This is a genomic window from Aromatoleum sp. (assembly GCF_036675785.1).
Lineage (GTDB): Bacteria > Pseudomonadota > Gammaproteobacteria > Burkholderiales > Rhodocyclaceae > Aromatoleum.
In genome coordinates this window covers 1-83096 of record NZ_JAKFEF010000067.1, presented here as the reverse complement: position 1 = coordinate 83096, position 83096 = coordinate 1, and the positions used below count along the sequence as shown (strand labels likewise).

Sequence of the window (83096 nt, the reverse complement as noted above, 5' to 3'; positions counted from 1 at the left end):
GCGGAGGCAAACGCCGGAGCGGCGGACAGCAGACCCGCGGCGACCGCGGCAGCAACGAAAACTTTCATGCTCTTTTCCTCTTGTGGTGGTGTGAAAAGCCGGCCGGATATTAAACCAGGCCCCCGGTTTTTACTACCGGCCCCACACCGCATTGCTCAACGAAACTTCGAGTTCCGCGTAGTCATCCGTCGAACTCTGACACTCAACGCCCCGGCACAGCCAGGCGTTGACACGACCCTTCGCCGGTTTGTCGAGGACGGGAGGCAGGCCGCCGGTTCCGTCGGAAACGGCCAGCACCATCAGCTGCGGATCGAACCAGGCCGCGAGCCGCGTCTGCCATTGCTCCAGCTCGGCCGACGGCCCGCGCAGCACGACGAGACCCGGCGGCTGCAACTGCTCGCACAGCGCGGTCGCCATCGTCGCGCATCCGGCCGGGCTCTCCCGCAGCCGCCCGTAGAACGCGCGGAGCGTGCGCTCGGCGGCGTCGAGATAGCGCGTTTCGCCTGTCAGGTGCGCGAGGCGCCCGAGCGCGCGGGCGGCGATGCCGTTGCCCGACGGCGTCGCCGCGTCATGGATCGGCTTCGGCCGCTGGATCAGCGCCTCGTGGTCGTGGCGCGTGAGGAAGAATCCGCCGCCATCCGGATCCTCGAAGCTGTCGAGCAGCGCGTCGGCGAGTTCCTCCGCGAAGGCGAGGTCCTCCGGATCGAAGTCGGTCTGCATCAGTTCGAGCAGCGCATCGATCAGGAACGCGTGATCGTCGAGATAGGCGTTGAGCCGTCCCCGCTGCCCCGCATCCGTCACGTACAGTCGACCGTCGCGCCAGGATCGATCGCGCACGAACGCGATCGCGCGGCGCGCCGACGCGAGCCAGTCCCGGCGGCCGAACACGCGGCCTGCGCGCGCCATGCCGGCGATCATCAGCGCGTTCCAGCCCGTCAGGATCTTGTTGTCGAGGCCGGGGGGGACGCGCCCGGCGCGCGCCGCGAGCAGTTTTCTCCGCGCCTCGGCCAGCCGGGCCGCCGCCTCGTCCGGCGAGAGCCCGAATTCGGCGGCGACCGCGTCGAGCGGCCGGACAACGCCGAGATGCCACGCGCGATCCTCGAAATTCGGCCCGAGGTCGAGGCCGTAATGACGCTCGACGACCGCGTACGCGGGTTCGTCGAGCAGCACCCGGATCTCGCTGCGGTTCCAGACGTAGTACCGCCCCTCCTCGCCTTCCGAATCCGCATCCAGGGCCGCGTAATAGCCGCCTTCCGGTGACTGCATTTCACGCATCGCCCATCCGGCGATGCCTTCGGCCGCGCGGCGGAACTGCGGATCGGGGTCGATCTGCCACGCGAGCGCGTACAGGCCGAGCAATGCGCCGTTGTCGTACAGCATCTTCTCGAAATGCGGAATCGCCCACCGCTCGTCCGTGCTGTAGCGGCAGAATCCGCCCCCCAACTGGTCGTGGATCCCGCCGTCGGCCATTCGCGCCAACGTCGTCAGCACGATGTCGCGGGCGCGCTCGTCTCCGGTCGTCCGGAATCGCCGCAGCAGGAAGTCGAGGTCGACCGCCTGCGGAAACTTCGGCGCATCCCCGAAGCCGCCGTAATGTTCGTCGAAGCTCGCCGACAGCAGGTCGCGCAGCGCGACGAGCGGCTCCGGGCCGAACTCCGAAGGGTGCGCCGGACTGCCGGTCGCGCTGCTGCGCGCGAGCGCCGCCCGGACGGCGGCATTCTGCTCCTCGACGGCCGCGCGCTGGTCCCGGAACACGGCCGCGATGCGCCCGAGAAGCGCCGCGAAGCCCGGCAGGCCGTGGCGGGGCTGCAGCGGGAAATAGGTGCCCGCGAAGAACGGCGTCCCGTCGGGGGTCAGGAACATCGTCAGCGGCCAGCCGCCGCTGCGCCGCGTGAGCATCTGGTGGGCGGACTGGTAAATCTGGTCGAGATCGGGACGCTCCTCGCGGTCGACCTTGATGTTCACGAACAGGCGGTTCATCTCCGCCGCGACCTCCGGGTTTTCGAAGGATTCGTGCGCCATCACGTGGCACCAGTGGCACGCCGAATAGCCGATCGACAGCAGGATCGGCCGGTCGGCACTGCGGGCCAGCGCCAGCGCCTCGTCGCACCACGGCCACCATTCGACCGGGTTTTCGGCGTGCTGCAGCAGGTAGGGGGAAGTCTCGTTCGCCAGACGGTTCGACATCACGGCCTCCGGGGACATGGGGCGATGACAAACGGACCGCCGGCGCCCGCGACAATTCCCGGCGCCCCGCTCGGGCGGAGCGGGCCTGCTTCAGCCGCGCTCGTCCGGGTTGACGCTTGGGTCCCGCGCGTGCCGAAATCGAGCTCCAGCTCGACGTTCTCGACCGACCCGAAGCCCAGCGCGCCATCGAATCCTTAGCCTTGTCGTCGCGGCTCCAGCCGAATTCGAGCTTCGCGCCGTGCGGTCGAGCGCGCCCGCCACGGGAATGTTTTCGCCGGCTGGAACTGTTTCGGGAAAAACGCGCTCCGCTGCATGAGGCAGGAAGCTTTTTTCGACGAGATACGACGCGAAGTACACCGCTCCAGCCCGCACGCAGCGAAGACCCTCGCGGCGCGGGGCGTCATCCGGCCTTTGCTTCGCGGTGAAGGGGGACTCATGAACCCTGGCGACAATCACCCATACACCCCGCGGCCGGGCGAGCCCTTCTGGCATCTCGCCTACCGCTACCTCTGGCCGTTCCAGTACTTCCGCGATGTCACGCGGGGCGACAGGCTCGAACGCCAGCAGAGCTATCGGCACAACCGCGCGATGCGGGCGCACCTGCCCGGCTTCATGATGAAGTGGGTGATCCTGACCGGGCTGTGTTACAGCGCGGGCGGCGCGCTGTCCCACGTCGGCGCCGAAGTGCTCGCCGCCGGCTGCTTCGTCGCCGCATGCTGGACCCTGATCGTCGTCGTCTTGCTCGGCGTGGACTGGCTGTGGCTGGGACGGTTTACTGATCTTTACTAGCCCATTGGCGCGATCGACGCTCCCGCGGCGCCGGCGATCTACCCCGGCGCCGGGCGGCGGCCGCTATTGCCGCACTTCGGCAACGTTGTCCGGCGACGGGTAGTGACCGCTCGAACGGAAGGGGTTGATATCGAGACCGCCGCGGCGGGTATACCGCGCCCACACCGCGAGATGACGCGGCGCGCAGCGCTGCAGGATGTCGCAATAGACGCGCTCGACGCACTGCTCGTGAAACTCGTTGTGGCTGCGGAACGAAACGATGTAGCGCAACAAGCCGGCACGGTCGATCGGCGCACCGATGTAGCGCACGACGATCGTTCCCCAATCCGGCTGCCCGGTGACGAGGCAGTTCGACTTCAGCAGGTGCGAATACAACGTCTCGCTGACCTCGTCCGTTTCCCCGTCGGCGCGAAGCGACGCCGGATCGGTCACGTAGTTGTCGATGTCGATGTCGATTTCGTCGAGGAGCACGCCGTTCGGGTAGCCGAACATGCGGCAGGGACGCCGGGACAGGCTTTCGATCGCCACGGCCACGGGGGCACCCGCCGCCGCCGAGAGATCGTGGCTCAGCGTGTCGCGCACGAGCGCCGGATCGATGAACTTGTGCTGGTTGAAGGAGTTGAGATACAGCTTCAGCGACTTCGACTCGATCAGTCGCGGCGACGACGCCGGCACCCTGAAGGTGCCGATCGCGACGACCGGCTTGCCGCGCGGGCTCAGCCATGACAGCTCGTAGGCGTTCCACAGGTCCTCGCCGACGAAGGGCAAGGCGTCCCCGGCAAGGCCGATTTCGTCGCGTTTGATCTGGCGCGAGATCGGAAACAGCAGCTCCGGCGCGTAGGTGTCCCGGTACGCGACGGCCCGGCCGAGCGGCGAGGCTTCGGCGCCGTGATTGGAGTGGCTCATAGTCATGGCCGCGATTCTAAGGGAATTGCGCGCAGGAACAATTCCCGGAAACGCCGGGCGGGCGCAACGAAAACGGCGGTCCGCGCTCCGCTGCCCGCCGTTCCGTACCGTTCGCCGATCCGCCTGCCTAACGATTCGGCCGGGGCGCCCGGCCCACCGCCCTCTCCGCCTCGTCGAGCAGCGCCGCCTTGTCGATCTCGAGCGGCCGCGGCGCTTCCGGCGGACAGATCGTCTGCGGCTCGATCCCCGTCCGGTCCTGCCCGATCTCGCCGGCGGCAGGCAGATCTTCCCGGGCGACGCCGACCGCGCTCATCAACTGTCCCATGCCCGCCAGCGTGCGCGCCTGCGCGGTGATCTGGTTGTAATGCGCGTTGACATACGCGCGACGCGCTTCGAAGTATTCGTTCTCGGTGTCGAGCAGATCAAGCAGCGTGCGCTGACCGATGTCGAACTGCCCGCGATAGGCTTCGCGCGCCTTTTCGATCGACAGCTGGTGTTGGTCGAGATAGCGCATCTGCTCGTCGAGCCGCTGTACGTCGTTGAACGCGATCGACACGGTCTGGCGCAGGTCGCGGCACGCCTTCTCGCGCAGGTCCTTCGCCTGGTTCAGCAAGTCCGCGGCCTGACGCAGCCGCGCCTGGTCGGCGCCGCCGCGGAACAGGTTGTAGCTCAGCACGAGCTCGACCGCGGCGTCGCGCGAGTGGCCGCTCAGCCCTTCGAGGTTGTCGTGCACCGCCTGCCGCGCACGCAGGTCGACGCGCGGATGGAACGCGGCCTTGCGCGACTCGATCTGTGCCTGCCCCGCACGCACGTTCTCGACCGCGGCGTTCAGCGCCGGGCTCGTCATGAAGGCGGACTGCAGGACTTCCCGGGCGGTCGGCGGAATCGCGCCGATCGTCGACTTGGGCATGAAGGCAGGCAACGCCGACGGAGGCGCTTCGCCGATGATGCGCAGGTAACGTGCGCTGACGTCGTGGAGGTTCGACACTTCGGTCAGCAGGTTCGATTCGGCCAGCGCGAGCCGGCCCGCCGCCTGTTCGAGATCGACGCGACGGCCGACGCCGGCATCGGCCCGCTCGCCGATCTGGCCGTGGATCTGCTTGTGCTGAACGTAGTTTTCCTGCGCGAGCCGGACGAGGTCGCGGTAGCGCAACACGTCGAGATAGGCACGCACCGCTTCGAACGCGGCGGTCTCGGATAGATCGACGAGCTCGTAATAGCGCGCGAGCTTCGCGTAACCTAGACGCGAGATTTCGCTGCGGGTGAGGAAGCCGTCATAGACCATCTGATTGAGAGACAGCGCGGCGCTGTTGTGCGTGAAGCGATCGACGGGAACGTCGGGCCGTTTCATCGTCTCGTCGCCGATCGCGCCAGTGAGGTCGGCCTGGGGAAGGTAGCCGGCGCGCGCGACGTTCTGCTCCTCGGTCGCGCTGCGGAACGCGTGCCAGCCCGCCTGCACTTCGGGATTCGTCACGACCGCCTTGCGCGCAGCGTCCTGCAGCGCCGTCGGCACCTCCGCCGCTGCGAGCTGCGGAAGCGCCGCCAGCACGGCGACAGAGATTAGCGAACGGAACATGATTTTTGTCCTCTTGAATGATGGGGGCTGGGTCGGGCGCCTCGCATTATTACGACATAAGCATACGACCTGGCACTTCCGATGATATCCACGCCGCGGTTGTGGCTGCGCCAACTACTCAACACTTCCGGTCAAATAGTCCGGCGGATGCGACATATTCGGCGCCGCCGGGCATGCCGATGTCCGATAATCGCCGGACGCCGTGACCTTTCCATTCAATGCCATTCCGCCTTCCGACGTGCCGCCTCCGTCTTTCGCGACTGCGTGCGGCTCTCCGACGCTCCGCCGGCGCGCTGGCGGTCGTCATGGTCGGCGCGACGCTCGCCGGCGGCGAGGCTGACCGGATGGAACAGCTCGCCGCGACGCGCTACGGCGAAAGCGGCGCCGAAGCGGTGCGCGAATGGCGCCGGATGATCGCGGACGCGGCGTCGCTCGACGAACTCGACAAGCTGCAGCGCGCAAATGCGTTCTTCAACCGGCGCCTCGCGTTCGACGACGACGGCGTGATCTGGGAGCAGCCCGACTACTGGGCGACGCCGCTGGAGACGCTCGGCCGCGGCGCCGGCGACTGCGAGGATTTCTCGATCGCGAAATACATGAGCCTGCGGGCGCTTGGCATTCCGGCCGCGAAGCTGCGGCTGATCTATGTTCGCGCGCAGATCGGCGGCCCGCAGAGCCGCGTCTCGCAGGCGCACATGGTCGTCGGCTACTACCCGTCGCCCGACGCCCAACCGCTGGTCCTCGACAACCTGATCGGAGAGGTACGCGCGGCCGCGCGGCGGCCCGACCTCTTCCCCGTCTTCAGTTTCAACAGCGAAGGACTGTGGGTCGGCGGCGCGAGCACGTCGTCCGCAGATCCGACAACCCGCCTGTCGCGCTGGCGCAGCGTTCTCGAACGCATGCGGCAGGAGGGCACGCCTTGACCCACCCCGACCCGCCATCTCCCGGAGACTTCCAGTCATGTCCCTGATCACGCAACTGTGGCTCGCCATCGCCGTGGTGATGTCGATGTCCCTCGGCGGCAGCCTCGTCGTCAGCACGCTGTCGGCGCGGCACTACCTCGAACAGCAACTGCAGGTGAAGAACCTCGATAACGCGACGTCGCTCGCGCTGTCGCTGTCGCAGATGCCGAAGGACCCGGTGACGGTCGAATTGCAGGTCGCGGCGCAATTCGACGCCGGCCATTACCGGGTGATCCGGCTGACGAGCCCGACGGGCGAAATCCTCGTCGAGCGCGAATACGCCGGCGTCCCGACCGGCGCCCCCGAGTGGTTTACCCGCCTGATTCCGATCACCGCCCGCCCCGGTATCGCGCAGGTCCAGGACGGCTGGCACCAGTACGGCACGCTGACCCTCGAGAGTCACAAACGCTATGCGTACGAGGCGCTGTGGACCGAAATGCTGCAACTGCTGCTGTGGTTCGGGCTCGGCGCGCTGGCGACCGGGGGGATCGGCACCGTCGTCATCCGGCATATCATCCGCCCGCTCGACCGCGTCGTCGAACAGGCCGAAGCGATCGGCGGGCGCCGCTTCGTGACGACGCCCGAGCCCGGCACACCGGAATTCCGCAGCGTCGTCCGCGCGATGAACACGCTTTCCGGGCGCGTGCGCACGATGCTCGCCGACGAGTCCCGACGGCTCGAGCAGTTGCGCCGCCAAACGCAGCACGACGAGATGACCGGCCTCGTCAACCGCCCGCAGTTCATGAATCTCCTCGACTCCGCGCTGGCACGCGACGACTCCGACGCCACCGGGATACTCGTGATTGCGCGTATCGGCGACCTCGCGACGCTGAACCAGCGGCTCGGCCGACATGCCGTCGACCGGCTGCTGTGCGAACTCGCGCAACAGTTCGCGGTGCGGGTCAGCCAATACCCGAACTGGGAAGCCGGACGAATGAACGGCAGCGACTTCGCGCTGCTCGCACCGGGCTGCGACGACGCGAACGAACTCGCGACAAGCGTTGCACGAACGCTGCACGAGGCGATCGACGCGCTTCCGTCCGGCCGGGACATCTCCCTGCCCGTCGCCGCAAGCGGCTACTCGGCCGGCGAACGGCGCGCGCATCTGCTCAACCGAGTCGACGGCGCGCTCGCTGCGGCGGAACAGTCGGGCGCACGAGCGATCCGGGTTGCCGACGCGTCGGCCGCGGGACCCTACGCCGACCAGCAGACGCGCCGCGACGCGCTCACCCGTTCGCTCGAACGCGACGGCGTACGCCTCGTCCATTTCCCGGTGCTGACGCCCGACGGCACGCTGCTGCATGACGAAGCACCGGTCCGCCTGATGCTCGACGGCGAGTGGCGGCCGGCCGGCTACTTCATGCCGTGGGCGGCGCGCGTTGGCCTGCTCCCCCGCTTCGACGCCGCGGTCGTCCAGGCGGCCCTGCGCGAAATCGATGCGACCGGCGTCCCGCTCGGCATCAACCTGTCGTCCGACTCGCTGTGCGACGCAACATTTCGAGGCGAGCTCTTCAGGCTGTTGAAGTCCCACTCCGACGCCGCGCCCAAGCTCTGGATCGAAGTCCCTGAATACGGCGCGGTAGGCCACCTCGCCGAATTCCGCGCGCTATGCGTCGCGCTGCGACCGCTCGGCTGCAAGCTCGGCATCGAACACGCGGGCTCGCGCTTCAGCCATCTCAGTGCCCTCCACGAACTCGGCCTCGACTACATCAAGATCGACGCCGCGATGATCCGCGACATCGACAAGAATCCGGGCAACCAGGCGTTCTTGCGCGGGCTATGCACCGTTGCGCATTCGATCGGGGTGATGGCGATTGCGGAGGGGGTCGGGAGTGACGCGGAAGTGTCGGTCCTGCCCGGGCTCGGCGTCGACGGCTTCACCGGACCGGCGATCCTCGCGCCGTCGCTATCCGGCGCCGTGACGAATCATTGACTTCCCGCTCCGCCGGAGACGCCGCAGGCGCGGAACCACATCGACATGCGGCTCAACGAAGACTGCGATCGCGAGAGCCACTTCGAAGCGGACGGCGTCGCGTCGATTGTTTTCATCGACTCGCGAATGTCGGCTGACGGTCAGCACAGCAACTTTCTGCGGCCGATCGCCATATCGAATATCCGCAGATAGCTCGCGGCAACGCTCTTGATGTGGAATCGTTCGTGCGCGTCACGCAGCGCATTGCTGCCGAGGCGGGCAAAACGCTCCGGCGCGTCGATGACGTCCGTCGCGTAGCGGACCCAGCTAGGGATGTCGTCGTACTTGCACAGCAAACCGTTGTCGCGATGCCGGATGACTTCCGGCACGAAGCACCGGTCGCTGCCGATGACGACCTTGCCGCGGAACAGCAACTCGAACAAACCCCAGTTTGCGGAGCCGAACTGCAGCGGGTAGAGGAACAGGTCCATCGCTTCGACGTAGCTCGCGAAATCCTCGTAGCTCGCGAAATCGACGTGCTGGAACGCCGCATCCTCGCCGAGTTCGATGCCTTCGCGTGCGAGCACGTACTTCATGAACGATTCGGGGCGGCTCTCCTTGTCGAAACTCTGCTGCAGGAACGCCTCTTCGTAGCTGTAGAGCACCTTGGGCGAGCCGCAGAATACGAAGCGCACGTTCTGTCTGACCCTGAGGATTTCTTTCGCAATCAGGACGAACTGCTCGAAACCCTTGGCCGAGGACAAGTCGCGCGCGGAAAAACCGATATGAAAGCAGCCGTCCTTCTTCACGAACGAACTCGGCTTGCGCACGATGTTGAAGCCCTCCATCTGGTCGACGATCTTGTCGTGGAGGCAGCCCGGAAACATCGACTTCGCGTAGACACTCGGGACGATGACGAGATCGCTCTTGAGCACCTGGTGGAAGCTCGTCATCTCGAACACCTTGTCGCGGTAGGTCGCGTAGTCCGGCTGCGGATACTTCGGGTCGTGGCCGTGGTGCGTGAAGGACGGGAACTCGATGTACGAGATGATCGGCAGATCGAACTCGCCGAACAACTGCAGCGGAAAGCCGCCCGAGCCGTGCGCGACGATGACGTCGATGCCGGTGCGCTCGAGCAGCTCGGCGATCGCCTTGCGGATCAGGAACGAGCGCTGCACGCGCGCCTCGAGATTTCGCGTATAGAAGTAGGTGTCCGAATTCTCCTTCGGGATCTGGAACGGCACGAGGTTCGGCACCTTGTCCTTGTTCGCCTGATAGACCGACGTCGAGCACAGGAACCATGAATGCGCGAGGCTCTCCGCATTCAGGTACTCGTGCAGCGTTTGGAACTGGCCCAGGCCCTCGTGTATGAACAGTACCCGCATCTGACCCTTCTCGAATGATGGACAAAGTGGCAGGCCCTCGGGACCCGCCACTGCGATTCTCGCCGCGACCCTACTCGCTCGTCGGTGAATCTTGTCGCACCATCCGGTTGATCGTCTCCTGATCGAAGCTGTCGAGCAGAGTCGGACCGGTGTCGGCCGAAGCGCCGCTCGTCTGGCCGGGGCCGTCGATCAACGGCGCGCTGTCGTCGGCAATGACGTCATTCGCCGCGAGCGGGTTGATCGGCGCCGCGTCGTCATCCGACGACGTCGTCATCGACTCGGTGACCGTTTCGGTGAAATGGCTCACGGTGACGGTATCGGTGAATTCGCTGACGGTGACCGTCTCGGTGAAGTGGCTCACCGTCACCGTGTCGGTGAACTCGGACACTGTGACCGTCTCGGTCGGCCCGGCGATCGTCTCGGTCGCGGACACGACCGTCTCGGTGACGAAAGTCGCAGTCTCCGTGCCCGACGTGACGGTGTCGGTGTGCGCCGTGCCGCTGACGGTCTCGGTGCCGATCGTCACGGTCTCGGTCAGCGCGGTGCCGCTGACCGTCTCGGTCGCCCACGTCACCGTATCCGAGCCGTTGTCGGCAAGCGCGGTGCCGGTCACCGTTTCCGTCAGCGCGGTGCCGGTGACCGTATCGGTGCCGAAAGTCACGGTCTCGGTCAGCTCGGTGCCGCTCACCGTCTCGGTGCCGGAGGTCACCGTCTCGGTCATTGCGGTCCCGGTGACCGTGTCGGTGCCGGATGTCACCGTCTCGGCCCACGACGTTCCGGTGACCGTTTCGGTGCCCGAAGTCACCGTTTCGGTCAGGACGGTGCCGCTGACCGTCGCGGTGCCGGAGGTCGCCGTCTCGGTCAGCGCCGTTCCGGTCGCCGTCGCGGTGCCCGCCGTTACGGTTTCGGTCAGCATCGTGCCGGTGACCGTCTCGGTCCCCGACGTGACCGTTTCGGTCAGCGTCGTGCCCGTGACGGTTTGCGTGCCGGACGTCACCGTCTCCGTCGTCGTCGCGCCGGTCACGGTCGCCGTGCCCGACGTCACGGTCTCCGTCAGCGAAGTGCCGGTCACCGTGTCGGTGCCCGAGGTCACCGTCTCCGTGAGCGCCGTTCCGCTGACGGTCTGCGTGCCCGACGTCACCGTTTCGGTCAGTGCCGTGCCGGTGACCGTTTCGGTGCCCGTCGTGACCGTTTCGGTCTGCGTCACGCCGGTGACCGTCTCGGTTCCGGAAGTCACCGTCTCGGTCAACGCCGTCCCCGTCACCGTGCCGGTCACCGTGTCGGTGACCGTGATCGTCTCGGTCACGGTGATGTCGGAGACGACCGCCGAGATCGAACCGATCTTGAACTGGCCGTCCGTCGCGACGATCCGCACTTCGTCGAAGCCGCCGGGGGTCACCGGCAAGAGGAGCGTGCCGTTGGTCGGGAAGTTCTGATTGTTGGAAGCAACCTCGAGCCCGTTACGGTACGCATGCCATTCGACGGTCGCCGAGCCACCCGCGAGCTTGATGTCGAGCGACACGCCATTCACGAGCGTCGGCGAGCCGTCCGTCGTGAAGTCGATCAGCAGCGAGTTGCGCGACGTGCCGGCATGGATCGTGTTGCCTTTTATGCCGAGAAAGCCCTGACTCGTATTCACCGGATTGCCGGGTGAGGTGAAGGTGACGTCGAGTCCGCCGGTGACGTTCGTGAGCACATATTCACCGGACGGCCCGCCCGCACCGACGCTCATGTCCTTCACTTCGAAGCCGGGAGTCGTGATTTCGTCGGTCGTGGTTTCCGTGCTCGTCACCGTTTGGGTGTCGGCGGTGACGGTCTCGGTGAGCATCGTGCCGGTCACGGTTGCGGTGCCGGTGGTCACGGTTTCGGTCAACGCGGTGCCCGTCACCGTTTCGGTACCGGAGGTCACCGTCTCGGTCGTCGTCGTACCGCTAACGGTTTCGGTGCCGGACGTGACCGTCTCGGTCTCGATCGTCCCGCTAACGGTCTGCGTGCCCGACGTTACCGTCTCGGTCAGCATCGTGCTGGTCACGGTCTCGGTGGCCGAGGTCACCGTCTCGGTCATCGCGGTGCCCGTCACCGTTTCGGTGCCCGACGTCACCGTCTCGGTCATCGTCGTGCCGCTCACGGTTTCGGTGCCGGCGGTCACGGTCTGCGTTTCGATCGTGCCGGTGACCGTCTGAGTGCCGGAGGTGACCGTCTCGGTCAGTGCCGTGCCGGTCACCGTCTGAGTGCCGGAAGTCACCGTCTCGGTCTCGGTCGTGCCGGTTACCGTCGCAGTGCCGGTCGTCACGGTCTCGGTGAGCGCCGTACCGGTGACCGTCTGCGTGCCGGACGTCACCGTTTCAGTCTCGGACGTGCCGGTGACTGTCGTGGTACCGGTCGTTACGGTCTCCGTGACCGCCGTGCCGGATACCGTCTCGGTGCCGGCGGTCACCGTCTCGGTGAGCGCGGTGCCGGTGACCGTCTGCGTTCCCGCGGTGACGGTTTCGGTGAGCGCGGTGCCCGTGACCGTTTCCGTGCCGGACGTCACGGTCTCGGTCAGCGCCGTTCCCGTGACCGTCTGCGTGCCGGTCGTCACGGTTTCGGTGAGGGTCGTGACGGTGACCGTCTGCGCGTTACTGATCGTGTCGGTGACGACGCCGCTGACCGTATCGGTGACCGCGCCGGTAACGGTATCGGTGACGACACCGTGGATCGTTTCGGTGACGACACCGGTCACCGTGTTCGTCACGGTTACCGTCTCGGTCACTGCGGCGGTCGGCGTTTCCTCGCCGATGAAGGCGACGCTACCGGGGACCGGCGCCAACTCGTCGGCCGAAAAGAGCGCGAAGTCGAAACTGATCGGATTCACATCTTCAGAAATCCGCAGCAGCCGCACAAAGCTGCTTCCCTCGCCGCCGCTGCCGCCGGCCAAGCCCGCGGCGGGCGCCTCGAGGATATCGTCGAGGTTCGCGCCCTGGTTGATGGCCTCGATGACCTGGTCGATCGTTCCGTCGGCTAGGTGTGCGTCCTGGGCGTCGGGGCGTGAGGCTTCGCTGAGGTCCGGGCTGAGTTTGACAAAACTGTTCTCATCCACCGCAAAGGCCTCGCCCTCGGGGATTGCGATTTCGACGCGTCCGCCGGCAGACGTCATGACGAATTCGCCTTCCTTCAGCGTGTCCCCCGGCTGGAGCGGGCGAAGCTTGCCGTCGAGGTCGCGGGCGAAGGCGTTGCCGGTGACGGCGACGATGGTGGCGGTCAGTGCAGCCATGATTGCAGCTCCGAAAGGTGGGGGTGGCCCGATAGCGCCCGGGCGGTGATGTTCTTGTCCTGATTCGACCCTACGCCGCGCGGCGGCCCCGTCCTATTGGACCGGAGGACAGGCAGCGCGAAAAATGTCACACCGATATGCAGAAAGGCCGCGGCCGATCGCCGGGCGTGAAGCGCGGCTGACATGAACGGATGGGCCGCGGCCAGCGCCCGGACTCGCACCCGAACTCGCACGCGAGTCCGGCCAACCCCGGCTGATCCGCCTCAGATGACGCCGTCGTCGTCGAGCAGGCTCGAGCGCTGCATCGCCTCGCGCGACCCGCGGCGCTCGAGCAGCTTCGACTGGGCAGGCAGCGGCAGATCGGTGAACCGGATGACGGCGCGATCGACGAGGAGATCGACGAGGTCTTCGAGCACTCGCACCAGCCCGAGGTCGGACGGGCTCATCGGGTTTGCCGCATCGACGATCGCGCGCGAAAACGCGAGCACTTCCGGCTCCGCGCCGGTGGCGGGACGCCAGTCTTCGACTCCGTCGGCCGCGACGGGGCCCCGGCTGACGGCGGTCACGTCCCCGTTTGCGTTGCGCTTCACAAAGATCATTGCGATTCCGGAAAGGGAAGATCGGCCGGCACGCGCAGCCGCAGGACGAGTTGGAGCCGGTCGCGTACGCCGAGCTTCTCGAAGATCGCTCCGAGGTGCGCCTTGACGGTGCGTTCGGTGATGCCGAGCTTCGCGGCGATTTCCTTGTTGCTCAGTCCGGCCGCGACCTCGTGCGCGACCTCGCGTTCGCGCGCGGACAGGCCGTCGAGGCAGACGTCCGCGCGCGATGGAGGCAGTTTGCGCCGGGCGGCGTCGACGACGCGGGCCATCAGCTCCGATCCGATCCACAAGCCGCCGTGATGCACGACGAGCGCGACTTCGCGCAACAGAGTCGGGACCGACAGCGCGTGACAATAGCCGCGTGCCCCGTGTTCGAGCGCCAGCATCGCTTCGGCGGCGTCCGGGGCGAAGCTGAGCACGACGAGCGGGCATTCCGGCAAGCTGCGGGCGAGCTTCGCGACGAGCTCCTGCCAGCGCAGATGCGCCGTCGCGAGCCAGATGGCGTCGCCAGGTCGTGCGGTGGCGACGAGCGAATCGAGTTCGGCCAGTGCGCCGTCGGGAAACGCTTCGCGCCAACGCGCGGCCGGCTCGACTTTCGCGGAGTACAGGAAAAAATTCTGACTCATCGTTCGGACAGTGCGTTGGCCTTGGCCCGCAGCACGGGCTTCAGCAGGTAGGACAGGATCGTCTTCTTGCCGGTGAGGACATCGACTTCGGCAACCATCCCGGGAATGATCGGCAGGTTCTCGCCGAGGCGCGATTCGAGCGTGCGCACGCGCACCGTGTAGAACGCATTTCCCTTGTCATCGGTGACGGTGTCGGCGCCGATGTGTTCGACGACCGCGTCGAGGCCCCCGTAGATCGCGAAGTCGTACGCGGTGAACTTCACGAGCGCTTCCTGCCCGGGTCGCAGGAACGCGATGTCCTTCGGCTTGACCTGGGCTTCGAGGATCAGCGCGTCGTCGAGCGGGACGATCTCGACGACCTCCTTGCCGGGCTGCACGACGCCGCCGACGGTGTTGACGAGCAGTCGCTTGACCGTGCCGCGCACCGGCGATCGCACCTCGGCGTGCTTCACCCGGTCTTCGAGCGCGCGACTGCCTTCGGTCAGCCCGCCGAGCTTCGCCATCGTGTCGGAAAGCTCGTTGCGCAACTCGTTGCGCACGTTCAGTTCGACTTCCTGGACCTTGCGCGTCGCCTCGGCGATCGCCGACTGGATGCGCGAGATCTGCGCCGCCGACTGGTCGCGCTCGCCGCGCAGCCGGGACACATCGCGCTCGAGGCGGAGGATGTCGACTTCGGACACGGCGCCCGACTGCACGAGCGGCCGCGTGACCGAGAGCTCCTGCAACGCGAGCTGGTGGCCCCGGGTCGCCTGCTCGTGGCGCGCGCGCACTTCGTTGAGTTCCTGTTCCCGCTGCGTGAGTTGCTGGCGCGCGATCGACATCTGGGCGTCGAGCTCGGCGACGCTCGACTCGTACAGCCGGCGCTCGTGCGCGACGATCTCCGGGACTTCCCGCGCGATCTCTTCCGGAACCTGGAACGGTCTGCCGCCGGTCAGCGCCTCGAGCCGCGCCGCCTTCGCCCGCAGCGCGAAATACTGCGAGCGGTTCTCGGCGAGCGACGAGACGAAACGGGTCGGATCGATTCGCAGCAGCAGCGCCCCCGCTTCGACGATTTCGCCTTCGCGCACCGGCATTTCGTCGACGACGCCGCCATCGACGCTCTGGATGATCTGCACCTGCGACGACGGGATCACCTTCGCGTCGCCGCGTGTGACTTCGTCGATCTCGGCGAAACCGGCCCAGACCAGCAACAGCACCAGGACCACCGCGGCGCCGCGCAACAGCAGGCGGGCGCGCAGCGGCTCCTGCTGGATGCGGGCCCAGTCGGCGTCCGCCGACCAGTCGAGGTTCGCTTGCCCGGCGGGTGCGATCAGCCGCGTGAAAAAGCGGTCGAGCAGCGGACGCGCGGGCTTCGCGACCCGCCCGGAGACGGTGCCGATGCGCTCGAAGGTTTTCTGGCCGGGCGCGCCCATCACACGCCCCTCCCGATACGCCCCTGACGCAAGGCGTCGACGACCTGATCCTTCGGACCGTCCGCGACGATCCGCCCGGCGTCGATGACGACGATGCGGTCGACCAGGTCGAGCAGCGACGTGCGGTGCGTCACGACGATCAGTGTCTTGCCCTGCGCGAAGTCGCGCAGGCTGCGCTTGAGCGCTTCCTCGCTCGAGTGGTCCATCGACGCCGTCGGCTCGTCGAGCAGCAGGATCGGCGGATCGTGGATCAGCGCGCGTGCGATCGCGACACCCTGCCGCTGACCGCCGGACAGCTGCGCGCCGCGTTCCCCGACCTGCATGTCGAATCCCTGCGGATGTGTGTTCGCGAAATCGGTGATGCCGGCGACTTCCGCAGCGCGCAGCACGGCCGCGTCGTCGGCGAGCGGCGCGGCGATCGTGATGTTGTCGCGCAACGTGCCGTAGAACAACGTCACGTCCTGGGGCACGTAGCCGATATGGCGGCGGAGTTCGGCGGGATCGAGTTGGCGCTGGTCGATGCCGTCGATGAGGAGTGCGCCGCCGGTCGGACGGTAGAGACCGAGAATCAGCTTCTCGAGCGTCGTCTTGCCCGAACCGACCCGTCCGAGGATCGCAAGGCGTTCGCCGGCGCGGATGCGCAGCGAGATGTTCCGCAGCGCCTCGACCCCCTGCCCCGGGTAATGGAAGCTCACGTCGCGGAATTCGATCTCGCCGCGGAACGATTGGCGGCTGATGAAATTGGTGTCTTCCGGACGCTCGACTTCCTGCTTCATCAGCGCGTCGAGCGACGCCAGCGCGGTCGCGGCATTGTGGTACTGGATGAGCAGGCCGGCGACCTGGCCGACCGGCGCCATCGCGCGCGAGGACAACATATAGCACGCGATCAGGCCGCCCATGCTCAGCGCGTTGTCGCGGATCAGATAGACGCCGGCGACGATGATCGCCACGCTGACCGTCTGCTGCACCCACGCCGCGCCGTTCGTCGTCGTCGCCGACAGCAGTCGCAATTGCGCACCGACGCGGGCGAGCAGCGCGGCGCTCTTTTCCCACTTGCGCTGCAGCGGCGCCTCGGCCCCGAGCGCCTTCACCGTTTCCATCGCGACGAGCCCCTCGACGAGCGTCGCGTTGCGCTGCGCGCCGGCGCGGTAGGTCGTCTCCGCGAGCTCGTGCATCCGTCCCTGCACGGTCATCGCATAGACGAGCAGCAGCACGACACCGACCGCGAACGGCAGCATCAGGGGCCACGCGATCCAGCCGATGACGAGCAGGAACACGAGCGCGAACGGCACGTCGATGAACGCGACGACCGTCGCCGAGCCGATGAAGTCGCGCACCGACTCGAATGCGCGCAGATTCGCCGCGAACGAGCCTACGGACTCGGGGCGCTGCTCCATGCGCAGGCCGAGCACGCGTTCCATGATCGCCGCCGACAGCTTGACGTCGGCGCGGCTGCCGGCGAGATCGACGAAATAGCCGCGCATCGAGCGCAGCACCACGTCGCCGGTGAGCGCGAGCAGCACGCCGACCGCGAGCACCCACAGCGTCTCGACCGCGTGGTTCGGCACGACGCGGTCGTACACGTTCATCACGAACAGCGGCATCGCGACGGCGAACAGGTTGATCATGAACGCCGCGAGCAGGATGTCGCGATAGAGCGCGCCGTTCTCGGCGATCACCCCCCAGAACCAGTGGCTGCGCCTCGCCGGCCGGACTTCGGGCGCACGCGCGTCATAGCGATGCAGCGGGCGGGCGTAAATCGCGTCTCCGGTGTAGCGGCTCGACAAGTCGGCGAGCGGAAGTTCGACGGCCGATTCGCCCAGCTCGGGAAAGATCACGTGAGCGCTTTCGCGATCGCGGCTCCAGCCGGTCAGTATGCAAGCCTTGTCGCCGTCGAGAAGCAGAACGACCGGGAACAGCGCGTCGTTGAGGGCGGCAAGCGGCAGTCTGACGATCTTGCTGTTCAGCCCGGCGCGTTTCGCCGCGCGCACGAACAACGACGGCGACAACCGGCCATCCTCGAGCGGCAGCCCCGCGGTCGCGCCGTCGGTGGTCAGGCTGCCGCCATGCGCCCGCGCAATCAGCATCAGGCATTCGAGCAGCGGATCGGCCGGCTCGGCGCAATCTCTGCCTTCGTCGGCGGACCGCCGCGCGGCCGGCGGACGCGACAGCGCGCGCACGCGCTCATCGGCATGCTCCAGCACTCCCGTGAGTTCGTCTGCCTCTGCCACGCGACACTCCCTCCGACGCGGAATTCCGCCGGGGCCGCGGGTTCGCGCCCCTCCTTCCCATCCGCGGGAAATTCTTGCACGTTGCGCCACCGGCCCGCGTGACAGGCTGCTCACTCGAGCCGCTTGCGGGGCGGCGGCGCTCCTTGCAGAATCGCGGCCGCGCTAATTGTCATAAACGGCGTCGGCGACAAGGGAACGAAGGGGATCCGGCATGCAGGACGAACAATCGCACCCCGCGCAACGGCGCCTCTACTCCCGTATCCCGTTCCGGACGACCGCGACGTTCTTGGTGGACGGCGCGGCCGTCGACTGCGAGCTGCGCGACCTGTCCCTGAAAGGCGCGCTGGTGCAGCCGGACGACCTGTCGCCGCCAGCGCCCGGCCAGCGCTGCGCGCTGGAATTGCGGCTCGACGACGGCGAAAGCGTGATCCGCATGGGGGGCAGCGTTGCCCACGCCGGGCACGGGCGGGTCGGGATCGTCTGCCGCGAGATCGACCTCGACAGCCTCACGCACCTGCGCCGGCTGCTGGAGCTGAACCTCGGCGACAGCGAAATGCTTCACGTCGAACTCTCCGCGTTGCGGTCGGCTTGAACGGGGCGCGGCGGCTGGAGTCTTTGCCGCGGAAAATGCTACACTGTTGCATTAGCAATTTCCGCTGCCGGATCTTCGCGCCATGTCCGCAACGCTTCACCCGCCCCGAAACAGCGCCGAGCTGATCGCCGCCCATGGCGGACGCATCACCCGCACCCGCCTCGCGGTGCTCGAAATCCTGCAGGACGGCGGACACTCCCTGAGCCACGACGATGTCGCCGCCCGGCTCTCCGCGGCCGCCGTGCCGCACGATCGGGTCACGCTCTACCGGACGCTCGACTGGCTCGTCGAGCAGGGGCTCGCTCACCGCATCAAAGGGCCGGATCGCGCCTGGCGCTTCAACTTCGGCGGCGAGAAAGCCGCGCAGCACGCGCATTTCCACTGCGACCGTTGCGGTCACGTGCTGTGCCTCGAATCCGTGCGACCCGACGAACGTTTTGCACTGCCGGAAGGTTACCGCCCCGAACGCGCGGAACTCGTCTTTCACGGCACCTGCCCCGACTGCGGGCGACAGATCGGCCGCAACGAGGCGGCCGGAAGCTGAACGTCCTGCCCTTACGCCATTTCGAATTCCCGACGCAGGCCGATGAATCATCCTTTCCATTCTCCCGCTCCCGTCGATCCCGGCGTCCGGCTGCCTCACGCTCACGAAAGCGAAGGAGCGGGTCACGCCGGCCACCACCGCGTCACGTCGGTGCTCACGCAAGGCGTCGGGGTGCGGCTCGTGGCCGCCGCGTCGGCGGCGGCACTGCTCTGGATCACCGTGAGATGGGCGCTCGCATGACCCCCGCAGGCACCGAGCCTGCCGTCCGCTTCGACAACCTGACGCTCGGCTACGACCGTCACCCGGCGGTGCATCACCTGAGCTGCGAGATCGCGAGCGGCGCGCTGCTTGCGGTCGTCGGACCGAACGGCGCCGGAAAGTCCACGCTGCTGAAGGCGCTCGTCGGTGAACTCTCGCCGTTGCAAGGCGGCTTTCGGCTGAGGAACGGGCGCGACGGTATCGCCTACCTGCCGCAGCAAAGCGAGCTGGACCGCAGCTTTCCGGTCTGCGTGTTCGACATGGTCGCGATGGGGCTGTGGCGCGAGATCGGCCCGTTCGGGCGACTGCGCCGCGAGCAGGCGCAACGGGTCGAAGCGGCCCTCACCGCGGTCGGACTCTCCGGGTTCGAATCGCGGCAGATCGGTGCGCTCTCCGGGGGCCAGCTGCAGCGCGCCCGTTTCGCGCGGATGATGCTGCAGGACGCGCCGCTGCTGCTGCTCGACGAGCCGTTCAACGCGATCGATTCGCGGACGATCGAGGACCTGATCGCGCTCGTCGTCGGCTGGCACGCGGAGGGGCGTACGATCCTCGCCGTGCTGCACGACCTCGAACTCGTCCGCCGGCATTTCCCGGACTGCCTGCTGCTCGCGCGCGAACCGGTCGGTTTCGGCAAGACGTCCGACGTGCTGACTCCGGAGCGGCTCGCCGCCGCGCGCCGGCTCGCCGGCGAGTTCGACGCCGCGGCGGGAATCTGCCACCGCCATGAGGCGCCGGAGGTCGCATGACGCCCGAAGGCCTGGTCGCGCCGTTTGTCGAATTCGAATTCATGCGCCGCGCTTTCGCGGGCTGCCTCGCACTCTCACTCGGCGCCACCCCGGTCGGCGTGTTCCTGCTGTTGCGCCGGATGAGCCTGATGGGCGACGCGATGGCGCACGCGATCCTGCCGGGCGCGGCGCTCGGTTATCTCAGCTTCGGCTTGTCGCTCGGCGCGATGACGATCGGCGGCATCGTCGCGGGACTAGTCGTCGCGCTCGCGGCCGGCCTCGTCGCGCGTTCGTCGCGGCTCAAGGAGGACGCGAGCCTCGCCGCGTTCTACCTGCTGTCGATCGCCGCCGGCGTGATGATCGTGTCGCTGCGCGGGCGCAACCTCGACCTGCTGCACGTGCTGTTCGGTTCGGTGCTCGCGCTCGACGACAATTCGCTACTGCTGATCAGCGCGATTTCGACGCTGACGCTGGTCGCGCTCGCGCTGTTGTACCGGCCGCTCGTGCTCGAATGTTTCGATTCCGCGTTCCTGCGCAGCGTGAGCCGCGCGAGTCCGGTGGCGCACTACGGCTTCCTGATCCTGGTCGTGCTGAACCTCGTCAGCGGCTTCCACGCGCTCGGCACGCTGATGGCGGTCGGCATCATGATCCTGCCGGCCGCGGCGGCGAGCCTGTGGGCGAGAAGCCTGCCCGGCATCCTCGGACTCGCGATCCTGATTGCGCTCGCGAGCGGCGTGGCGGGCCTGCTCGTGTCTTTCCACGTCGACGTCCCGGCCGGACCGTCGATCATTCTCGTCGCCGGCGTCGCATACATGTTGTCGCTTGCCTTCGCCCCCGGCGGGATGCTCGGCGCGCGGATCGTGCGGCGCCCCCATCTCGAATCCTGATTTCCGCGCTTCCGTCCTCCATGTCCGTCAGACGCGCCCTCCTCGCGGCCTTCGCACTCGTTTCCGCCTTCGCCGCCGGCGCGTCGCGCGCCGCCCCGCTCGAAGTCGTCGCGAGCTTCAGCATCCTCGGCGACCTGGTGAGCGAAGTCGGCGGCGAGCGCATCGCGGTCACGACGCTCGTCGGCCCCGACGCCGACGCGCACAATTACCAGCCCCGCCCGTCGGATGCACGACGGCTCGGCGCCGCGAAGCTGGTCGTCGCGAACGGACTGGGTTTCGACAGTTGGGTCGAACGGCTCGCCAAATCGGCGGGGTACAAGGGTCGATTGCTCGTCGCGAGCACCGGGATCGAACCGCTGGCGAACGCCGAGACGTCCGGGCACGCACACGAACATGCCGAGCCCGCGGTCGATCCGCACGCATGGCAGGACGTCCGCAACGTCGTGCGCTACGTCGGCAACATCGCCGACGCTCTCGCCGAAGCCGACCCCGCGGGAGCGAACGCGTACCGGGAGAATGCGGCGCGCTACAGCGCCGAACTCGCCACGCTCGACGAGACCATCCGCCACACGTTCGCCGCGATCCCGCGCGAGCGCCGCAAGGTCGTCAGTTCGCACGACGCCTTCGGCTATTTCGGCCACGCGTACGACATCCGCTTTCTCGCCGCGGTCGGCGTCAGCAATCAGGCCGAGCCGTCCGCGTCGGGGATCGCGCAGCTGATCCGGCAATTGCGCCGCGAGAAGGTGCCGGTGGTATTCGTCGAAAGCATCAGCGATCCGCGACTCGTCGAACGGATCCGCAAGGAAAGCGGCGCCCGCCCCGGCGGCACGCTTTACTCCGACGCACTGTCCGGCCCCAACGGCCCCGCGTCGACCTATATCGCGATGATGCGGCACAACCTGCGGACCTTGATCGCAGGGTTCGAGGGCGGGGACGGCTGAAGACGCGCATCGTCCGCCGGCCCCTTCCGCGAATGATCGGCGCGGTATTCGTGCGCCGATCCCCGCAAAAGGCCGGTCCTGCGCGGGCTCGACTCGCGCCCCCCCGGCATGATTCATTCGTACCTGAGGCGCTCCTGCTTGCCGCACGGTTCCTGCGTCGGGCACCCGCAGGCCCACGACGCCCGGCTTCTTCAATCCGCGTCGGCGGCCAGGCGCAGGCCCTGGAACTGCCAGCGCTCGTGAGGGTAGAAGAAATTGCGGTAGCTCGGCCGGATGTGGTCGGCGGGCGTTACGCACGAGCCGCCGCGCAGCACCATCTGGCCGGACATGAACTTGCCGTTGTATTCGCCGAGCGCGCCGTCGGCGGTGCGAAAGCCCGGGTACGGAAGATAGGCCGAAGCGGTGTGCTCCCACACGTCGCCGTAGAGCTGGCGCAGCCCTTCGCCGGGCCCCGCGGCGGCGGCCGGCTCGAGATAGCCGCGATCGCGCAGATTGCCGTCGATCGGCCGGTCCGCGGCGGCGTGCTCCCATTCAGCCTCCGTCGGCAGCCGCCGCCCCGACCACGTCGCGAACGCATCGGCCTCGTAATGACTGACGTGGCAAACCGGCTCGCCGCGATCCACCCGGCGCATGCCGCCGAGCGTGAAACGCCACCAGTCGCCGTCGAGCCGCTCCCAGTACAGCGGGGCGTACCACGCCGACTGCCGAACCCGCGCCCAGCCATCCGAGAGCCAGAGCGCCGGGTTCGAATATCCGCCGGCGTCGATGAACGCGAGAAACTCGCCGTTCGTGACCGGGCGCGATGCGAGGCGGAACGGTTCGAGCCAGACGCGATGCCGCGGCCGCTCGTTGTCGTACGCGAAGCCGCCGCCGGCCTTGCCGTTTTCGACGAGACCGCCGTCGAAATCGAGCCACTCGAGCGGCGCAACCGAAGCGGCCGGCCGCTCCGGCAGATCGGGGCGGTAAGCCGGACGCAGCGGATTGACGCTGAAGTTGCGCTTGATGTCGGTCAGCAGCAGTTCCTGGTGCTGCTGCTCGTGATTGAGCCCGATCCCGAGCCGCTCGAGGATCTGCGCCCACGGCCGCTCGCCCGCGCCGTCGAGCAAGGCCTCGATGTGCCGGTCGACGTGGGCACGGTAGCGGAACACCTCGTCGACCGTCGGCCGTGACAGGAAACCGCGCGCGTCACGCGGATGAAATGCGCCGACCTGCTCGTAATAGGAGTTGAAGAGGACGCGGAAGGACGTATCGAACTCGCGGTAGCCGGGGAGGAACGCGCGCAGGATGAAGGTCTCGAAGAACCAACTGACATGCGCGAGGTGCCATTTCGCCGGACTCGCCTCGGCCGTCGTCTGGATCACGTAGTCCTCGACCGCGAGCGGGGCGCACAGCGCTTCGCTGTCGGCGCGGACCCTGCGGTACCCGGCGCGCCACGCCCCCAACGTCGCGGGCTCGCCGGCGGTGATCGACTCGTCCGAATGCGCTCGCTGCATGTCCCGTCCTCCTGCGCGTGGCGCCAGCGGCGCGAAAGCGGCAGGGGACGGCGAGTCCGGCTCGACCGGGCGCGCCGGCCGGAGCCGCGCGGATCAGTAAAAGATCGAATGCAGCATCTTCGCACTCAGCAGCATCAGCACGCCGGCGAAGATCTTCTTCAGCGTTGCGACCGGCAAGCGGTGCGCGAGTTTCGCGCCGAGCGGCGCGGTGAACATGCTCACCGCGCTAACAAGCACCAGCGCGGGCAGATAAACGAAGCCGAGGCTGTATTCCGGCGTCCCGGCCGCGCTCCAGCCGTTCACGAGATAGCCGAGCGTGCCCGCGAGCGCGATCGGCAGCCCGATCGCCGCCGAGGTGCCGATCGCGTTATGTACCTTGATGTTGCACCACGTCATGAACGGCACCGACAGCGAGCCGCCGCCGATCGCGACGAGCGCCGACACGCCGCCGATGCCGACGCCGACTGCTCCCATGCCGAGCGGCCCGGGCAGTTCGCGCGACGGCTTCGGCTTCACGTTCACGAGCATTTGCAGCGACACGTAGCCCATGAAGCAGACGAAGAAGATCGCGAGCGGCGCGGACGCCACGCGTGAAGCGATGAAGGTCGCGCCGAAAGTGCCGAGCAGGATGCCGGGAGTGATGAAGCGGACAATCTCCCAGCGCACCGCGCCGTGGTTGTGATGCGCCCGCAGACTCGACATCGAGGTCACCACGATCGCCGCCATCGAGGTGCCGAGCGCCAGATGCACGACCGCGTTCGCCGGAAAGCCCTGCGCGATGAAAAGGCTCGTCAGGACCGGCACCATGATGCCGCCGCCGCCGACGCCGAGCAGTCCGGCGAAAAAGCCGACGACCGCTCCCAGCGCCGGGTAGCTCAGCCACCAGACATCGAAATGCATTTCTCCCGCCTCGCTTCGAACAAGGATTCTTCGGTCGGGAAGCTGCCTGCGCGGCGCAGTGCGCAGTGTTGCAGGCCTCAGGGGGACGGGAGGAAAACAGGGCGTTCGGTTGCCTGCGCTACTACCCTCCATCCGCCTCCGCCCGTTCGGCCTGCGCAGGCGATGCGCCGAGTTGAAACCGCGTTGCAGCTCCCGGCTCGTTGCGGCACTCGACGCTCGCCGCACCGGCTTCCGCTTCACGACCACAAAAACAAATGAGGCGCGGATCGGAATCCGCGCCTCATGATTGGTCCCCCACCTGTGCCGTCTCTGCCGGCATCCTGAACCTGGGGTTCAGGGAGGTCGCTTTCCTTCCGCGTCAGGCTCACCCGGCTAGGGGCGTGCACACCAGCGGCATCCATGGTCCGCGACCAAGTCTCTCGACATTGGTCCAAGGAATCTACGACTTCGACGACCAGGCGGGGGATTGAACTTCACGCACCATCGACTCGCGCCAAGCCCTTGTTAAAAAAGCTTTTCCTGCTGCGCGAGCACCCCATCGAGGCGTGCATTGACGAGACCGATTCTACGCTTCACGGCCTGCATGTCAAACCCGCCGGAGCGCTGGAACTGCAAAAACTCGTGCGCGATATTGAGCGCGGTCATCACCCCGAGCTTCTCGCCGGACGAGCCGGTTTTTACCGCGAGACTGTTCAGTTTCTCGTCGAGATAGGCCACCGCCGCGAGCAGCGCGTCCTTGTCTTCAGGCCGGCAGGCGACGCTATAGGCCTTGCCGAGCAGCGTGATATCGAGCGTGTCGTTCTGCATCTCAGGCTTCCGGCAATTGCCCGAGCAGGGCTTCGAGCTTCTCGGTCGCAAGCCTGACCTTGTCGGCGAGTACGCGATTGTCGGCCTCGAGGCGGGCGACGCGAGTGCGCAATTCGCGCGCCTCGACCTTGCCCGATTCATAAAGACCGATCAGTTGTTCGAGCTGATGTTCGAGCTTGTTGAGTTCTGCGTCCATGCGGCGGATGGTAGAGGGGCGACCCTGGGCGGTCAAGGAACGGCCCGGCGCGCCGGTTCGGGCGCGGACAGACCGGGAAACGGCGGGTCGCCGGCTTCAAGCGCGAGCGCTGAAAGCCGGCGACCCGCGCGAGGTTTGCGTTCAGCGCTGAACTTGCGTCACGTCGCGCACGGCGCCGGTGTCCGCGCTCGTCGTCAGCGCGGCGTAGGCCTGCAACGCCGCCGAAACGACGCGCTGACGATTCGCCGGCTTCCAGGCCTTGCTGCCCTTCGCGTCCATCGCCGCACGCCGTTGCGCGAGGACGTCGTCGGACACCGCGAGGTGGATGCGGCGATTCGGGATGTCGATCTCGATCGCGTCGCCATCTTCGACGAGCGCGATCGCGCCCCCGCAGGCCGCTTCGGGTGACGCATGGCCGATCGACAGCCCCGACGTGCCGCCCGAGAAACGGCCATCGGTGAGCAGCGCGCATTCCTTGCCGAGACCTTTCGATTTGAGGTAACTCGTCGGGTAGAGCATCTCCTGCATGCCGGGACCGCCCTTCGGCCCTTCGTAGCGGATCACGACGACGTCGCCGGCGACGACCCGGTCGCCGAGGATGCCCTCGACCGCGGCTTCCTGGCTCTCGAACACGCGGGCGCGGCCGGTGAACTTCCAGATCGACTCGTCGACACCGGCCGTCTTCACGATGCAGCCCTTCTCGGCGATATTGCCGTAGAGCACCGCGAGGCCGCCGTCCTCGGTGAAGGCGTTCGCGCGGTCGCGGACCACGCCGTGCGAGCGATCCATGTCGAGCTCCTTCCAGCGCCGGTCCTGCGAGAACGCGACCTGCGTCGGCACCCCGCCGGGGGCGGCCTTGTAGAAGTCGAACACCGCGTTGTCGTGCGCCTGCATCACGTCCCAGCGCGACAGCGCTTCGGCCATCGTCTTGCTATGCACGGTCGGCAGTTCGACGTGCAGCAGGCCGGCGCGGTTGAGTTCGCCGAGGATCGCCATGATGCCGCCGGCGCGATGCACGTCCTCGATATGCACGTCCGCGATCGCCGGCGCGACCTTGCACAGGCACGGCACCTTCCGCGAGATGCGGTCGATGTCGGCCATCGTAAAGTTCACTTCCGCTTCACGGGCGGCAGCAAGCAGATGGAGCACGGTGTTCGTCGAACCGCCCATCGCGACATCGAGGCTGATCGCGTTCTCGAAAGCTTTGAAGGTCACGACCGAGCGCGGCAGCACCGAGGCGTCGTCCTTCTCGTAATAGCGGCGCGCCATGTCGACGATGGTGCGCCCAGCGCGACGGAACAGCTGCTCGCGGTCGGCGTGCGTCGCGAGCACCGTGCCGTTGCCCGGCAGCGACAGGCCGAGCGCTTCGGTCAGGCAGTTCATCGAGTTCGCGGTGAACATGCCCGAGCACGAACCGCAGGTCGGACAGGCGGAACGCTCGATCGCGTCGACCTCGGCGTCCGAGCAGCTGCTGTCCGCAGCCTTGACCATCGCATCGACGAGGTCGAGCGAGATCACTTTCCCCTCCCACTTGACCTTGCCGGCCTCCATCGGGCCGCCGGAGACGAAGATCGCCGGGATGTTCAGCCGCAGCGCGGCCATCAGCATGCCCGGCGTGATCTTGTCGCAGTTCGAAATGCAGACCAGCGCATCGGCGGTGTGCGCATTGACCATGTACTCGACGCTGTCGGCGATCAGCTCGCGCGACGGCAGCGAGTACAGCATGCCGCCGTGGCCCATCGCAATGCCGTCGTCGACGGCGATCGTGTTGAACTCCTTGGCGACGCCGCCGGCAGCCTCGATCTCTCGCGCGACGAGCTGGCCGAGGTCCTTCAGGTGGACGTGACCGGGCACGAACTGGGTGAAGCTGTTCGCGATCGCGATGATCGGCTTCTCGAAATCGCCGTCCTTCATGCCGGTGGCGCGCCACAGCGCGCGGGCGCCCGCCATGTTGCGGCCGGCGGTGGAGGTACGGGAACGGTACTGGGGCATGGCTTCCTCGACTCGGATGCGGGCGCGGCGTCCGGCGCGCGCCACTTCGGTTCACACCGGGAATTCTAACCGAAGCCAAACGCTGCTCGGCTATCATTGGCCTCCCGCCGCGGGACACCCGCCTCAAGAGTATTGGTAAAGCGATGACCGAGAACACCCACACCGCCTCCGACGCCGAAGGCTACGATCTCGACCCTGTCGAAATCCGCGTCCTCGGCGTGCTGATCGAAAAGGCCTTCGTCACACCCGACAACTATCCCCTGTCGATCAACGCGATCGTGACCGGCGCGAATCAGCTCACCGGCCGCGACCCGGTCATGAACCTCCCCGAAGCCGACGTGCAGGACGCGATCGACCGCCTGATGGCACGCAAGCTCGTGTCGCGCCGCGACCAGGCGGGCGCGCGGGTATCCAAGTACGAACACCTCGTCCGCCTGCGCCATTCGCTGCCGCCCCCGGAGCAGGCGGTGCTCGCGACGCTGATGCTGCGCGGCGCCCAGACCGCCGGCGAAATCCGCCAGCGCTGCGAGCGGATGCACCGCTTCGACGACGTCGCCGCGATCGACAAGGTGCTGGAACATCTGGGCGAGAAATACCCGCCGATGGCCGCCGCGCTGCCGCGGGCGCCCGGCACGAAGGAAACCCGCTACGCGCATCTCCTCGGCGGCAGCGATGCGTTCGCGCAGATGGGCGAAGCGCTCGCCGCCGGCCAGTCCGGCCGCGGCCGGACGACCGAACTTGAGGACGAAGTCCGGCGCCTGCGCGACGAGGTCGAGTCGCTGCGCAGCGAATTCGAGAAATTCCGCTCGCAGTTCGACTGATTCCGCTTTGCGAACGGGATTTCCCCGAGCCCGGCGTGCTCGCCGCTGAGCCGCCATTCCTCCCCTGTTCCGCCTGCCTCCCATGCTGATCCACCCGCAGTTCGACCCCATCGCGATTTCCATCGGCCCGCTCGCCGTGCGCTGGTACAGCCTGATGTATCTCGTCGCATTCGTGCTGGTCATCGTGCTCGGCCGCCTCCACGCGCGGCGGCGCCCCGAGCTCGGCTGGAACGCGCAACAGATCGACGACCTGCTGTTCTACGGCATGATCGGCGTCGTCGTCGGCGGGCGCCTCGGCGAAGTCCTGTTTTTCCAGCCGGGGTATTACTTCGGCCACCCGCTCGAGATTTTCGCGGTCTGGAAAGGCGGGATGAGCTTTCATGGCGGCTTCCTCGGCGTGCTCGCCGCGATGTGGCTGTACGGGCGCCGCGTCGGGAAGGGGTTCTGGCAAGTCACCGATTTCATCGCGCCGCTGGTGCCGACCGGGCTCGCGGCGGGGCGGCTCGGCAACTTCATCAACGGCGAACTGTGGGGCCGCCCCGCCGACCCCGAACTGCCGTGGGCGATGGTCTACCCGTGGGTCGACGCCCTTCCCCGCCACCCGTCCCAGCTCTATCAGATCGCCGGCGAAGGCCTGTTGCTCTTCGTCATCCTGTGGATCTATTCGGCGCAGCCGCGGCCGCTGAAGGCCGTCTCGGCCGTGTTCCTGATCGGCTACGGGGTCCTGCGTTTCACGGCCGAGTTCTTCCGCACGCCCGACCCCGGGATCTTCGGCACGCTGTCGCTCGGACTCTCCACCGCGCAATGGCTGTGCGTACCGATGGTCCTCGCCGGCGTCGGCCTGCTGATGGCGTCCGGACGACGCGCCGCCTCCGCCTAGGAGCGACGCGCCGGGCGGGCGACCGTACCGGGACCGAGCCTCATTTCTCGCAAAGCGGAAATAACTCACGGGCAGCCCCAATTTGGGTCGAAATAATCCTTCGGCCCCGGTATCCTGCGTTCTCAGCGAGGTCGAGCTAATGACATACTCATAGCCGTCGACCGCAAGAAGGAGACAGCATGGCATCCGGACTGGTATCCCGCAGCCTATCGAAGGTTCGGGCGATGATCGCCGGCGCGGGGGAAGCGAAGAGCGTCGAGCCGACCGAGAAGGTGCTCGCCCGTATCCGCCGTCAGTTGAAGGAATGTGCGGAAGGGCTCGGCGGTGAAGTGTCGACGCGGCTGCGCGCGGCGCGGCTCGCCGAAACCTATCTCTCGCTCGACGACGCCGGGCGCATCGCCTTCCTGCGAATGATCGCGGTCGAGTTCGGACCGGACCCGCGGAAAGTCGCGAAAGCCCACGACGCGTACCAGGCTGCGGTCGGGACGGATCGGCAGTGGGATGCCGAAGCGCAGCTGCGCGCGGCGATGCGCTCGTCGCGCATCCGCATCCTCACGCAGTTCAACGCGATCCCCCAGGGCGTGAAATTCCTCGTCGACCTGCGGGTCGACCTGCTGCGCTACCTCGAGAAGCACAAGGACCTGAAGTCGCTCGACCGCGAACTCGAAGCGCGTCTGACCGCGTGGTTCGACGTCGGCTTCCTCGAACTCGCGCGCGTCACGTGGAATTCGCCGGCGGCGCTGCTCGAGAAGATCGTCGCGTACGAGGCGGTGCACGAGATCCGCTCGTGGCGCGACCTCAAGAACCGGCTCGGCTCCGACCGGCGCTGCTATGCGTTCTTTCACCCGCGGATGCCCGACGAGCCGCTGATCTTCGTCGAAGTCGCGCTGATGGAGGATCTCGCCGACAACGTGCAGAAGCTCCTCGACGAGAACGCTCCGGTCGCCGACGCCACGCGCGCGACGACGGCCATTTTCTACTCGATCAGCGCGACCCAGGAGGGGCTGCGCGGCGTGTCGTTCGGCAATTTCCTGCTCAAGCGCGTCGTCGACGATTTGCAGCGCGATTTTCCGCGCATCAAGACTTTCGCGACGCTGTCGCCGATTCCCGGTCTCGTGCGCTGGGCGGCGAAAAACGCAACGACCGCGCTCGCCGCCTTTTCGGACGCCGACTGGAAGCGACTCGCCGCGGCCGGGATCGACGGTCCGGATTCGGCGCAGCTCAAACTCGTGCTCGGCGGCACGACCGCGTGGCCGGGCGACGCCGCGCTCGCGAACGCGCTGCGCGATCCGCTTCTGAAAGTCGCGGCGGCCTACCTGCTGGAGGCGAAGCGCGGCAACGCGCCGCTCGACCCGGTCGCCCGGTTCCACCTCGGCAACGGCGCGCGCGTCGAGCGGCTCAACTGGCTCGCCGACGTGTCCGACAAGGGCCTCGGCCAGTCCTGGGGGATCATGGTCAACTACCTGTACGATCCCGACCGCATCGTGGAAAACGTCGAAACCTTCGCCGGCAAGGGCGGCATCGACGCAGACGCGGCGGTGCGGCGCCTCGCGCGGCGCTGAGCGGCACGGGCAAGACGTGGGCCTGCCGCTTCAGCACACCTCGATCCGGATCCGGCTGCTGCTCGCGAGCACCGTGGTCCAGGTGCTGCTGTTGACGCTGCTGCTCGCGAACAGCGTCCGGCTGATGAACGATGCGACGTCGGCAAGCCTGAACACGCTCGCCGACCAGAACGCGACGATGCTGCACGCGATGGCGACGGCGTACGGCGAACAGGGCCAGCTCGACGCACTCCAGGACATTCTCGGCGAGCTGCTGGCCGAATCCGATGAAGGGCTCGTCTACGTCCGGATCGGCACCCCCGACGGGCGAACGCTGGTGCAGGCGGGCATGCAGGAGATGACGACGCTGCCCGCGGAGGGAGTCGCCGGCGACGACAACACCGGCCAGCCCAGGCTCCTCCACGTCCGCCGACCGCTGCTCCTCGAGCGCAACGAGATCGGCTACCTGCAGTTCGGCGTGTCGGTTTCGACGCTCGCCGCAGCCCGGCGCGCCATCACCGAACAGGGCGCGTTCATCGCGCTGATCGAAATCCTGCTCACGTTCGCGCTCCTTTCCGGCATCGGCTACCTGCTGACCCGCAACCTCGGCCGCCTTCTGGCCGGCAGCCAGGCGATCGCCGAAGGGCGGCTCGATCACCGGCTGCCCGAGAACGGCAGCGACGAACTCGCCCGGCTCGCGCGCCGTTTCAACATCATGGCCGCGAACCTGCAGGACCGCATCGGCGAACTCCAGGACACGGCCGCGCGGCTGAAGACCAGCGAGCAGCGCTACGAACTCGCGATCCAGGGTTCCAACGACGGCCTGTGGGACTGGGACATCAGCGCAGGCACCGTCTACTGCTCGCCGCGCTGCTGCGAGATCGTCGGCTTCACGTTCGACGACCTGCAACACGCGCCGCAGACGATCCTCGACGCGATCCACCCCGACGACATGCAGGCCTATCGCAACAATATCGTCGAACACCTGAAGGGCTACAGCACGCAGTTCAAGTTCGAATACCGTGCGCTCCAGGCGGACGGCACCTATCGCTGGGTGATGAAGCGCGGGGTCGCGCTGCGGAACGCGGACGGGCGCGCGTTCCGGATGGCGGGATCGATCAGTGACGTGCATCTGCACAAGCTCGCGGAGAACCAGTTGCAGTTCGACGCGCTGCACGACCGGCTGACCGGCCTGCCGAACCGGGCGCTGTTCCTCGAGCACGTGCGCAGCGCACTCGGGCAGCAACGCCGCGCGGACCGCCACGGGTTCGCGGTGCTCGGCATCAATCTCGAACGCTTCCGGCTGGTCAACGACAGCTTCGGTCATGCCGCGGGCGACGAACTGTTGCGCCGCATCGCGGCCGCGCTCCTCGAGACGCTGCGCGAAGGCGACATCGTCGCGCGGGTCGGCGGCGACCAGTTCGCGCTGCTGCTGAACGATATCCAGGATCCTGCCGACTCCCTGCGCGTCGCGGCCCTTCTTCGCGAACGGCTGGCGCAGCCGACCGACGTCGCGGGACAGCGGCTGTATCCGAAATGCCGCGTCGGGATCGCGCTGAGCAACGACTACGACGACGACGCCGAAGCGCTGCTGCGCGACGCCGACAACGCCCTCCAGCGCGCGCGGGCGTGCGGCGACAGCAGCGTCTCGATGTTCCATGCCTCGATGCACGCCCAGGCGCTGCAGAGCCTTCGCCTCGAGAGCGACCTGCGCGCGGCGTTGCGCGACGGCAGCCTCGCGGTCCATTTCCAGCCGATCGTCGCGCTCGCCGACGGGCGGATCAGCAGTTTCGAGGCGCTGGTCCGCTGGCCGCATCCGACCGAAGGCCTGCTCCCGCCGAACCTCTTCATTCCCCTTGCCGAGACTCTCGGTCTGATTCACGACCTCGACATGCTGGTACTCACGCGCGCGTGCGAACGGATCGTGCGCTGGCAACAGCAGGCGAACGGGGCGGAGGTTCCGAGAGTCGGCGTCAATCTGTCGGCGATGCAGTTTTCCCGTCCGGATCTCGCCGGCGAGATCATCGCCGAGATCGCGCGCCACGGCCTGCCCGCCGAAATGCTGCGCTTCGAAGTCACCGAAAGCGTGCTCGCGCAGCCCGAGGGCCCCGCGAAGCACGTTCTCGAGCGTCTTCGCAACGCCGGGATGTCGGTCCTGATCGACGATTTCGGCACCGGTTACTCGGCGCTGAGCTACCTGCACACGATCCCGTGCGACGTCGTCAAGCTCGACGGATCCTTCGTCCGCTCGCTCGACAAGGACCGGCGGCTGCGCACGATCGTCGCCGGCAGCATCGCCCTTGCGCACGATCTGGGCATGCGGGTCGTCGCCGAATGCATCGAGACGCCGCAGCAGGCCGCGCTGCTTCAGGCGATGGGCTGCGACTACGGCCAGGGCTACCTGTATTCGCGGCCGCTCGACGACGCCGGTGTGGAAAGACTGCTCTTTGCCCACCCCCCCGCCGGAGCCCACGCATGAGCATCGACCTCCTGCGCCGGGTCGGACGCTTCGTCCTGCTCGCGATGCTCGCGATCGCGCTGCCGACGTTTGCGGCGCAGGCGAACGCGCCGCTCGTGCAGGTGTCGGGATTCGCGACGCTCGGCGCGGTCACGACCGACCGCGACGACGTCTGGTTCACGCGCTACGGCGTGAATTACCCCGGCGACTCGGACCCGGATTTCAGTCCCGACTCGCTTCTGGGGCTGCAGGCGAGCCTGCGCCTTTCCGCATACAACGACATCACGGTGCAAGCGCTCGTGCGGGAGGACGGCGAGGAATCCTACGATCCGCGCGTCACGCTCGCGTTCTTCCGCCAAACGCTCGCGTCCGGGCTGTCGATGCGGCTCGGGCGCCTGCGCGTGCCCTTCTTCATGCTGTCCGACTCGCTGCACGTCAATTACGCGAACCCGTGGGTGCGGCCGCCGGTCGAGGTCTACGGCCTCAACCCGTTCAACGACCTCGATGGCGTCGATCTCGTTTATCACACCCGGCTCGGCGCGCTCGACGCCGAGTTGCATCCCTATTTCGGCCGCGGCCGCGTTCCGTTCCCGATGGGCAGCGCACGGCTGAAAGCGACCTGGGGGATGAATGTCGCGCTGTCACGCGGGGATTTCTCGCTGCATCTCGGGCACGGGGACGGCCGCTTCGCGATGGAGCGCGGCGATCCGCAGACGAGGGCGGTGATCGCCGCGCTAGTCCGTGCCGGGCTCCCCGGCGTCGCCGCGGACCTGTCGGGCACCGACGGCACGACGAGCTTCGATTCCGTCGGCGTGCAATGGGACGACGGCGCCTGGCAGGTCGTTAGCGAATACGCGCGTCGCCGCGTCAACCGGTACGCGACCAGTTCGAGCGGCTGGTACGTGAGCGTCGGGCGGCGCTTCGGCCCGGTCACGCCCTACGCCGTGGTTGCGCGCCAGCGCCTCGACGAGCAGATCGCCGAAGCCGCGGTGCCGCGCGGACTGCAGCCGGCCTGGGACGCGTTCCTGACCTCGCGCAACAACGCCCAACGCAGCTTCACGCTCGGCACGCGCTGGGACGTCACGAGTTTCGCGGCGATGAAGGCGGAAGTCACCCACGCCCGCCTCGACGACGATTCGTGGGGCTCGTATTTTCCGCGCGCCATGCGGGGCGGGGCCGCAATCGCCGGGAAGCGTATGAACACGTTCAGCCTGTCGCTCGATCTGACGTTCTGAGTCCGCGCCCCGTGCCCCCCCTTTTCCTCGCAATCCTGCTCGCGCTGCCGCTATCCCTGTCGGCGGCGGGGGCCTGCGCGCAAGCGGAAACGCCGATCGTCGTCGTCGCCGGCGAGGGCAGCGCGATCCCCGCGCTATCGAAAGAGCAGGCCGAGCAGCTTTATCTCGGTCGTGCTTCAACGCTTCTCGGCGGCACTCCGGTTTCGCTCGCGGACCTCCCGCCCGGGGCGACGCGCGACCGCTTCTACGCCGGCCTGACCGGCAAGAATCCGAGCCAGATCCGCGCGCACTGGTCGCGGATGGTGTTCACCGGCCGCGCGCTGCCGCCGCGGGAAGTTGCCGACGCCGAGCAACTGCGCTCGCTCCTCGCGGCCGATCCGAACCTCATCGGCTACCTGCCGGCCGCTGCCGCCAACGACCACCTGAAAATCCTGCTGCGGCTGCCCTGATCGCCGCCGCCCGCAGTCGTTGCCGATCTGCGGGACCGGGATGACCGCGGCAAGCGGAGTCCTTCTCGAGCACCAACCGCCGGCGCCCGCAGCGCTCGGGAAACGCGAGGGTTGCGGCACCGCGGGCCGGCCCTTGGGGCAATCGGCACGCCACGGATGTCCTGGTCGGTGTGCCCGGCTGGAAAACCGTGCGCAAACGCTTGACCGAACTTCGTCTCGATGTTGTAATGCGAATCGTTCCTATTCGTTTTATTCGAGCCATGACAAACGAACGGCCGCCTTCGTCGCTTCAGTCGCAGTCCCGCCCCGCCGCCGGGACTGGCAATCACGGAGATCGGCCGGGACACGGGCACGGGGCGATCGCAAGCGAGTCGCTGCTTCTCGGGCGCGCGAGCGTGACGATTGCGCACGAAGGCATGCACTACGTCCTGCGCACGACGCGCGCAGGGAAACTCATTCTGACGAAATGACGCCGCGGCAATCCGGCGGACAAATGGAATAACGGGGCTAGACTATGTACGTCTGCGTTTGCAATGCGGTCACCGAACGCCACATCGGCCTGGCAGTGAGCGAAGGGGCGAGGACCCTGCGCGACCTGCGCACTACGCTCGGGGTGGCGGGAGAGTGTGGCCGCTGCGCGTGCTGCGCGCGCGACTGCCTGCGTTCGGCGCTGGCGGAGCAGACGGAGACCGCGAGACCGACGGGAGTCGGCCTTGCGCCCTCGTTCTCCTTTGCCGCGGAGGCTGTATGAAAGGCGACGTAAAAGTCATTCAGTTCCTCAACAAGCAATTAACCACCGAGCTGACCGCCATCAACCAGTATTTCCTGCATGCGCGGATGTACAAAAACTGGGGCCTCGAGCGACTCGGACATCACGAATACAAGGAATCGATCGAGGAAATGAAGCACGCCGACAAGCTGATCGAGCGCGTGCTGTTCCTGGAGGGCCTGCCGAACCTGCAGAACCTCAACAAGCTGATGATCGGCGAGGACGTTCCCGAATGCCTTCAGGCGGACCTCGGCCTCGAACTCGGCGGCCGCACCGATCTGCTCGAAGCGATCGCGTACTGCGAGATCTGCAAGGACTACGTTTCGCGGGAGATTTTCGAAGACATCCTCGAAGAAACCGAAGAGCACATCGATTACCTCGAAACCCAGATCGAGCTTCTCGACAAGGTGGGGCTGCAGAATTACCTGCAGTCCCAGATGGAAGGCGGAAGCTGACGCGCGCCGGCGGCGAACGCCGGCTTTCCTCCACCCCTGCCAGCCAGTTCTCCCGCGGAACGAGCCAGCGACGAAACCCGACGGAGAACTGGCACATGAACAGAACGCCCCCGGCCCCCCGCTTCCGCCCGCTCGCCGCCCATGTCCCCGCGTTCGCGCCCCATCGCGTCGCGCTGTACCTCCTCGTCGCCGCGGCCTTGATCAACCAGTTGATCGGATGACCGCCCGCGCATGCCTCCCTCGCTTTCTCCGGTGCGAAGCCGCCCCCTTTTCGCAGTAGATTGAAATGGCGCTCTCCCACTCGCTCCCCGCGGCGCGCTTTCCCGCCGATTCCCATACCGGCGAGCGCCCGCCGCTGACCTTCGCCGCTGCCCGCGAGAAGCCCGAAGGCGCGCAGCGGGCGCTCGGGGACGTGTACAGGGCACGTTCCGGCCGAGCGCGTGCGGGCGCGCCCCGCCCGCTCGAGCGGCGCCTGATCCTCGCGCTCGTTGCCGCGGCGCACCTGGCCGCGGCGATCGGCTTCTCGCAATTCCGCGCCGAGCCGGTCACGCCGCCACCGCCGATCTCGGTGGCGCTGATCGAACCGCCGGTCGTCATCCCGACGCCTGCGCCGCCGCCCGCACTGCCGACGCCGCCGAAACCCGAAATCCGCAAACAGCCGCCTCCGCCGAAACCCGTCGTGACGCCCGCGCCGCCGAAACCGGTCAAAGCCCCGGTGCCGCCCGCGCCGGTGACCGAAGCGGCAAGCGCGATCCGCAACGAAGAACCGCCACCGCCCGTCGAACCCGCGGTCGCCGCTCCCGCGCCGGCCGCCGCGCCGGTCGCCGCCGCGCCTCGTCAGGCCGAAGCCCCTCCGAGCGTCGCCGAAACGGTCCCGGCGCGCTTCGACGCGGCCTACCTCAACAACCCCACCCCCGCCTACCCGCCGCTCGCGCGCAGGATGCGCGAGGAAGGCAAGGTGCTGTTGCGCGTGTTCGTGACCGCCGACGGCGCACCGGGCAAAATAAGCGTTTCCACCAGTTCGGGCTCGACCCGGCTCGATACCGCCGCGGAAAATGCGGTCGCCCGCTGGCGCTTCGTGCCGGCGAAACAGGACGGCCGCAGCGTCGATGCCTGGGTCGTCGTGCCCATCGTTTTCAAACTCGAAGGATAAGGAAGATGCCTGTCGACAACTTCGGCCTCGCCCACCTCTGGGGGCAGTCGGACCTCATCATCAAGCTCGTCGCCTTCATGCTGGTCGTGATGTCGGTCGCAAGCTGGTACCTGATCGCGGTACGCGCGCTGCGCCAGTTCCGGGCGCGCCGGTTCGACGCCGGCGTCGAGGCGTTCTGGAACGCACCGAACCTCGACGAAGGCCTCACGCGCCTGTCGCGCGCGGCGCCGGATTCGCCGTTCGAAGCCCTCGCGCGCCAGGGCGCCGCCGCGGCCGAGCATCTGCGCCGCCACACGCATGAAGAGACGCTCGGTGGCAAGCTCGACACCGACGAGTTCGTCACCCGCGCGATGCGGAAATCGATCGCGTTATCGACGGCACAGCTCGAATCCGGGCTGACGGTGCTCGCGTCGATCGGCTCGACCGCGCCGTTCGTCGGCCTCTTCGGCACTGTCTGGGGCATCTACCACGCGCTGATCGGCATCAGCGTGTCCGGCATGGCGACGCTCGACAAGGTCGCCGGCCCGGTCGGCGAAGCGCTGATCATGACGGCGTTCGGCCTGTTCGTCGCGATCCCGGCGGTGCTCGCCTTCAACGCCTTCACGCGGGCCAATCGCCTCGAACTGTCGGAGCTCGACGCGTTCGCGCACGACCTGCACGCGTGGTTTACCACTGGCACCCGTCTCGCGAGCGCCCCGACCGGCGACGCCGCGAACCGTCCGGCGCGCGGCGCCGCCTCGACTCCGACGCTGCGGGTGTCGACGCCGGGAGCCGCGTGATGGCATTCGGCGGCTTCAGCCAGGAGGGACGCGGCGCCCCGATGAGCGAAATCAACATGGTGCCGCTGATCGACGTGATGCTGGTGCTGCTGATCGTGTTCATGATCACCGCGCCGCTGCTGACCCACGCGGTCAAGATCGACCTGCCGACCGCGGCGAGCGCGGCGAACAACGAGAAACCGGAGACCGTCACGCTCGCCGTCGACGAGGCGGGCTTCCTGTATTGGAACGACCGCCGGATCGACGACGCCGAGCTTGCGGCCCGCCTTGCCGAAGCCGCGGCGAAAGCGGTCCAGCCGGAGCTGCATCTGCGCGCCGATCGCGAGACGCGTTACCAGAAGCTCGCCCAGATCATGTCGGCGGCGCGGCAGGCCGGCATCCAGAAGATGGGCTTCATCACCGTCCCCGAGCAGTAAACCCCCGCAGCAGCGAACGCCCCGCCGGCCGCCGTTCGCGCGGCCGCGCCCCGGCCCCTCCACCCGGCCGGCATGCCATAATCCCGGGCCCCGCGGCACCCGCCGCGGAACCTCGGCCTGCAATACGATACAAACCGGCGACCATCCTTCACTTAATCTTTGCGCCGAACCCGACGCCCGCAAGGCGCGCCGCCCCGTCCCAACCCTCGCCCCAACACCGTCATGACCCCAGCCCCGGTCCCGCTGCAAGCGAAGCGACGCTCGCGTTACACGATTCTCGCGCTGATCTGCGTCGTACTGCTCGGTACCGCGGGCTATTTCGTCTGGTCGAAGTATTTCGCGAAGCCCGACGAGCTGTCGGGCTTCCAGCTGACCGCGGTGTCGCGCGGCGACATCGAGGACGTCGTCACCGCGACCGGAACCTTGCAGCCGCGCGAGTATGTCGACGTCGGCGCGCAGGTGTCCGGGCAGCTGAAGAAGTTCCACGTCGAGGTCGGGACCGAGGTCAAGGCCGGCGACCTGCTCGCCGAGATCGATCCGGTCGTGCTGCAGAGCCGCGTGGACGCGACGCGCGCGCAGTGGCGCAACCAGCGCGCGCAACTGATGGCACGCGAATCGGACCTCAAGCTCGCCGACATGCAGCTCCGCCGCCAGCGCAACCTGATGGCCGAGGACGCGACGACAACCGAGGCGCTGCAGACCGCGGAAGCCGCGCAGCTCGCCGCCCAGGCGCAGATCGAAGCGCTGAAGGCGCAGATCGACCAGACCGAGTCGAATCTCCGCGCCGACGAGGCGAACCTGAATTACGCGCGGATCTACGCACCGATGACCGGCACCGTCGTGTCGATCACCGCCCGCCAGGGCCAGACACTGATTTCGAGCCAGCAGGCGCCGGTGATCCTGCGGATCGCCGACCTGTCGACGATGACGGTGCAGACGCAGGTGTCGGAGGCGGACGTGAGCCGGCTGAAGCTCGGGATGCCGGCGTACTTCACGACGCTCGGCGGCAACGGCCGGCGGTGGGAAGGGACGCTGAACAAGATCGAGCCGACGCCGGTCGTGCAGAACAACGTCGTCCTCTACAACGCGCTGTTCGACGTCGCGAACCCGAACCAGGCGCTGATGACGCAGATGACCGCCCAGGTGTTCTTCGTCGTCGCGGCGGCGCGCGATGCGCTGCTCGTTCCGATGGCGGCATTCGCGTCCCATGCACCGCGCGCGACGCCCACGTCGGCGCCCGGCAACCGCTCCCGCGCCGGCGAGCCGGCACGCAAGCGACGCGACCCAAGCGGGCACGCGCCGCGGGAGCGCACGGTGCGCGTCGCCACCGCAGCCGGAACCGTCGAGGAGCGCCGCGTCGAAGTCGGCGTCACGAACCGCGTGGAAGCGCAAGTGCTCGCGGGACTCGAAGAAGGCGAACAGGTCGTGTCCGGCATCGCGCTCGAAGCGGGCGGACCGGCCGGCGCGCGCCGGCCACCGCGCCTATGAAGCACGAACCCTTCATCGGCGAGCTGAAGGTCGACGCGACGCCCGCCGTCCCGCTGATCGAGCTGTCGGGCATCACGAAGACCTTTCGCAGCGGCGAGCTCGCGGTCGAGGTGCTGCACGGCATCGACCTGACGATCCTGCCCGGCGAATTCGTCGCGATCGTCGGCACGTCCGGCTCGGGCAAGTCGACGCTGATGAACATCCTCGGCTGCCTCGACCGCCCGACGACCGGCCGCTACCGCTTCCTCGGCCGCGACGTCGCCGGTTTCGACCGCGATGACCTCGGCAGGCTGCGGCGCGAGACCTTCGGCTTCGTGTTCCAGAGCTACAACCTGATCGGCGGCTCGACCGCGCGCGAGAACGTCGAAGTGCCCGCGGTGTACTCCGGCATGCCGCCCGCCGAGCGGCACGCGCGGGCGACCGAACTCCTGACCGCGCTCGGCCTCGGCGAGCGCACCGGCCACCGCCCGAACCAGCTCTCCGGGGGCCAGCAGCAGCGCGTGTCGATCGCGCGCGCGCTGATGAACGGCGGTCGCGTGATCCTCGCCGACGAGCCGACCGGCGCGCTCGACAGCAAGAGCGGCGCCGAAGTCATGCAGCTGCTGCACAAGCTCTCGGCCGACGGCCACACGATCATCCTGATCACGCACGAGCGCGAAGTCGCAGAGCAGGCGCAGCGCATCATCGAGATCCGCGACGGCAACATCCTCAGCGATCCCGGCCCGCGCCGGCGAGATGGCGGCGAGCCCGACTTCGCGCCGCACATCGACCGCACCTCGCCGCTGTCCGACGTCGTCGAAGCGGGCCGCACGGCGCTGCGCGCGCTGCGCGCGAACGTGTTCCGCGCCGCGCTGACGCTACTCGGCATCGTCATCGGCGTCGCCGCGGTCATCGCGATGCTCGCGATCGGCGACGGCGCGAAGCAGTCGGTGATCGACCAGATCAGCTCGATGGGCACGAACCTGCTGACGGTGCGCCCCGGCGCGCCGAACCAGCGCGGGCGCGACACGACGGCGACCCTGGTGCCCGACGACGTGCGCGCGATCACCGAGCTGCCGAACGTGCTCGCGGCCGTGCCCGAGCAGAGCGCGACCGTGACGATCCGCTACGGCAACGCCGACCACCGGACATCCGCGACCGCGACGGGCGCCGACTTCACGATCGCGCGCGACTGGCCGATCGCGCGCGGCACGTTCTTCAGCGCCGCCGACGAGCGCAGCTACGCGACGGTCGCGGTGCTCGGCCAGACCGTCGCGAGCGCCCTTTTCGGCGACGCCGACCCGGTCGGCGAATTCGTCGTCGTCAACAGCATCATGTTCCAGGTCGTCGGCGTGATGGGCCCGATGGGCGCGACGCCGTGGGGCTCGGACCAGGACGACGTGATCTTCGTGCCCTACTCGACCGGCAGCCTGCGGCTTTTCGGCCAGCGTCACCTGCGCAGCGCGACCGTCGCCGTGGAGGACGTCGCGCAGATCGACGACACGCAGGAGGCGGTGCACACGCTGCTCCACGCGCGCCACGGCGGCGTCGAGGACTTCCAGATCCGCAACATGGCGTCGATCATCGAGAGCGCGTCCGAGACGCAGAACACGCTGACCGTGCTGCTCGGCACCGTCGCCGCAATCTCGCTGCTCGTCGGCGGCATCGGCGTCATGAACATCATGCTGGTGTCGGTCACCGAGCGCACGCGCGAGATCGGCATCCGCATGGCGACCGGGGCGCGGATGAAGAACATCCTGCAGCAGTTCCTGATCGAGGCGCTCGTCGTGTCGGCGCTCGGCGGCGCCATCGGCGTCGTCGTCGGGCTCGGCGCCGCGGCAATCATCGCAGCCTTCGACACCCCGATCGTCTATTCGCTGCCGCCGGTGCTGCTCGCGTTCGGCTGCGCGTTCGCGACCGGCCTGATTTTCGGCTACCTGCCCGCGCGCAAGGCCGCGCGCCTCGATCCCGTCGTCGCGCTCGCGTCGGAATGAACCCGCTCATGCCCTCGATCCGTCATCGTTCCGCCTCCGCCCTGCCGACCCGTTCTTCGCTGCGCTCCGTCCCGTTCGCCGCCGCGCTCGCACTCGTCGCCGGCTGCGCGATCACCGAGCCGACAACGCGCCCCGAACTCGCGATGCCGGCCGGATGGACGGAAGCCACGCCCGCGGCCGCGGCGCTTCCGGCGTCGGGCTGGTGGCGGGATTTCGGTTCGCCGTCGCTGCACGATCTCGTCGACGCCGCGCTCGCGGCGAACCCCGACATCCGCATCGCCGCGGAACGGGTACGCCAGGCCGAGATCCAGCTTCGCGCCGCCGGCGCGTCCTTGCTGCCGTTCGCCACCGCGGGCGGCGACACCGGCTGGCGGCGCTCGGACGCCGGCAGCGGCAGCCGTGCGATCGAAGCGGAATCGACCGGCGCGAGCCTCGCGATCAGCTACGAGGTCGACCTGTGGGGCCGACTCGCCGCTGGCGTCGAGGGCACCGACGCGTTCCTCGCGGCGAGCCGTTACGACTTCGAGACCGTCCGGCTGACGCTGGTCAGCGGCGTCGCGAACACGTATTTCCAGCTGCTCGCGACCCGCGCCCGCCTCGACATCGCACGCGAGAATCTCGCGATCGCCGAGCGCATCTTCGACGTCGCCGACGCGCGCTTCCGCAACGGCGCGGCATCGGCCCTCGACGTCAGCCGCCAGCGCAGCACCGTGCTCGCGCAGCGCGCGGCGATCCTGCCGCTCGAAACCGCCGAACGCCAGACGCGCGCCGCGCTGGCGGTGCTGCTCGGCCGTCCACCCCAGGGCTTCGCGCTCGCGGGCGAAGTGCTGGGCGCGCTCACCATTCCGGCGGTCGCGCCGGGCCTGCCGGCGGAGCTGCTCGTGCGCCGCCCGGATCTCGCGGGCGCGGAGGCCCGGCTCGCGGCGGCCAACGCCGACGTCGCTGCCGCGCGCGCCGCGCTGCTGCCGTCGATCCAGCTTTCCGGTTCGGCCGGCCTCGCGAGCACCGCGCTGCTGTCGCTCGCGAATCCGGGAAATTCGGTCGCGCTCACGGCGAGCCTCGCGCAGACGCTGTTCGACGGCGGGCGGCTGCGCGGCGAAGTCGAGACCGCCCGGTCACGCCGCCGCGAGCTCGTCGAAACTTACCGCAACGCGGTGTACGTCGCGCTCCAGGAAGTCGAGGACGCGCTCGGCAACGCGGAGCGCGACCAGCGGCAGGAAGAGGTCCAGCTGCTGATCCGCGACGAGGCGCAGCGCAGCTTGCGGCTCGCGGAGCTGCGCTACCGCGAGGGCGCCGACGACCTGCTCGCGGTGCTCGACGCGCAGCGCACGCTGTTCGACGCCCAGGACCAGCTCGCGCAACTGCGGCTCGCGCGGCTCGCCGATGCGGTCGACCTCTTCAAGGTATTGGGCGGCGGCTGGGAGTCCGACGCCGTACCCGACAGCGGAACGCCGGCAGCCGGCACGACAGGCAGTCAGGCCGGCGTCCAGCCCGCCCCGGCCTCCCCGGCCACCTCCGCTGCTCCGGCCGCCTCCGCCGCGTCCGATCGGGTCTGAGGGGACGCGCCCGCGGCGCGACGGTCCCCACCCTCGGCAGGCGGGCCGCGCTTCGCTGCCCAAGGTGCCGATGGCTGTCCACCGGCTCTGTTCCGACGTTCGGTGGATCCCCGAACCCGCCGGCGCTGTGCGGCATTCGGCCGCAGGCGACGCGTTTCGCCGCCGGCTTCGCAGAAACTCCCCGGAATACCCCATCCGCGATATTGGATGCGATTTTTCTATTGCGAACACTTCTCATTATTCTTATTATTCGCGAAACGCGCGGTATCGACCGCCGCTCCGTCCCTTCCAAACTCCGCCGAGGATCATCGATGACCCGCTTCCCGCTCCGCGCGCTCGCCGCCGCGACCCTGACCGCTCTGTCGTTCGCCGCGCACGCCCTGGAATACCCGATCGGCAAGCCGGTACAGCGCGACGGCATGGAGGTCGCCGCCGTGTATCTGCAGCCGATCGAGATGGAGCCGGACGGCATGATGAAGAAGGCCTCCGAGACCGACATCCACATCGAGGCTGACATCCGCGCGCTTGCGAACAACCCGAACGGCTTCGAGGAAGGCAGCTGGATCCCCTACCTGACGGTGAAGTTCGAGATCGCGAAGATCGGCAGCGACTGGAAGCTCGCCGGCGAATTCATGCCGATGGTCGCGAGCGACGGACCGCACTATGGCGACAACATCAAGCTCGCCGGACCGGGCAAGTACAAAGTCAAGTACACGATCCTGCCGCCGGGCGAGAACCACGGCTCGCACTTCGGCCGCCACACCGACCGCGCCACCGGCGTGCGTCCCTGGTTCAAGCCGTTCGAGGTCGAGAACGAATTCACGTACGCCGGCATCGGCAAGAAGGGCGGGTACTGAGATGCGGTCTGCCCCGCGCCTTGCGCGCACCGCGCTGGCGGCCTCACTCGTCGCCGCGGCCGGCGCGTCGCAGGCCGCGGCGCCCGCGCAGGACAAGGTGCTGGCCGAGCTGAAGCGGCTCGCCGAGCGCGTCGAGAAGCTCGAGAAGCGCAACGCCGAGCTCGAGGGCCGGCTCGCCGCGAGCGCCGCCCCCGCGGCCGCTGCCGCTGCCCCCGCCCCGGCGCTCGCGCAGCGCGTCGAGGCGCTCGAGCAGGCGAACCGCGACCTCGCCGCCGGCCTCGCCAGCGACCGCATCAGCGAACGCGAACCCGAGCTCGCAGTCCGGCTGAAGGCCGTCGAGGAACGGACCAACGCGATCGGCGCGCCGTCCAAGCTCGCCACGGCGCTCGACGGCATCAGCGTCGAAGGCGCGGTCGCGGCGGTTGCGCAGCGCATCGACGGCGATGGCCGCGAATCCGGGCGCGACGAGTCGCAGCTGTCCTGGCGCGGCGACATCGGCATCACGCTGCCGGCCGGCTCGGTCGGCCGCGGCGAAGGCGAGTTCTTCACCCAGCTTCGCGTCGGCCAGGGCGACAGCTTCACCGGCCTGCGGCCGACTTTCACCGGCGCGTACAACAGCCTCGCGTTCGAGGCCGGCGGCGGCTCCGAGGAGACCTACGCGATCGTCGCGCAGGCGTGGTACCAGCTGACGACCCCGCTCGGCGACGACGCCGAGTCGCCGCACAGTCTGCAGCTGACCGTCGGCAAGATGGACCCGTTCGTGTTCTTCGACCAGAACGCGATCGCCGACAACGAGGCCGAGAAGTTCCTCAACAACGTGTTCGTGCATAACCCGCTGCTCGACTCGGGCGGCGCGGTCGGCGCCGACAGCTACGGCTTCACGCCGGGCCTGCGCCTCGCATATCGCAACGAATCCGACAGCCCCGACTGGTGGCAGGCGTCGGCCGCGGTGTACGGCGCCGGCGAAGGGGCGCGCTTCGGCCGCAGCTTCGACGAGCCGTTCGTGATCGGGCAGCTCGAATACGGCCGCAAGTCCTTCGGCTTCGACAGCACCTACCGCCTGTATGCGTGGCGCAACGGCCAGTACGAGGGCTTCGACGGCAGCGTCGAGGGCGCCTCCGGCTGGGGCGCGAGCGTCGACCAGCGCGTGCACGAGGACGTGACGCTGTTCGCCCGCTACGGCCAGTCGACGTCGGACCATGCGGCGTTCGACCGCGCGCTGACGGTCGGCGCGGAGATCGCCGGCAACGCGTGGGGCCGCGGCGCCGACGGCGTCGGCCTCGCGTGGGGCTGGCTGCGCGCGAGCGACGAGTTCCGCGACGCCGCGCCGACGCTCGACGGCTTCGGCTTCGACGCCCGCGGCGCCGAGCAGATCGGCGAGCTGTACTACCGCTGGTACCTGAACGAGCAGCTGTCGCTGACGCCCGACCTGCAGTACGTGCGCCGCCCGGCGGCGAACCGCGACGTGAAGGCGATCACCGCGTTCGGGCTGCGCGCGTTGTATGCGTTCTGATTCCGTCTCCGCCATCCACCCCGCCGGCCCCGCGCCGCGCGGGGTTTTCGTCCGTCTACGGCCAAGGATCCGCCAGCCATGAAACCGCCCCGCTTCCTCGCTTCCGCCGCTGCGATCGCCGCACTCGCCGCGGCCGCCGCCGCGCACGCCGAGCTGCCGAGCTTCGAGGTCGTCGCCGAGAACGGCCGCTTCACGCCGGACACGATCGTCGTGCCGGCGAACACGCGCTTCCGGCTGACGCTGACCAACCGCAACGCCGGCCCGGAGGAGTTCGAGACCTCGAACCCGTTCAAGGAGCTCGTCGTCGCGCCCGGCGTGTCGCGCAGCACCGTGTTCCCGCCGCTCAAGCCCGGCACCTATCCGTTCTTCGGCGAGTTCCATCCGGACACGGCGAAGGGCCAGTTCGTCGCGAAGTAACCTGGAATCGAGGAAGCCGTCATGGGTAACGCCCTGTTCATCGTGTGGCGCGAGAGCGTCGAGGCGATTCTCGTCGTCAGCATCCTGTACGCGTGGATCGACGCGCGCCGCGGCGGGCCGGTCGGCCTGCGCCACCTGTGGGCCGGCATCGCCGGCGGGCTGGTCCTCGCCTGCGTGCTCGCGCTCGCGATGCTCGGGCTGCAGAGCCAGCTCGCCGGCGACGCGCTCGAAGTTTTCCAGGCGGCGATCGTGTTCGTCGCGGCCGGGCTGATCACGCACATGGTGCTGTGGATGCGCAGCCACGGCCGGCAGATGAAACGCGAGCTCGAAGCCGGGCTGTCGCGCGCGGCGGCGTCGGCGGGCGGCATGCCGGTCGCGCTGCTCGCGGCGATCGCGGTCGGACGGGAAGGTGCCGAGACGGTGCTGTTCCTCTACGGGCTGGGCGTCGAGCAGTCGGGCGGCACGCTGGGCCGGATGTTCGCCGGCGCCGGCATCGGCTTCGCGCTCGCGCTCGCGACCGCGTGGCTGATCCAGCGCGGCGCGCGCTGGCTGCCGAGCCGGCTGTTCTTCCGCGCGACCGAGATCGTGCTGCTGCTGCTCGCCGCCGCAATGCTGGTCGCCGGCATCGAGCGGCTGATCAACCTCGAATGGCTGCCGCCGCTCGTCGAGCCGGTGTGGGACAGCTCGGCGCTGCTGTCCGACGGCAGCGCGGCCGGCGGCATCGCGGCGGCGTTCGCCGGCTACCGTGCGCAGCCGTCGCTGACGGTGCTGGTCGCGTGGCTCGGCTACTGGCTCGCCGTCGCGTTGCTCGGACGGCGGAGGGCCTGATCATGTCGAGCTGCACGCTGCACGCCCCCCGTTCGCGCTGGCTCGCGCACGCGGGCGAGCTGATGCGCCGCCACCGCCGCTGGATCGTCGGCGTGCAATGGGCGGTGCTCGCCGCCTACCTGTTCCTCGTCGTCACGCCGGCCTTCCTGCCGCTGCCCGAATCCGGCGCGCACCTGTGGAACGACCTGACGCTGTTCGCACAGTTCGTCTTCTGGGGCATCTGGTGGCCGTTCGTGCTCGTGTCGATGATGCTGATGGGCCGCGTGTGGTGCGGCGTGCTGTGCCCCGAAGGCTTCGTCTCCGAACAGGCCTCGCGCATCGGCCTCGGCCGCCCGGTGCCGCGTTGGATCAAGTGGGGCGGCTGGCCCTTCGTCGCGTTCCTCGGCACGACGGTCTACGGCCAGCTGGTCAGCGTGTACGAATATCCGAAGGCGGCGCTGCTCGTGCTCGGCGGCTCGACCCTCGCGGCGATCGCGGTCGGGCTCGTCTATGGCCGCGGCAAGCGCGTGTGGTGCCGGCACCTGTGCCCGGTCAACGGCGTGTTCGGCCTGCTCGCGCGGCTCGCGCCGGTGCATTTCCGCACCGACCGCGCGGTGTGGGACAGCCATCCGGTGAAGAAAGTGATCCCGATCGACTGCGCGCCGCTCGTCGATATCCGGCGGATGGAGAGCGCCGCGCAATGCCACATGTGCGGGCGGTGCAGCGGTCACCGCGACGCGGTCCGGCTCGCCCCGCGCATCCCCGGGATCGAAGTCGCGACGCTCGGCACCCGCGATGCGGACCGCTGGGAAGTGCGCCTCCTCGTGTTCGGCGTCATCGGCACCGCGATCGGTGCGTTCCAGTGGTCGGCGTCGCCGTGGTTCGTGCGTGCGAAGCTCGCCGCCGCCGAATGGCTCGTCGAGCACGACGCGTTCGCGCTGCTCGGCGACGACATCCCGTGGTGGCTGCTCACGCATTACCCGGAAGCGAACGACGTCTTCACGTGGCTCGACGGGTTGATGATCCTCGGCTACATCGCGACCGCCGCCATCGTCATCGGCGCCTGGATCAGTGGCTGGCTGCGCGTGGCCGGGCGCGCGCTCGGCGAATCCGCCGCACATCTACGGCTCGCGTACGCGTTGATTCCGCTCGGCGGCGCCGGCGTGTTCCTCGGGCTGTCGGCGCTGACGGTGACGCTGCTCGCCGCCGAAGGCGTGACGCTCGCGCAGCTCCCCGAACTGCGCGGCGCGCTGCTCGCCGTCGCGACCACCGCGAGCCTCGCGCTCGGATTCGCGCAGATCCGTCGAAGCGCTGCGCCGACCCTTCGCCGTACTGCGGGTTGGCTCGCGTTCGCGACTGCCGCGGCGGGCGCCGTCGTGCCGTGGGTCACGATGTTCTACGTGTGGTAGCGACGCGACACGGAGCCTCCATTTGCGATTGATTCGCATTTGTAACCAGCGATAGAATCAACGCATCAGCCAGCCAGTCCGCCAGCCTCCGGCCGGATCGCCAGCCAAAAAACGCTTCCGACCGGAGTTTCCATGCATCGTCGCACCCTCGGGGTCGCGATCGCGGCTGCGCTGCCTGCGCTCGCGACCGCCCAGACCGCGCCCCAAGTCACGCAGCGCACGCACGGCCACGTCGTCCGCAACGAGGACGGCTGGTTCAACCAGTTCGAACTGACCCAGAAACTCGCGCTCGGCGGCCTGCGCCATACGCTGCTGCACGGCCTCGAACTCTGCGCGAACTCGGCCTCGGCTGGCGCCTCGGCGGAGGCGTGCGCGCCCAGTCGTCGCAGCACGCCTCTCGCGACAACCTCGTGCGCCTGCCCGGCTTCGCGATCGTCGACGCCCCGCTGCTCTGCCGCAGCAAGACCTACGACCTCGAGTTCAACCTGAAGAACGTGTTCGACCGCGAGTACTGCCTCCGCGCACGGCAGCGTCAACGGCCTGAACCAGCCGGGCGCGCCGCGCACGCTGCAGGCGACGGCGGCCTACCGCTTCTGATCATCGGCTTTGCGCCCGGCCCCCGGCTCCGCTGCGCGGCCGGGGCGGCTCGGCGGATCGCTTTTCGACCTTTCCGTTCCACCGTTCCGGGTTCTCCCATGCGACTCAAAACCCTCGCCCGCCTGATTCCCGCCGCCGCGCTGCTCGCTGCGCACGGCTCCGTCCTTCCCGCCGACCAGCAACTCGACGCGGTCGAAGTCTTCGCGACCGATACCGGCTGGCGTGCCGGCAGCGTCGGCGTCGGCACTTTCCGCGACACGCCGGCGAAGGACGTGCCGATGACGATCAACGTCATCGACCGCGACCTGCTCGACGCGCAGCAGGCGAACGGCCTGTACGAGGCGCTGAAGAACACCGCCGGCGTCACGCGCGCGCAGCTCGGCGCGACGGCGTACGACAACCTGTCGATCCGCGGCCTGCTCGTCGAGAACCGCTCGAACTACCGCTTGAACGGCGGCCTGCCGATCGTGAACCTGATCGACCTGCCGCTCGAGAACAAGGAGCGCGTCGAAGTGCTCAAGGGCGTCGGCGGCCTCTACTACGGCTTCGTGCCGCCGTCCGGCATCATCAACCTCGTCACGAAGCGCGCCGGCAGCACGCCGGTCACCGCGGTGCAGTTCTCGACCGACGACAACGGCAGCGCGGTCGCCGGGGTCGACGTCGGCCGACGCTTCGGTGAGAACGGCGAGTTCGGCGCGCGGATCAACCTCGTCGGCGGCGAGCTCGAGAGCGCGGTCGAAGGCGCCGACGGCGACCGCCGCCTCGTCGCCGGCGCGTTCGACTGGAACGTGACCGACCGCTGGCTGCTGAAGCTCGACGTCGAGGACATCGCGAAGGACGTCGTCGAGCAGGCGAGCATCCTCGCGCTGCCGGCCGTCAACGGCGAGATCCCGCTGCCGCACATCCCCGACCCGGAGAAGCTGATCGCGCCGGACTGGGCGAACTACGACGCGCGGGCCCGCAACGTGCAACTGCGCAGCGACTTCGCGCTCACGGACAACTGGATCTGGAGCGTCGAGGCCGGTCGCGCGTGGCTCGAGCGCGACCGCAACTTCTCGCAGATGCAGGACTACAATCTCGCGACCGGCGAGGGCGACCTGCGGATTTCGCGGACGAAGGGCCAGGAATACGAGAATCGCAATGCCCGCACCGAAGTCGCCGGCCGGTTCGAAACCGGCACGATCACGCACGATGCGACCTTCGGCTACGCGCAGAACACGCTGCGGCAGACGGTCGGTGCGACGCGCACCGTCGTCGTGCGGCAGAACCTCTTCGACCCGCGCGACATACCGGAGACGGCCGTCACCTATCCGGCCAGCGCGCCGCATTCGCGCACCTACGACAAGGGCTGGTACGCGTTCGACCGCATCGGCCTCGGCAACTGGCTCGTGATGGCCGGCGCGCGGGGCAGCAGGTTCGAATTCGAGCACGCGACGGACCGGGCGCAGGACTACGACAAGAGCAAGGTTACGCCGACGGTTGCCGCCGTGTATAAGCTCACGCCCGCGACGAACCTCTACGCCGGATACCTCGAAGGCCTCGAGGACGGCGGCATCGCGCGTCCCGAAGCGCTCAACGCCGGCACATCCCTCGAGCCGCTCGTCAGCGAGCAGTGGGAGGCAGGGATCAAGAGCGAATGGAGGGGCCTGCAGACGAATGCGGCGCTGTTTCAGATCGAGCGCCCGATGAACGGCGAGGTGGATCGCGTCTTTCAGCGCCTGGGCGAGGCGCGCCTGCGCGGCGTCGAGCTGTCCGCCGGCGGCCCGTTCGCACCGCGCTGGAGCGTGTTCGCGTCGGCGCAGTGGCTCGACGCCGAGTTCACCGACGCCGAGAACGACCCGCGCCTCGTCGGCAACCGGCCGGCGAACACGCCCGAGATCACCGCGAGCCTGTTCGTCGAGCACCAGCTCGCGGCGATCCGCGGTCTCGCGCTGTCGGCGGGCGCGTACTACACCGGCGAGCGCGAGGTCGATCCGCTGAACCAGGCGACGGTGGCGGGCTATACGCGTTACGACCTCGGCGCGCGCTACCGCACGAAGGTCGCCGGCCGGCAGCTCGACCTCCACGCGAACCTCGAGAACGCGACCGACAAACGCTACTGGGCCGCGGCCGGCGACAGCCGCGTGAACTCCAACAGTCCGCTCCTCGCGGTCGGCATGCCGCGCACGCTGCGGCTGTCGGCGAGGCTCGCGTTCTGATCCCCCGACCGATCCCCATTCCGAACGAGCCTACGATGATCCACCTCCATTCCCGCCCCGCCGCGCAGCGCGGCAACTCCCAAAAATGGCTGCGCCGTATCCACGCGTGGTTCGGCCTCGCGATCGCCGCGATGCTGCTGCTGTTCGCGGTTACCGGCTTCCTGCTGAACCACCGCGCGGTGATGAAAATCCCGGCGCTCGAGCGCAAGGAGGTGACGCAGGTGTTGCCGGTCGAGGGCGTCCCGGCAGATCCGAAGGCGCTCGCGGCGGCACTCGGCCCCGCGCTCGGCGTCGACGCGGCGACGCTGAAGCCGAAAGTCGATCCGGCGCGCGCGGTGAGCTGGGGCGACGGCGAACTGCGTCAGCCGGAACGCTGGACGCTGCGCGCCGACACGCCGTCCGAGACGCTGCAGGTCGAATACTGGCTCGGCAGCCGGCAAGCCGAACTCAAGCGGACGCAGCCGAACCTGTGGCTGCACCTCGCGCGGCTGCATATGTCGGTCGGCACCGGCCCGGCCTGGGTGTTGCTGGCTGACGCGGCGGCGCTCGGCCTCGCCTTCCTCGGCATCTCCGGCTTCTGGCTGTGGGGCAGGCTGCACGGCTCGCGCCGCCAGCTCACGCTGCTCGCGAGCGGCGGCCTCGCGCTCGCCGGCAGCCTCGCATGGCTCGCGGGGTGAATGACGTCTGCGGCGGCCGCGGAAGCTCCCGCGGCCGTTGTCAGCTTCCCGGCGCCCCTTCCATCTGGCTCTGCAGGTAATTCTCCAGCCCGACCATGTCGATCAGCCGGAGCTGCTGTTCGAGCCAGTGAGCGTGGTCCTCCTCCGTGTCGTCGAGCATCTGCTCGAGCATTTCGCGGCTGACGAAATCACGCTCCCGCTCGCACAGCGCAATCGCTTCGCGCAAGTTGGCAACGACCGTCATTTCCAGCGCGAGGTCCTTGCGGAAGATGTCGGGCAGGTCGGTGCCGACGGTCAGCGGCGACGGCGTCATCTGCGGCGTGCCTTCGAGGAACAGGATGCGGCGGATCAGCGCGTCGGCATGTTCGGCCTCCTCCTCCTTCTCGTGCGACAAGCGCTCGGCCGCCCGGTGCAGTCCCCAGTCCTGCAGCATCCGCGAATGAATGAGGTATTGATCGCGCGCGGCCAGCTCGCCGGGCAGCAAGGCGTTCAGCGCGGATAGGACTTGCGGGTTGCCTTTCATCGGTCTCCTCCCGGTATTCGAACGTCGAATTGAAATGGGCTACGGGCGCGGCTGCGGCCACAAGGCCGCTATCGCGACTATAGATCACGCCCCGCTGCCGGGACAGGCGCGCGGACCGGCAACCGCGGCGAGCAGCCGCATCGGCAGCGACGGAATGCCGGCGGAAACTTCAGCGCGAGCCATTGAACCGGCAACGAAAAACGCGATCGCAAGCATTCCGGCCGCGCGCTTTCGTCCCGGAACGTGCTTGCCGAAGCCCGCAGCCTCCTTCGACAGCCCTGCCCCGAGCGAAGTCGAAGGGCCCGGCGCGGATGGCTGCCAGGGCTTGCGCGCCGGGTTGATAATGTCGCTGCTGCGCCGCGAACCGAAAAGACTCCGGCGCGCAGATCCCCGAAATCTTCTGGAGCCTGTTCCGATGTCACCACTGCGTCGCCGCTGCCACCGAATCCTCGTCCTCGCCGCCGCGCTGCTTCCGGCGATGTTCTCCCCTGCCTGGGCCGCGCCCGCGGAAATCACGCCGCAGGAGGCGCAGGCGCGCGCGACGACCGGCGCACTGACCCTCGTCGACGTGCGCACGCCGCGGGAGTGGCGGGAAACCGGCGTCGCCGCCGGGGCCGCGCGCATTGACATGAACCAACCGGACGGCGCGGACGGATTCGTGAAGGCCGTGCTGGAAGGCGTCGGCGGCGACCGCGACGCCCCGATCGCCTTCATCTGCCGCAGCGGCAACCGTAGCGGGCACGTGCAACGCTTACTTGCCGAGCAGGGTTTCACGCAGGTGCAGAGCGTCAGCGAAGGGATGTCGGGAAGCAGCGCGGGACCGGGCTGGATCAAACGCGGCCTGCCGCTCGAACCTTGCGGCGGGTGCTGAACCCGGATCTCCGCTGACGGCAAGCACTCCCGTCGCATTCCGTAACAATTTCGTTTCGTGCACCGCAGCAAGATGGACGCTCGAAGCGGGCTGAAATCTGCCAAAATCCCGCCCCTCTCATTACGCATGCGTTCCCGTGATCGTCCGCTCCCGCCCGCATTGGCTGCGCCTGCTGTTCGTCCGCCGCGGGTCGCTCGTCGTCCGCATCCTGCCGCAACAACTGTTCATCCTCGCGCTGTCCTGCGGCGTCGTCCTCGCGCACGGCACGCTCTTCCAGTGGAAGGTCACGCTGACGGCGAATCCGTTCTCGCTGATGGGCGTCGCGCTGGCGATCTTCCTCGGCTTTCGCATCAACGCGAGCTACGACCGCTACTGGGAAGCGCGCAAGCTGTGGGGCCAGGTGCTCGTCGAGACGCGCAATCTCGCGCGCCAGGCGCTGACGCTGACCGACCGCAGCGTCGAAAGCCGCCCCTTCATCCTCGGCCTGGTCGGCTTCGCGACCGCGATGCGCAACCAGCTGCGCGGCCGCGAACGCGACGTCGACCTACTCGGGCTGCTCCCCGCCGACGTGATCGAGCGGATGCGCGGCGCGCGCTCGGCGCCCGCGCTGGTGCTCTTGTGGCTCGGCCAGTGGCTGCGCGCGCGCCGCGAAGCCGGGCACCTCGACCCGATGCTCGCGCAGCAGATGGAGCGCTCGCTAAATGAATTGTCGACGGCGCTCGGCGGCTGCGAGCGCATCGCGAACACGCCGCTGCCCTTCACGTATTCGGTGATCCTGCACCGCAGCGCCTACCTGTACTGCACGCTGCTGCCGTTCGGCCTCGTCGATTCGATCGGCGCGATGACGCCGCTGATCGTCGCCTTCGTGTCCTATACCTTCTTCGCGCTCGAGGCACTCAGCGACGAGATCGAAGAACCCTTCGGGACGATGGGGAACGACCTCGCGCTCGACGCGCTCGTCGCCGGAATCAACGCGAGCCTGCGTGAAATGCTCGGCGAAGCCCCGCCGCCGGCACCGGTGCCGGACGAGAACTTCATCCTCGTCTGAATCCCGGCGAAGCGAACGCCGCCGCTACCAGCCGACCCCGTTCCGCAGCAACACCAGCACGCCCATGCCGGCGATGAACGGCAGCCACGGATTGCGCCAGCGCAGCGCGACGACGAGGACGACGATGCCGGCGACGAGCTTCGGGTTCGCCGGTGCGAAGGCGCCGTCATCGAGCAGCAGGTCCGGCGCGATCAGCGCCGCGAGCGCCGCCGCGGGGGCGTAACGCAGCGCGCGCTGCAGCGCCGCGGGCAGTCGGGCGCGCGACCTGAGCACGGTGAAGCTGCCGCGCGGCACGAGCGTCGCCGCCGCGATCAGCAGCAGCGTGATCCACAGCCACACCCCATCGATCATCGCGCCCTCCCGCGCCCGACCCAGTGCTCCGCGGCGAATCCGGCGGCGATGCCGATCGCGATTCCGGCGATGACGCCGAGCCGCAGCGGCATGTCACGCAGCCGGACCGCGCCGAGCCCGCCGGCCACAGCCGCGACGAGCATCGCGCGCACCTGGGTCATCGGCACCAGCATCACCATCAGCGCGATCGTCGCCATGAATTCGAGCGACCAGCCCTGCGGGATCGCGTCGGCGCCGAGCACGCCGGCGAGGCCGAACACCTGCCACACGAGCCACGCCCACAGCGCCGGCCCGAGGAAGAAACCCCAGCGCCACTCCGGATCGTCGGAGCGCTTCAGCGGTTCGGCGCAGATGATGAACACGGTGTCGACGAGCAGGTAGCTCGACGACAGGCGCCGCGCCCACGACTGCCCCTCGAACGACGGCGCCAGCGCGGCGCTGAAGATCACGAAGCGCAGGTTCAGCGCCAGCGCGGTCAGCACGATGAGCCACAGCGGCGCGCCCGACGCGATCAGCGGCAGCGTGCCGAGCTGCGCGGTGCCGGCGAAGACGAGCAGGTTCATGCCCGTCGCCTCGACCGCCGACAGCCCGCTCGAGCGCATCGCAACCCCGGTCACGAGCGCCCACGGGATCAGGCCGACCGACAGCGGCAGCATGCGGCGCACGCCTTCCACCGCGCCGCGCTTGAAAGATCCGTTCATCGAGTCCGACCTTCGGAGAACACCCGGAAAAGCGCGGGAGGATATCAACAGCCGCCGAACCACGCCCGCGAGTCGCGCGCTCCGCTACGTCGGGACGTTCTCGAAACCCCTGCTTCCGCCGCGCCGGGTGCCGGGAGGCGCCGCGGCTCCGGCCCGCCGCGGCCTTATCGCCGCGCCTGCTGGTCGAGCATCCGCTTGCGCTGCCCCGCGCACGTCGTCGGGCCACGTGCTCTGGATGTACGCGAGCACCGCGCGGATGTCGTCATCGCCGAGCACGCCGGCGAACGCCGGCATGTCGCTCTGGTAGCCGTCGGGCGCCCATGGCGGTTTCATGCCTTCGCGCGTGATCGCGACGAGGAGTTCGTCGCGGTGGTGCCAAGTATGCCCCGACGCGTCGTGCGGCGGCGCGGGAAGCCGGCCGTTCGGCAACCGCCGGCGCCAGTCGGGCTGACCTTCGAGCCGAGCGCCGTGGCACGACGCGCAGTGCTGCCCGTAGACGACTTCGCCGCGCGCGACCTGCCCGCGATCGGACGGCTCGATGCCGGCATCGTCCGGCGCGGAACAGCCGGAGGCGACGGCCAGCAGCGCCGCCGCAGCGAGTCCGGGGAGGACGCCGGCGCGCGTCACGCTTTCAGTACGGCGCGCCGCCGCACGGATGGCGGTCGGCGCCGCAGTGGTTGAAGTCGCCGATCGGCCGGTTGAACGTGTATTCGAACGGCTCGCCGACCATCTCGCGCGCCGCCTCGCCGGTCGAACCCGTCGGCAGCGTGAACGGCAGGGACACGACGAACAGTCCCGCGCCGATCATGATGCCGACGAGGCCCAGCGGCCGGACGATCAGCAGGTCGGCGGCCATGTCGCTACCGCGGTCGCCGAGCACGGTGTCTGCTTCCTGCGCGGCCGCGGGACCCTGTTCATGACGATGCTCCCGGCGCCGCCCGCGTGGCCGTCAGTGCGACGCGAAAACGCGCGACTTGCCGTCGGCGTCGAACGCGACGACGTCGTAGCGGTCGGCCGGATACGCCCCCTCCATCCCCGGCGAGCCCATCGGCATGCCGGGCGCCGCGAGGCCGGCGACTTTCGGTTTCTCGGCGAGCAGCCGCTTGACGTCGGCCGCGGGGACATGCCCTTCGACGACGTAGCCGCCGACCCGCGCCGTATGGCAGGAGCCGAGTGCCTGCGGCACGCCGGCATCGCGCTTGACCGCACCCATCGCGGCCGTCGCGACCTCCTTCACCGTGAATCCGTTCGCCCGCATGTGCTCGGCCCACTTGCCGCAGCACCCGCAGTTCGGGTCCTTGTGCACGACGACTTCTTCGCCGGCGCCGAAGACGGGCGCCGCGCCAAGCGCCGCGAGCAGCGCGAGACCGGAAACGAGAAGGGAAACGGGGTGATTCGCTTTCATGCTGACTCCAGGGTTCTGATCACGAAGATCATCGGCGATCGTGTCGCCAGTTTTACGCGCGGGGTTTCCGCGGAGGTCGCTGTCGCGTCGGTGGCGGCATTGTGTCCCGGGACCCGGAATCCGGCCTTGAGGCGGCGCAAGAATTTCGCGACGGCGCTCGACGGCGGCTCGATGCAGCGGTCGTTCAGCCGCGCGGCTTCCCGCCTGTCGCGGCCTTGCGGCCCGTGCCGCCGCCCCGCGAAACCTTGCCGGCGACCGCCCCCTTCGCCGCCCCGCCCGCGCCCCGGCCACCTTCGCTCCGCGGGCTCGCGGCCTTGCGCGCGCAGGGCCTCGCGGGAGCGCGAGCCGGCCGGCCGGAGCACGCGTCCCCGCCCGCCGTCACCGGCACGCCCGGCTGGTGCCGCGGCACGAGGCAGTTCGGGCCGTTGCCGATCAGGTCCGCGCGACCCATCCGCTGCAGCGCCTCGCGGATCAGCGGCCAGTTCTCGGGGTCGTGCCAGCGCAGGAGAGCCTTGTGCAGCTTCCTCACCTTGCCGGCGCGCGCGGTCTCGACGACCTCGGAGTCGGCCGACACCTTGCGCAGCGGGTTCTTCCGCGAGTGGTACATCGTCGTCGCCATCGCCATCGGCGTCGGCATGAAGGTCTGCACCTGGTCGGGCTTGAAGCCGTGGGCCTTCAGCCACAGCGCAAGGTTCAGCATGTCCTCGTCGGTGGTGCCCGGATGCGCGGCGATGAAGTACGGCACGAGATGCTGCTTCTTGCCGGCCTCCTTCGAATACTTCTCGAACATCGCGGCGAACTTCTCGTAGTTGCCGATGCCGGGCTTCATCATCTTCGACAGCGGCCCTTCCTCGGTATGCTCCGGCGCGATCTTCAAGAGGCCGCTGACGTGATGCGTGACGAGTTCCTTCACGTACTCGGGCGAGCGCACCGCGAGGTCGTAGCGCAGGCCCGAGCCGATCGTCACGCGCTTGACGCCGCGAATGGCGCGCGCCTTGCGGTACAGCGAGATCAGCGGCGCGTGGTCGGTGTTCAGGTTCTCGCAGATGCCCGGATACACGCACGACAGACGCCGGCACGAGGTCTCGATCTTCTTGTCGCGGCACGCGAGGCGGTACATGTTCGCGGTCGGGCCGCCGAGGTCGGTGATGTGGCCCTTGAAGTCCGGCGTCCGGTCGCGGATCTCCTCGATCTCGTGGAGGATCGACGCTTCCGAGCGGCTCTGGATGATCCGCCCCTCATGTTCGGTGATCGAGCAGAACGTGCAGCCACCGAAGCAGCCGCGCATGATGTTGATCGAGAACTTGATCATGTCCCACGCCGGAATCCGCGCATCGCCGTACGACGGATGCGGGCGGCGCGCGTACGGCAGGCCGAACACGAAATCCATCTCCGGCGTCGAGAGCGGCAGCGGCGGCGGGTTCAGCCACACGTCGCGCCGCCCCGGCCCTTCGCCGTGCGCCTGCACGAGCGCGCGCGCGTTGCCGGGGTTCGATTCGAGATGGAATACGCGCGACGCGTGCGCGTACATCACCGGGTCGGCGCAGACCGCCTCGTACGACGGCAGGCGCACGACGGTCTTGCCGCGCGCCGCGCGCCGGGCGGCGACGCGCTCGGCAGCCGGGACGATGTGCACCGGCTGCGCGGCCTCGGCCCCCGTCGCCGCGCCCGCCTTGTCCGGCTCCATCGCGTACGGGTCGGGATGCGGCTCGACGCGGCCGGGCCGGTCGAGCGCGAGCGAGTCGTGCTCGGTCCACTCGGCGTCCGGCAGCCAGCCCGGCTTCGCGAGGAAGGCGGTGCCGCGCAGGTCGCGGATCGTGTCGATCGGCTCGCCGGCATCGAGCCGGTGCGCGAGCGCGACGAGCGCGCGCTCGGCGTTGCCGAACAGCAGCAGGTCGGCTTTCGAGTCCGCGAGCACCGAACGGCGCACCTTGTCCGACCAGTAGTCGTAATGCGCGATCCGCCGCAGCGACGCCTCGATGCTGCCGATCACGACGTTCGCGCCGGGGAAGGCTTCGCGGGCGCGCTGCGCGTAGACGGTGACTGCGCGGTCAGGGCGCCGGCCGGCCTCGGCGTTGGGCGTGTAGGCGTCCTCCGAGCGGATCTTGCGGTCCGCGGTGTAGCGGTTGACGAGCGAATCCATGTTCCCGGCGGTGATGCCGAAAAACAGGCGCGGCGTGCCCAACGCGCGGAACGGCTCGGCGCTCTTCCAGTCCGGCTGGCTGATGATGCCGACGCGAAAGCCCTGCGCTTCCAGCAGCCGCCCGACGAGCGCCATGCCGAAGCTCGGGTGGTCGAGGTAGGCGTCGCCGGTGACGAGCACGACGTCACATTCGTCCCAGCCCAGCGCCGCCATTTCGGCGCGGGACATCGGCAGGAACGGGGCGGGAACGGCCGGCGGGCAGGCGCTGGCGAGGATGCTGGGAACGGGGTCGGTTTTCATGATCGCGGGCATTGTACTCAGAGGCCCGAGGGCGCCCTTCGGTTCAATCGGGGGGGTTCGCTGACGCGGGGGTGACTCGGCGCTTCACTGACGCGCGCACGCACCGGCCTTCTCTTACGCCGGGTCGCTGCCGACATTCGCGTCGCGCACTTCGTCGAGCAGCCACGCGCGGAAGGCTGCGACGGTCGGCGATTCAGCCGTCGCCTCCGGCGTGACGACGTAGTACGCGAAGCGTCGGCGCACGCAGATGTCGAACGGCACGACGAGCCGGCCGGCGGCGACCTCGGCCGCGACGAGCGGCTTCGACAGCAGCGCGACGCCGAGGCCGTCGAGCGCCGCCGCGATCGCGAGGCCCGAGTCGCTGAAATGGAGCCCTGCTTCGGGGCGCACCACCGGCACGCCCGCGGCCTCGAGCCACTGCACCCACGTGGGACGTTCGCGCGAATCGGGCACCGTGTCATCGTAGATCAGGTTGTGGCGCTGCAGGTCGGCCGGCTGGCGCAGCGGAATCTTCGCGCGCAGCAGGGCCGGGCAGCAGACCGCGGTGTATTCGGGCTCGAAGAGCCAGTCCGTGCGGTAGCCCGGGTAACGACCGGACCCGAAGCGGATCCACAGTTGCGCGCCGTCGCCCCGCTGCGGCGGTTCGACGCCGAGCCCGCCCGCGTCGCTCGCGTCGATCGCTTTCGTCGCGCTCGCCAGATGCAGCTCGACGTCGGGCTGCAGCCGCGAAAAGCGGTGCAGGCGCGGCACGAGCCAGCGCGACGCGAACGACGGCGGCGCGACGACCGACAGGCGGCTGACCGGCCGCAGCGCGCGCACCGCTTCGACCGACGCCGTGATCGCCGCCATCGCCTCGCGCAGCTTCGGCAGCATCGCCTCGCCTTCGGGCGTCAATTCGAGCGCGCGCGTCAGGCGGCGGAACAGCAGCACGCCGAGGTCTTCTTCGAGGCCGCGGATCTGGTGACTGATCGCGGTCGGCGTCACCGAAAGCTCTTCCGCCGCGAGCTTGAAGCTCAGGTGGCGGGCGGCGACTTCGAACGCGCGCAACGCATTCAGCGGGGGGAATCGGACGGACATATGGATGAATTTTTCTAAGCCGTCGCATGATGAACGATCGTTTGTTGCAACGCAACACGATCCGTAGAGTTGCGCCGTGCCCACACGAAGGGCCAACGTCAAGGAGCCGCAAAATGGACAAGGACTATCGGTATTACCAAGCGAAGATCCGCGAAGCGGAACGGCTGCGCAACGAAGCGCTCGGCGAGTTACTCGCCGCCGGCTGGGTCGGCCTCAAGCAAACCGCCGTTCGCGCGTATCGGTCGCTGATCGACGCTTCGCGCCCCCGTCACCCCGTTCATCACTGAACCCCGGCACGTCACGAACGCGCCGGTTCCCCGCGACTGCGCTGGCGCAACCGGCGCCGGCGCAGCGCGACCAGCCCGTAGATCAAGAGATTCACGATCGTCACGAAGAGACCCAGCGCGAGCTGATGTTCGCGCGTGAGGCCCGTCGGATAGATCAGCGGCGCGAGGTAGTGGTCGATGAAACCGCCCGCGTAGCCGGCTTCCCCGGCCGCGCGGCGCAGCACGTTCTCGAGCGGCGTCAGCGGGCAGATCCAGCCGATCAGCTCGATGCCGGCGCCCCACGCGACGACCGGCAGGTGCGCCCACGCGAGCCCCGGCCAGCGCAGCACCAGCAGCCCGCCCGCGACGACGAACAGGATGAACGCGAAGTGGAGCGCGACAACGAGATCGGCGGCGAAACCTGCAAGCATCGGAACTCCCGGAAACGGTGGGGCGCATCACGGCGCCCGCGGAAAATCGGCGCCACGACGCACGCGCCCCATGCGCCTTGACCGCGCGGCGGCGGCGACGATTCCGGCGACGCCGCGCGCCCGGGGCAACCTCGGACTCCCCGCCTTCTGACCGCGTCAGCGGGTTGACGATTCCGGCTGCCGCGCAATCCTTCCCCACCCGAACCACCGCCGGCCCCGCCCGTGCCCCGCGCGCACCATCACGAGCCGGTAGATCAGCGGGATCGCGAACAGCGTCAGCAGCGTCGAGAAGCCGAGCCCCCACACGATGCTCGCGGCGACCGGTCCCCACATCAGCGACTTGCCGCCGAGACCGATCGCGAGCGAGAACAGCCCGCCGATCGTCGTCGTCGACGTGATCAGCACCGGCACGACGCGCCGGCGCGCCGCGTAGATCGCCGCGTGCTGCACGCTCATCCCGGCCGCGCGCCGCTCGTTCGCGGCGTCGATCAGCACGATCGCGGAATTCACCGCGATGCCGGCGAGCGCGATGACGCCGTACATCGTGTAGAGCGACAGCGGGTTACCCGACACCAGCAGGCCGAGCACGACCCCGGTGAAGGCGAGCGGCACGGTGACGAGGATCATCAGCGGCTGCCAGTAACTGCGGAACTGCGTCGCGAGGATCAGGTAGATCAGCCCGACGCCGAGCGCGAACAGCGCCGCCATCGAATCGAGGCTTTCCTGGACGTCGTCGAGCTCGCCCGAGAAATCGAGCTCGGTGTTCGGAAAGTGCGGCTGCAGCGCGGCCCACGCCTCCTTCAAGCGGTTGTTCGCGGTCAGCGTGTCGATCTGCTCCGGGTCGAGCCCTGCTTCGACCGTGATCGCGCGCGTCAGCTGGTAATGGCGGATGTAGCCCTTCGCCGTCCGCGTCTCGGCATCGACGAGCGAGCCGAGCTGGACGCTGCGCCGCACGTCGCCACCCTCCGGCGCGGCCGCGAGCGGCACCGGCCGTTGCAGCAGCTCGGTGACATCGGTCAGCGGTTCCGGCCGCGCGCGGACGACGACCTCGACCTTCTCGCCTTCGTCGCGCGTCGTCGCGACGACTTCGCCTTCGCCGTAAAGGCGCAGCAGCCGCGCGACGTCGCCCGGCGCGACGCCGGCGCGCGCGAGCTTCTCGCGGTTCAGCGCCAGCCGCATTTCGGGCCGCCCCGCGACGTCGTCGTCGGTGATGTCCTTCACGCCGGGGATCTTCGCGACTTCCGCGAGCAGCGCGTCGGCCGCGGCGCGCAATTCGCCGTAATCGTCGGCCTTGACCTTGACGCTGATCGGCCGCGCGGTCGGCGGGCCGCCTTTCAGTTCGAGGAACGAGAACTTCCCCTCGCCCTGCAGCGCGAGGACCGGGTCGTGCGCGCCCGCGATCACGTCCGCAGTGTCGCGCAGCTCGCCCTTGCGCGGATGCAGCGACACGATCACCTGCCCATACTGGTCGCCGTACAGCGGCTCGGTCTCGGTGAACTTCAGGCCGGCGTATGCGGTGATCGACCGCACTTCGGCCGGGTCGAGCCGGCCGCGCAGCACCGCCGCCGCGCGCTCGGCCTCCTTCAGCGTCCGCTCGAGCGGCGCCCCGGCCGGCATGTCGAGGCTGACGTAGAAGAGCCGGATCGGATCGAACGCGAAGAACTGGATCTTCACGAGCCCACCGGCGACGATGCCGACCGCGCCGGCCATCACCAGCACCAGCGCCGCCAGCGCGGTCTTCGGGCGGCGCATCACCGCGACCAGCGCCCGCGCGTATTTCACGCGCAGCCAATGCGTGAAGCGCTCCCGGCGCGCCTGCATGCGGCTGCGGCGACGCGTGAAATCGGGCCGCAGCGCGAGGATGTGCGCCGGCATCATCCAGAACGCTTCGGCGAGACTGACGAGCAGGCCGCAGGTGACGACGAAGGGCACGAGGAACATGAATGCGCCGAGGATCCCCGGCAGCAGCATCAGCGGCAGGAACGCGGCGATCGTCGTCAGCACCGACGACAGCACCGGCAGCGCGACTTCGGCGACGCCGTCGGCGACCGCGGTCTCCACCGGCTCGCCGCGCTGCAGGCGGTAGTAGATGGCCTCGACGATGACGACCGCGTCGTCGACGAGCATCCCCAGCGCGATGACGACGCCGAGCAGCACCGTGAGGTTCAGCGTCGAGCCGATCAGGTCGACGAGCAGGAAGGTCCCGGCGAGCGCGAACGGCACGCCGAGGCCGACGAGCAGCGCGAGCCGCGAACCGAGGAACAGCCAGCACAGCCCGAGCACCAGCACGAGACCGAACAGCGCGTTCGACTCCATCACGCCGATCGCGTCGCGCGTCATGTGCGTCTGGTCGTCGATCATCACGAGCTGCAGGCCCTGCCCGCGCAGCAGCGGATTGCGCTCGGCGACGAAGCGGTTCAGCCGGTCGACGAGTTCGAGCGTGTTCGCACCCGCCTCCTTCGTGATTGACAGCATCACCGCGGGGAGTCCGTTGTAGCTGACGAGCTGCCCGGTGCGCTCGTGCGAGCGCACGACCTCGGCAACTTCGCCGAGCGCGACGCGCCCCGCTGGCGTGACGATGGCCGCCTGCGCGAGTACGTCGGGGTCCGGCGTCTTGCCTTCGAGGCGGACGAGCCATTCGCGGTCATGGACGCGGATCCGCCCGCCGAGCGTGTTGCGGAACCACGCGGCGACACCGTCCGACACCTGGATCGGCGACAGCCCCGCCGCGGCGACGCGCTCCGGGTCGAAATCGACGTGCAGCTCCGGCTCGTCGAAGCCTGCCGCGATGACCTGATCGACGTCGGCGAAGCGTTCGAGGTCCTTCGTGACGCCGAACGCCGCGCTGCGCAGGCCCTCGCCGCCGCCCGCGCCGACGAGCACGAGCACCGCGGTCGGAAAGCCGTTCGACGACGTGATCTCGACGATCGCCGGCTCGATCGCGTCCGGCGGCAGTTCGGCCTCCGCCTTGTTCTGCACTTCGCGGCGCAGGTCGTTGATCCGCTTGTCGAACTGCCGCTCGCCGATCTCCTCGAAGCGCACGAGGATCGACGACACGCCCTCGCGGCTCGACGACGAGACGAACTTGATGTCCTTGACCTCCTTGATCGCGTCCTCGAGCGGCCCGGTCAGCTCGCGCTCGATGTCCTCGGCGGACGCGCCCTGCAGCGTCGTGACGATGCTGACCCAGTTGAAATTGACCTCCGGGTCCTGCGCACGCGGCATCGTCAGGTAAGTCGCGAGGCCGCCGAGCAGCACGAGCGCGAACGCGATGTTCGCGAGCGGATGGTTGTTGATCAGCCGCGCATACCAGCCGTTCATCGCGGCGTCTCCGCGAGCCCGATCGCGAAGCGCCCGGCGTCGATCACGCGCGTGTCCGGCGTCCACGGCACCGGCGTCGCCCGCCCGTTCTGGGCGTCCGGCAACGGCACGAACACCGGACGTCCCCCGCGCTCGACATAGGCGCCGAGCCGCCCGTCGCGCTGTTGCAGATAAGCCGGCGGCAGGTGCGGGACCCGGGCGGCCCAGCGAAGCTCGCCGGCGAGGCCGGGCGGCAGCGGCGCCGGCGACGATAACACCGCCTCCTGCGCCTGCCCGGCAGCCTCGACGACCGGCGACACGCGCACGAGCTTCAGCGGGACTACGCGCTGCCCCGCGACGAGCTCCCACTGCCCCGCCGCGCGCAGCCCGTCGATCTGCACCGCCGGCACGCGCGCGCGGACTTCGCTGTCCGCCGTCGCCGACAACACGAGCAGCGGCGTGCCGGGCACCGCGAGATCGCCGACGCTCGCGAGGCGTTCGCGCACAATGCCGGCGAACGGCGCGCGGATCCGCGTGCGCGCGAGCTGCAGCCGCGCGGCCGCGACCGTCTGCCGCGCCGCGTCGCGTTCGCTGCGCAGCACCGCGACCTCGGTCTCGCGGATGCGCAGTGCATCCGGACTGAGAAAATTCCTGCCGGCGAGCGAACGCGCCTGATCGAGCTGCGCCGTCGCGAGCTTCACGCGGTTCGCGATCAGCTCGACCTGCGCCTCGGCGCGCTGCGCGTCGATCCGGTAGCTCGCATCGTCGATGCGCGCAAGCTCGGCGCCCTTCGCGACGCGCTGCCCGACGCGCGGCGCCAGCGCCTCGACGCGCCCACCGACTTCGGCGGCGATGCGGGCCTCGTCGATCGCGACGACGTTCGCCGGCGCACTGAATTCGGGGTAAACCGCGAGTTCGGCGAGCGGGCGCGTCGTCCAGTCGGCAGCCATCGTCGGGCGCGGCAGGCATGCGGCCAGCAGCAGGGCGAGGAAAAACGCGCGCGTCATCGGGAGTCCGTCAGTCGGGTTACGGGATGGATCGCTCGGGCGCTCGGGAAACCGCCGCGGCCGCCGCGATTGTCATCGCAGCACCGCGAATCGTCCAGCATCGGCGGGCGGTTCAGCGCCCGCGGAAGGTTCGCACGCCGAGCAGCACACCGGCGACGAGGAGCGCGATGCCCGCCGCTTCGGCGAGCGTCGGCCAGCGGCGGTACCACAGGAACGCGTACGCCAGCGCCGCGAGCGTCTCGAAAACGATCAGTTGTCCGGCGAGCGCCGCCGGCAATGCCTGGCTCGCACGGTTCCACAGCAGCGTACCGAGCCACGACGCGGCGAGCCCGGTCGTGAGCATCAGCCCGACGAACGCGACCGGCCGCGGCCCGAACGGCCAGTCGAACCCCGCGCCGGGCGGGCCGACGGCGCGTTCCCACAGCGCGAAGCCGGCCGCGGCGGCGAGCGCGAGCGGCAGCGTCGCGAGGCCCTGCGCGGTCGCCCACGCCCGCGCGAGCCCGGGGCTGCGCGCGCGCAGCCAGCGGCTGTTGCGGATCGGATACCACGTCCAGCTCGCGACCGCGACGAGCGCGAGCGCGAGGCCTGCGGCATAGCGCACGCCGCCCGCCGCGTCCTGCACGGGTGCCGCGTGCGCCGGGCCGAACTGGACGACGATGAGTCCGGCGGCGATGACGACGAGCGGCGCGGCGAGCCGACCCCACGGCACGCCGTCGTCGCCGTCGCCGCCGCGCCGCTCGTGCAGGTTCGCCGTGACCGCGATGACGACCGGCAAGGTCCCGATCATCAGCGTCGGCACCGGCGCGCCGGCCAGCTGGATTGCGCTCGCGAGCGTCGAGTAGTAGATCAGGTTGCCGACGAGTCCGAGCTTCGCCGCCTCGATCCAGTCCGCGCGCGTGAGCCGCGCGAGCGCCGCGCGGTCGACCCACGCGAGCCCGACCGCAAGCACGCCGAACGCGAGGTAACGGCCGAACGTAAGCACGACCCCCGGGTACTCGGCGAGCATCAGCGGGACGACGAACACGAGTCCCCACAGCAGCCCCGCGCCGAGCGCGGCGAGCAGACCAGCGAGCATCGAGAGGTTCCGGAGCGCGAAGCGCGGCAGTGTGCCACGGGAAAACCGCGATCTGCCCGCGATTTCCTTCCTGCTATCCTTGCGCGCGCAATGAATCGCGCCCCGCCGGCGGCCGGCAGATTGTCCCCCCCCCGCGCCGCGATCGCACCCGAATACGAACGACAACCGGAGACCTTCATGACCGATACGCCGACCCGCGGGCCACGCGTCGGACTGTTCGCAACCTGTCTGATGAACCTGTTCCGGCCGAACGTCGGCTTTGCGGCGATCAAGCTGCTCGAGGACGCCGGCTGCACGGTCGACGTGCCGGAGAGCCAGACCTGCTGCGGCCAGCCCGGCTACAACAGCGGCGACTACGACGCCGCACGGGCGCTCGCGCGCCAGGTCATCGACGCGTTCGAACCGTTCGACTATGTCGTCGGCCCGTCGGGGTCGTGCATGGCGACGATCCGCCATGACTACCCGAATCTGTTCGCCGACGATCCGAACTGGCTGCCGCGCGCGGAAAACCTGTCGAAGAAGAGCTTCGAGCTGATGTCCTTCCTGACCGATGTGCTCGGCGAGACGGCGCGGATCGACGCGCGCTTCGACGGCACCGCGACCTACCACGACTCCTGTTCCGGCCTGCGCGGCCTGGGCATCAAGGGCCAGCCGCGCGCGCTGCTCGGGGAGGTGTCGGGCCTGAAGATCAGGGAGATGGAGGACAGCGAAGTGTGCTGCGGCTTCGGCGGCACGTTCTGCGTGAAGTACCCGGAAATCTCCGAGAAGATGGTCGACGACAAGGTCCGCAACATCCTCGCGACCGGCGCGGGAACGGTCCTCGGCGGCGACCTCGGCTGCCTGATGAACATCGCCGGACGCCTGAAACGCATCAACGCGCCGGTCCAGGTCTTCCACGCCGCCGAAGTGCTCGCCGGCTTTGCCGACGGGGCCGGCATCGCCGACGCGCCGAAGGAGTCGCGCTGATGGAAATCCGCTCGAAGGAGTTCAAGGAACGCTCGGTCTTCGCGATCCACGACGCGAACCTGCAGACCGCGCTCGGCCGCGCGCGCTACGGCTTCGTCGGCAAGCGCGCGCTGCAGGTCGCCGACCTGCCCGAATTCGAGCAGTTGCGCGAGGAGGCGAAGGCCCTCAAGAACCACGTTCTCGACCACCTCGACCATTACCTCGAACGCTACGAAAAAGCGGTCGTCGCAGCCGGCGGCCACGTGCATTGGGCGCGCGACGCGGCCGAGGCGCGCGAGATCATCCTCGGCATCTGCCGTCGCGTCGACGCGAAGACGGTCACGAAAGGCAAGTCGATGGTCTCCGAGGAGATCGACCTCAACGACGCGCTCGTCGCCAACGGCATGGAAGTCGTCGAGACCGACCTCGGCGAATACATCATCCAGTTGGCGCACGAGCCGCCGTCGCACATCATCGCGCCGGCGGTGCACAAGACGAAGGACCAGGTGTCCGATCTCTTCGAAGCGGCGCACGGCGGGCCACGCAAGACCACGGTCCCGGAGCTCGTCGACGAGGCGCGGCGCGTGCTGCGCGACAAGTACTTCCGCGCCGACGTCGGCATCACCGGCGGCAACTTCCTCGTCGCCGAGACCGGCTCGTCGATCATCGTCACGAACGAAGGCAACGGCGACCTCACGCAGACGCTCGCGAAAGTGCATATCGTCACCTCCGGCATCGAGCGCGTCGTGCCGACGCTCGACGACGCGACGCTGTTCCTGCGCCTGCTCGCGCGCAGCGCGACGGGCCAGGAGACCGAGACCTACACGACGATCTCGACCGGGCCGCGCCGCGCCGACGACCTCGACGGCCCCGAGGAGTACCACGTCGTGCTCGTCGACAACGGTCGCTCGAAGATGCTCGCCGGCCGCTTCAAGGACATGCTGCGCTGCATCCGCTGCGGCGCGTGCATGAACCACTGCCCGGTGTACGGCGCGGTCGGCGGCCACGCCTACGGCTGGGTCTATCCCGGCCCGATGGGCTCGGTGCTGACGCCGCTGATCAAGGGGCTCGACGCCGCGTACGACCTGCCGAACGCCTGCACGCTGAACGGCCGCTGCCAGTCGGTGTGCCCGGTCAAGATCCCGCTGCCCGACTTGCTGCGCGAGCTGCGCCACGAGCAGCACCGGCAGGACATCACGCCGGTGATGCAGAAACGCGCGCTCGGCGTCTGGCGCTGGGTCGCGACGCGGCCGAAGCTCTATCACGCGATGGAGCAGTTCGCCGCGCGCGCGCTGTCGGGCCTCGCGAAACGCGGGCGGCTCCGCCGCCTGCCGCTCGCCGGCGGCTGGACCGACGTGCGCGACCTGCCGGCGCCGACCGGACGGACCTTTCTCGAACTGTGGCAAGGCAAGCGAGGCAAGAAATGAGCACCAGCGAAAACGCCCGTGAGGCGATCCTCCAGTCGGTTCGCAGCGCCTTGCGGCGCGATCCGCTCGACGGCGCGCGAATCGCGGCGCTCGACGCGCGCATGCCGGGCCACACGCGTCCGGCGCACGACGAAGACCTCGTCGCGCGCTTCATCCGCAAGTTCGAGAGCCGCGCGGGCACCGTCGAGCGCGTCGCGTCGCGGGACGCGGTGCCCGCCGCGGTCGAAGCGTATCGCGCGGCCCACACCTTGCCCGAGCGGGCCGCAGTCGGCGCCGGACTGAAGGAACTCGCGTGGCCCGAAGGCTGGCTGGTCCACTTTGATGCGGCCGGCATCACCGAAGCGCTCGCGGTCTCGCCGGCCTTCTGCGGCATCGCCGAAACCGGCAGCGTGATGCTCGCGTCCGGTCCGGACAGTCCGACGACGCACAACTTCGTCCCCGACGACCACGTCGTCGTCCTCGATGTGGACCGCATCGTCGACCACTTCGAGGACGCGTGGGACCTGCTGCGCGCCCGCCCGCAAGGCATGCCGCGCGCGACGAACATCGTCTCGGGCCCGTCACGCACCGCCGACGTCGAACAGACGATCCAGCTCGGCGCGCACGGACCGCGGCGGATGCACGTGATCCTCGTCGGCTGACGCGAAGGAGCAAACGCGGGCACGCGGCCCTTCGCGCCCGCAGCGGCAGGAAGTCGAGCGCTTCCGAGCGGTCGTGAGTCCTCGCAATGAAGCACGCCTGACGCACGCGGCGGCTGCGCTCGCGTGTCCGCCGTGCTTCACGCGACGAACGATAGCCGGCCCGCCGCCGCGGCTGCCGATCGCAGCGTGGGAAATCTACCCATATTCCCTTACAACTCCACGCCAACGATTCGTGTCGGCGTCGCGTTTAATCGGACAGGAGGACCGCCGAGGATGCCGACGGCAAGCGTCTAACCCGATTCGATAAGGAGAATCACGATGAAATCCCGCTCGCTCAACCTGCTCGCCGCGCTGATCGCGGGCGCCGCGATGATCACGGCCATCCCTGCCCACGCCGACCGCGACGGCTGGCGCGACCACGGTCGCGACGGCTGGCGCACGCACGACCGCGGCTGGGGCGACGACCACCGTCACGGGCACAAGAAGCACTGGAAGCACGCCGACCACGAACGCGTCGTGATCCGCGAACGCATCATCGAGCGCCGCCCGGTCGTGCGCGAATACCGCTACTACGAGCGGCCGTCGCACTTCTACGGCCCGGCGCCGGTGTATTCGCGCGACCCCGCCGTCGTCATCGGCGTCAGCGTGCCGCCGATCGTCATCCCGATCCGCTGAGCGGATACGCGCGGCGGTCCCGCAACCCTCCGGCCCATCCGGCCCGACAGGTCGGGGCAGCCAAACGCAATGCGGCGCGAACCGCAGGCGAAGGCCGGCGCGCCGCGCTACAGCAGCGCGCGCAACCGCGCCCAGTCGAAAAACGGCCCGGGATCGGTCTTGCGTCCCGGGGCGACGTCCGAATGGCCGACGACGTCGGCGATCGGATAATGCGCACGCAGCACGCGCACCAGCGCCGCGAGTCGCTCGTACTGCACGGGCTCGAACGGCTGCGTATCGCAGCCTTCGAGCTCGATGCCGATCGAGAAATCGTTACAACGTTCGCGCCCGCGCCACTGCGACTTGCCCGCGTGCCACGCGCGCTCGTCGGCCGACACGAACTGGATCAGCCGCCCGTCGCGGCGGATGAAGAAATGCGCCGACACGCGCAGATCGCAGATCGTCGCGTAATACGGATGCGCTTGCGGGTCGAGCCGGTTGCAGAACAGCTCCTCGACGCCCGGCCCCCCGAATTCGTCCGGCGGCAGGCTGATCGCGTGGACGACGATCAGCTCCGGACAGCACCCTTCCGGCCGCGCGTCGAAATTCGGCGAACCGCAGCGCTCGACGCCGTCGAGCCAGCCGGCGGTCACGAGTCCCTCAATAGACCGCATCGTGACTTCCGACATTCACCGGAATAACCTCGTGCTCGCGCAAGAGCAGTTCGATTGTGATCCGGCAGGACAAGTTGATCGACACTGAATGCAGCCCATCGAGCCGCCCTTCCAGCGCATGCAGACGCAGCGAAGGGTGAAAAGGGTTCGCTTCCAGCAGTTGCAGAGTCTTCAGATACTGCAGCTTCAACTCCGGATGCCGCTTCAGGAAGCGCGCCGCGCGCCGGTCGTATTGTTCGGTGAAGACGAGCGCGTAGCTCATCGCATTTTGTCGATACGCGCGACGTGGCTTTCAGCCGACTCCTTGACGTAGCGCCCCGCTTCCAGCTCCGCGCGCGTTTGCGCGAGGGCCGCTTCGAGCTCGCACTCCCGCAGGTAGTGATAATGAGCCAGGTCCATCACGACATACCGGTCCTTGCCGCGCACCGAAACAACCGCTTCCGGCTCCGCCGCCAGCGCGGCCTCGATCGCCGCGACTCCCTTCGTCTTCAGGTCGTTGGCACTGATACGCGACATGAATCGCTCCTCGTAAGTAACGTGCATTAGACCATGCGCCGAACCGCACGCTCCACCGCACGATCAATCGCGAGGACAGCCCCGCGGTAAATCGCGCCGCACCCCCCGCACGGCCCCGCTCACCGCGAATGCAGCTTCTCGAACGCCGACGACCCGCCCGGCTGGTCGAGCAGGAGCTGCGCGAGACGCACGCGTTGTGTCGGCGCGAGGATCTCGCGCTCCGCGAGCAGTTGTTCGATCAGCAGCCGCTGCTGCTCGGCCTGCACGCGCGCGATCGCGTCGCGCTCGGCTTCGAGCTTCGCCCGGTCGACGTCCTCGGCGAAGATCGCGCCGATCAGCGCGACGCGGTGGCGCTCGACTTCGGCGGACGCGGCGCCGAACTGCTGCACGAACGGGCGCTCGATCTCGTGCCAACGTCGGGTCTGGTCGGCGTCCAAGCCGAGGTACTCGTGCAGCGGCGCGCCGTCCTGTGACGCCGGCGCGCGAAACGCATTCATCCCGACCGCGACGACGACGCCGACGTTGACGAACAGCGACACCAGCAGCGCGACACGCAGGAGCGTGGGTTTCATTGGAATTCGGTCTCCGCAAGACAGGTTTCGGAAACGGCGCAAAGCGCGCCGGGAGGAAGCGGCGCGAATACTGCCATCGACGCGACACGCGGCGCCAGCGGGCGCGGCGGCGGCAACAGGTTCGACCCCAGGTAAAGCCCCAGCGTCAGCGCAACCGCGCCGCTCGCCGCGGGAAGCGCGAGCCAGCTCGCCCAGCGGTGGCGCAGTCCGCGCGGGCGATCGACGACACCCGGCCGCCGCGCGCCCTTCGCCGTCGCCTGTTGTGCGTTCAGCCGCGCTTCGATCACATCGCCGAGATCGAAGGCGGGCGTCTCCGGCGGCAACGCCGCGAACGCCGCGCTCAGCGCGCGCAAATCGTCGAGCGCCGCGGTGCACACCGGGCAGACGGCGACGTGGGCGGCGATCTCGGCCCGCTCGCCCGGTGCGAGCGCGTCGTCGATCAGCGCCGACAGCGCGACGTGACGCGGGCAAGTCTCGTTCGTCATCGCCCCTCCCCCGCTGTGCGCCGCAGGCGTTCGCTCAGCGCCGCCCGCGCCCGCGCGAGGCGCGACTTCACCGTACCTTCCTGCACGCCGAGCACCTCCGAGAGCTCGCCGTACGACAGACCCTCGATTTCCCGCAGCAGCAAAATCTCGCGCTGCTCGTCGGGAAGGCGCGCGAGCGCCGCCTCGAGCCGCGCCCGCCGCTGGCCTTCGGCAAACGCTTCCTCCGGCCCCGGCCGCAAATCGGCGACCGGCAGCGCGTCGTCGAGCGGCGCGAACTGCACGGACTGCCGCCGCCGCAGCGCATCGAGCGCCGCGTTGCGCGCGATCTGCAGCAGCCATGTGCCGAAGCGCGCGTCCGGCCGCCAGCCGGGCAGCGCCTGCCACGCCTTCATGAACGTGTCCTGGGTCAGGTCCATCGCCTCGTCGCGCATCCCGGTCATCCGCAGGATGAAGCCGAACACGCGGGCCTGGTGCCGCCGCACGAGCGACGCGAACGCGGCCGTGTCGCCCGCGACGGCGCGGGCGATCGAAGCGTCCTCTTCGAAAGTCGATTCACGGTCCATCCCCCGCCCGTCCGGCCGCTCCCGTCGCTGTCAGTGCACCGGCTTCCAGCCGGGATGGTCGAAATACTCGCCGTAACGGTTGAGCGCCGTGACGACCCCGCTCACGCCTTCGTCCCGCGCGACGCCCGCGCGCTTGCCGTTCAGCACCTCGACGCCGCCCGCTAGCTCCGCAATCACCCCGTGCAGCACCTCGTCGGCCGCCGGTTCGAGCCTGCAATTATCGACGATGTACGCGACCTGCGCCTCCACCGCGCCTGCGAGCGCCGCGTAGTCGCCGGCGCCGAACTTCCCGCGATGAATCGCCTCGGCATTCTTCTCGACCCTCGCACGAATCTCCGACATCCCCTGCCGCAGCGGCGCGTCGGTGCTCCACTTGCGCCCGTGGTCGAGCTTCATCGCCGCCGGCGCAGCGCCGTGGTTATGCTCCGGCGCCGCCGCCCCGACCAATCCCGCCCCGGCCGCCAGCGCCGCCGCAACGACGATCGTCTTCACGAATTTCCCGTTCATCTGCATCCTCTCCTTCGCTTCCGCCCCGACGATCGGCGCGGTCATGGGTGAAACGAACGGGGACGGAAGATGTTCCCGATATTTTCGACGGGGGCACGGAATCGCTTTTGTCATTTCTTGACATCGCGCCGCGCCGCGCCCGTCAGCTGTTGACGCAGTTCGCCGCGCCGGCGAGGGCGAATCCCTTCGGCGGCAAGGGATAAGCGAGCTGGCACGGCTGTTGCGTAGCTCCTGCCAAGCGGGTTATCCGTGGTTCAACTAAAGGGGTTCATCATGAAAAAGGTTCAACAAGGCTTTACGCTGATCGAACTGATGATCGTCGTGGCGATCATCGGGATTCTGGCGGCCGTCGCGCTGCCGGCGTATCAGGATTACACGGCGAGGGCTCAGGCGTCTGAAGGCATGACTCTGCTCGGAGGACTTAAGATTCCTACGTCGGAGGCGCTCTCGAACAACGTTCTGGCGCAAGCTTGCAGCACCGACGCCTCAGTGGACGACGACCCGGCCACTCCCGCTAATGAAGCGGTGCCCGCCGGTGCCCTGGCTGCGGAAAACAATCTGGTTCTCACTGGGAAGTACGTTGATTCGATCGCTGCATCCGTCGACGGCGCCAACTGCGCGCTGGAAGCGACCTTCAAAACCACGGGCGTTTCCGACAAGCTGAGCGGCAAGCTCCTTCGCTTTACGTACAACCCGGCAAATGGCAACTGGAACTGCACCTCCGACATGCCGGAAGCGATTCGTCCGAAGACCTGCTCTTCGATCTAATCGGAAACAGTAGAAATAGGGGACAGACCACGTTTTTCCCCTCCCCGAGAAATACGAGAAATAGGGGACAGACCACGTTTTCCCCCTCCCCGAAAGAGACCGCTGCGGCGGTCTTTTTCTTTTTCAGACGGGAAAACGTAAAAAAGGAAAACGGGGACAGACCAAAACTAAAAACGGGGACAGACCACATTTTTCCCATTCGGCCCGAAAGCCGCTAAATGCAAACGACATTAATCTAACGCTCCGATGGTATGGTTCGGATCTTTCCGCCCCTTTCGCCGCCCCTATGCCCCGGCGCGCCCGCGTTCTCATTCCCGGTGTTCCACTGCACCTGATCCACCGCGGCAAGAACCGATCCGCCTGCTTTTTCGGCGATCACGACTACCGCTTCTTTCTCGAGCAACTCGGCGAACAGGCCGTCGCGCACGGGTGTGCCCTTCATGCGTATTGCCTGATGACCAACCATGTCCACCTGCTGCTGACTCCCGAACGGGCGGACAGTGCGGGCAAGATGATGAAGGCCCTGGGGGAGCGTTACGTGCAGTACGTCAATCGCAGCTATCAGCGAAGCGGCACCCTCTGGGAGGAGAACCGAAATAGGGGACAGACCACGTTTTCCTCAACGCGCTCCACCATTTGATAAATGGATATGACATTCCTCGAGCGACCGGATGATATGGTTTCGTTCTTTCCGTTCATCTCGACCTGCCTATGCCACGACGCGCCCGCGTTCTCATCCCGGGGATTCCCCTGCACCTGATCCCGCGGGGCAATAATCGCTCGGCCTGCTTTTTCGGCGATCACGACTACCGCTTCTTTCTCGAGCAACTCGGCGAACAGGCCGTGGCGCACGGGTGCGCCCTTCATGCGTATTGCCTGATGACCAACCATGTCCACCTGCTACTGACTCCCCAACGGGCGGACAGTGCGGGCAACATGATGAAGGCCCTGGGGCAGCGTTACGTGCAGTACGTCAATCGCAGCTATCAGCGAAGCGGCACCCTCTGGGAGGGGCGTTTCCGCTCCTGTCCGATTCAGGACGAAAGGTACCTCCTCGCGTGTCACCGCTACATCGAACTCAATCCCGTCCGCGCCTGCATGGTCGACCATCCGGGCGAGTACCGTTGGTCGAGCTATCGGGCAAACGCATAGGGAGAGCCTGACGCACTCCTCACCCCGCACACGCTCTACGCGGCTTTGGAAAGCAATGAAACGCCATGCCATGAGGCTTACGGGGAGTTATTCCGTCACGCGCTGGCGCCGGGGATCGTAGATGAGATTCGCGGCGCCACCAACGGGAATTTTGCGCTGGCGCATCCGCGCTTCGCCGCCGAAATCGAACAGACACCCGGGCGGCGAGTCGTGCGCGGACGGCCGGGACGGCCGCGGAAAGCGGTGGGCCGGACGACAGGCAATGGGCGAGGCGCCCGGTGACGAAGCAAACGCCCTCTGCTCTGTGTCGCAATCGGAAAACGTGGTCTGTCCCCGTTTTCTACAAGCTGCTGGCTTGGAATCTCGAACGCTGCCTGATGAAGCAACGCCAGTAACACTTCTCACCCAACTTGAAGAATTTGCGCGCTTTGCAAGAACTGAGGCACAAGAAAAAATGTCTCCAAGCGAACTGACGCGGTTGGAACACGTCGCTCACCGCTATCCGTATCCACCTGCGCTCTTTCGTTATGCCCTCGCCCTTGGCCTGAATCATAAATATGAAGAGGCCGAGGTCGAACTGCTCCGGCTTAAGAAATTGCATCCAATCGCCCGGATGGATGAAGCGCGCGAGGGTTGGGCAACGTTAACAAAACGATATCCCCAATTATCAAACGTTGTGGTGCCCTGACCCCCGCATCATCGAACCAGACCGCTACGGCGGTCTTCTTTTTTCCTACCGGCGCGACGAGTTCCCCGCCGAAACAGGAAAAAAAACGACTCAAGACGTCGCCGACCCGAATTGTTCCATCTTTATATTTTTCAAAAACGGAAACGGTAATGGAGGGTATACGTCTCGACCCCGTCGTTCGGCTGCCTTATACCGGCGTTGGAATAGTGGATCACTCGCAGGCCGAGTTCCTGGTCGGCGAAGCGGACGCCGAAGCCGAGGCGGTCTTCGAACTGGAAGGACGAGCCTAGCTGGTTGTCTTCGACCTCAGTGCTGCTGAAGGCCGCGACGCCGATGCCCGCCTCGATGTAGGGTCTGAACTTCTCGCCGGTGAATTCATAGACGAATACCGGGCTGAACGACAGGCTGTGGTTCGCGGCGGTTTCGTCGCCCTCCCAGTACGTGTAAGCGGCATCCCAGTAACCGCCGAGATGGCCGCTGCTGCTCTCCAGCCAACGGCTGCCGAAGTCGGCCTGAGTCCCGATTCGATAGACCGTGGTCGAATCGCCGGTGCGGCCGAGAGCGAAAGTCACATCGGCCGCCTGTGCGACGCCGATGCCCGCCACGCAGAAAGATGCAAGCGCGGCCGCCGAAATTATCTTGTTCATCGAAATACCCTTTTCTTGTTTGTGACGTACCCGCTGTTGAGGCGACACAAAGTCTAGGGACGGGAATTTTCGCGGAACTTGATGGACATCAAACGTCCGAACTATTTGAATCCACAAGATAAATAGGGAAATAGAAGACGCACGAAGCGAAAAGATCCGGGACCGACACCTTTTTCCAGGCGCACCGAGAGCCGCGAAGGAGGGCGGCCTGGACGACCGCGGAAAGCCGTAGAGACGACAGGCGATGCTGGCTGGCCCGGGCGAAGAAAAGGCGGGCGCCGAAAAAATGGTGGACTCCCCGTCGTTCTGCTCATCGAAACGCCCGCTGCTGCCGGACTGCTTGCGCGCTCTGAAACGCTTCCACCAGCCCCTGGTGATCCACAATCCGGCGCACCAGCACGACCGACTCGCCGCCGTTGCACACCGCGGACAGCACTGAACCGGCGCAGACCAATGGATCCTCAGTGGCCTGTCCACGATTTCCTGACTAACATATAGCTAACTATACAAAACGTTCGAACTAGCTATGTACAGCGTGCCGATATACGACGCCAAGAACCGCTTTTCCGAGTTGGTTGCCGCGGTCGAACGCGGGGACGAGGTGTCGATTACTCGACGCGGCGTTCCCGTCGCGAAACTGGTTGCGGCGTCCGCCGATGAAGCGGATGCCGACGCGCGGCGCGCCCGCGTGGCCGCGGCGCTGGCGACGCTGCGAAAGTTGCGGGAGCGCGTCGAACTCGAGGGAAATTTGAAGGAAATCGCCCGCGCGGGGCTCGACTGATGCCGTTCGTCATCGACAACTCGGTGATCTGCGGCTGGTTTATGGGCAACCAGGCGACCGCGTACAGCGACGCGATCGGCGACCGCCTGCTCGGCGACCGTTGCGTCGCTCCCGTGCTACTGCAACTCGAATTCGCGAATGTCTTGCGCGCGGCTTGCAAGCGCCGGCGGATGGGGATCGAGGATGCGCGAACGGCGGTCGATCAGATCGAATTGCTTCCGATTGACATTGACCGCGAAATGCCCCGGACCGGGGGCGATTTTGTCGCTGGCGCTGCGTTACGACTTGTCGAGCTACGACGCGGCCTATCTCGAACTCGCACTACGGAAGCAACTACCGATCGCAACGCAAGACGAAGCGCTCCGTGAGGCAGCGTGGGCGGCCGGCGTGGGCGTGGTTCGGGAGAAGTAGCGGAGAACAATCCGCGCCCGCGAAGCGAAGTCGATACTTGTCAGCGCGCCCACCACGATTGTTCGGCACCGAGACGGCCTGGTAACCCGTTACTCCATCCCCCACTTCTCCAAGCGATAGCGCAACTGCCGCAGCGTCATACCGAGGCGCCGAGCGGCTTCTGAGCGATTCCAGCGGGTGTCGTCGAGCATGCGCAGGACGCGGGCGCGCTCAGCGTCTTCGTCGCCCTCCAGCTCGTCCTGCGGGCGGTGGGCACCGAGGGCGGTCGGTGCAGGGCGGAGGGGTTCGGGCCGCTGCAGTGCGACGTCGTCGACACCGATCTCGTCGCCGTCGCACAGTGCGCAGGCGCGTTCGAGAAGGTTTTCGAGTTCGCGCACGTTGCCCGGGAAAGGGTGCTGCTGCAGCGCGGCGGTGGCGCCCGGGCTCAGGCGCCGGGGCGCGGCGCCTTCGCGTTCGGCGAGTCGCGCGAGGATGTGCGCCGCGAGATCCGGGATGTCCTCCGGTCGTTCGCGCAGCGGCGGCACCCGCAGCGTGATGACGTTGATGCGGAAATAGAGATCCTGGCGGAACTTGCCTTCGGCGACGAGCTGCGCGAGGTCACGGTGCGACGCCGACAGGATGCGCACATCGACCGATTCCTCGGTGTGCGCGCCGACCGAACGCACTGCGCGTTCCTGGATCGCGCGCAGGAGCTTGACCTGCATCGCGAGCGGCAGGTCGGCGACTTCGTCGAGGAACAGCGTGCCGCCGCGCGCCGCCTGGAACAGGCCGTCCTTGTCGGCGACCGCACCGGTGAAGCTGCCCTTGCGATGGCCGAAGAACTCGCTTTCCATCAGCTCCGGGGAGATCGCGCCGCAGTTGACCGGCACGAACGGCGCCGCGGCCCGCGGCCCCATTTCATGGATCAGCCGCGCGGTCACTTCCTTGCCGGTGCCCGATTCGCCCTGGATGAAGACCGGCGCCTGGTTGCGCGCGAGCTTGGCGACCTGCGCGCGCAGTTGCGCGAGCGCGGTGGAGTCGCCGACGAGGCTGCGGCCTGCTTCGCCGGCCGCCGCGCGCGCCGGCGGTTCGAGTTTCAGCGCGTGGTTGACGAGTTCGCGCAACGCCTTGAGTTCGACTGGTTTCGTCACGAAGTCGAATGCGCCGGCTTTCAGCGCGCGGATCGCCGTTTCGATGCTGCCGTAGGCAGTGATCACCGCGACCGGCAGGCCGGGAAAATTCGCCTGAATGTCGGCGACGAGTTCAAGGCCGTCGCCGTCGGGCAGCCGCATGTCGGTCAGGCACAGGCGGTACGCCTTTTCGCCAAGCAGGCGGCGCGCGTCGGCGAGCGTCCCCGCGGTGTCGGATGCGAGACCCATGCGCAGCAGCGACAGTTCGAGCACTTCGCGGATGTCTTCCTCGTCGTCGACGATGAGGACGTCAGTGCCGCGCGGGCGCTGCCGCCGTTCGGGTTGGTTCATGGCTGACTCCGTCCGGTGAGCACGAAGTGGGCGCCGGGCGCGTTGTCGCGCAGTTCGAGCGTCGCGCCGTTGGCTTCGGCGAGCTCGCGCGCAATGTAGAGACCCAGCCCGGTGCCCTTCGGGTGCGTCGTGAAGAAGGGTTCGAAGACGCGCGCGCGCTCGCTTTCGGCGATGCCGGGGCCGTCGTCGACGACATGCAGCGCCGTCTGCCCGTTCGCCTCGCGCGTCGAGAAGATACGCACCGAATCGGCTCCGCCTGATGCGTAACGGCGCGCGTTGCCGAGGAGGTTGTCGAGAATCTGGTGCAGGTGCGCGCGGTCGATCGCGAGCGTTGCGTCGGCGGCGATGTCGATGCCGAACACCTTGCGCTCGCTGTCGCCGCCGAGGGCGAACTCCTCGACGAGGCTCGCGACGAACGGCGCCAGCACGAGCGCCTCGGGCAGCGTTTCCCCGCGGCGTCCGAGCGCGAGCACGTCGCGGATCATGCGTTCGATGCGCCGCGCGTTGTCGTTGATGATCCGCACGAGCCGCACCTGCACGTCGCCGCGCTTCTCCTCGGTCAGCAACTCGGCGGCCTGCGTGACCGCCGCGAGCGGGTTGCGGATCTCGTGCGCCATGCTCGCGGTGAGGCGGCCGAGCGCGGCGAGCTTGAGCTGCTGGACGTGCGTCTGGATTTCTTCGAAATCGGTCAGGTAGATCAGCGTGTCGCCGTCGGTCCCGTTCGCGTCGGCGCCGACCGCACGGCAGCGCAGCAACTTGCCCGATGCGCCGAGGCGCTGCAGCGTGCCTTCAGCGCCGGCGCAGCGCGTGCGGCAATCCGCGAAAGCCGGGTCGATGTCGGTGAGCGTCCGTCCCTCGATCGCGGCGCAGCCCAGCAATTCCCGCGCGCGCGGGTTCGCGTGGGTGACGCGTCCGTCGCTGCCGAGCACGACGACCCCGTCCTGCATGTCGCGAATGATGCGTTCATTGACTGCCTGCTGTTTCGCGAGCGCTTCGCCGCGCTGCGCCGCGAGCGACTCGTTCGCCTTCGCGCGCAGCGCGAGCAGCCGGGCGGTGATCGCGATACCGAAGAAGCCGATGCAGACGAAGCCGACCTGCAGGAAGTCCGCCGACGAGCCGCCGCTGTAATAGCGCCACGCATTCTCCGCGAGCACGGCGACGGTCGCGAGCGACGCGAAGAACAGCACCATCCGCCCGTCGGCGACGAGACCGGCGCCAGCGAGGATCACCATCATCAGCACTGGCATGCCGCTGCGATAACCGCCGCTCGCCCACATCAGCACCGTGAGCACGACGATGTCGATGACGATCTGGATCGTGATCAGGCGCTCGAGCCCGAGGGCGCGCGCCGCGTCGGGAAAACCGAGGGCGAGCACCGCGCCGCCGTACGCGAGTGCCGTGCCGACGAAGAGGTTCGGCGCCGCCTCGCCGAGATTGAGCTCGCGCCCGGCGACGAGAAAGAGGCCCGCGACGACGAGACGGAAGAAGTTCAGGTAGCGCAGCGGCACCCAGCGGGACGGGTCGAGTTCGGGCAGCGCCGCGTCGCGCATCGCCGGTTCAGCGCCGCACGCCGAGGCGCCGGTGTTCCTCGCAGCAGAAGAAATCCTCGCCGTCGCGCACCCCTTCGCTCTCGGGGACGTGCAGGCCGCAATGCGCGCAGCCAAGCATCCGCTCGGGCTCGGCGGAACGCGACCGCTTTTCCCCACCCGCGCCGGGCCTGCTGCGGTCGAAGCGCGTCAGTGCGCGACGCACCCACCAGATGGCGATCAGGACGAGGACGAAGATCAGTAGACTGCGCACGGGCGAAGGATCGGCGAGGAATCGAGGCGGCGGAAGTTTAGCACGCGCGTTTGCCGCGACTGCCCGCCGTCAGGTCGCGGCTCTCGAACTTGCAGCCGGCACTGCAGACAGCCGGTTCGGACCATTGCCTGCGTCCCCATGCCCGGCCGTAACCTATCGACAAGGCGTTACACGCGGCACAGCCGCTCGCACGCCGCGGCCAGCGTGTCCTCGTTCTTCGCGAAGCAGAAGCGGATCACGCGGTCGTCGTGCGCGTCGGAAAAGAACGCCGAGACCGGGATCGCGGCGACGCCGGTGTCGCGGGTCAGCCGTTCGACGAACGCGACGTCGGACTCGTCCGAGATCGCCGCATAGCGCGCGAGCTGGAAATACGTGCCGTGCGAGTCGAGGAGCTCGAAGCGCGAGACGGCGAGCCGGTCCCTGAAGAAATCGCGCTTCGCCGCGTAGAACGCCGCGAGCCCCTCGTGGCGCGACGCGTCGGCCATGTAGTCGGCGAGCGCGAACTGCACCGGTGTGTTCACCGTGAAGACGTTGAACTGGTGCACCTTGCGGAACTCGGCCGTCAGCTCGCGCGGCGCGACGACGTAGCCGACTTTCCAGCCGGTGATGTGATAGGTCTTGCCGAAGCTCGACACGATGACGCTGCGCGCGGCGAGCTCGGGGTGGCGAGCGCAGCTCTCGTGCCGGCGGCCGTCGAAGACGATGTGCTCGTAGACTTCGTCCGAGACGACGACGATGCCGGTGCCGCGGGTCAGCGCAGCGAGCCTCGTCATGTCCTCGGCCGACCACACCGTCGCGGTCGGGTTGTGCGGACTGTTGATCATGATCATCCGCGTGCGCGGCGTGATCGCCGCGGCGACCGCATCCCAGTCCGGGCGGTAGTCGGGGGCGGCGAGCCGCAGCCGCACGACGCGTCCGCCCTGCAGCTCGATCGCCGGCGCGTAGCAGTCGTACACCGGCTCGAAGACGATGACTTCGTCGCCCGGGTGCACGAGCGCGGCGACCGCGGTGAACAGCGCCTGGGTCGCACCGGCCGTCACGGTGATCTCGGTGTCGGGGTCGTAGGTCGTGCCGTACAGGTCGGCTACCTTGCGCGCGATCGCTTCCCGCAGCGGCGCGACGCCCCCCATCGGCGCGTACTGGTTCCAGCCCGCGCGCATCCAGTGCGCAACCCGCTCGAACAGCGCGTCCTCGGCGTGGAAGTCCGGAAAGCCCTGCGACAGGTTGATCGCACCGCATTCCTGCGCGAGCCGGGACATCACCGTGAAGATCGTCGTGCCGACGTTCGGCAGGCGGGATTCGATGCGGGCGGGGAAGCTGGGCATGGCGGCAGCGACAGGATCGGAATGCGGGGCATTCTGGCAGAGCGCCGGTCGAAGGCCAATTGCGCGGACGCGCCCCAGCCGATGCGTCCCGGCCCCTGTCGTTCGGGTTCCCGTGGGGGTCCGGGCGCGACCCAGCCGCGCGAGCGGATTTCCGCGCCGGCATTCGAACCCTCGCTGCGTCGCCGGGACAAAGGACTAAAATGCGCGCCATGTTTACTCAGCCCATCCCCACCGTCGTCCGCGATGGCGACGCTGTCGTCATCCTCGACCAGACGCTGCTGCCGTACCGCACCGAGCAGCGCGTCCTCGCCTCGCTCGCCGATGTTGCCACCGCGATCCGCTCGATGCAGGTCCGCGGCGCGCCGCTGATCGGCGCCACGGCGGCGTTCGGCGTCGCGATCGCGCTCGTGAGCGACCGCAGCGATGCGCAGCTCGACCGCGCGTTGACGACGCTCGCGGCGACGCGCCCGACCGCGGTCAACCTGCACTGGGCGCTCGCGCGCATGGACGCGACACTGCGGCCGCTGCCCGAATCCGCCCGCGGCGACGCGGCCTGGGCCGAAGCCGAAGCAATTCGCGAAGCCGACGCGGACACCTGCGCCGCGATCGGCGAGCACGGCGTCGCGCTGATCGAAGAGGTCGTCGCCCGGCGCAACGGCCCGGTCCGCGTGATGACGCATTGCAACGCCGGCTGGCTTGCGACCTGCGGCGCTGGCACGGCGCTCGCGCCGGTCTATCGGGCGCACGCAAAGGGCATCGCCGTGCATGTCTGGGTCAGCGAAACGCGGCCGCGCAACCAGGGCCTGCTGACGGCGTGGGAGCTGCGCGAAGCCGGCGTGCCGCACAGCCTGATCGCCGACAACGCCGCCGGCATCCTGCTCGCGCGCGGCGAAGTCGACCTCGTGATCACCGGCGCCGACCGCGTCGCCGCGAACGGCGACTCGGCGAACAAGGTCGGCAC

At 68.4% G+C, this 83096-nt stretch carries 87 protein-coding genes and 1 pseudogene; 48 read left to right on the top strand and 40 right to left on the bottom strand.

Features of this window, described 5'->3' with window-relative positions; all coding sequences use genetic code 11:
• Together V6M37_RS14390 and V6M37_RS14385 are read right to left on the bottom strand one after the other, a co-directional pair.
• Positions 1–68: pseudogene (locus V6M37_RS14390) on the bottom strand (c-type cytochrome); the annotation flags it as partial.
• A 64-nt stretch (positions 69–132) separates the two neighbouring features.
• Complete coding sequence (locus tag V6M37_RS14385; RefSeq protein ID WP_332674424.1) at positions 133–2187, bottom strand: thioredoxin domain-containing protein; 2055 nt, start codon at positions 2185–2187, stop codon at positions 133–135.
• A 435-nt stretch (positions 2188–2622) separates the two neighbouring features.
• Here V6M37_RS14385 and V6M37_RS14380 point away from each other — a divergent pair, with 435 nt between their 5' ends.
• The gene (locus V6M37_RS14380) at positions 2623–2976 is read left to right on the top strand and encodes a hypothetical protein (protein WP_332674423.1); all 354 of its coding nucleotides are present in this window, start codon (positions 2623–2625) and stop codon (positions 2974–2976) included.
• Positions 2977–3039: 63 nt separating this feature from the next.
• Here the strand turns inward: V6M37_RS14380 and queF are convergent, their stop codons facing one another.
• Both queF and V6M37_RS14370 read right to left on the bottom strand, forming a co-directional pair.
• Positions 3040–3882: an NADPH-dependent 7-cyano-7-deazaguanine reductase QueF gene (gene queF / locus V6M37_RS14375; RefSeq protein ID WP_332674422.1), complete on the bottom strand. Its 843-nt coding sequence runs from the start codon at positions 3880–3882 to the stop codon at positions 3040–3042.
• 127 nt (positions 3883–4009) lie between these two features.
• Positions 4010–5458 carry a TolC family outer membrane protein gene (locus V6M37_RS14370; RefSeq protein WP_332674421.1) on the bottom strand — a complete coding sequence of 483 codons (1449 nt, stop codon included), beginning with the start codon at positions 5456–5458 and terminating at the stop codon, positions 4010–4012.
• A 305-nt stretch (positions 5459–5763) separates the two neighbouring features.
• Here V6M37_RS14370 and V6M37_RS14365 point away from each other — a divergent pair, with 305 nt between their 5' ends.
• Together V6M37_RS14365 and V6M37_RS14360 are read left to right on the top strand one after the other, a co-directional pair.
• Complete coding sequence (locus V6M37_RS14365) at positions 5764–6381, top strand: transglutaminase-like cysteine peptidase (protein WP_332674419.1); 618 nt, start codon at positions 5764–5766, stop codon at positions 6379–6381.
• Between the two features lie 37 nt (positions 6382–6418).
• Entirely contained in the window at positions 6419–8353 is a 1935-nt protein-coding gene (locus tag V6M37_RS14360; protein ID WP_332674418.1) for a bifunctional diguanylate cyclase/phosphodiesterase, read from the top strand.
• Positions 8354–8493: 140 nt separating this feature from the next.
• Here V6M37_RS14360 and V6M37_RS14355 read toward each other — a convergent pair whose 3' ends face one another.
• From V6M37_RS14355 to V6M37_RS14330, 6 genes are all read right to left on the bottom strand, one after another.
• Positions 8494–9717, bottom strand: coding sequence for a glycosyltransferase (locus V6M37_RS14355; protein WP_332674417.1), 1224 nt, complete (start codon positions 9715–9717; stop codon positions 8494–8496).
• A 70-nt stretch (positions 9718–9787) separates the two neighbouring features.
• Entirely contained in the window at positions 9788–12970 is a 3183-nt protein-coding gene (locus V6M37_RS14350) for a retention module-containing protein (protein ID WP_332674415.1), read from the bottom strand.
• Positions 12971–13233: 263 nt separating this feature from the next.
• On the bottom strand, positions 13234–13569 hold the full coding sequence (locus V6M37_RS14345) for a hypothetical protein (protein ID WP_332674413.1): 336 nt from the start codon (positions 13567–13569) through the stop codon (positions 13234–13236).
• Positions 13566–14195: a LuxR family transcriptional regulator gene (locus tag V6M37_RS14340; protein WP_332674411.1), complete on the bottom strand. Its 630-nt coding sequence runs from the start codon at positions 14193–14195 to the stop codon at positions 13566–13568. The genes V6M37_RS14345 and V6M37_RS14340 overlap by 4 nt, the downstream gene beginning before the upstream one ends.
• Entirely contained in the window at positions 14192–15607 is a 1416-nt protein-coding gene (locus tag V6M37_RS14335; RefSeq protein ID WP_332674436.1) for an HlyD family type I secretion periplasmic adaptor subunit, read from the bottom strand. The genes V6M37_RS14340 and V6M37_RS14335 overlap by 4 nt, the downstream gene beginning before the upstream one ends.
• Complete coding sequence (locus V6M37_RS14330; RefSeq protein ID WP_332674434.1) at positions 15607–17709, bottom strand: type I secretion system permease/ATPase; 2103 nt, start codon at positions 17707–17709, stop codon at positions 15607–15609. Before V6M37_RS14330 ends, V6M37_RS14335 begins: the two co-directional genes overlap by 1 nt.
• A gap of 340 nt (positions 17710–18049) precedes the next feature.
• Here V6M37_RS14330 and V6M37_RS14325 point away from each other — a divergent pair, with 340 nt between their 5' ends.
• The 6 genes from V6M37_RS14325 to V6M37_RS14300 all read left to right on the top strand — a co-directional run bounded on the left by V6M37_RS14325 (position 18050) and on the right by V6M37_RS14300 (position 21785).
• On the top strand, positions 18050–18430 hold the full coding sequence (locus V6M37_RS14325; RefSeq protein ID WP_332674409.1) for a PilZ domain-containing protein: 381 nt from the start codon (positions 18050–18052) through the stop codon (positions 18428–18430).
• Between the two features lie 82 nt (positions 18431–18512).
• Positions 18513–18974, top strand: coding sequence for a Fur family transcriptional regulator (locus tag V6M37_RS14320; RefSeq protein ID WP_332674407.1), 462 nt, complete (start codon positions 18513–18515; stop codon positions 18972–18974).
• A 42-nt stretch (positions 18975–19016) separates the two neighbouring features.
• Entirely contained in the window at positions 19017–19214 is a 198-nt protein-coding gene (locus V6M37_RS14315; protein ID WP_332674406.1) for a hypothetical protein, read from the top strand.
• The gene (gene aztA, locus V6M37_RS14310; protein ID WP_332674404.1) at positions 19211–19978 is read left to right on the top strand and encodes a zinc ABC transporter ATP-binding protein AztA; all 768 of its coding nucleotides are present in this window, start codon (positions 19211–19213) and stop codon (positions 19976–19978) included. The genes V6M37_RS14315 and aztA overlap by 4 nt, the downstream gene beginning before the upstream one ends.
• A complete protein-coding gene (locus V6M37_RS14305) occupies positions 19975–20844 on the top strand; it encodes a metal ABC transporter permease (RefSeq protein WP_332674403.1) in 870 nt (289 codons plus the stop codon). Before aztA ends, V6M37_RS14305 begins: the two co-directional genes overlap by 4 nt.
• Before the next feature lie 20 nt (positions 20845–20864).
• A complete protein-coding gene (locus V6M37_RS14300) occupies positions 20865–21785 on the top strand; it encodes a metal ABC transporter substrate-binding protein (protein ID WP_332674401.1) in 921 nt (306 codons plus the stop codon).
• A gap of 191 nt (positions 21786–21976) precedes the next feature.
• On the opposite strand, the gene egtB is transcribed toward V6M37_RS14300, so the two are convergent.
• The 5 genes from egtB to ilvD all read right to left on the bottom strand — a co-directional run bounded on the left by egtB (position 21977) and on the right by ilvD (position 27173).
• Positions 21977–23278, bottom strand: a complete 1302-nt coding sequence (gene egtB, locus V6M37_RS14295; protein ID WP_332674398.1) for an ergothioneine biosynthesis protein EgtB — start codon at positions 23276–23278, stop codon at positions 21977–21979.
• 93 nt (positions 23279–23371) lie between these two features.
• Complete coding sequence (locus V6M37_RS14290; protein WP_332674396.1) at positions 23372–24178, bottom strand: sulfite exporter TauE/SafE family protein; 807 nt, start codon at positions 24176–24178, stop codon at positions 23372–23374.
• A gap of 504 nt (positions 24179–24682) precedes the next feature.
• Positions 24683–24985: a cell division protein ZapA gene (locus tag V6M37_RS14285; RefSeq protein ID WP_332674394.1), complete on the bottom strand. Its 303-nt coding sequence runs from the start codon at positions 24983–24985 to the stop codon at positions 24683–24685.
• Between the two features lies 1 nt (position 24986).
• Positions 24987–25181, bottom strand: coding sequence for a hypothetical protein (locus V6M37_RS14280; RefSeq protein WP_332674392.1), 195 nt, complete (start codon positions 25179–25181; stop codon positions 24987–24989).
• A 141-nt stretch (positions 25182–25322) separates the two neighbouring features.
• Positions 25323–27173: a dihydroxy-acid dehydratase gene (gene ilvD, locus V6M37_RS14275; RefSeq protein ID WP_332674389.1), complete on the bottom strand. Its 1851-nt coding sequence runs from the start codon at positions 27171–27173 to the stop codon at positions 25323–25325.
• A gap of 143 nt (positions 27174–27316) precedes the next feature.
• On the opposite strand from ilvD, the gene V6M37_RS14270 reads away from it, so the two are divergent.
• From V6M37_RS14270 to V6M37_RS14155, 24 genes are all read left to right on the top strand, one after another.
• Positions 27317–27994 carry a YceH family protein gene (locus V6M37_RS14270; protein WP_332674387.1) on the top strand — a complete coding sequence of 226 codons (678 nt, stop codon included), beginning with the start codon at positions 27317–27319 and terminating at the stop codon, positions 27992–27994.
• Between the two features lie 82 nt (positions 27995–28076).
• Positions 28077–28874 (top strand): prolipoprotein diacylglyceryl transferase, encoded by a 798-nt coding sequence (gene lgt / locus V6M37_RS14265; protein ID WP_332674384.1) that lies wholly within the window; start codon positions 28077–28079, stop codon positions 28872–28874.
• A 179-nt stretch (positions 28875–29053) separates the two neighbouring features.
• Entirely contained in the window at positions 29054–30436 is a 1383-nt protein-coding gene (locus V6M37_RS14260; RefSeq protein ID WP_332674383.1) for a malonyl-CoA decarboxylase, read from the top strand.
• 16 nt (positions 30437–30452) lie between these two features.
• Positions 30453–32894 (top strand): EAL domain-containing protein, encoded by a 2442-nt coding sequence (locus V6M37_RS14255; protein WP_332674382.1) that lies wholly within the window; start codon positions 30453–30455, stop codon positions 32892–32894.
• Positions 32891–34108 carry a hypothetical protein gene (locus tag V6M37_RS14250; RefSeq protein WP_332674381.1) on the top strand — a complete coding sequence of 406 codons (1218 nt, stop codon included), beginning with the start codon at positions 32891–32893 and terminating at the stop codon, positions 34106–34108. Before V6M37_RS14255 ends, V6M37_RS14250 begins: the two co-directional genes overlap by 4 nt.
• Positions 34109–34119: 11 nt before the next feature.
• The gene (locus V6M37_RS14245; protein WP_332674378.1) at positions 34120–34557 is read left to right on the top strand and encodes a hypothetical protein; all 438 of its coding nucleotides are present in this window, start codon (positions 34120–34122) and stop codon (positions 34555–34557) included.
• Between the two features lie 227 nt (positions 34558–34784).
• Positions 34785–35027, top strand: a complete 243-nt coding sequence (locus V6M37_RS14240) for a hemin uptake protein HemP (RefSeq protein ID WP_332674432.1) — start codon at positions 34785–34787, stop codon at positions 35025–35027.
• A gap of 44 nt (positions 35028–35071) precedes the next feature.
• Positions 35072–35308 carry a (2Fe-2S)-binding protein gene (locus V6M37_RS14235; RefSeq protein WP_332674375.1) on the top strand — a complete coding sequence of 79 codons (237 nt, stop codon included), beginning with the start codon at positions 35072–35074 and terminating at the stop codon, positions 35306–35308.
• A complete protein-coding gene (gene bfr / locus V6M37_RS14230) occupies positions 35305–35781 on the top strand; it encodes a bacterioferritin (RefSeq protein ID WP_332674374.1) in 477 nt (158 codons plus the stop codon). Before V6M37_RS14235 ends, bfr (V6M37_RS14230) begins: the two co-directional genes overlap by 4 nt.
• A gap of 95 nt (positions 35782–35876) precedes the next feature.
• The gene (locus V6M37_RS14225) at positions 35877–36002 is read left to right on the top strand and encodes a hypothetical protein (protein ID WP_332674373.1); all 126 of its coding nucleotides are present in this window, start codon (positions 35877–35879) and stop codon (positions 36000–36002) included.
• 65 nt (positions 36003–36067) lie between these two features.
• A complete protein-coding gene (locus V6M37_RS14220; protein WP_332674372.1) occupies positions 36068–36934 on the top strand; it encodes an energy transducer TonB in 867 nt (288 codons plus the stop codon).
• 5 nt (positions 36935–36939) lie between these two features.
• The gene (locus V6M37_RS14215; RefSeq protein WP_332674370.1) at positions 36940–37713 is read left to right on the top strand and encodes a MotA/TolQ/ExbB proton channel family protein; all 774 of its coding nucleotides are present in this window, start codon (positions 36940–36942) and stop codon (positions 37711–37713) included.
• On the top strand, positions 37713–38129 hold the full coding sequence (locus V6M37_RS14210; protein WP_332674367.1) for an ExbD/TolR family protein: 417 nt from the start codon (positions 37713–37715) through the stop codon (positions 38127–38129). Before V6M37_RS14215 ends, V6M37_RS14210 begins: the two co-directional genes overlap by 1 nt.
• Positions 38130–38351: 222 nt before the next feature.
• Positions 38352–39617 carry an efflux RND transporter periplasmic adaptor subunit gene (locus V6M37_RS14205; RefSeq protein ID WP_332674365.1) on the top strand — a complete coding sequence of 422 codons (1266 nt, stop codon included), beginning with the start codon at positions 38352–38354 and terminating at the stop codon, positions 39615–39617.
• The gene (locus V6M37_RS14200; RefSeq protein ID WP_332674364.1) at positions 39614–41590 is read left to right on the top strand and encodes a MacB family efflux pump subunit; all 1977 of its coding nucleotides are present in this window, start codon (positions 39614–39616) and stop codon (positions 41588–41590) included. Before V6M37_RS14205 ends, V6M37_RS14200 begins: the two co-directional genes overlap by 4 nt.
• Positions 41591–41598: 8 nt before the next feature.
• On the top strand, positions 41599–43146 hold the full coding sequence (locus V6M37_RS14195; RefSeq protein WP_332674361.1) for an efflux transporter outer membrane subunit: 1548 nt from the start codon (positions 41599–41601) through the stop codon (positions 43144–43146).
• 311 nt (positions 43147–43457) lie between these two features.
• On the top strand, positions 43458–44003 hold the full coding sequence (locus tag V6M37_RS14190; protein WP_332674358.1) for an iron transporter: 546 nt from the start codon (positions 43458–43460) through the stop codon (positions 44001–44003).
• Between the two features lies 1 nt (position 44004).
• Entirely contained in the window at positions 44005–45516 is a 1512-nt protein-coding gene (locus V6M37_RS14185) for a carbohydrate porin (RefSeq protein WP_332674356.1), read from the top strand.
• A gap of 78 nt (positions 45517–45594) precedes the next feature.
• On the top strand, positions 45595–45933 hold the full coding sequence (locus tag V6M37_RS14180) for a cupredoxin domain-containing protein (protein WP_332674354.1): 339 nt from the start codon (positions 45595–45597) through the stop codon (positions 45931–45933).
• Between the two features lie 21 nt (positions 45934–45954).
• Positions 45955–46761, top strand: coding sequence for an FTR1 family iron permease (locus V6M37_RS14175; RefSeq protein ID WP_332674352.1), 807 nt, complete (start codon positions 45955–45957; stop codon positions 46759–46761).
• A gap of 2 nt (positions 46762–46763) precedes the next feature.
• A complete protein-coding gene (locus V6M37_RS14170; protein WP_332674350.1) occupies positions 46764–48149 on the top strand; it encodes a 4Fe-4S binding protein in 1386 nt (461 codons plus the stop codon).
• 132 nt (positions 48150–48281) lie between these two features.
• Positions 48282–48638: a hypothetical protein gene (locus V6M37_RS14165; protein WP_332674348.1), complete on the top strand. Its 357-nt coding sequence runs from the start codon at positions 48282–48284 to the stop codon at positions 48636–48638.
• Between the two features lie 206 nt (positions 48639–48844).
• Positions 48845–50944, top strand: coding sequence for a TonB-dependent siderophore receptor (locus V6M37_RS14160; protein WP_332674346.1), 2100 nt, complete (start codon positions 48845–48847; stop codon positions 50942–50944).
• A gap of 35 nt (positions 50945–50979) precedes the next feature.
• Complete coding sequence (locus V6M37_RS14155; protein WP_332674343.1) at positions 50980–51621, top strand: PepSY-associated TM helix domain-containing protein; 642 nt, start codon at positions 50980–50982, stop codon at positions 51619–51621.
• A gap of 40 nt (positions 51622–51661) precedes the next feature.
• Here V6M37_RS14155 and bfr (V6M37_RS14150) read toward each other — a convergent pair whose 3' ends face one another.
• On the bottom strand, positions 51662–52144 hold the full coding sequence (gene bfr, locus V6M37_RS14150; protein WP_332674341.1) for a bacterioferritin: 483 nt from the start codon (positions 52142–52144) through the stop codon (positions 51662–51664).
• A gap of 415 nt (positions 52145–52559) precedes the next feature.
• On the opposite strand from bfr (V6M37_RS14150), the gene V6M37_RS14145 reads away from it, so the two are divergent.
• Complete coding sequence (locus tag V6M37_RS14145; protein ID WP_332674339.1) at positions 52560–53015, top strand: rhodanese-like domain-containing protein; 456 nt, start codon at positions 52560–52562, stop codon at positions 53013–53015.
• 136 nt (positions 53016–53151) lie between these two features.
• Positions 53152–54063 (top strand): bestrophin family protein, encoded by a 912-nt coding sequence (locus V6M37_RS14140; RefSeq protein ID WP_332674336.1) that lies wholly within the window; start codon positions 53152–53154, stop codon positions 54061–54063.
• A 24-nt stretch (positions 54064–54087) separates the two neighbouring features.
• Here V6M37_RS14140 and V6M37_RS14135 read toward each other — a convergent pair whose 3' ends face one another.
• From V6M37_RS14135 to gcvA, 7 genes are all read right to left on the bottom strand, one after another.
• Positions 54088–54414: an AzlD domain-containing protein gene (locus V6M37_RS14135; protein WP_332674334.1), complete on the bottom strand. Its 327-nt coding sequence runs from the start codon at positions 54412–54414 to the stop codon at positions 54088–54090.
• Positions 54411–55115 carry an AzlC family ABC transporter permease gene (locus V6M37_RS14130; RefSeq protein WP_332674333.1) on the bottom strand — a complete coding sequence of 235 codons (705 nt, stop codon included), beginning with the start codon at positions 55113–55115 and terminating at the stop codon, positions 54411–54413. The genes V6M37_RS14135 and V6M37_RS14130 overlap by 4 nt, the downstream gene beginning before the upstream one ends.
• Before the next feature lie 84 nt (positions 55116–55199).
• Positions 55200–55742, bottom strand: a complete 543-nt coding sequence (locus V6M37_RS14125; protein ID WP_332674331.1) for a c-type cytochrome — start codon at positions 55740–55742, stop codon at positions 55200–55202.
• Between the two features lie 4 nt (positions 55743–55746).
• Positions 55747–55995, bottom strand: a complete 249-nt coding sequence (locus V6M37_RS14120) for a hypothetical protein (protein ID WP_332674328.1) — start codon at positions 55993–55995, stop codon at positions 55747–55749.
• Between the two features lie 69 nt (positions 55996–56064).
• Positions 56065–56520, bottom strand: coding sequence for a DUF411 domain-containing protein (locus tag V6M37_RS14115; protein WP_332674325.1), 456 nt, complete (start codon positions 56518–56520; stop codon positions 56065–56067).
• Between the two features lie 184 nt (positions 56521–56704).
• Positions 56705–58963 carry a YgiQ family radical SAM protein gene (locus tag V6M37_RS14110; protein WP_442881017.1) on the bottom strand — a complete coding sequence of 753 codons (2259 nt, stop codon included), beginning with the start codon at positions 58961–58963 and terminating at the stop codon, positions 56705–56707.
• A gap of 114 nt (positions 58964–59077) precedes the next feature.
• A complete protein-coding gene (gene gcvA / locus V6M37_RS14105; RefSeq protein WP_332674322.1) occupies positions 59078–60040 on the bottom strand; it encodes a transcriptional regulator GcvA in 963 nt (320 codons plus the stop codon).
• 113 nt (positions 60041–60153) lie between these two features.
• Between gcvA and V6M37_RS14100 the strand changes: the two genes are divergently transcribed.
• Positions 60154–60327, top strand: coding sequence for a hypothetical protein (locus V6M37_RS14100; protein ID WP_332674320.1), 174 nt, complete (start codon positions 60154–60156; stop codon positions 60325–60327).
• Positions 60328–60338: 11 nt separating this feature from the next.
• Here V6M37_RS14100 and V6M37_RS14095 read toward each other — a convergent pair whose 3' ends face one another.
• The 4 genes from V6M37_RS14095 to V6M37_RS14080 form a co-directional block, all read right to left on the bottom strand.
• The gene (locus tag V6M37_RS14095) at positions 60339–60737 is read right to left on the bottom strand and encodes a DUF2784 domain-containing protein (protein WP_332674317.1); all 399 of its coding nucleotides are present in this window, start codon (positions 60735–60737) and stop codon (positions 60339–60341) included.
• A 156-nt stretch (positions 60738–60893) separates the two neighbouring features.
• Entirely contained in the window at positions 60894–64058 is a 3165-nt protein-coding gene (locus V6M37_RS14090) for an efflux RND transporter permease subunit (RefSeq protein ID WP_332674315.1), read from the bottom strand.
• Positions 64055–65044 (bottom strand): efflux RND transporter periplasmic adaptor subunit, encoded by a 990-nt coding sequence (locus V6M37_RS14085; protein ID WP_332674314.1) that lies wholly within the window; start codon positions 65042–65044, stop codon positions 64055–64057. The genes V6M37_RS14090 and V6M37_RS14085 overlap by 4 nt, the downstream gene beginning before the upstream one ends.
• 112 nt (positions 65045–65156) lie before the next feature.
• Positions 65157–66119 carry a DMT family transporter gene (locus V6M37_RS14080; protein ID WP_332674312.1) on the bottom strand — a complete coding sequence of 321 codons (963 nt, stop codon included), beginning with the start codon at positions 66117–66119 and terminating at the stop codon, positions 65157–65159.
• A 177-nt stretch (positions 66120–66296) separates the two neighbouring features.
• Between V6M37_RS14080 and V6M37_RS14075 the strand changes: the two genes are divergently transcribed.
• The 4 genes from V6M37_RS14075 to V6M37_RS14060 all read left to right on the top strand — a co-directional run bounded on the left by V6M37_RS14075 (position 66297) and on the right by V6M37_RS14060 (position 69807).
• The gene (locus tag V6M37_RS14075) at positions 66297–67085 is read left to right on the top strand and encodes a (Fe-S)-binding protein (RefSeq protein WP_332674310.1); all 789 of its coding nucleotides are present in this window, start codon (positions 66297–66299) and stop codon (positions 67083–67085) included.
• Positions 67085–68491 (top strand): LutB/LldF family L-lactate oxidation iron-sulfur protein, encoded by a 1407-nt coding sequence (locus tag V6M37_RS14070; RefSeq protein ID WP_332674308.1) that lies wholly within the window; start codon positions 67085–67087, stop codon positions 68489–68491. The genes V6M37_RS14075 and V6M37_RS14070 overlap by 1 nt, the downstream gene beginning before the upstream one ends.
• Positions 68488–69132: a LutC/YkgG family protein gene (locus V6M37_RS14065; protein ID WP_332674306.1), complete on the top strand. Its 645-nt coding sequence runs from the start codon at positions 68488–68490 to the stop codon at positions 69130–69132. The genes V6M37_RS14070 and V6M37_RS14065 overlap by 4 nt, the downstream gene beginning before the upstream one ends.
• Before the next feature lie 318 nt (positions 69133–69450).
• The gene (locus tag V6M37_RS14060; RefSeq protein WP_332674304.1) at positions 69451–69807 is read left to right on the top strand and encodes a hypothetical protein; all 357 of its coding nucleotides are present in this window, start codon (positions 69451–69453) and stop codon (positions 69805–69807) included.
• Positions 69808–69914: 107 nt separating this feature from the next.
• On the opposite strand, the gene ampD is transcribed toward V6M37_RS14060, so the two are convergent.
• From ampD to V6M37_RS14025, 7 genes are all read right to left on the bottom strand, one after another.
• Positions 69915–70460 (bottom strand): 1,6-anhydro-N-acetylmuramyl-L-alanine amidase AmpD, encoded by a 546-nt coding sequence (ampD, locus tag V6M37_RS14055; RefSeq protein WP_332674301.1) that lies wholly within the window; start codon positions 70458–70460, stop codon positions 69915–69917.
• A complete protein-coding gene (locus tag V6M37_RS14050) occupies positions 70447–70722 on the bottom strand; it encodes a type II toxin-antitoxin system RelE/ParE family toxin (protein WP_332674299.1) in 276 nt (91 codons plus the stop codon). Before V6M37_RS14050 ends, ampD begins: the two co-directional genes overlap by 14 nt.
• Positions 70719–70976, bottom strand: coding sequence for a hypothetical protein (locus V6M37_RS14045; protein WP_332674297.1), 258 nt, complete (start codon positions 70974–70976; stop codon positions 70719–70721). Before V6M37_RS14045 ends, V6M37_RS14050 begins: the two co-directional genes overlap by 4 nt.
• A 119-nt stretch (positions 70977–71095) precedes the next feature.
• Positions 71096–71548, bottom strand: a complete 453-nt coding sequence (locus tag V6M37_RS14040; protein ID WP_332674294.1) for a periplasmic heavy metal sensor — start codon at positions 71546–71548, stop codon at positions 71096–71098.
• Positions 71545–72033, bottom strand: coding sequence for a zf-HC2 domain-containing protein (locus V6M37_RS14035; protein WP_332674291.1), 489 nt, complete (start codon positions 72031–72033; stop codon positions 71545–71547). Before V6M37_RS14035 ends, V6M37_RS14040 begins: the two co-directional genes overlap by 4 nt.
• Positions 72030–72596, bottom strand: a complete 567-nt coding sequence (locus V6M37_RS14030; protein WP_332674288.1) for an RNA polymerase sigma factor — start codon at positions 72594–72596, stop codon at positions 72030–72032. Before V6M37_RS14030 ends, V6M37_RS14035 begins: the two co-directional genes overlap by 4 nt.
• A gap of 30 nt (positions 72597–72626) precedes the next feature.
• On the bottom strand, positions 72627–73103 hold the full coding sequence (locus V6M37_RS14025) for a hypothetical protein (protein WP_332674286.1): 477 nt from the start codon (positions 73101–73103) through the stop codon (positions 72627–72629).
• A gap of 273 nt (positions 73104–73376) precedes the next feature.
• On the opposite strand from V6M37_RS14025, the gene V6M37_RS14020 reads away from it, so the two are divergent.
• Entirely contained in the window at positions 73377–73871 is a 495-nt protein-coding gene (locus V6M37_RS14020) for a pilin (RefSeq protein ID WP_332674283.1), read from the top strand.
• 286 nt (positions 73872–74157) lie between these two features.
• Entirely contained in the window at positions 74158–74511 is a 354-nt protein-coding gene (locus tag V6M37_RS14015; protein ID WP_332674280.1) for a transposase, read from the top strand.
• Here the strand turns inward: V6M37_RS14015 and V6M37_RS14010 are convergent.
• A complete protein-coding gene (locus tag V6M37_RS14010) occupies positions 74433–74738 on the bottom strand; it encodes a hypothetical protein (RefSeq protein WP_332674438.1) in 306 nt (101 codons plus the stop codon). The two genes, V6M37_RS14015 and V6M37_RS14010, sit on opposite strands and share 79 nt — an antisense overlap.
• On the opposite strand from V6M37_RS14010, the gene V6M37_RS14005 reads away from it, so the two are divergent.
• Both V6M37_RS14005 and V6M37_RS14000 read left to right on the top strand, forming a co-directional pair.
• Entirely contained in the window at positions 74622–75023 is a 402-nt protein-coding gene (locus V6M37_RS14005; RefSeq protein WP_332674426.1) for a transposase, read from the top strand. The two genes, V6M37_RS14010 and V6M37_RS14005, sit on opposite strands and share 117 nt — an antisense overlap.
• Before the next feature lie 262 nt (positions 75024–75285).
• Complete coding sequence (locus tag V6M37_RS14000) at positions 75286–75711, top strand: Wzy polymerase domain-containing protein (protein ID WP_332674278.1); 426 nt, start codon at positions 75286–75288, stop codon at positions 75709–75711.
• Between the two features lie 131 nt (positions 75712–75842).
• Here the strand turns inward: V6M37_RS14000 and V6M37_RS13995 are convergent, their stop codons facing one another.
• Positions 75843–76358, bottom strand: a complete 516-nt coding sequence (locus V6M37_RS13995; protein ID WP_332674276.1) for an acyloxyacyl hydrolase — start codon at positions 76356–76358, stop codon at positions 75843–75845.
• Between the two features lie 244 nt (positions 76359–76602).
• Here V6M37_RS13995 and V6M37_RS13990 point away from each other — a divergent pair, with 244 nt between their 5' ends.
• From V6M37_RS13990 to V6M37_RS13980, 3 genes are all read left to right on the top strand, one after another.
• A complete protein-coding gene (locus V6M37_RS13990) occupies positions 76603–76797 on the top strand; it encodes a hypothetical protein (protein WP_332674274.1) in 195 nt (64 codons plus the stop codon).
• An 87-nt stretch (positions 76798–76884) separates the two neighbouring features.
• Positions 76885–77139, top strand: a complete 255-nt coding sequence (locus tag V6M37_RS13985; RefSeq protein ID WP_332674272.1) for a type II toxin-antitoxin system Phd/YefM family antitoxin — start codon at positions 76885–76887, stop codon at positions 77137–77139.
• Positions 77139–77507, top strand: a complete 369-nt coding sequence (locus V6M37_RS13980; RefSeq protein WP_332674270.1) for a type II toxin-antitoxin system VapC family toxin — start codon at positions 77139–77141, stop codon at positions 77505–77507. The genes V6M37_RS13985 and V6M37_RS13980 overlap by 1 nt, the downstream gene beginning before the upstream one ends.
• 132 nt (positions 77508–77639) lie before the next feature.
• Here the strand turns inward: V6M37_RS13980 and V6M37_RS13975 are convergent, their stop codons facing one another.
• The 4 genes from V6M37_RS13975 to V6M37_RS13960 form a co-directional block, all read right to left on the bottom strand.
• Complete coding sequence (locus tag V6M37_RS13975; RefSeq protein WP_332674269.1) at positions 77640–79010, bottom strand: sigma-54-dependent transcriptional regulator; 1371 nt, start codon at positions 79008–79010, stop codon at positions 77640–77642.
• Positions 79007–80560, bottom strand: coding sequence for a sensor histidine kinase (locus tag V6M37_RS13970; RefSeq protein ID WP_332674268.1), 1554 nt, complete (start codon positions 80558–80560; stop codon positions 79007–79009). The genes V6M37_RS13975 and V6M37_RS13970 overlap by 4 nt, the downstream gene beginning before the upstream one ends.
• Before the next feature lie 7 nt (positions 80561–80567).
• Complete coding sequence (locus tag V6M37_RS13965) at positions 80568–80810, bottom strand: PP0621 family protein (protein WP_332674267.1); 243 nt, start codon at positions 80808–80810, stop codon at positions 80568–80570.
• A gap of 167 nt (positions 80811–80977) precedes the next feature.
• Entirely contained in the window at positions 80978–82135 is a 1158-nt protein-coding gene (locus tag V6M37_RS13960) for a pyridoxal phosphate-dependent aminotransferase (RefSeq protein WP_332674265.1), read from the bottom strand.
• A gap of 209 nt (positions 82136–82344) precedes the next feature.
• On the opposite strand from V6M37_RS13960, the gene mtnA reads away from it, so the two are divergent.
• A partial coding sequence (mtnA, locus tag V6M37_RS13955) for an S-methyl-5-thioribose-1-phosphate isomerase (protein WP_332674263.1) occupies positions 82345–83096 on the top strand: 752 nt, incomplete at its 3' end.

Excerpts from the sequence above, each read along its gene's own strand:
- V6M37_RS14385 (WP_332674424.1), bottom strand. The coding sequence starts at position 2,187 with ATGTCGAACCGTCTGGCGAACGAGACTTCCCCCTACCTGCTGCAGCAC.
- V6M37_RS14380 (WP_332674423.1), top strand. The coding sequence starts at position 2,623 with ATGAACCCTGGCGACAATCACCCATACACCCCGCGGCCGGGCGAGCCC.
- queF (WP_332674422.1), bottom strand. The coding sequence starts at position 3,882 with ATGAGCCACTCCAATCACGGCGCCGAAGCCTCGCCGCTCGGCCGGGCC.
- V6M37_RS14370 (WP_332674421.1), bottom strand. The coding sequence starts at position 5,458 with ATGTTCCGTTCGCTAATCTCTGTCGCCGTGCTGGCGGCGCTTCCGCAG.
- V6M37_RS14365 (WP_332674419.1), top strand. The coding sequence starts at position 5,764 with ATGGTCGGCGCGACGCTCGCCGGCGGCGAGGCTGACCGGATGGAACAG.
- V6M37_RS14360 (WP_332674418.1), top strand. The coding sequence starts at position 6,419 with ATGTCCCTGATCACGCAACTGTGGCTCGCCATCGCCGTGGTGATGTCG.
- V6M37_RS14355 (WP_332674417.1), bottom strand. The coding sequence starts at position 9,717 with ATGCGGGTACTGTTCATACACGAGGGCCTGGGCCAGTTCCAAACGCTG.
- V6M37_RS14350 (WP_332674415.1), bottom strand. The coding sequence starts at position 12,970 with ATGGCTGCACTGACCGCCACCATCGTCGCCGTCACCGGCAACGCCTTC.
- V6M37_RS14345 (WP_332674413.1), bottom strand. The coding sequence starts at position 13,569 with ATGATCTTTGTGAAGCGCAACGCAAACGGGGACGTGACCGCCGTCAGC.
- V6M37_RS14340 (WP_332674411.1), bottom strand. The coding sequence starts at position 14,195 with ATGAGTCAGAATTTTTTCCTGTACTCCGCGAAAGTCGAGCCGGCCGCG.
- V6M37_RS14335 (WP_332674436.1), bottom strand. The coding sequence starts at position 15,607 with ATGGGCGCGCCCGGCCAGAAAACCTTCGAGCGCATCGGCACCGTCTCC.
- V6M37_RS14325 (WP_332674409.1), top strand. The coding sequence starts at position 18,050 with ATGCAGGACGAACAATCGCACCCCGCGCAACGGCGCCTCTACTCCCGT.
- V6M37_RS14320 (WP_332674407.1), top strand. The coding sequence starts at position 18,513 with ATGTCCGCAACGCTTCACCCGCCCCGAAACAGCGCCGAGCTGATCGCC.
- V6M37_RS14315 (WP_332674406.1), top strand. The coding sequence starts at position 19,017 with ATGAATCATCCTTTCCATTCTCCCGCTCCCGTCGATCCCGGCGTCCGG.
- aztA (WP_332674404.1), top strand. The coding sequence starts at position 19,211 with ATGACCCCCGCAGGCACCGAGCCTGCCGTCCGCTTCGACAACCTGACG.
- V6M37_RS14305 (WP_332674403.1), top strand. The coding sequence starts at position 19,975 with ATGACGCCCGAAGGCCTGGTCGCGCCGTTTGTCGAATTCGAATTCATG.
- V6M37_RS14300 (WP_332674401.1), top strand. The coding sequence starts at position 20,865 with ATGTCCGTCAGACGCGCCCTCCTCGCGGCCTTCGCACTCGTTTCCGCC.
- egtB (WP_332674398.1), bottom strand. The coding sequence starts at position 23,278 with ATGCAGCGAGCGCATTCGGACGAGTCGATCACCGCCGGCGAGCCCGCG.
- V6M37_RS14290 (WP_332674396.1), bottom strand. The coding sequence starts at position 24,178 with ATGCATTTCGATGTCTGGTGGCTGAGCTACCCGGCGCTGGGAGCGGTC.
- V6M37_RS14285 (WP_332674394.1), bottom strand. The coding sequence starts at position 24,985 with ATGCAGAACGACACGCTCGATATCACGCTGCTCGGCAAGGCCTATAGC.
- V6M37_RS14280 (WP_332674392.1), bottom strand. The coding sequence starts at position 25,181 with ATGGACGCAGAACTCAACAAGCTCGAACATCAGCTCGAACAACTGATC.
- ilvD (WP_332674389.1), bottom strand. The coding sequence starts at position 27,173 with ATGCCCCAGTACCGTTCCCGTACCTCCACCGCCGGCCGCAACATGGCG.
- V6M37_RS14270 (WP_332674387.1), top strand. The coding sequence starts at position 27,317 with ATGACCGAGAACACCCACACCGCCTCCGACGCCGAAGGCTACGATCTC.
- lgt (WP_332674384.1), top strand. The coding sequence starts at position 28,077 with ATGCTGATCCACCCGCAGTTCGACCCCATCGCGATTTCCATCGGCCCG.
- V6M37_RS14260 (WP_332674383.1), top strand. The coding sequence starts at position 29,054 with ATGGCATCCGGACTGGTATCCCGCAGCCTATCGAAGGTTCGGGCGATG.
- V6M37_RS14250 (WP_332674381.1), top strand. The coding sequence starts at position 32,891 with ATGAGCATCGACCTCCTGCGCCGGGTCGGACGCTTCGTCCTGCTCGCG.
- V6M37_RS14240 (WP_332674432.1), top strand. The coding sequence starts at position 34,785 with ATGCGAATCGTTCCTATTCGTTTTATTCGAGCCATGACAAACGAACGG.
- V6M37_RS14235 (WP_332674375.1), top strand. The coding sequence starts at position 35,072 with ATGTACGTCTGCGTTTGCAATGCGGTCACCGAACGCCACATCGGCCTG.
- bfr (WP_332674374.1), top strand. The coding sequence starts at position 35,305 with ATGAAAGGCGACGTAAAAGTCATTCAGTTCCTCAACAAGCAATTAACC.
- V6M37_RS14225 (WP_332674373.1), top strand. The coding sequence starts at position 35,877 with ATGAACAGAACGCCCCCGGCCCCCCGCTTCCGCCCGCTCGCCGCCCAT.
- V6M37_RS14220 (WP_332674372.1), top strand. The coding sequence starts at position 36,068 with ATGGCGCTCTCCCACTCGCTCCCCGCGGCGCGCTTTCCCGCCGATTCC.
- V6M37_RS14215 (WP_332674370.1), top strand. The coding sequence starts at position 36,940 with ATGCCTGTCGACAACTTCGGCCTCGCCCACCTCTGGGGGCAGTCGGAC.
- V6M37_RS14210 (WP_332674367.1), top strand. The coding sequence starts at position 37,713 with ATGGCATTCGGCGGCTTCAGCCAGGAGGGACGCGGCGCCCCGATGAGC.
- V6M37_RS14205 (WP_332674365.1), top strand. The coding sequence starts at position 38,352 with ATGACCCCAGCCCCGGTCCCGCTGCAAGCGAAGCGACGCTCGCGTTAC.
- V6M37_RS14200 (WP_332674364.1), top strand. The coding sequence starts at position 39,614 with ATGAAGCACGAACCCTTCATCGGCGAGCTGAAGGTCGACGCGACGCCC.
- V6M37_RS14195 (WP_332674361.1), top strand. The coding sequence starts at position 41,599 with ATGCCCTCGATCCGTCATCGTTCCGCCTCCGCCCTGCCGACCCGTTCT.
- V6M37_RS14190 (WP_332674358.1), top strand. The coding sequence starts at position 43,458 with ATGACCCGCTTCCCGCTCCGCGCGCTCGCCGCCGCGACCCTGACCGCT.
- V6M37_RS14185 (WP_332674356.1), top strand. The coding sequence starts at position 44,005 with ATGCGGTCTGCCCCGCGCCTTGCGCGCACCGCGCTGGCGGCCTCACTC.
- V6M37_RS14180 (WP_332674354.1), top strand. The coding sequence starts at position 45,595 with ATGAAACCGCCCCGCTTCCTCGCTTCCGCCGCTGCGATCGCCGCACTC.
- V6M37_RS14175 (WP_332674352.1), top strand. The coding sequence starts at position 45,955 with ATGGGTAACGCCCTGTTCATCGTGTGGCGCGAGAGCGTCGAGGCGATT.
- V6M37_RS14170 (WP_332674350.1), top strand. The coding sequence starts at position 46,764 with ATGTCGAGCTGCACGCTGCACGCCCCCCGTTCGCGCTGGCTCGCGCAC.
- V6M37_RS14165 (WP_332674348.1), top strand. The coding sequence starts at position 48,282 with ATGCATCGTCGCACCCTCGGGGTCGCGATCGCGGCTGCGCTGCCTGCG.
- V6M37_RS14160 (WP_332674346.1), top strand. The coding sequence starts at position 48,845 with ATGCGACTCAAAACCCTCGCCCGCCTGATTCCCGCCGCCGCGCTGCTC.
- V6M37_RS14155 (WP_332674343.1), top strand. The coding sequence starts at position 50,980 with ATGATCCACCTCCATTCCCGCCCCGCCGCGCAGCGCGGCAACTCCCAA.
- bfr (WP_332674341.1), bottom strand. The coding sequence starts at position 52,144 with ATGAAAGGCAACCCGCAAGTCCTATCCGCGCTGAACGCCTTGCTGCCC.
- V6M37_RS14145 (WP_332674339.1), top strand. The coding sequence starts at position 52,560 with ATGTCACCACTGCGTCGCCGCTGCCACCGAATCCTCGTCCTCGCCGCC.
- V6M37_RS14135 (WP_332674334.1), bottom strand. The coding sequence starts at position 54,414 with ATGATCGATGGGGTGTGGCTGTGGATCACGCTGCTGCTGATCGCGGCG.
- V6M37_RS14130 (WP_332674333.1), bottom strand. The coding sequence starts at position 55,115 with ATGAACGGATCTTTCAAGCGCGGCGCGGTGGAAGGCGTGCGCCGCATG.
- V6M37_RS14115 (WP_332674325.1), bottom strand. The coding sequence starts at position 56,520 with ATGAAAGCGAATCACCCCGTTTCCCTTCTCGTTTCCGGTCTCGCGCTG.
- V6M37_RS14110 (WP_442881017.1), bottom strand. The coding sequence starts at position 58,963 with ATGAAAACCGACCCCGTTCCCAGCATCCTCGCCAGCGCCTGCCCGCCG.
- gcvA (WP_332674322.1), bottom strand. The coding sequence starts at position 60,040 with ATGTCCGTCCGATTCCCCCCGCTGAATGCGTTGCGCGCGTTCGAAGTC.
- V6M37_RS14100 (WP_332674320.1), top strand. The coding sequence starts at position 60,154 with ATGGACAAGGACTATCGGTATTACCAAGCGAAGATCCGCGAAGCGGAA.
- V6M37_RS14095 (WP_332674317.1), bottom strand. The coding sequence starts at position 60,737 with ATGCTTGCAGGTTTCGCCGCCGATCTCGTTGTCGCGCTCCACTTCGCG.
- V6M37_RS14090 (WP_332674315.1), bottom strand. The coding sequence starts at position 64,058 with ATGAACGGCTGGTATGCGCGGCTGATCAACAACCATCCGCTCGCGAAC.
- V6M37_RS14085 (WP_332674314.1), bottom strand. The coding sequence starts at position 65,044 with ATGACGCGCGCGTTTTTCCTCGCCCTGCTGCTGGCCGCATGCCTGCCG.
- V6M37_RS14080 (WP_332674312.1), bottom strand. The coding sequence starts at position 66,119 with ATGCTCGCTGGTCTGCTCGCCGCGCTCGGCGCGGGGCTGCTGTGGGGA.
- V6M37_RS14075 (WP_332674310.1), top strand. The coding sequence starts at position 66,297 with ATGACCGATACGCCGACCCGCGGGCCACGCGTCGGACTGTTCGCAACC.
- V6M37_RS14070 (WP_332674308.1), top strand. The coding sequence starts at position 67,085 with ATGGAAATCCGCTCGAAGGAGTTCAAGGAACGCTCGGTCTTCGCGATC.
- V6M37_RS14065 (WP_332674306.1), top strand. The coding sequence starts at position 68,488 with ATGAGCACCAGCGAAAACGCCCGTGAGGCGATCCTCCAGTCGGTTCGC.
- V6M37_RS14060 (WP_332674304.1), top strand. The coding sequence starts at position 69,451 with ATGAAATCCCGCTCGCTCAACCTGCTCGCCGCGCTGATCGCGGGCGCC.
- ampD (WP_332674301.1), bottom strand. The coding sequence starts at position 70,460 with ATGCGGTCTATTGAGGGACTCGTGACCGCCGGCTGGCTCGACGGCGTC.
- V6M37_RS14050 (WP_332674299.1), bottom strand. The coding sequence starts at position 70,722 with ATGAGCTACGCGCTCGTCTTCACCGAACAATACGACCGGCGCGCGGCG.
- V6M37_RS14045 (WP_332674297.1), bottom strand. The coding sequence starts at position 70,976 with ATGTCGCGTATCAGTGCCAACGACCTGAAGACGAAGGGAGTCGCGGCG.
- V6M37_RS14040 (WP_332674294.1), bottom strand. The coding sequence starts at position 71,548 with ATGAAACCCACGCTCCTGCGTGTCGCGCTGCTGGTGTCGCTGTTCGTC.
- V6M37_RS14035 (WP_332674291.1), bottom strand. The coding sequence starts at position 72,033 with ATGACGAACGAGACTTGCCCGCGTCACGTCGCGCTGTCGGCGCTGATC.
- V6M37_RS14030 (WP_332674288.1), bottom strand. The coding sequence starts at position 72,596 with ATGGACCGTGAATCGACTTTCGAAGAGGACGCTTCGATCGCCCGCGCC.
- V6M37_RS14025 (WP_332674286.1), bottom strand. The coding sequence starts at position 73,103 with ATGAACGGGAAATTCGTGAAGACGATCGTCGTTGCGGCGGCGCTGGCG.
- V6M37_RS14020 (WP_332674283.1), top strand. The coding sequence starts at position 73,377 with ATGAAAAAGGTTCAACAAGGCTTTACGCTGATCGAACTGATGATCGTC.
- V6M37_RS14015 (WP_332674280.1), top strand. The coding sequence starts at position 74,158 with ATGCCCCGGCGCGCCCGCGTTCTCATTCCCGGTGTTCCACTGCACCTG.
- V6M37_RS14010 (WP_332674438.1), bottom strand. The coding sequence starts at position 74,738 with ATGAAGGGCGCACCCGTGCGCCACGGCCTGTTCGCCGAGTTGCTCGAG.
- V6M37_RS14000 (WP_332674278.1), top strand. The coding sequence starts at position 75,286 with ATGGGCGAGGCGCCCGGTGACGAAGCAAACGCCCTCTGCTCTGTGTCG.
- V6M37_RS13995 (WP_332674276.1), bottom strand. The coding sequence starts at position 76,358 with ATGAACAAGATAATTTCGGCGGCCGCGCTTGCATCTTTCTGCGTGGCG.
- V6M37_RS13990 (WP_332674274.1), top strand. The coding sequence starts at position 76,603 with ATGCTGGCTGGCCCGGGCGAAGAAAAGGCGGGCGCCGAAAAAATGGTG.
- V6M37_RS13985 (WP_332674272.1), top strand. The coding sequence starts at position 76,885 with ATGTACAGCGTGCCGATATACGACGCCAAGAACCGCTTTTCCGAGTTG.
- V6M37_RS13980 (WP_332674270.1), top strand. The coding sequence starts at position 77,139 with ATGCCGTTCGTCATCGACAACTCGGTGATCTGCGGCTGGTTTATGGGC.
- V6M37_RS13975 (WP_332674269.1), bottom strand. The coding sequence starts at position 79,010 with ATGAACCAACCCGAACGGCGGCAGCGCCCGCGCGGCACTGACGTCCTC.
- V6M37_RS13970 (WP_332674268.1), bottom strand. The coding sequence starts at position 80,560 with ATGCGCGACGCGGCGCTGCCCGAACTCGACCCGTCCCGCTGGGTGCCG.
- V6M37_RS13960 (WP_332674265.1), bottom strand. The coding sequence starts at position 82,135 with ATGCCCAGCTTCCCCGCCCGCATCGAATCCCGCCTGCCGAACGTCGGC.